Annotated in this window: 109 protein-coding genes and 1 tRNA gene (1 of these 110 running past the window's edge); 46 read left to right on the forward strand and 64 right to left on the reverse strand. The window is 67.0% G+C overall.

The features are described 5' to 3' along the window. Positions 1 to 473: 473 nt before the first annotated feature. Positions 474 to 1685 (reverse strand): tyrosine--tRNA ligase, encoded by a 1212-nt coding sequence (tyrS, locus tag AC5P98_RS14725; protein WP_049405782.1) that lies wholly within the window; start codon positions 1683 to 1685, stop codon positions 474 to 476. A 167-nt stretch (positions 1686 to 1852) separates the two neighbouring features. On the opposite strand from tyrS, the gene AC5P98_RS14730 reads away from it, so the two are divergent. Then, positions 1853 to 3325, forward strand: coding sequence for a M23 family metallopeptidase (locus AC5P98_RS14730; RefSeq protein WP_032961400.1), 1473 nt, complete (start codon positions 1853 to 1855; stop codon positions 3323 to 3325). 66 nt (positions 3326 to 3391) lie between these two features. Continuing rightward, positions 3392 to 4519 (forward strand): anhydro-N-acetylmuramic acid kinase, encoded by a 1128-nt coding sequence (locus AC5P98_RS14735; protein WP_080281908.1) that lies wholly within the window; start codon positions 3392 to 3394, stop codon positions 4517 to 4519. A gap of 106 nt (positions 4520 to 4625) precedes the next feature. On the opposite strand, the gene AC5P98_RS14740 is transcribed toward AC5P98_RS14735, so the two are convergent. The 3 genes from AC5P98_RS14740 to AC5P98_RS14750 form a co-directional block, all read right to left on the reverse strand. Then, positions 4626 to 4856, reverse strand: a complete 231-nt coding sequence (locus tag AC5P98_RS14740) for a hypothetical protein (protein WP_014645678.1) — start codon at positions 4854 to 4856, stop codon at positions 4626 to 4628. Positions 4857 to 4934: 78 nt separating this feature from the next. Then, the gene (locus AC5P98_RS14745; protein ID WP_014645677.1) at positions 4935 to 6239 is read right to left on the reverse strand and encodes an AmpG family muropeptide MFS transporter; all 1305 of its coding nucleotides are present in this window, start codon (positions 6237 to 6239) and stop codon (positions 4935 to 4937) included. After that, complete coding sequence (locus AC5P98_RS14750; protein WP_049405785.1) at positions 6236 to 7036, reverse strand: exodeoxyribonuclease III; 801 nt, start codon at positions 7034 to 7036, stop codon at positions 6236 to 6238. The genes AC5P98_RS14745 and AC5P98_RS14750 overlap by 4 nt, the downstream gene beginning before the upstream one ends. A 162-nt stretch (positions 7037 to 7198) precedes the next feature. Between AC5P98_RS14750 and pyrE the strand changes: the two genes are divergently transcribed. From pyrE to AC5P98_RS14790, 8 genes are all read left to right on the forward strand, one after another. After that, positions 7199 to 7858, forward strand: coding sequence for an orotate phosphoribosyltransferase (gene pyrE / locus AC5P98_RS14755; protein WP_032961411.1), 660 nt, complete (start codon positions 7199 to 7201; stop codon positions 7856 to 7858). 18 nt (positions 7859 to 7876) lie between these two features. Further along, positions 7877 to 8539, forward strand: coding sequence for a hypothetical protein (locus AC5P98_RS14760; protein ID WP_049405787.1), 663 nt, complete (start codon positions 7877 to 7879; stop codon positions 8537 to 8539). Between the two features lie 220 nt (positions 8540 to 8759). Further along, complete coding sequence (locus AC5P98_RS14765) at positions 8760 to 8852, forward strand: potassium-transporting ATPase subunit F (RefSeq protein WP_005407770.1); 93 nt, start codon at positions 8760 to 8762, stop codon at positions 8850 to 8852. An 11-nt stretch (positions 8853 to 8863) separates the two neighbouring features. After that, entirely contained in the window at positions 8864 to 10573 is a 1710-nt protein-coding gene (kdpA, locus tag AC5P98_RS14770; protein WP_049405788.1) for a potassium-transporting ATPase subunit KdpA, read from the forward strand. A 10-nt stretch (positions 10574 to 10583) separates the two neighbouring features. After that, positions 10584 to 12641 carry a potassium-transporting ATPase subunit KdpB gene (kdpB, locus tag AC5P98_RS14775; RefSeq protein ID WP_049405790.1) on the forward strand — a complete coding sequence of 686 codons (2058 nt, stop codon included), beginning with the start codon at positions 10584 to 10586 and terminating at the stop codon, positions 12639 to 12641. Next, positions 12638 to 13288: a potassium-transporting ATPase subunit KdpC gene (gene kdpC / locus AC5P98_RS14780; RefSeq protein ID WP_049405792.1), complete on the forward strand. Its 651-nt coding sequence runs from the start codon at positions 12638 to 12640 to the stop codon at positions 13286 to 13288. The genes kdpB and kdpC overlap by 4 nt, the downstream gene beginning before the upstream one ends. Before the next feature lie 51 nt (positions 13289 to 13339). After that, a complete protein-coding gene (locus AC5P98_RS14785; RefSeq protein ID WP_014645670.1) occupies positions 13340 to 16000 on the forward strand; it encodes an ATP-binding protein in 2661 nt (886 codons plus the stop codon). Continuing rightward, complete coding sequence (locus tag AC5P98_RS14790) at positions 15981 to 16694, forward strand: response regulator transcription factor (protein WP_032961423.1); 714 nt, start codon at positions 15981 to 15983, stop codon at positions 16692 to 16694. The genes AC5P98_RS14785 and AC5P98_RS14790 overlap by 20 nt, the downstream gene beginning before the upstream one ends. A 395-nt stretch (positions 16695 to 17089) precedes the next feature. Here the strand turns inward: AC5P98_RS14790 and AC5P98_RS14795 are convergent, their stop codons facing one another. From AC5P98_RS14795 to coaBC, 3 genes are read right to left on the reverse strand one after another with little or no spacing between them, the layout of a single operon-like run. Further along, positions 17090 to 19429, reverse strand: a complete 2340-nt coding sequence (locus AC5P98_RS14795; protein ID WP_049408684.1) for a phosphomannomutase/phosphoglucomutase — start codon at positions 19427 to 19429, stop codon at positions 17090 to 17092. A gap of 12 nt (positions 19430 to 19441) precedes the next feature. Further along, positions 19442 to 19915, reverse strand: coding sequence for a dUTP diphosphatase (gene dut, locus AC5P98_RS14800; protein ID WP_014035700.1), 474 nt, complete (start codon positions 19913 to 19915; stop codon positions 19442 to 19444). Next, positions 19912 to 21201, reverse strand: coding sequence for a bifunctional phosphopantothenoylcysteine decarboxylase/phosphopantothenate--cysteine ligase CoaBC (gene coaBC, locus AC5P98_RS14805; protein WP_014645667.1), 1290 nt, complete (start codon positions 21199 to 21201; stop codon positions 19912 to 19914). Before coaBC ends, dut begins: the two co-directional genes overlap by 4 nt. Positions 21202 to 21400: 199 nt before the next feature. Between coaBC and AC5P98_RS14810 the strand changes: the two genes are divergently transcribed. The 4 genes from AC5P98_RS14810 (at position 21401) to AC5P98_RS14825 (ending at position 25521) form a co-directional block, all read left to right on the forward strand. Next, positions 21401 to 22027: a response regulator gene (locus tag AC5P98_RS14810; RefSeq protein ID WP_049408686.1), complete on the forward strand. Its 627-nt coding sequence runs from the start codon at positions 21401 to 21403 to the stop codon at positions 22025 to 22027. A gap of 70 nt (positions 22028 to 22097) precedes the next feature. After that, on the forward strand, positions 22098 to 22802 hold the full coding sequence (radC, locus tag AC5P98_RS14815; protein WP_014035697.1) for a RadC family protein: 705 nt from the start codon (positions 22098 to 22100) through the stop codon (positions 22800 to 22802). Positions 22803 to 22914: 112 nt separating this feature from the next. Beyond that, on the forward strand, positions 22915 to 24603 hold the full coding sequence (gene argS, locus AC5P98_RS14820) for an arginine--tRNA ligase (RefSeq protein ID WP_032961431.1): 1689 nt from the start codon (positions 22915 to 22917) through the stop codon (positions 24601 to 24603). A gap of 21 nt (positions 24604 to 24624) precedes the next feature. After that, on the forward strand, positions 24625 to 25521 hold the full coding sequence (locus tag AC5P98_RS14825; RefSeq protein WP_049408687.1) for an SPOR domain-containing protein: 897 nt from the start codon (positions 24625 to 24627) through the stop codon (positions 25519 to 25521). A gap of 90 nt (positions 25522 to 25611) precedes the next feature. Here AC5P98_RS14825 and AC5P98_RS14830 read toward each other — a convergent pair whose 3' ends face one another. Then, the gene (locus tag AC5P98_RS14830; RefSeq protein WP_014035694.1) at positions 25612 to 26364 is read right to left on the reverse strand and encodes an SDR family NAD(P)-dependent oxidoreductase; all 753 of its coding nucleotides are present in this window, start codon (positions 26362 to 26364) and stop codon (positions 25612 to 25614) included. A gap of 160 nt (positions 26365 to 26524) precedes the next feature. Here AC5P98_RS14830 and AC5P98_RS14835 point away from each other — a divergent pair, with 160 nt between their 5' ends. Next, positions 26525 to 26992, forward strand: coding sequence for a YehS family protein (locus AC5P98_RS14835; protein WP_495230082.1), 468 nt, complete (start codon positions 26525 to 26527; stop codon positions 26990 to 26992). Here AC5P98_RS14835 and AC5P98_RS14840 read toward each other — a convergent pair. Beyond that, positions 26961 to 27848, reverse strand: a complete 888-nt coding sequence (locus tag AC5P98_RS14840; protein WP_014645661.1) for a LysR family transcriptional regulator — start codon at positions 27846 to 27848, stop codon at positions 26961 to 26963. The genes AC5P98_RS14835 and AC5P98_RS14840 overlap by 32 nt on opposite strands. Before the next feature lie 143 nt (positions 27849 to 27991). Between AC5P98_RS14840 and AC5P98_RS14845 the strand changes: the two genes are divergently transcribed. Beyond that, positions 27992 to 29140, forward strand: a complete 1149-nt coding sequence (locus AC5P98_RS14845; RefSeq protein WP_343238362.1) for an MFS transporter — start codon at positions 27992 to 27994, stop codon at positions 29138 to 29140. On the opposite strand, the gene AC5P98_RS14850 is transcribed toward AC5P98_RS14845, so the two are convergent. Next, a complete protein-coding gene (locus AC5P98_RS14850; RefSeq protein WP_049408698.1) occupies positions 29137 to 29835 on the reverse strand; it encodes a TorF family putative porin in 699 nt (232 codons plus the stop codon). The two genes, AC5P98_RS14845 and AC5P98_RS14850, sit on opposite strands and share 4 nt — an antisense overlap. 178 nt (positions 29836 to 30013) lie before the next feature. Here AC5P98_RS14850 and AC5P98_RS14855 point away from each other — a divergent pair, with 178 nt between their 5' ends. Next, entirely contained in the window at positions 30014 to 30403 is a 390-nt protein-coding gene (locus AC5P98_RS14855; RefSeq protein WP_010486915.1) for a DUF6165 family protein, read from the forward strand. Between the two features lie 6 nt (positions 30404 to 30409). Here the strand turns inward: AC5P98_RS14855 and AC5P98_RS14860 are convergent, their stop codons facing one another. Both AC5P98_RS14860 and AC5P98_RS14865 read right to left on the reverse strand, forming a co-directional pair. Then, the gene (locus tag AC5P98_RS14860) at positions 30410 to 31093 is read right to left on the reverse strand and encodes a response regulator transcription factor (protein WP_032961444.1); all 684 of its coding nucleotides are present in this window, start codon (positions 31091 to 31093) and stop codon (positions 30410 to 30412) included. 198 nt (positions 31094 to 31291) lie between these two features. Then, positions 31292 to 31864: an OmpO family porin gene (locus AC5P98_RS14865; protein WP_014645657.1), complete on the reverse strand. Its 573-nt coding sequence runs from the start codon at positions 31862 to 31864 to the stop codon at positions 31292 to 31294. A gap of 210 nt (positions 31865 to 32074) precedes the next feature. Between AC5P98_RS14865 and AC5P98_RS14870 the strand changes: the two genes are divergently transcribed. Together AC5P98_RS14870 and AC5P98_RS14875 are read left to right on the forward strand one after the other, a co-directional pair. Further along, positions 32075 to 34477: a S9 family peptidase gene (locus AC5P98_RS14870; RefSeq protein ID WP_478444120.1), complete on the forward strand. Its 2403-nt coding sequence runs from the start codon at positions 32075 to 32077 to the stop codon at positions 34475 to 34477. A 91-nt stretch (positions 34478 to 34568) separates the two neighbouring features. Next, positions 34569 to 34928, forward strand: coding sequence for a DUF1428 domain-containing protein (locus AC5P98_RS14875; protein WP_014645655.1), 360 nt, complete (start codon positions 34569 to 34571; stop codon positions 34926 to 34928). Positions 34929 to 34943: 15 nt separating this feature from the next. Here the strand turns inward: AC5P98_RS14875 and AC5P98_RS14880 are convergent, their stop codons facing one another. After that, the gene (locus tag AC5P98_RS14880) at positions 34944 to 35630 is read right to left on the reverse strand and encodes a hypothetical protein (RefSeq protein WP_049408690.1); all 687 of its coding nucleotides are present in this window, start codon (positions 35628 to 35630) and stop codon (positions 34944 to 34946) included. Positions 35631 to 35737: 107 nt separating this feature from the next. Next, positions 35738 to 36604 carry a hypothetical protein gene (locus AC5P98_RS14885; protein WP_049408691.1) on the reverse strand — a complete coding sequence of 289 codons (867 nt, stop codon included), beginning with the start codon at positions 36602 to 36604 and terminating at the stop codon, positions 35738 to 35740. A gap of 490 nt (positions 36605 to 37094) precedes the next feature. Here AC5P98_RS14885 and AC5P98_RS14890 point away from each other — a divergent pair, with 490 nt between their 5' ends. The 10 genes from AC5P98_RS14890 to AC5P98_RS14935 all read left to right on the forward strand — a co-directional run bounded on the left by AC5P98_RS14890 (position 37095) and on the right by AC5P98_RS14935 (position 45600). Next, positions 37095 to 38528: a Do family serine endopeptidase gene (locus AC5P98_RS14890; RefSeq protein ID WP_049408692.1), complete on the forward strand. Its 1434-nt coding sequence runs from the start codon at positions 37095 to 37097 to the stop codon at positions 38526 to 38528. A gap of 101 nt (positions 38529 to 38629) precedes the next feature. Continuing rightward, positions 38630 to 38995, forward strand: coding sequence for a hypothetical protein (locus tag AC5P98_RS14895; protein WP_004153835.1), 366 nt, complete (start codon positions 38630 to 38632; stop codon positions 38993 to 38995). A gap of 8 nt (positions 38996 to 39003) precedes the next feature. Continuing rightward, the gene (locus tag AC5P98_RS14900) at positions 39004 to 39474 is read left to right on the forward strand and encodes a phage holin family protein (RefSeq protein ID WP_014645651.1); all 471 of its coding nucleotides are present in this window, start codon (positions 39004 to 39006) and stop codon (positions 39472 to 39474) included. Then, positions 39471 to 39926, forward strand: a complete 456-nt coding sequence (locus tag AC5P98_RS14905) for a hypothetical protein (protein WP_014645650.1) — start codon at positions 39471 to 39473, stop codon at positions 39924 to 39926. The genes AC5P98_RS14900 and AC5P98_RS14905 overlap by 4 nt, the downstream gene beginning before the upstream one ends. Before the next feature lie 67 nt (positions 39927 to 39993). Next, positions 39994 to 41103: an AI-2E family transporter gene (locus AC5P98_RS14910; protein WP_049408693.1), complete on the forward strand. Its 1110-nt coding sequence runs from the start codon at positions 39994 to 39996 to the stop codon at positions 41101 to 41103. 91 nt (positions 41104 to 41194) lie between these two features. Next, positions 41195 to 41662 (forward strand): hypothetical protein, encoded by a 468-nt coding sequence (locus tag AC5P98_RS14915; RefSeq protein ID WP_049408694.1) that lies wholly within the window; start codon positions 41195 to 41197, stop codon positions 41660 to 41662. A gap of 74 nt (positions 41663 to 41736) precedes the next feature. Continuing rightward, positions 41737 to 42456: an HAD family hydrolase gene (locus AC5P98_RS14920; protein ID WP_049408695.1), complete on the forward strand. Its 720-nt coding sequence runs from the start codon at positions 41737 to 41739 to the stop codon at positions 42454 to 42456. A 3-nt stretch (positions 42457 to 42459) separates the two neighbouring features. After that, complete coding sequence (locus tag AC5P98_RS14925) at positions 42460 to 43827, forward strand: leucyl aminopeptidase family protein (RefSeq protein ID WP_049408696.1); 1368 nt, start codon at positions 42460 to 42462, stop codon at positions 43825 to 43827. Positions 43828 to 43963: 136 nt separating this feature from the next. Continuing rightward, a complete protein-coding gene (locus AC5P98_RS14930) occupies positions 43964 to 45067 on the forward strand; it encodes a catalase family peroxidase (RefSeq protein WP_032961465.1) in 1104 nt (367 codons plus the stop codon). Beyond that, complete coding sequence (locus AC5P98_RS14935; protein WP_049408697.1) at positions 45064 to 45600, forward strand: cytochrome b; 537 nt, start codon at positions 45064 to 45066, stop codon at positions 45598 to 45600. The genes AC5P98_RS14930 and AC5P98_RS14935 overlap by 4 nt, the downstream gene beginning before the upstream one ends. Positions 45601 to 46134: 534 nt before the next feature. Here AC5P98_RS14935 and AC5P98_RS14940 read toward each other — a convergent pair. Genes AC5P98_RS14940 through AC5P98_RS14950 form a run of 3 tightly spaced genes read right to left on the reverse strand, consistent with a single transcriptional unit; the run spans position 46135 to position 48082 of the window. Beyond that, positions 46135 to 46737 (reverse strand): response regulator transcription factor, encoded by a 603-nt coding sequence (locus tag AC5P98_RS14940; RefSeq protein ID WP_014645643.1) that lies wholly within the window; start codon positions 46735 to 46737, stop codon positions 46135 to 46137. Further along, on the reverse strand, positions 46734 to 47957 hold the full coding sequence (locus AC5P98_RS14945; RefSeq protein ID WP_495230084.1) for a sensor histidine kinase: 1224 nt from the start codon (positions 47955 to 47957) through the stop codon (positions 46734 to 46736). The genes AC5P98_RS14940 and AC5P98_RS14945 overlap by 4 nt, the downstream gene beginning before the upstream one ends. Continuing rightward, on the reverse strand, positions 47954 to 48082 hold the full coding sequence (locus AC5P98_RS14950; RefSeq protein ID WP_257473236.1) for a hypothetical protein: 129 nt from the start codon (positions 48080 to 48082) through the stop codon (positions 47954 to 47956). The genes AC5P98_RS14945 and AC5P98_RS14950 overlap by 4 nt, the downstream gene beginning before the upstream one ends. A 202-nt stretch (positions 48083 to 48284) precedes the next feature. On the opposite strand from AC5P98_RS14950, the gene AC5P98_RS14955 reads away from it, so the two are divergent. The 4 genes from AC5P98_RS14955 to AC5P98_RS14970 all read left to right on the forward strand — a co-directional run bounded on the left by AC5P98_RS14955 (position 48285) and on the right by AC5P98_RS14970 (position 52832). Beyond that, entirely contained in the window at positions 48285 to 49532 is a 1248-nt protein-coding gene (locus tag AC5P98_RS14955) for an efflux RND transporter periplasmic adaptor subunit (protein ID WP_495230085.1), read from the forward strand. 102 nt (positions 49533 to 49634) lie between these two features. Beyond that, a complete protein-coding gene (locus tag AC5P98_RS14960; RefSeq protein WP_004137569.1) occupies positions 49635 to 50324 on the forward strand; it encodes an ABC transporter ATP-binding protein in 690 nt (229 codons plus the stop codon). Positions 50325 to 50338: 14 nt separating this feature from the next. After that, on the forward strand, positions 50339 to 51496 hold the full coding sequence (locus tag AC5P98_RS14965; protein ID WP_014035671.1) for an ABC transporter permease: 1158 nt from the start codon (positions 50339 to 50341) through the stop codon (positions 51494 to 51496). Between the two features lie 13 nt (positions 51497 to 51509). Next, complete coding sequence (locus AC5P98_RS14970) at positions 51510 to 52832, forward strand: ABC transporter permease (protein WP_032956233.1); 1323 nt, start codon at positions 51510 to 51512, stop codon at positions 52830 to 52832. Positions 52833 to 52928: 96 nt separating this feature from the next. On the opposite strand, the gene AC5P98_RS14975 is transcribed toward AC5P98_RS14970, so the two are convergent. After that, positions 52929 to 53207 carry a YrhB domain-containing protein gene (locus AC5P98_RS14975; RefSeq protein ID WP_019661820.1) on the reverse strand — a complete coding sequence of 93 codons (279 nt, stop codon included), beginning with the start codon at positions 53205 to 53207 and terminating at the stop codon, positions 52929 to 52931. A gap of 358 nt (positions 53208 to 53565) precedes the next feature. Here AC5P98_RS14975 and AC5P98_RS14980 point away from each other — a divergent pair, with 358 nt between their 5' ends. Further along, positions 53566 to 56391, forward strand: a complete 2826-nt coding sequence (locus tag AC5P98_RS14980) for a TonB-dependent receptor (protein WP_032956237.1) — start codon at positions 53566 to 53568, stop codon at positions 56389 to 56391. Between the two features lie 207 nt (positions 56392 to 56598). Here the strand turns inward: AC5P98_RS14980 and rarD are convergent, their stop codons facing one another. After that, on the reverse strand, positions 56599 to 57495 hold the full coding sequence (gene rarD, locus AC5P98_RS14985) for an EamA family transporter RarD (protein ID WP_014645638.1): 897 nt from the start codon (positions 57493 to 57495) through the stop codon (positions 56599 to 56601). Next, positions 57492 to 58397, reverse strand: a complete 906-nt coding sequence (gene yedA / locus AC5P98_RS14990; RefSeq protein ID WP_049404006.1) for a drug/metabolite exporter YedA — start codon at positions 58395 to 58397, stop codon at positions 57492 to 57494. Before yedA ends, rarD begins: the two co-directional genes overlap by 4 nt. Before the next feature lie 223 nt (positions 58398 to 58620). Between yedA and AC5P98_RS14995 the strand changes: the two genes are divergently transcribed. Further along, positions 58621 to 59955: an MFS transporter gene (locus tag AC5P98_RS14995; protein ID WP_014645636.1), complete on the forward strand. Its 1335-nt coding sequence runs from the start codon at positions 58621 to 58623 to the stop codon at positions 59953 to 59955. Between the two features lie 67 nt (positions 59956 to 60022). Then, positions 60023 to 60319, forward strand: a complete 297-nt coding sequence (locus AC5P98_RS15000) for a hypothetical protein (RefSeq protein ID WP_495230115.1) — start codon at positions 60023 to 60025, stop codon at positions 60317 to 60319. A gap of 244 nt (positions 60320 to 60563) precedes the next feature. Here the strand turns inward: AC5P98_RS15000 and AC5P98_RS15005 are convergent, their stop codons facing one another. From AC5P98_RS15005 to AC5P98_RS15020, 4 genes are all read right to left on the reverse strand, one after another. Further along, entirely contained in the window at positions 60564 to 62216 is a 1653-nt protein-coding gene (locus AC5P98_RS15005) for a M28 family metallopeptidase (RefSeq protein ID WP_049404009.1), read from the reverse strand. A gap of 105 nt (positions 62217 to 62321) precedes the next feature. Next, the gene (locus AC5P98_RS15010; protein WP_049404011.1) at positions 62322 to 63254 is read right to left on the reverse strand and encodes an MBL fold metallo-hydrolase; all 933 of its coding nucleotides are present in this window, start codon (positions 63252 to 63254) and stop codon (positions 62322 to 62324) included. A gap of 150 nt (positions 63255 to 63404) precedes the next feature. Then, the gene (locus AC5P98_RS15015) at positions 63405 to 63701 is read right to left on the reverse strand and encodes a hypothetical protein (RefSeq protein ID WP_014645632.1); all 297 of its coding nucleotides are present in this window, start codon (positions 63699 to 63701) and stop codon (positions 63405 to 63407) included. Positions 63702 to 63904: 203 nt separating this feature from the next. Continuing rightward, entirely contained in the window at positions 63905 to 65200 is a 1296-nt protein-coding gene (locus AC5P98_RS15020) for a tryptophan--tRNA ligase (RefSeq protein ID WP_014645631.1), read from the reverse strand. 108 nt (positions 65201 to 65308) lie between these two features. Between AC5P98_RS15020 and AC5P98_RS15025 the strand changes: the two genes are divergently transcribed. Then, the gene (locus tag AC5P98_RS15025) at positions 65309 to 66115 is read left to right on the forward strand and encodes a hypothetical protein (RefSeq protein ID WP_049403869.1); all 807 of its coding nucleotides are present in this window, start codon (positions 65309 to 65311) and stop codon (positions 66113 to 66115) included. A 73-nt stretch (positions 66116 to 66188) separates the two neighbouring features. On the opposite strand, the gene AC5P98_RS15030 is transcribed toward AC5P98_RS15025, so the two are convergent. The 3 genes from AC5P98_RS15030 to rocF form a co-directional block, all read right to left on the reverse strand. Continuing rightward, positions 66189 to 66410: a CsbD family protein gene (locus tag AC5P98_RS15030; protein WP_004153772.1), complete on the reverse strand. Its 222-nt coding sequence runs from the start codon at positions 66408 to 66410 to the stop codon at positions 66189 to 66191. A gap of 203 nt (positions 66411 to 66613) precedes the next feature. Further along, the gene (locus AC5P98_RS15035; protein ID WP_014035659.1) at positions 66614 to 66751 is read right to left on the reverse strand and encodes an entericidin A/B family lipoprotein; all 138 of its coding nucleotides are present in this window, start codon (positions 66749 to 66751) and stop codon (positions 66614 to 66616) included. Between the two features lie 160 nt (positions 66752 to 66911). Further along, entirely contained in the window at positions 66912 to 67832 is a 921-nt protein-coding gene (rocF, locus tag AC5P98_RS15040; RefSeq protein WP_049403863.1) for an arginase, read from the reverse strand. Positions 67833 to 68106: 274 nt separating this feature from the next. On the opposite strand from rocF, the gene AC5P98_RS15045 reads away from it, so the two are divergent. Beyond that, a complete protein-coding gene (locus tag AC5P98_RS15045) occupies positions 68107 to 68556 on the forward strand; it encodes a hypothetical protein (RefSeq protein WP_495230086.1) in 450 nt (149 codons plus the stop codon). Positions 68557 to 68630: 74 nt separating this feature from the next. Here the strand turns inward: AC5P98_RS15045 and AC5P98_RS15050 are convergent, their stop codons facing one another. Then, on the reverse strand, positions 68631 to 69401 hold the full coding sequence (locus AC5P98_RS15050) for a DUF3011 domain-containing protein (protein WP_049403861.1): 771 nt from the start codon (positions 69399 to 69401) through the stop codon (positions 68631 to 68633). A 597-nt stretch (positions 69402 to 69998) separates the two neighbouring features. Here AC5P98_RS15050 and AC5P98_RS15055 point away from each other — a divergent pair. Further along, positions 69999 to 70400 (forward strand): hypothetical protein, encoded by a 402-nt coding sequence (locus AC5P98_RS15055; RefSeq protein ID WP_049403859.1) that lies wholly within the window; start codon positions 69999 to 70001, stop codon positions 70398 to 70400. A gap of 172 nt (positions 70401 to 70572) precedes the next feature. Here AC5P98_RS15055 and AC5P98_RS15060 read toward each other — a convergent pair whose 3' ends face one another. Both AC5P98_RS15060 and AC5P98_RS15065 read right to left on the reverse strand, forming a co-directional pair. Continuing rightward, a complete protein-coding gene (locus AC5P98_RS15060) occupies positions 70573 to 70875 on the reverse strand; it encodes an addiction module antidote protein (protein ID WP_049403857.1) in 303 nt (100 codons plus the stop codon). 58 nt (positions 70876 to 70933) lie between these two features. Beyond that, a complete protein-coding gene (locus AC5P98_RS15065; RefSeq protein ID WP_049403856.1) occupies positions 70934 to 71221 on the reverse strand; it encodes a type II toxin-antitoxin system RelE/ParE family toxin in 288 nt (95 codons plus the stop codon). Positions 71222 to 71452: 231 nt separating this feature from the next. Between AC5P98_RS15065 and AC5P98_RS15070 the strand changes: the two genes are divergently transcribed. Together AC5P98_RS15070 and AC5P98_RS15075 are read left to right on the forward strand one after the other, a co-directional pair. Beyond that, the gene (locus tag AC5P98_RS15070; protein WP_141098883.1) at positions 71453 to 72052 is read left to right on the forward strand and encodes a hypothetical protein; all 600 of its coding nucleotides are present in this window, start codon (positions 71453 to 71455) and stop codon (positions 72050 to 72052) included. Positions 72053 to 72155: 103 nt separating this feature from the next. Beyond that, positions 72156 to 73199, forward strand: coding sequence for an XVIPCD domain-containing protein (locus tag AC5P98_RS15075; RefSeq protein WP_234413122.1), 1044 nt, complete (start codon positions 72156 to 72158; stop codon positions 73197 to 73199). Between the two features lie 84 nt (positions 73200 to 73283). On the opposite strand, the gene AC5P98_RS15080 is transcribed toward AC5P98_RS15075, so the two are convergent. The 4 genes from AC5P98_RS15080 to birA form a co-directional block, all read right to left on the reverse strand. Beyond that, positions 73284 to 73359 (reverse strand) — tRNA-Thr (locus tag AC5P98_RS15080). Between the two features lie 40 nt (positions 73360 to 73399). Further along, positions 73400 to 74254 carry an SPOR domain-containing protein gene (locus AC5P98_RS15085; protein ID WP_049405472.1) on the reverse strand — a complete coding sequence of 285 codons (855 nt, stop codon included), beginning with the start codon at positions 74252 to 74254 and terminating at the stop codon, positions 73400 to 73402. Between the two features lie 9 nt (positions 74255 to 74263). Continuing rightward, a complete protein-coding gene (locus tag AC5P98_RS15090) occupies positions 74264 to 74995 on the reverse strand; it encodes a type III pantothenate kinase (RefSeq protein ID WP_049405470.1) in 732 nt (243 codons plus the stop codon). Continuing rightward, entirely contained in the window at positions 74992 to 75960 is a 969-nt protein-coding gene (gene birA / locus AC5P98_RS15095; RefSeq protein ID WP_046428093.1) for a bifunctional biotin--[acetyl-CoA-carboxylase] ligase/biotin operon repressor BirA, read from the reverse strand. The genes AC5P98_RS15090 and birA overlap by 4 nt, the downstream gene beginning before the upstream one ends. A 144-nt stretch (positions 75961 to 76104) precedes the next feature. Here birA and AC5P98_RS15100 point away from each other — a divergent pair, with 144 nt between their 5' ends. Beyond that, positions 76105 to 76389, forward strand: coding sequence for a hypothetical protein (locus AC5P98_RS15100; RefSeq protein ID WP_014645622.1), 285 nt, complete (start codon positions 76105 to 76107; stop codon positions 76387 to 76389). Further along, positions 76356 to 77147 (forward strand): zinc-dependent peptidase, encoded by a 792-nt coding sequence (locus AC5P98_RS15105; protein WP_162838513.1) that lies wholly within the window; start codon positions 76356 to 76358, stop codon positions 77145 to 77147. The genes AC5P98_RS15100 and AC5P98_RS15105 overlap by 34 nt, the downstream gene beginning before the upstream one ends. A gap of 85 nt (positions 77148 to 77232) precedes the next feature. Here AC5P98_RS15105 and AC5P98_RS15110 read toward each other — a convergent pair whose 3' ends face one another. From AC5P98_RS15110 to AC5P98_RS15225, 24 genes are all read right to left on the reverse strand, one after another. Then, on the reverse strand, positions 77233 to 78657 hold the full coding sequence (locus AC5P98_RS15110) for an ATP-binding protein (RefSeq protein ID WP_014645620.1): 1425 nt from the start codon (positions 78655 to 78657) through the stop codon (positions 77233 to 77235). A gap of 25 nt (positions 78658 to 78682) precedes the next feature. Further along, positions 78683 to 79366, reverse strand: coding sequence for a response regulator transcription factor (locus AC5P98_RS15115; RefSeq protein WP_004136763.1), 684 nt, complete (start codon positions 79364 to 79366; stop codon positions 78683 to 78685). 73 nt (positions 79367 to 79439) lie between these two features. Next, complete coding sequence (locus AC5P98_RS15120) at positions 79440 to 79814, reverse strand: hypothetical protein (RefSeq protein ID WP_014645619.1); 375 nt, start codon at positions 79812 to 79814, stop codon at positions 79440 to 79442. A gap of 213 nt (positions 79815 to 80027) precedes the next feature. Next, a complete protein-coding gene (gene dusA, locus AC5P98_RS15125) occupies positions 80028 to 81059 on the reverse strand; it encodes a tRNA dihydrouridine(20/20a) synthase DusA (RefSeq protein WP_049405463.1) in 1032 nt (343 codons plus the stop codon). 94 nt (positions 81060 to 81153) lie between these two features. After that, the gene (locus AC5P98_RS15130; protein WP_049405462.1) at positions 81154 to 83559 is read right to left on the reverse strand and encodes a VgrG-related protein; all 2406 of its coding nucleotides are present in this window, start codon (positions 83557 to 83559) and stop codon (positions 81154 to 81156) included. A 25-nt stretch (positions 83560 to 83584) separates the two neighbouring features. Continuing rightward, the gene (locus tag AC5P98_RS15135; RefSeq protein WP_065428057.1) at positions 83585 to 83941 is read right to left on the reverse strand and encodes a lysozyme inhibitor LprI family protein; all 357 of its coding nucleotides are present in this window, start codon (positions 83939 to 83941) and stop codon (positions 83585 to 83587) included. A gap of 465 nt (positions 83942 to 84406) precedes the next feature. After that, positions 84407 to 85084 (reverse strand): hypothetical protein, encoded by a 678-nt coding sequence (locus AC5P98_RS15140; protein ID WP_032956264.1) that lies wholly within the window; start codon positions 85082 to 85084, stop codon positions 84407 to 84409. 1 nt (position 85085) lies between these two features. After that, positions 85086 to 85364 carry a hypothetical protein gene (locus AC5P98_RS15145; protein WP_049405458.1) on the reverse strand — a complete coding sequence of 93 codons (279 nt, stop codon included), beginning with the start codon at positions 85362 to 85364 and terminating at the stop codon, positions 85086 to 85088. Then, positions 85364 to 88852, reverse strand: a complete 3489-nt coding sequence (locus tag AC5P98_RS15150; protein ID WP_049405456.1) for a TipJ family phage tail tip protein — start codon at positions 88850 to 88852, stop codon at positions 85364 to 85366. Before AC5P98_RS15150 ends, AC5P98_RS15145 begins: the two co-directional genes overlap by 1 nt. Further along, entirely contained in the window at positions 88849 to 89442 is a 594-nt protein-coding gene (locus AC5P98_RS15155; protein ID WP_049405454.1) for a tail assembly protein, read from the reverse strand. Before AC5P98_RS15155 ends, AC5P98_RS15150 begins: the two co-directional genes overlap by 4 nt. Then, positions 89435 to 90175 (reverse strand): C40 family peptidase, encoded by a 741-nt coding sequence (locus AC5P98_RS15160; RefSeq protein ID WP_014645609.1) that lies wholly within the window; start codon positions 90173 to 90175, stop codon positions 89435 to 89437. Before AC5P98_RS15160 ends, AC5P98_RS15155 begins: the two co-directional genes overlap by 8 nt. A gap of 63 nt (positions 90176 to 90238) precedes the next feature. Beyond that, a complete protein-coding gene (locus tag AC5P98_RS15165; RefSeq protein ID WP_014645608.1) occupies positions 90239 to 90934 on the reverse strand; it encodes a phage minor tail protein L in 696 nt (231 codons plus the stop codon). A gap of 151 nt (positions 90935 to 91085) precedes the next feature. Next, positions 91086 to 92222: a hypothetical protein gene (locus AC5P98_RS15170; RefSeq protein ID WP_049405452.1), complete on the reverse strand. Its 1137-nt coding sequence runs from the start codon at positions 92220 to 92222 to the stop codon at positions 91086 to 91088. A 237-nt stretch (positions 92223 to 92459) separates the two neighbouring features. Continuing rightward, a complete protein-coding gene (locus AC5P98_RS15175) occupies positions 92460 to 93476 on the reverse strand; it encodes a hypothetical protein (RefSeq protein WP_495230087.1) in 1017 nt (338 codons plus the stop codon). Positions 93477 to 93508: 32 nt separating this feature from the next. Continuing rightward, positions 93509 to 94660, reverse strand: a complete 1152-nt coding sequence (locus tag AC5P98_RS15180; RefSeq protein ID WP_049419424.1) for a hypothetical protein — start codon at positions 94658 to 94660, stop codon at positions 93509 to 93511. Between the two features lie 117 nt (positions 94661 to 94777). Further along, positions 94778 to 95950, reverse strand: coding sequence for a hypothetical protein (locus tag AC5P98_RS15185; protein ID WP_049404983.1), 1173 nt, complete (start codon positions 95948 to 95950; stop codon positions 94778 to 94780). A 2-nt stretch (positions 95951 to 95952) separates the two neighbouring features. Then, positions 95953 to 96282, reverse strand: a complete 330-nt coding sequence (locus AC5P98_RS15190) for a phage tail protein (protein ID WP_032956275.1) — start codon at positions 96280 to 96282, stop codon at positions 95953 to 95955. Beyond that, complete coding sequence (locus AC5P98_RS15195; RefSeq protein WP_053091714.1) at positions 96279 to 98918, reverse strand: phage tail tape measure protein; 2640 nt, start codon at positions 98916 to 98918, stop codon at positions 96279 to 96281. Before AC5P98_RS15195 ends, AC5P98_RS15190 begins: the two co-directional genes overlap by 4 nt. 64 nt (positions 98919 to 98982) lie before the next feature. Then, the gene (locus AC5P98_RS15200; protein WP_219634491.1) at positions 98983 to 99294 is read right to left on the reverse strand and encodes a DUF1799 domain-containing protein; all 312 of its coding nucleotides are present in this window, start codon (positions 99292 to 99294) and stop codon (positions 98983 to 98985) included. Further along, positions 99291 to 99599 (reverse strand): phage tail assembly chaperone, encoded by a 309-nt coding sequence (locus tag AC5P98_RS15205; RefSeq protein WP_032956277.1) that lies wholly within the window; start codon positions 99597 to 99599, stop codon positions 99291 to 99293. Before AC5P98_RS15205 ends, AC5P98_RS15200 begins: the two co-directional genes overlap by 4 nt. Further along, a complete protein-coding gene (locus AC5P98_RS15210) occupies positions 99599 to 100258 on the reverse strand; it encodes a phage tail protein (RefSeq protein WP_032956279.1) in 660 nt (219 codons plus the stop codon). Before AC5P98_RS15210 ends, AC5P98_RS15205 begins: the two co-directional genes overlap by 1 nt. Positions 100259 to 100333: 75 nt before the next feature. Continuing rightward, entirely contained in the window at positions 100334 to 100690 is a 357-nt protein-coding gene (gene gp17 / locus AC5P98_RS15215) for a tail completion protein gp17 (RefSeq protein WP_495230088.1), read from the reverse strand. A gap of 23 nt (positions 100691 to 100713) precedes the next feature. Then, positions 100714 to 101064 (reverse strand): head-tail adaptor protein, encoded by a 351-nt coding sequence (locus tag AC5P98_RS15220; RefSeq protein ID WP_014645596.1) that lies wholly within the window; start codon positions 101062 to 101064, stop codon positions 100714 to 100716. Further along, positions 101061 to 101573, reverse strand: a complete 513-nt coding sequence (locus AC5P98_RS15225) for a head-tail connector protein (protein WP_049404985.1) — start codon at positions 101571 to 101573, stop codon at positions 101061 to 101063. Before AC5P98_RS15225 ends, AC5P98_RS15220 begins: the two co-directional genes overlap by 4 nt. A gap of 378 nt (positions 101574 to 101951) precedes the next feature. On the opposite strand from AC5P98_RS15225, the gene AC5P98_RS15230 reads away from it, so the two are divergent. Continuing rightward, positions 101952 to 102908, forward strand: a complete 957-nt coding sequence (locus tag AC5P98_RS15230) for a cation diffusion facilitator family transporter (RefSeq protein ID WP_032956286.1) — start codon at positions 101952 to 101954, stop codon at positions 102906 to 102908. A 111-nt stretch (positions 102909 to 103019) separates the two neighbouring features. Then, entirely contained in the window at positions 103020 to 103445 is a 426-nt protein-coding gene (locus AC5P98_RS15235; protein WP_004153735.1) for an organic hydroperoxide resistance protein, read from the forward strand. A 302-nt stretch (positions 103446 to 103747) separates the two neighbouring features. Here AC5P98_RS15235 and mmsB read toward each other — a convergent pair whose 3' ends face one another. The 5 genes from mmsB to AC5P98_RS15260 are packed head-to-tail and all read right to left on the reverse strand — an operon-like array spanning position 103748 to position 109287. Next, the gene (gene mmsB / locus AC5P98_RS15240) at positions 103748 to 104638 is read right to left on the reverse strand and encodes a 3-hydroxyisobutyrate dehydrogenase (protein WP_049404986.1); all 891 of its coding nucleotides are present in this window, start codon (positions 104636 to 104638) and stop codon (positions 103748 to 103750) included. Then, positions 104635 to 105810 carry an enoyl-CoA hydratase/isomerase family protein gene (locus tag AC5P98_RS15245; RefSeq protein ID WP_049404987.1) on the reverse strand — a complete coding sequence of 392 codons (1176 nt, stop codon included), beginning with the start codon at positions 105808 to 105810 and terminating at the stop codon, positions 104635 to 104637. Before AC5P98_RS15245 ends, mmsB begins: the two co-directional genes overlap by 4 nt. Then, the gene (locus tag AC5P98_RS15250) at positions 105807 to 106604 is read right to left on the reverse strand and encodes an enoyl-CoA hydratase (protein WP_049404988.1); all 798 of its coding nucleotides are present in this window, start codon (positions 106602 to 106604) and stop codon (positions 105807 to 105809) included. Before AC5P98_RS15250 ends, AC5P98_RS15245 begins: the two co-directional genes overlap by 4 nt. Further along, the gene (locus AC5P98_RS15255) at positions 106601 to 107767 is read right to left on the reverse strand and encodes an acyl-CoA dehydrogenase family protein (protein ID WP_099475903.1); all 1167 of its coding nucleotides are present in this window, start codon (positions 107765 to 107767) and stop codon (positions 106601 to 106603) included. The genes AC5P98_RS15250 and AC5P98_RS15255 overlap by 4 nt, the downstream gene beginning before the upstream one ends. Before the next feature lie 14 nt (positions 107768 to 107781). Beyond that, the gene (locus AC5P98_RS15260; RefSeq protein ID WP_014645591.1) at positions 107782 to 109287 is read right to left on the reverse strand and encodes a CoA-acylating methylmalonate-semialdehyde dehydrogenase; all 1506 of its coding nucleotides are present in this window, start codon (positions 109285 to 109287) and stop codon (positions 107782 to 107784) included. Between the two features lie 115 nt (positions 109288 to 109402). Here AC5P98_RS15260 and AC5P98_RS15265 point away from each other — a divergent pair, with 115 nt between their 5' ends. Further along, on the forward strand, positions 109403 to 110770 hold the full coding sequence (locus tag AC5P98_RS15265; protein WP_053494643.1) for a helix-turn-helix domain-containing protein: 1368 nt from the start codon (positions 109403 to 109405) through the stop codon (positions 110768 to 110770). 134 nt (positions 110771 to 110904) lie between these two features. Here the strand turns inward: AC5P98_RS15265 and AC5P98_RS15270 are convergent, their stop codons facing one another. Further along, positions 110905 to 112415 carry the 3' portion of a patatin-like phospholipase family protein gene (locus AC5P98_RS15270; protein ID WP_049404990.1) on the reverse strand. Its footprint extends 382 nt past the window's final position, so only the last 1511 of its 1893 coding nucleotides appear in the window; the start codon falls outside the window, past its right edge; it ends in the stop codon at positions 110905 to 110907.

The following is a 112415-nucleotide window of genomic DNA, read 5'->3' on the forward strand; positions in this document are numbered from 1 at the left end:
CTGGCAACGTATCGCTTGCTTTAAAACAATTAATAGTTGCTTGATCAAACGTCTGCAAGATGGACAATCATCCTTCCTGCAGGCGCCTTCACAAGATACCTGCGCATACTTTCAAAGATCCGGGGAAGTGGCCTCAGCGCCATTCCCGTGTGCTGCGAAGTTTCCTTCGTAGCGAGCCGCCCATTATGCCAGACTTTTTCAGTCCGTCAACACCTTCGTTCGATCATCTCGTTCGGCGGTGGTGGGCACCCTGTTGTCGCTGAAGCCCCTTGGTGGCGACCCCTGCGACGGGGGAGGAGAAGTATGTCCCCATTCGCATCATTTGTGAAGGGGGTGTGGCGATTTTTTTCACCGGATGTTGCATCCGTTCATCCGGCGCGCTGAGGTAGGTTCCCGCGAAGAGCAGCCAAGCGTGGGCTTGACTCTACAAGAGCATTAAGGAAGGGCCGGCCAGCGCCGGCCCTTTCTTTGTCTCAGGCAGCAACCAGGCGCACGCGGGCGAAGGTACGCTTGCCGACCTGCAACAGGCCTTCGAAGCCCGGCTGCAGCACCTGCTGGCCATCTTCGACCACTTCACCGTCGACCTTGACCGCGCGCTCCTTGAGCTTGCGGTTGGCTTCAGAGTTGCTCGGGGTCAGGCCGGCCGCCGTCAACAGCGCAGCGATACGCAGGCCTTCGGCCGGAATCGCCACGTCCTGCAGCGGCAGCTGGGTAATGTCACCCTGCCCGGTCACCGCTGCTTCCCAGCCTGCAATGGCCTGCTCGGCCGCGGCGGCGTCGTGGAAACGGGTCGCCAGTTCACGCGCCAGGCGCAGCTTGACCACACGCGGGTTCAAGCCGCCATTGGCCACCTGCTCGCGCAGCTGCACGGCTTCGGCCTGGCTGATGTCGAAGGACAGCAGTTCGATCCAGCGCCACATCAGGGTGTCGTCCACCTTCATGGTCTTGGTGACGATGTCGATGGCCGGCTCGCTGATACCAATGTAGTTGCCCAGCGACTTGGACATCTTGTTGACGCCGTCCAGGCCTTCCAGCAGCGGCATGGTCAGCACCACCTGCGGCTTCTGGCCGTGGTGTTCCTGCAGGCCACGGCCCATCAGCAGGTTGAACTTCTGGTCGGTACCGCCCAGTTCGACGTCGGCCTCCAGGGCCACCGAATCGTAGCCCTGCACCAGCGGGTACAGGAACTCGTGGATGGCGATGGACTGCTGGGCGGCATAGCGCTTGGCGAAGTCGTCGCGCTCGAGCATGCGCGCCACGGTGTGCTGGCCGGCCAGGCGGATCATGTCGGCCGCGCCCATCTTGCCGAACCACTCCGAGTTGAAGCGGACTTCGGTACGGCTGCGGTCGAGCACCTTGAACACCTGTTCCTCGTAGGTACGGGCGTTGGCCAGCACGTCATCGCGGCTGAGCGGCTTGCGGGTCAGGCTCTTGCCGGACGGGTCGCCGATCATGCCGGTGAAGTCGCCGATCAGGAAAATGACCTGGTGGCCGAGGTCCTGGAACTGGCGCATCTTGTTCAGCAGCACCGTATGGCCCAGGTGCAGGTCGGGCGCGGTGGGGTCGAAGCCGGCCTTGATCCGCAGCGGGCGGCCTTCCTGCAGGCGCGCACGCAGATCCTCGAGCTTGAGGATCTCGTCGGCACCACGGCCGATCAGGGCAAGGGCTTCTTCAATCGAGGACACGTGACTACTCCCGGCAACGCCGATTCTTGTGTGGGGTGTTAAAGCGAAGTTAACCCGATTGGCTTCACAAAAGCCAATGGGCACAAGGGTTTGACGCGGTTTTCTCAGGTGTCTATGGTAACCGGCGATCAGGCCCGCACTCCCAGGCCGCCAGGAAAAAACCGCCGATGCACAATTCCGAACAAGGGCGCGCACGCAAGCAGCGCTTCCAGGAACGCCTCCACGTCCTGCACGACAACACCCTGCATCGGAAGCTCAGGCAACATCTTCCCGCCGCCTTCAATGAGCGCTGGACCCGCCGCCATTGGATGCACGCCAGCCTGTTTGCGACCATCGGCGCCTTGGTGGCGACGATCGTCCCCGGTTTCTCGCACACCATCGATGCGCCTTACGCCGACAGCCACACCAGCCTGGCGCTGCCGTTGCCGCCGCTGACCATGGCCCGCCAGCAGCAGGTGCCGGGTGACAGCTGGCAGGTGCTGCGCGTGCAGCGTGGCCAGACCCTGAGCGACCTGTTCGACAAGGCTGGCATTCCGGCCACCACCCTGCACCGGGTGCTGGACCACCCCGGCGCGCGTGAGGCGTTGACCAAACTGCGCCCGGGTGCCGAGATCGCCTTCGACATGCCGCTGTCCGGCGACCTGCGCAGCATCCGTTTCGACCGCGATGCCGACAACCGCGTGGAACTGAGCCTGGCCGGCGATGACATCAAGGAGAAAGTGACCAAGCGCGAGTCCTCCACGCGCACCGTGGTCACCAGCGGCGAGATCACCAGTTCGCTGTATGCCGCGGCCCGACGGGCCGGGCTGTCGCCGTCGGCGATCGCGACGATGACCGACGACATCTTCAAGTACGACATCGACTTCTCCAAGGACCTGCAGCCGGGCGACCGCTTCAGCGTGGTGATGGATGAAACCTGGCGCGAAGGCGAGAAGGTGGACACCAGCAAGATCCTGGCGGCGACCTTCACCACCGGTGGCAAGACCTATTCCGGCTTCCGCTTCGACCGCAACGGCAAGTCCGAGTACTACGACATCAACGGCCGTTCGCTGAAGAAGAGCTTCATCCGCATGCCGATCCCGTTCGCGCGGCTGAGTTCGACCTTCGGCGCACGCAAGCACCCGGTGCTGGGCAAGATGCGCATGCACAAGGGCGTGGACTACGCCGCGCGCACCGGCACTCCGATCATGGCCGCGGGCGATGCCCGCGTGCAGTTCGCCGGCGTGCAGCGCGGCTACGGCAACGTGGTGATCCTCGACCATGGCCGCGGCCACACCACCCTGTACGGCCACATGTCGCGCTTTGCGAACATCAGGACCGGCCAGCGCGTGGCCCAGGGCACGGTGATCGGCTACGTCGGTTCGACCGGCCTGGCGACCGGGCCGCACCTGCACTACGAATTCCGCGTCAACGGCGAGCACCGCAACCCGCTGACCGTGACCATGCCGCCGCCGGAACCGCTGAAGGGCGCCGAGCTGGTCGCCTTCCGCGCGCAGACCGCGCCGGCGATGGCGCGCATCCAGGGCATGGAGAAGCTGATCTACGCCGACGCCAGCCCGGCACCGACCAGCCGCGACGAGGCTGCGCCCGAGGTGGCCAGCGCCAAGGACAAGCAGGCGACCGGCCGCAAGCGCGGCTGAGCGTCTTGCGTTGACGAAGAAGGACGCGGCAGCCCAAGCTTGCCGCGTCCTTTTTTTATGCCTGCCATGAACACGACTGCCGACGCTGACGCCCCCCTGTACCTTGGCCTGATGTCGGGCACCAGCGCCGATGGCATCGATGCCGCGCTGGTGCAGTTCCCCGCCGGCGGTGGCTGCCGCTTCGTGCACGGCCTGACCGCCCGCTGGGAGCCGGTGCTGCGCGCGCGGCTGGTGGCGCTGGGCGAAGGTGGCCCGCTGGAGTCGCTGGAGGAACTGGGCGAACTGGACGCGCGGATCGCGATCAACTTCGCCGGGGCCGCCAATCAACTGCTGGCCGAGGCCGGCGTGGACCGCAGCCAGGTGCGCGCGATCGGCTCGCACGGCCAGACCGTGCGCCACCGCCCGCTGGCCGACCCGGCGTTCACCGTGCAGCTGGGCGACGGCAACCGCATTGCCGAACTGACCGGGATCACCACGGTATCCGACTTCCGCCGCCGCGACGTGGCGGCCGGGGGCCACGGTGCGCCGCTGATGCCGGCCTTCCACCTGGGCATGCTGGGCACCGCCGACGAAGACCGCGCGGTGCTCAACCTGGGCGGCATCGCCAACCTGACCCTGATCCCGCGCGAAGGCGCGGTGCGTGGCTTCGATACCGGCCCGGCCAATGCGCTGATGGACGCCTGGTGCCAGCGCCATACCGGCCGCACCTTCGATGCCGATGGCGCTTACGCTGCCAGTGGCACGTTGGACGAGGGCCTGCTGGCCGGCTGGCGCTCGGACCCGTGGTTCGCGCTGCCGCCGCCGAAGAGCACCGGGCGCGAACAGTTTCACCTGTCCTGGGCCGAAGCCCACATGGGGGAAGGCGAGTACGCCGCTGCCGATGTGCAGGCCACCCTGCTGGAGCTGACCGTGGCGACCGTGGCCGATGCGTTGCTGGCGCAGCAGCCGCAGACCCGGCGCCTGCTGGTCTGTGGCGGCGGTGTGCGCAACCGGCAGCTGATGAAGCGGCTGGCGGCGCGGCTGCCGGAGGTGCAGGTGGAGTCCAGCGCGGTGCATGGGCTGGACCCGGAGTACGTGGAGGCGATGGGCTTCGCCTGGCTGGCGCAGCGGACGATGGACGGGCTGGCGGGCAACCTGCCGAGCGTGACCGGGGCAACGGGCCCGCGGATCCTGGGGGCGATCCACCTGGCGTGAGGTGGGCCGTCCGCGCAGGTGAGGCGCCGTTGTAGAGCCGAGCCCTGCTCGGCTTCGCGCAGGCCGGGCCAGGAGCAGCCGAGCATGGCTCGGCTCTACAAAGGCGCTAATCGAAGCCCTGCCCTGCCGGCAGGGCCTGCAGGGCGGCAATCGCGGCGGAGAGGGCGTCCACTTCGGGATCGCCGAAGCCGGAGCGGACCTCCAGTTCACTGCTGAACAGCCCCTGCTCCAGCAAGGCGGCGCAGGTCTGTTCGTGGGTCCAGCCGCGGGCGACCGCGACCCGTCGGATGCGTTCCAGCAGCAGCGGGTCCAGGTCCCGCAGCACAACGTCGGCCATGCTCACTTCCCCGTTCGCAAGGCACCGCCCCCTCGGCGCGTCGGGGGCGATGATCCCGCAGTCCGGGCGGGCAGGCAATCAGGCGACCGGCGGCGGCCCGCGATCGGCGATCCGCGGCCACAGCCACGCCAGCAGCAGCAGGGTTGGCACCACGGTGATCGAGCTGAGGATGAAGAACGTGCTGTAGGACGTGGCTTCGACGATGTAGCCGGAGACGCCACCGACGAACTTGCCCGGCAGGTTGGCCAGCGAGACCAGCAATGCGTACTGGGTGGCGGTGAAGTTGCGGTCGGTCAGCGACGACATGAAGGCCACCAGCACGGTGCCGGCAAAGCCCTGGAACAGGTTGTCGGCACTGAGCGCGGCGTAGAACGCCCACAGCTTGCCCGGATTGTGCGCCATCAGCAGGAAGGCCAGGTTGGACAGCGCCACGCCCAGCGCGGCCACCAGCAGCATGCGGCGGAAGCCGAATGCGGCCACCGCGATGCCGCCCAGGAACGCGCCGCCGATGCCCATCCACACGCCGAACAGCTTGGAGACGGTGGCGATGTCGGCCTTGTCGAACCCCGAGTCGAGATAGAACGGCCCGGCCATCACTCCGATCACCTGGTCGGGGAACTTGAACAGGCCGACGAAGGCCAGCAGCACCAGCGCCAGTGCCACGCCATTGCGGCTGAAGAAGCTGGAGATGGGCTGGACGAACGCTTCGGCAATATCGATGCGGCGCTGCACGGCGGTGGCCGGGCGCTGCGGTTCGGCGCACAGCAGGGTGGTGACGATCGGCAGCAGCATCAGCGCGGCCATCGCCAGGTAGGCGACGATCCAGCCTTCGAACTGGGCCAGGTACAGCGCGCCGGCACCGGCCAGGATCAGGCCGATCCGGTAGCCCAGCGTATAGGTGGCGGCCAGCGCCGCCTGGGCGGTCTGCGGCGCGATCTCGATGCGGTAGGCATCGACGGCCGAATCCTGGGTGGCGCCGGCGAACGACGCCACCAGCACCCACATCACCAACGGCCACACGCCCTGTTCGGGCCGCACGAAGGCCAGCGCGACCAGCCCGACCAGCACCAGCACCTGCGACACCAGCAGCCAGGAGCGGCGGCGGCCGAGCCGCCCCAGCAGCGGGAAGGCGTAGCGGTCCAGCAGCGGTGCCCACAGGAACTTGAGCAGGTAGAAGAAGCTGGCCAGGCTGATCAGGCCGATGCTGCCCAGGTCCAGCCCGACGTCGCGCAGGCGCGTGGACAGGGTCTGCGAGGCGATCAGCAGGAACGGCAGGCCACTGCCGAAGCCGAGCATGGCCATGGTCAGCGCCGACGGGGTACCGAAGGCGCGCTTGATGCCGGCCCAGCCCTTGTAGCTGACCGGCGTGGCGGCCTCGGTCACAGGTCATAGTCCACGGTGAACGGGGCGTGGTCGGAGAAGCGCTCGTCGCGGTAGATCGAGCAGCTGCGCAGTCGGTCACGCAGGCCCGGGGTGATGAACTGGTAGTCGATGCGCCAACCGACATTGTTGGCACGGGCGGCGCCGCGGTTGCTCCACCAGGTGTAGTCCTCTCCGGTGGGGTTGAGCAGGCGGTAGGCATCGGCCCACCCACGGCCGGCGGCGACATCGGTGGCCTGGCCGTGGTCGGCGCACAGCGCGTTGAGCCAGTCGCGCTCCTCCGGCAGGCAGCCGGAGTTCTTCTGGTTGGACTTCCAGTTCTTGATGTCCAGCGCCGAACGCACGATGTTCCAGTCACCGCACAGCACGTAGTCGCGGCCGCTGCGCGCCCACGCTTCGAGGATCGGCCGCAGCCATTCCATCACTTCGAACTTGAAGCCCTGGCGCAGGTCGCCCGAGCTGCCCGACGGGATATAGAAGGAGACCACGCTGAGATTGCCGTAGCGCGCCTCGATGTAGCGGCCTTCGTCGTCGAACGGCGCCCAGCCCAGCGAGGTGATGACCTGGTCCGGCTCGCGCTTGCTGTAGATCGCCACGCCGCTGTAGCCCTTCTTGGTGATGGCATCGCGATAGAAGCAGTGGTGGCCGTCCGGACGGAACATCGGGTCGGTCAGCTGGTCTTCCTGGGCCTTGGTTTCCTGTATGCACAGGACGTCGGCGTCCTGGGCACGGAACCAGTCGAGGAAGCCCTTGGTCGCGGCGGAACGGATGCCATTGGCGTTGAAACTGATGATGCGCATGCGGGGGACCTGCGGCGGGAAACCGGGCAAGCATACCGGTTGCCCGCAGGGCTGCGCAGTCCGCCAGGCGGGGCCTGGACGGCTTTCACATGGCGCTGGACGAGCGCGAAACGCCCAGCTGGATTAGGATTTGTGCTCCAAATGAAGATGAATCGAGTTTTGATGAGCGACCACCGCCACCGTTTCCTGCAGCTGGCCCTGACTGCCGACGCCCTGCGCTTCGGCCAGTTCACCCTCAAGTCCGGCCGGCTGAGCCCCTATTTCTTCAACGCCGGTCGTTTCGACTCCGGTTCGCTGCTGTCGCAGCTCGGCGCCTGCTACGCCGATGCCATCGATGCCACCGGGATCAAGTACGACGTGGTGTTCGGCCCGGCCTACAAGGGCATTCCGCTGGCCACCGCGATGGCCTGCGAGCTGGCCCAGCGTGGCCGCGACCTGCCGCTGTCGTTCAACCGCAAGGAAGCCAAGGACCATGGTGAAGGCGGCCAGCTGATCGGCGCCGACCTGAATGGCAAGCGCGTGCTGATCGTCGATGACGTGATCACCGCCGGTACCGCGATCCGCGAAGCGCTGGGCATCATCCGCGCTGCCGGCGGCACCCCGGCCGGCATCGTGGTGGCACTGGACCGCCAGGAGATCGCCTCGGAAGCCGACCGTCGCTCGGCGGCACAGTCGGTGGCCGAAGAAGCCGGCATTCCGGTGATCGCCGTGGCATCGCTGGCCGATCTGCTTGATTTCGCCTCCGGCAACCCGGAACTTGTCGGTTACCGGCAGCCGCTGGAAGCCTACCGGGCCCAGTACGGCGTCCGTTCGATCCGCTGACCGACCAGGGGAAAGGTCATGTCCCGAGTTCCTGCTGTTCTCTTTGCCGGCCTGCTGCTGGCCGTGCCGTTCACCGTGCCGGCGCAGTCGCGCGACGGCGGCAAGGTGGAAAAGAAGCTGTACTGCTGGAACGAGGGCAAGGAGCGGATCTGCAGTGATTCGCTGCCGGCCGATGCGGTCAATCACGCCCGCGAGGAGTTCAACGCGAAGAGCGGCCTGCGCAATGCGCAGGTCCAGCGCGCGTTGACCGACGAGGAGCGCGCCGCAGCCAGCACCGTGGCACAGCAGCAGCAGCTGGACCTGATGGCCGAGCAGACCCGCCAGCGCACCGAGCAGGCAATGCTGTCCACCTATGGCAGCGAGGACGATCTGCGCCGGGTGTTCGCCGAACGCCAGGAAGTGCTGGACAACAACCTGAAGACCGCCGAGTACAACGTCACCAGCCTGCGCGAATCGCTGGTGGCGCTGCTGGCGGCCGCCGGTGACCGCGAACTGGCCGGTGGCAAGGTGGCCGACAAGCAGGCCGAGGCGATCCGTCAGCGGCACGTGCAACTGCAGTCGCAGCAACGCCTGCAGGCCGGATTCCTGCAGCAGCAGCAGGCGCTGAAGGCCGAGATCGACAGCACGCTGCAGCGCTATCGCGAGCTGAAGGGCGTGGCGCAGGCGAGCCAGGCGCCGTGATTCGCCTGTAGCGTCGGGCCACGCTCGACTCCGCGTGACCTTGGGAAAGGACAGCCGAGCATGGGCTCGGCTCTACAGCAGGCGGCGCCTGGTTACGGGTTGGCCCACGGAATTTATGCACTCTTTACGCGTCGGCCCGGTCCGGCGCGTAGTGCGTTTATGGGCGGCAGGACGACGATGACGGCCTGAGGTGGAGGGGTTCCACCAGGTCGCTATTGAAATGTCCCCCTGGCTGTCTTTGTTGTGTGGCGTGCTGGTGCTGGTCGCCGCCGCCTATCTTCTCTATGTCGTGCTGCGGCCCGAATCGTTCTAACGGAGCCGGCCATGACTGAGATGCTTGTCATTCTTGCCGCCAGCCTGCTGCTGGCGTGGCCGCTGGGCCTGTACCTGGCCCGCGTGATGCGCGGCACGCCGATGAAGGTCGACGTGCTGTTCAACTGGATCGAAAAGCCGTTGTACAAGGTGTTCGGCGTCGATCCCTCGCGCGCGATGTCCTGGCGCGGCTACGTGCTGGCCTTCGTGCTGAGCAACGTGGTGGTCGCTGTGTTGACCCAGGCGGTGTTCATGACCCAGGCCTGGTTGCCACTGAACCCGGACCAGATCCCGAACATGCGCTGGGACACCGCGCTGCACACGATGATCTCGTTCCTGACCAACACCAACCAGCAGCACTATTCGGGCCAGGCGCAGCTGTCCTACCTCTCGCAGATGACCGGCATCACCGGCCTGCAGGTGGTGACGCCGATGATGGGCCTGGCGCTGGCGGTGGCGACGCTGCGCGCGTTGTTCTCGCGTGCGCCGCAGGCTGCGGCGGCCACCGGTGCCGGCGATGACCGCCAGGTGGCGGTAGGCAACTACTACGTGGACGTGGTGCGCCTGTGCGTGCGTTTCCTGTTGCCGCTGTGCCTGGTGTGGACCCTGCTGCTGACCAGCCAGGGTGTGCCGTCGACGATGGCCGGTGGCCCGCAGGCCACGCCGATCGATGCCAGCGCCGGCATGACCGGACAGAAGCTGCCGCTGGGCCCGGTGGCGGCGATGGTCGCGGCCAAGCAGCTTGGCGCCAACGGTGGCGGCTGGTACGGCCCGAACAGCAGCTTCCCGCTGGAGAACCCGACCCCGCTGTCGAACGCGCTGGAAATCGTCGGCATCCTGCTGGTGCCGATGGCGGTGATCTTCATGATCGGCGCGTTCACCGGCCGGCGTCGCTTCGGCGCCCTGGTGTTCAGCTGCATGCTGGGCATGTCGCTGCTTTCCACCGGCGCGATGATGTGGAGCGAAGGGCATAGCGCCAGCGCCGCCACCCCGCTGCTGATGGAAGGCAAGGAGGTGCGCTTCGGCGCCGACGGCACGGCGCTGTGGGCGGCGGTGACTACCCAGGTCTCCAATGGCTCGGTGAACGGCATGCACGATTCGCTGGCGCCGCTGAGCGGTGGCATCGCGATGGTCAACATGCTGGTCAGCGCGATCTGGGGCGGCATCGGCTGTGGCCTGCAGCAGTTCATCGTCTATCTGCTGCTGGGTGTGTTCCTGGCCGGGTTGATGACCGGGCGCACGCCGGAACTGTTCGGCCGCAAGCTGGAGACGCCCCAGGTGCGCCTGCTGGCCCTGCTGGTGCTGCTGCAGCCGATCACCTTGCTGGTGTTCACTGCGATCACCCTGGCCGTGCCCGGCCTGGCCGGCACCTCCAACCCCGGCTTCCATGGCATCAGCCAGGTGTTCTACGAGTATGTCTCGGCCTACGCCAACAACGGTTCGGGCTTCGAAGGACTGGGTGACGCCACGGTGTGGTGGAACCTGAGCTGCTCGCTGGTACTGCTGCTGGGCCGCTTCCCGCTGCTGATCATTCCGCTGGTGGTGGCCGCACAGCTGGCCGCCAAGCGCCAGGCGCCGGAGTCTGCCGGCAGCCTGCAGATCGAAACCCCGACCTTCGCCCTGACCCTGGTCTCGGTGATCGTCATCCTGACCGTGCTGCAGTTCATGCCGGCGCTGGTACTCGGCCCGATCGCCGATCACCTGAGCCTGGGACTGCGCTGAGGACACCCTGATGAGTACCCAAGCAAGTTCAACCCGTAGTACCCATGCACCGCGCCCTGCCCTGCTTGATGGCGCCGGCCTGCGCCGTGCGCTGGTCGAAGCGGTGCGCAAGCTGGCGCCGATGCATCTGGTGCGCAGCCCGGTGATGGCGGTGGTGATGGCCGGCACGATCGTCGCCGCGATCGTCACCCTGACCGGCAATGCACCGCTGGGCTTCGGCCTGGCAGTGACCGCCATCCTGCTGGTGACCGTGCTGTTCGGCAATTTCGCCGAGGCAGTGGCCGAAGCGCGTGGCCGTGGCCAGGCCGCCTCGCTGCGCCGTGCCCGCCAGGACCTGGTGGCGCGCCGGCTGGCGGCGCCGCAGCCGGGCGCAGCCGAAGCCCAGGTGCCTGCCGCCGAGCTGTGCCCGGGCGACCATGTGATCGTCAGTGCCGGTGAGCTGGTGCCGGCCGATGGCGAGATCGTGCAGGGCCTGGCCACCATCAACGAAGCGGCAGTGACCGGCGAATCGGCACCGGTGCTGCGCGAGGCCGGTACCGACCGTTCCGGTGTGATCGGTGGCACCAAGGTGCTGTCCGACCAGATCATCGTGCGGGTGACCGCCGAGCCGGGCCACAGCTTCCTGGACCGCATGATCGCGCTGGTGGAAGGTGCCAATCGCCAGAAGACCCCCAACGAGATCGCGCTGACCCTGCTGCTGGCGGCGATGACGCTGACCTTCCTGGTTGTGGTGGCCACGTTGCCGGCGATCGGCGCGGCCGTGGGCGTGCAGGTCGATCCACTGCTGCTGATCGCACTGCTGGTGTGCCTGATCCCGACCACCATCGGCGGCCTGCTGCCGGCCATCGGCATCGCCGGCATGAACCGTGCGCTGGCTGCCAACGTGCTGGCCAAGTCGGGCAAGGCGGTGGAAGTGGCCGGCGACGTCGACGTGCTGCTGCTGGACAAGACCGGCACCATCACCTACGGCGACCGCCAGGCCAGCCACTTCCATCCGCTGGCCGGCATCGACGCCAGCCAGCTGCGCGAGGCCGCACTGCTGTCCTCGCTGGCCGACCCGACCCCGGAAGGCAAGTCGATCGTGCGCCTGGCGCGCGAACAGGGCTGCGCCACCGCCGAGCCGGACCGTGCCGACTACCTGGCGTTCAGTGCCCAGACCCGGATGTCCGGCGTCGATCTGGAACACGGGCGGCAGATCCGCAAGGGCGCTGCCGATGCGATCCGCGCCCACGTGCAGGCACTGGGCGGCAACGTGCCGGCTGAACTGGCCGGCCGCGTCGAGCAGGTCGCGCGCAATGGCGCCACCCCGCTGGTGGTGGCCGAGGGCCGCCACGTGCTGGGCGTGATCGAGCTGTCGGACGTGGTCAAGCACGGCATGCGCGAGAAGTTCGCACAGCTGCGGGCGATGGGCATCCGCACGGTGATGATCACCGGTGACAATCCGCTGACCGCTGCCGCCATCGCCGCCGAAGCCGGTGTCGATGACTACATCGCCGAGGCGCGTCCGGAAGACAAGCTGGCACGCATCCGCCAGGAACAGGCCGGTGGCCGCCTGGTGGCGATGGTGGGCGATGGCACCAACGATGCTCCCGCGCTGGCCCAGGCCGACATCGGCCTGGCGATGAACTCCGGCACGCAGGCGGCGAAGGAGGCCGGCAACATGGTCGACCTCGATTCAGACCCGGCCAAGCTGCTGGCGGTCGTGGAAGTGGGCAAGCAGCAGCTGATCACCCGCGGTGCGCTGACCACCTTCTCGCTGGCCAACGACGTGTCCAAGTACTTCGCGATCCTGCCGGCGCTGTTTGCCGCTGCGGTTCCGGCCATGGCCGCACTGAACGTGATGCAGCTGTCGAGCCCACGCAACGCGGTGCTGGCGGCGCTGATCTTCAACGCGCTGGTGATTCCCGCGCTGATCCCGCTCGCCCTGCGTGGCGTGCGCTTCCGCCCGGCCACGGCCACCGCGCTGCTGCGCCGGAACATGCTGGTGTACGGCCTCGGCGGCGTGCTGTTGCCGTTCGCGGCGATCAAGCTGATCGACCTCTTCCTTGTCCTGGTATTCGGCGCATGAACCGTTCTGCTTCCACCTCCACCACCCTGCCCCGCGAACCGAAGGCCGAAGCCCGCGTGGCCAGCCTGCAGGACGGCGCCGGCTGGCGCCCGGCGATCGGCCTGGGCCTGGCCACCCTGCTGCTGGCCGGCGCGGTCTACGCCGGCATCGCCACCGGTTTCGCCGGCCTGGCCTACCCCACCCAGGCCGAGGGCAGCCTGCTGCGCGACGGCAACGGCCAGGTGCGCGGCTCGGCCTGGCTGTCGCAGCCGTTCACCGGTGATGGCTACTTCCAGGCACGGCCGTCGGCGGCCAACTACGACCCGATGGCCGCGGCCGGTTCCAACCTGGCGCGCAGCAACCCGGGGCTGGCCGAGCGAGTTACCGCCAGCACGGCGGCGGTGGCCGCGCGCGAGGGTGTCGCCCCGGCGCAGGTGCCGGCCGACCTGGTCACCCAGTCCGGCGGCGGGCTGGATCCGCAGCTGTCGCCGGCGGCGGCGCAGCTGCAGGTGGCACGCGTGGCACGTGCCCGCGGCCTGCCGGTGGAGCGCGTGCAGGCCTTGGTGCAGGCACATACTGAAGGGCGCCAGTGGGGCGTGCTCGGCCAGCCGCGGGTGAACGTGGTGACGCTGAACTTCGCGCTGGACCATGCGGCCAAGGCGCCGTGATGCCGGCCTGCATCGGCTGCGCGCACAATGGCGGCCATGACAGCGGCCCCCATGACTGATGCGCGTACCCGCCAGGCCGATGCCCTGGTGGAAGGCCTGCAACGCGAAGCCGGTGGCAAGCTGACCGTGTTCCTCGGCGCTGCGCCGGGTGTGGGCAAGACCTACACCATGCTGACCCGTGCCCAGGAGCAGCTGCGCCGCGGCGTGGACCTGGTGGTCGGGCTGGTGGAAACCCATGGCCGCGCCGAAACCCAGGCCCTGCTGGAAGGCCTGCCGCAGCTGCCGTTGAAGGACGTGGCCTATCACGGCCACGCCCTGCAGGAGATGGACCTGGATGCCGTGCTGGCACGGCATCCGGCGCTGGTGCTGGTGGACGAACTGGCCCATCGCAATGCGCCCGGCAGCCGCCATGAGCGGCGCTGGCAGGATGTGATGGAGCTGCTTGACGCCGGCATCGACGTCTGGACCACGGTCAACATCCAGCATCTGGAAAGCCTCAACGACGTGGTGATGCGCATCACCGGCGTGCGGGTCAGCGAGACCGTGCCCGATGGCGTGCTCGATCGCCTGCACGACATCGTGCTGGTCGATCTGCCGCCGCGCGAACTGATCGCGCGCCTGCAGCAAGGCAAGGTCTATGTGCCCGAACAGGCCGCGCAGGCGCTGCAGGCGTTCTTCTCGCCGGCCAACCTGACCGCCCTGCGTGAGCTGGCGATGCAGGAAGCCGCCGACCGCGTCGACAGCAGCCTGCGTGAAACCCGCGCCGCACGGGGCGAAGGCAACCTGCCGCTACGGCGCGGCGTGCTGGTGGCCATCGATGGCGGCGGCCAGAGCGAGTACCTGGTGCGGGTGGCGCGGCGCATCGCCGAGCGCCGCGACGCACCGTGGACGGTGGTGACCGTGCAGGGCCGGCGCCAGGACGAGGCCACGCGGCGCGAGATCGATGCGGCCTTCGCCCTGGCACGGCGGCTGGGCGGCGACGCCGAACTGCTGCACGGATCGAGCATCGCCGATGCCCTGCTCGACCATGCAGCGCACAACGGCGTATCGACCCTGGTGCTGGGGCGCACCCGTGAGCGCCCGCTGGCGCGGATGTTCAACCGAACCCTGACCCAGCAGCTGATCCAGCGCGGCGCGCACTACGAGATCACCATCATCAGCACGCCGCAGGCCCGGGCGCGCTCGCGCCGCGAAGGTCTGCTGCCACCGATGCGCGGCATCAGCTACGAGCCGGTACAGGCACTGATCGCCACCGCGCTGGCCTGTGCGGTGGCTTGGCTGGCCGAACGCTGGGTCGGCATGGCCGACCTGTCGATGGTGTTCATCGTGGCAGTGGTGCTGGTGGCGGCGCGCACGCGTGCCAGCGTGGCGGTGATGGCGGCGATCCTGTGCTTCCTGGCCTACAACTTCCTGTTCATCGCGCCCCGCTTCACCTTCGCCATCGGTGCGCGCCAGGGCGTGATCACCGTGTTCCTGTTCCTGGCCGCCGCCTTGGTGGCCGGACGGCTGGCCTCGCGCCTGCGCATGCAGGTCATTGCGCTGCGTGCGGCCAACCGCCATGCACGTGCACGCCAGCAGCTGGGCCGTCAGCTGGCCAGCGCCGCTGGCAACGGCGAGGTGGCACAGGCAGGTCGGCATGCCTTGGAGCAGGCGATGGATGTGCCGGCGTGGCTGCGGATCGGCGCGGACACTGCCGCCGGTGGCCGCAGCCAACCCGGCGATACCGACCTGGCTGCCGCCGACTGGGCGCTGCGCCACGGCCAGCCCAGCGGCCGCTTCACCGACACCCTGGCCGGTGCGCAGTGGTGGTTCCTGCCATTGCTGGATGGCGAAGATCGCGCGATCGGCGTGGCCGGCCTGTACCTGCCCGGCGCACAGGCGCGCCTGCTGCCCGAACAGCGGCAGCTTGCCGAAGCGATGGTCGATGACATCGCACAGGCCGCACTGCGTACCCGGCTGGTGGCCGAACTCGAACAAGCACATGTCAGCAATGAGACCGAGCGGTTGCGCTCGGCCCTGCTCTCTTCGGTGTCGCACGACCTGCGCTCGCCACTGGCGGCGATGATCGGTTCGGCCGACAGCCTGGCCAGTTACGGCGCGGCGATGGACACGGCCGATCGCCGCGCCCTGCTGGATACCATCCTGGTCGAAGGCGAGCGGCTGGACCGCTACATCCAGAACCTGCTGGACATGACCCGCCTGGGCCACGAAGGACTGAAGATCAACCGTGACTGGATCGGCGTGGACGAGCTGATCGGCTCGGCCGCACGGCGCCTGCAGCGCTACCAGCCCAAGGTGCGGCTGGAGCTGGACATTCCGTCCACGCTGGCGCCGATCTGGGTACACCCGGCGCTGGTCGAACAGGCCGTGTTCAACGTGATGGAGAACGCGGCCAAGTTCTCGCCGCCCGACGCCGCCGTGCAGGTGCAGGCGCGCGAACTGGACGGCCAGCTGCGCATCGACGTGATCGATGCCGGCCCCGGCATTCCCGACGACGAGCGCGCGCGCATCTTCGACATGTTCTACAGCGTCGAGCGCGGCGACCGCGGCCGCCACGGCACCGGCCTGGGCCTGACCATCTGCCAGGGCATGATCGGCGCACATGGCGGCAGCGTGCAGGCGCTGCCCGGACGCGACGGTCGCGGTACCCTGATCCGCATCACCCTGCCCCTGCTCAAGCCAGCCTCCCACGATGAGCCCGACCCCGATTGATGCCAGCGTGCCGGCCGCGCGCGTGCTGGTGATCGATGATGAAACCCAGATCCGCCGGTTCCTGGACATCAGCCTGCGCGCGCAGGGCTACCAGGTGCGACAGGCCGCCACCGGCCAGGAAGGCCTGCAGCTGGCCGCCAGCGAGGACATGGACCTGGTGATCCTGGATATCGGCCTGCCGGACATGGAAGGCCACGAGGTACTTGAACAGCTGCGGCAGTGGAGCCAGGTGCCGGTGATCATGCTGACCGTGCGCGCCGGCGAAGCCGAGAAGGTGCGCGCACTGGATACCGGCGCCAACGACTACGTGACCAAGCCGTTCGGCACGCAGGAACTGATGGCACGGGTGCGGGCGCTGCTGCGCACGCGCAGCGTACCCAGTGATGGCACGCCACCGGTGTTCGACGACGGCCACCTGCGCGTGGACCTGGTGCGCCGCGAAGTCGCCCTGCAGGGTGAACCGGTGGCGTTGACCCGCAAGGAATACGCGTTGCTGTCGCTGCTGCTGCGCAATGCCGGGCGGGTAGTGACACAGCCGCAGATCCTGCAGGAGATCTGGGGGCCGACCCACCAGCACGATACCCATTACCTGCGCATCCTGGTCGGCAAGCTGCGGCACAAGCTGGGCGATTCGGCGCTGGATTCACGCTACCTGTTCACCGAACCGGGCGTGGGCTTGCGATTCAAGGGGTGAGGGTGTGCCGACCAACGGTCGGCACCCACCAAAGCAAATTCGGAAGAGCATCCACGCATGGCGTGGATCTCTGCTGTGTCGACCAAGGTCGACACCTACCAAGAGCAGTTCATGCGGTTCGGACAGATCGCGGAAATCTGTCGAAGGCGGGGTGGGTCCGGTTGCGGGGGCGTGAGCCGCATGGATGCGGCGACCGAGCTTACATGGGTGAGGGCGCTTTGCTTGCGAAGCACTGCTTCGCAAGCGCCCGAACGCCCAGCCGCCAGCGGCTGGGCCGGGCCCCGGAGGGGGACTTGCAGCGTCCTCCGTAACCGGACCCACCCCGCATCCTACGGATAGCCGGCCTTTGACGTTGACGTTGATTCGGCGGGTGCCGGGCGCCGCCCGGCCCCACCTCAGAACCCCAGCGGCGTGTCGCCCAGCACCGGCTGCAGCTGGCTGCGGAACAAGGCCTTGATGCGCTCCAGTGCGGCCTCGTCGTTGCCTTCGAAGCGCAGCACCAGCACCGGCGTGGTGTTGGAGGCACGCACCAGGCCCCAGCCATCGGCGAAGTCCACGCGCAGGCCATCGATGGTCGACAGGCGGCCCCCCACATACGGGTTGTCCGGCGACTGCGCCGCCGCCACCAGCATCGCCACCAGCGCATGCGGCGTCCCGTCGGCCACCGCTACCTTCAGCTCCGGCGTGGCGACCATCTCCGGCAGTTCGCCCAGTACTTCGTCCGGGGTTTCCTCGCGCTGGGCCAGGATCTCCAGCAGGCGCGCAGCGGCGTACAGGCCGTCGTCGAAACCGAACCAGCGTTCCTTGAAGAAGAAGTGGCCGCTCATCTCACCAGCCAGCTCGGCATCGGTCTCGCGCATCTTCGCCTTCATCAGCGAATGCCCGGTCTTCCACATCAGCGGGCTGCCACCGTTGCGCAGCACATGGTCGGACAGCTTGCCGGTGCACTTGACGTCGTAGATCACCATCGCGCCCGGATTGCGCATCAGCACGTCGGCAGCGAACAGCATCAGCAGGCGGTCGGCATAGATGATCCTGCCTTCGCCGGTGACCACGCCCAACCGGTCGCCGTCGCCATCGAAGGCTACGCCGAGGTCGGCGCCGAAGCGCTTGACCGTCTGCACCAGGTCTTCCAGGTTGGCCGGCTCGCTCGGGTCGGGATGATGGTTGGGGAAGGTGCCATCGACATCGCAGTACAGCGGAATGACGTCGGCGCCGATTGCTTCCAGCAGCTGCGGGGCCAGTGCGCCGGCCACGCCATTGCCGGCATCGGCCACGACCTTCAGCGGACGGTCCAGCTGCACGTCATCGGCGATGCGCTGGATGTAGTCGGCACTGACATCGCGCTGCTGGTAGTCACCCGGCTCGGCGGACTGCACCAGGCGGCCCTCGACGATGCGCTGGTAGAGGTCGGTGATCGCATCGCCGGACAGCGTCTCGCCGCCGATCACCACCTTGAAGCCGTTGTACTCGGGCGGGTTGTGGCTGCCGGTGACCGCCACGCAGGTGCCGGTACGCAGATGGAAGGCGGCGTAGTACACGAGCGGGGTCGGCGCCAGGCCGATGTCGATCACCGCGCAGCCGGCACGGCGCAGGCCCTCGGCCAGCCCGGCCGTCAGCTCGGGTCCGGACAGGCGGCCATCGCGCCCGATCACCACCTCGCGCAGGCCCTGCTCCAGTGCCACGGTGCCGATGGCCTGGCCGATCAGCGCCGCGGTCTTCGGTGTCAGTTCGCTGCCCACCATGCCGCGGATGTCATAGGCGCGGAAGATGCCGGCGGCCAGCTCTTCGGCAGGCACCGGCGGTGGCGTGGCATCGCCACTGCCGGTCGCGGCGGCCACCGGTGGCGGCGCCTGCTGCAGGCTCTCGCTCAGGGTCGGGCCATGGTCGGCCTCGGACGCGGCGGCGCGGCGCGGCAACGGCAGCGACTTCGGCAGCCGGTCGCGCCCCACCACCAGCAACACGGCAATGAACGCCAGCAGCAACGCCACAATGGCGCTGGCCAGCGCGCCCAGGCCGAGCGGACCGGCCTCGACATTTGGCACCGACGCGACCAGCCGCAACGGCGTGCCTGCAACCGGGCGCGCCAGCGCTTCCGCGCTTTCGGCCAGGCTCGGGTCGCCCTGGGTGACCAGATCGAATGCTCCCTGGCGCAGGCCGAGGAAGCCGGCGGACGGCGCGCTGACCTGGTCGAGCGGCGACGTCAGCCGCAGCAGCGGTTGGCGGACATAGATGACGGCCGGCCCCAGGCTGCCCAGCTGCACCGGCGCGGCCAGGCCCAGGCGGTTGCCGCCGCCGTCGCGGACCACGCGCAGGCTTGGCCTGGCCTCGGCCAGCGCCGCTTCCAGCAGCGCCAGGCGGGAATACCCGAAGGTGGTCGGATCGGCATAGGCGTTGGCCAGATCGGCCGCCAGCACCTCGACCTGCTCGACTCCGGTCCAGCTCTCGCGAACGGCCAGCGCCGCCGCAGCGGCGTCGCCGGCCTGCAGCGCCTGCTGCACGCGATCGTTCTTCAACTGCTGCTGCAGCTGCTGCAACTGGCCCGCAGCAGCCTGCTGCAGGCCCTGCACGGCCTGGTCACGCGCCTCTTCCAACGCCTGCCCGTTGGCCTCCTGCCGCCATTGCTGCACCGCGCTCCATCCGAACCAGCCGGCCAACAGGATCAACAGCACCCCCAGTAGAGGTGCACTGCGACCCAACGACCGTCCCCGCTGTCCTTCCCCGATGCCGCTCATCGATGTCCCCTGTCAACGCACCCCGGTATGGCCGAATCCACCCGCGCCCCGCACGCTGTCGGTGAAAGTATCCACTACCTGCAGGCTGACGCGGGCGATCGGAACCACCACCAGCTGCGCGATGCGATCGCCCGGCTCGATGGTGAAGGCCTCGCGGCCACGGTTCCAGACGCTGATCAGCAGCGGCCCCTGGTAGTCGGCATCGATCAGGCCGGTGCCGTTGCCCAGCACGATGCCATGCCGATGGCCCAGCCCGGAACGCGGCAGGATCACCGCGCACAGGTTCGGGTCGGCAATATGGATGGCCAGGCCGCTGGGCACCAGCGCGGTGTCGCCCGGCTGCAGGGTCAGCGCGGTATCCAGCGCCGCGCGCAGGTCCATGCCGGCACTGGCCTCGGTGGCATAGGCCGGCAGCGGCCAGCTGTCGCCGAAGCGCGGATCGAGCAGCTTGACCTGCAGCGGGTGGGAAGTGGATGCCTGGGTCATGCCTGGAGTCTCCGCGCGATCAGCGCCAGCAGTTGTTCGGCCAGCTCGCGCTTGGAAGTGGCCGGGAATACCTGTTCGCCGTCCTGCCAGAAGGCCGTGGCGGCATTGTTGTCGCTCTCGAAACCGCCGCCACTGATGCCGACCTGGTTGGCGATCACCAGGTCCAGGCGCTTGTCGACCAGTTTGCCGCGCGCGTATTTCTCCACGTCGTGGGTCTCGGCGGCGAAGCCGACCACCAGCTTCAGCGACTGCGTCTGTGCAGCGACTTCGGCGAGGATGTCCGGCGTGCGCACCAGTTCGATCACCAGCGACTGGCTGTCGGCGGTCTTCTTCAGCTTCTGCGCGGCGACCTGGCGCGGCGTGTAGTCGGACACCGCGGCGGCACCGATATAGATGTCGGCGGGCAGCGACTTCAGTACGGCATCGCGCATCTGCGCGGCCGAGCGCACGTCGATACGCTGCACGCCCGGCGGCGTCGGCAGCTGTACCGGACCGCTGACCAGCACCACCTGCGCGCCCAGCGCGGCAGCAGCGGCGGCCAGGGCAAAGCCCATCTTGCCGCTGCTGCGGTTGCCGACGTAACGCACCGGATCGATGTCTTCGTAGGTCGGGCCGGCACTGATCAGCAGGCGCAGCCCCTGCAGGGCACGGGTTTCCGGCGCGGCAACCGTCGCAGCGGCGCCGCCATTGGCGGCCAGCGCGGCCACGATGTCGCCGGGTTCGGCCAGCCGGCCGGGACCGGATTCACCTTCGGCCAGCGGGCCATCGACCGGGCCGATCACCTGCGCACCACGCTGGCGCAGCAGGGCGATGTTGGCCTGGGTGGCCGGATGCAGCCACATGCGATGGTTCATCGCCGGGCAGATCGTCAGCGGTGCGGTGCTGGCCAGGCACAGGGTGCTGACCAGGTCATCGGCATGGCCCTGGGCCAGCCGGGCCAGCAGATCGGCGGTTCCCGGCGCGACCACGATGCGGTCCGCCCAGCGGGCCAGCTCGATGTGGCCCATGGCCTGTTCGGCGGCGCTGTCCCACAGCGTGGTGCGGGTCGGCTGCCCGGACAGGGCCTGGAAACTGAGGGGGGTGACGAACTGCTGGGCGCCGGCGGTCATCGCCACCTGCACCTGGGCGCCCGCATCACGCAGGCGTCGCACCAGTTCCAGGGCCTTGTAGGCCGCGATCCCGCCTCCGACGCACAACAGCAGTTTCTGGCCTTCCAGCGCGCGGCCGGGCGCGGGGGAAGCGTTGGGGGAGTCAGCCACCTGGAATTCCTGTGCAAACGAGGGCATTAGCTTACCCGATGGTCGGTAATGTCCCGGTGCACAGCGCACATAGCGGGCAGCTATCAGCAGATGGGACTTGCACCACAGCGCTTCCGGGGTTCAAGACACTGCGATTCGGAACTTTCCTATACCTGTAGGCCGGCCACGTTTGCAGAATCGTCAGTGGCCGCCGCAGGTGTGCCGCTTCGCTTTTCGAGGATTCCGCGTGCACCCGCGCATCATCATCGCCGACGACCATCCCGTCGTCCTGCACGGCATCCGCATCGTGCTGCAGACCCACCTGATGGAGGTCGTCGGCAGCGCGCGTGACGGCGCCGAGCTGCTGCAGCTGGTCGAGCACCACGGCTGCGACGCGGTGCTGACCGACCTCTCCATGCCGGGCACCGGCCCGGATGGCCCGGAACTGATCGCTGAACTGCGCGCACGCCACCCGCACATGCCCGTGGTGGTGCTTACCGGCGCCCGCCACCCCGGCCTGCTCGATGGCCTGCTGCGTGAGGGTGTCAGCGGCCTGGTCGACAAGTGCGCCGATTTCGGCGAGTTGCCGCAGGCCTTGAACGCGGCCATGGCAGGGCAGGTGTTCGTCTCGCAGCAGCTGCGCCACCACCTGCAGGCGCGCGACCTGATGTTCGCGCGCGAACCGGCGGCGCTGTCCGCCCGCGAACAGGAAGTGCTGGACCTGTTGGCCGCCGGGCTGAAAGTGAACGCCATCGCCGTCCACTGCGGCCGCAGCCCCAAGACGATCAGCCGGCAGAAGGCTGAGGCCAAGCGCAAGCTGGGGCTGCAGAACAACCAGGAGCTGTTCGCCTACCTGCAGTCGCGACGCGACTGAGGCAACGGCCGACCCGGGCATGCGTCCTGCCCTGATGGGCCGCATCGCCCCCACTGGCGATGATGCAGGCATGCCCATCCACGACTGGCCCGAACAGGAACGTCCCCGCGAGAAGCTGATCGCACGCGGCCCCGCCACGCTGTCCGACGCAGAACTGCTGGCACTGTTCCTCGGCTCCGGCTTCGGTGGACGCGATGCGGTGCAGACCGCGCGCGACCTGCTGCAGGCGCACGGTCCCCTGCGTGTGCTGCTGGACCGCCCGGCCCGCGAGCTGGCCCGGTTGCCGGGGCTGGGCCCTGCTCGAAGCTGTGCACTGGCCGCCGGGCTGGAACTGGCCCACCGCTATCTGGCGGCCGAACTTCAGCAGGGCGAGGCCGTCGGCAACAACCCGGCTGCGGTCGGCCGCTATCTGCAGCACCGCCTGCGCGGCCAGGCCCGCGAGATCTTCATGGCGCTGTTCCTGGACAACCGCCACCGCCTGATCGCCTGCGAAGAACTGTTCCAGGGCACCATCAATGCCGCCCCGGTCTATCCCCGCGAGGTGGTGCGTCGAGCCCTGCTGCACAATGCGGCAGCGGTGATCCTCAGCCACAATCACCCTTCCGGCGACCCCGAGCCCTCCGGCGCCGACACCCGCATCACCGATGAACTGCAGCAGGCGCTGGCACTGGTGGACGTGCGCCTGCTCGACCACTTCGTCGTCGGCGAGGGCCGCCCCGTTTCATTTGCTGAACGGGGCCTGCTGTCCCCGCCCCAGCCGCGCCTGTTCGGCTGAACGGCCCTGGTCAGGGCCGGGCGGGCGCCCCGCAGGCATGTCCTGGTCAGCGTGGGCGCGGGCATCTGCGCTAAAATGGGCGATTCCGCCGCTCATTCTCACAGCAGGCCTCGTGAAAAATCTCCTCCGCGCCCTGATCAGCCAAGGCATCGAAGCCTTGCGCGCCAATGGCACCCTGCCCGCCGACTCCCTGCCGCCGGACTTCGTGGTCGAGCGCCCGAAGACCCGTGACCACGGCGACTTCGCCACCAACGCCGCGATGCTGCTGGCCAAGGCCGCGCGCAGCAATCCGCGCGCACTGGCACAGGCACTGGTCGAGGCGCTGCCGCGCAGCGAGGACGTCAGCAAGGTCGAGATCGCCGGCCCCGGCTTCATCAACTTCCATCTGGCCCCGGCCGCGTACCAGCGCGAAACCGCCTCGGTCATCAAGGAAGCCCACGACTACGGCCGCAACCTGTCCGGCAATGGCCGCACGGTGGGCGTGGAGTACGTATCGGCCAACCCGACCGGCCCGCTGCATGTCGGCCATGGCCGCGCAGCGGCGATCGGCGACTGCGTGGCCCGCGTGCTCGATGCCAACGGCTGGAACGCCAAGCGCGAGTTCTACTACAACGACGCTGGCGTGCAGATCGAGAACCTGGCGCTGTCCACCCAGGCGCGGATCAAGGGCATCGCACCCGATCAGGACGGCTGGCCGGAAGGCGGCTACCGCGGTGAGTACATCGCCGATGTCGCCCGCGCCTACATGGCCGGTGCCAGCGTCGACCTGGAAGGCAGCACCGTGGTCGGCGCCAAGGACCCGGACGACATGCAGGCAATCCGTCGCTTCGCCGTGGCCTACCTGCGCAACGAGCAGAACCTGGACCTGGCCGCGTTCGGTGTCGACTTCGACATCTACTTCCTGGAAAGCTCGCTGTACGCCGACGGCAAGGTTGCCGAAGCGGTGGCCAAGCTGCAGGCGTCCGGCCACACCTATGAGGAAGGCGGCGCGCTGTGGCTGCGCAGCACCGACTTCGGTGACGACAAGGACCGCGTGATGCGCAAGTCCGACGGCACCTTCACCTACTTCGTGCCGGACGTGGCCTACCACCTGTCCAAGTGGCAGCGCGGCTACGAGCGCGCGATCACCGAACTGGGCGCCGACCATCACGGCTCGCTGGCGCGCGTGCGCGCCGGCCTGCAGGCGATGGAAGTGGGCATCCCGCAGGGCTGGCCGGAATACGTGCTGCACCAGATGGTCACGGTCATGCGCGGCGGCGAGGAAGTGAAGCTGTCCAAGCGTGCCGGCAGCTACTTCACCCTGCGCGACCTGATCGAAGAAGCCGGCCGCGATGCGACCCGCTGGTTCCTGATCGCGCGCAAGCCCGATTCGCAGCTGACCTTCGACATCGACCTGGCGCGCCAGCAGAGCAACGACAATCCGGTGTTCTACGTGCAGTACGCGCACGCCCGTGTCTGCAGCCTGCTGCGCCAGGCGCAGGAAAAGGGCCTGGTGTACGAGCAGGGCAATGGCCTGGCCAACCTTGGCCACCTGGCCGACGATGCCTCGCTGCTGTTGATGAACGAGATCTCGCGCTATCCGGAAGTGGTGGAAGCGGCCGGCGTGGCGCTGGAGCCGCACCTGGTGGCGCAGTACCTGCGTGAATTGGCGCATGCCTTCCACACGTGGTATCACGGGACGCCGGTGCTGGTGGAAGACGCCGCCGATCGCAACGCCAAGCTGACCCTGGCCTGCGCGGCGCGCCAGGTGCTGGCCAACGGCCTTGAACTCCTGGGCGTGAGCGCCCCGGAAAAAATGTAAGCATCAGGAGACGCAGTACACATGGCAGCACGACGCGGCAAAACCCAGGCACGACGCAACAGCAGCAGCCAGGGCACACCCGGATGGGTGTGGCTGGTGGCCGGTGTGGCGATCGCCGCCGTGGTGTTCCTGGCGGCGCCGAACCTGTTCAAGGGCGAAGGCGACGGCTTCCTGCGCGCCGGTCCGCAGCCGAACCCGAACGCGCAGCCGGCCCCGGTTGCTGATGCAGACAGCGATGTCGGCAGCCAGCCAGCCGCGCAGCCGGCCACGCCGAAGCCGGCCGAACCGGAGAAGCCCGCGGCGACGCAGTACGACTTCTACACCCTGCTGCCGGGCAAGGAAGTGGAAATGTCCGACGCCGAACTGGCCGCCAGCGCGCGTGCCGAGGACCAGCGCCGGGCCAAGGCCGAAGCGTCGCGCGCGCAGGCCGCGCTGGAGGGCAAGCCGGTGCCGCCGGCGAGCACGGCCACGCCGGCACCGACCGCAACGGCCAGCGTCGTCAGCACCGCACCGGTGACCGCGAGCAACCGTCCGCTGCCGGCACCGCTGAGCGAGCGCCCGGCCGCGGCAACGCCGCCGGCCAGCACCGCACCGGCGTCGACCAGCACGGCCGCCGCCCCCGCGCCGCGCGCGGAAGCCGCGCCCACCGCGCCGGCGACCACTGCCGCACCGGCGCCCGCCGACAACGCGCGCTACATCCTGCAGGCAGGTGCCTTCGGTGCGTCCGGCGACGCCGAAGCCACCAAGGCCAAGCTGGCCATGATGGGCCTGGCGGCACGCGTGGAGTCGGCGCAGATCAACGGCAAGACCGTGTATCGCGTGCGCATGGGGCCGTACGGCAGCGCCGGCGAACTGTCTGAAGCGAAGCAGAAGCTGGATGGCACCGGCCTGCAGGCGATGGCCATCAAGGCGCAGTGACGTTCTGCGGGACTGCATGAAGAAAGCCGGGCATTGCCCGGCTTTTTTTGTTTCTGCCGAGTCGAGCATGGCTCGACTCTACACACGGCGTCAGCCCTCGCGGGCGACCTGGAACCCGGCGAAGGACTGGCTGACCGGCATCAGCTCCAGGCGATTGATGTTCAGGTGCGGTGGCAGCGTGGCCACCCAGAAGATCTGTTCGGCGATGTCTTCGGCGGTCATCGGATTGGCACCGCTGTACAGCTTGTCCGATGCATTCTGGTCGCCATGGGTGCGGACCACGGTGAACTCGGTCTCGGCCATGCCCGGCTCGATCGTGGTCACGCGCACGCCGGTGCCGTGCAGGTCCGAACGCAGGCCCAGCGAGAACTGGCTGACGAAGGCCTTGGTGCCACCGTAGGCGTTGCCACCCGGGTACGGGTAGACGCCGGCCACCGACGAGATGTTGATGATCGCGCCCTTGCGCTCCACCAGCTGCGGCAGCAGGCGGTGGGTCAGGGTCACCAGCGCGGTGATGTTGGTGTCGATCATCGTGGTCCAGTCCGACAGCCTGGCGCTCTGTGCCGGTGCGGTGCCCTGCGCCAGACCGGCGTTGTTGACCAGCAGGTCGATCTCGCCGAAGGCCGGCGGCAGCGCCAGCAGGGCCGCCTCCATCGCCACCGGATCGCGGATGTCGAAGGCGGCGGCGTGCACCACGTCCTTGCCATAGCGCTCGACCAGCGGTTGCAGGCGTTCGCCGCGGCGGCCGGTGGCGATCACTTTCCAGCCGGCCTGGGCGAAGCGGTGGACGGCGGCGGCGCCGAAGCCGGATGTGGCGCCGGTAATCAGGACAGTGCGGGTCATCAGGCAACTCCAGGGGGAAAACCAGATCCCCATTCTGGCACCGTCCGGCAGCAGCCGTGTTGCCGGATCGGCCGGATCCGGGGTCAGATCCCTTTGCGGAGCAAAGGGGTCTGACCCCGGCGGCGACCCCACGTGTCGGGGTGACCGGTACAATTGCGCCATGATCAACAATGATGTCCTGCGCAGCGTGCGCTACTCCCTGGACCTGGGTGACCAGCACGTGGTCACCCTGTGCCAGATGGCCGACCCGGCCTTCGCCGTGGATACCGAGCAGGTGAAGGCTTGGCTGCGCCGCGAGGACGAAGCCGGTTTCGAGGCGATGAACGACAGCGCACTGGCGCACTTCCTCGATGGCCTGATCGTGCACCTGCGCGGTCGCGACGAGAGCCAGCCGCAGCGTGCGGTGGAAACCCGCATCGACAACAACCTGGTGCTGAAGAAGCTGCGCGTGGCCTTCCAGCTGCGCGACGTGGACCTGATGGATATCTTCGCCAGCGCCGGCTTCAACGTGTCCAAGTCGGAAGTCGGTGCGTTGTTCCGCCAGCCCGGGCACACCAACTACCGGCGCTGCCTGGACCAGATGCTGCGCAACTTCCTCAAGGGCCTGAGCCTGCGCCTGCGCGGCTGAGCACGGCCTCGACGAAGGCGCGCGCGGCTGGCGTCGGCAGCCGCTGCCAGACCAGGTGTACGCGCCGGGTCGGGGTCGGCTGCAGTGGAATCTGAACCACGCCCTGGAAACCTTCGGCGATCAACGCCGGCACGATGCCGACCGCCAATCCGTGGCGGACGAAGCGCTCGACCAGTTCCATCAGGTTGACCTCGAAACGCACCGTGTGCGGCAGGCCAGCGGCGGCGAAGGCATCGTCGGTCTGCCGGCGCGCACCGGTACCGCGCGGGAAGTCGACCAGCGCTTCATCCTGCAGTGCGGTCAATGGCAACCGCGTGCGCCCGGCGAGCCGGTGCGACGGCGCCAGTACCGCTACCAGATCCTCCTCCTGCAGCACCTGGTGGCAGACGCCATCCAGCGCTGCCGACGGCGCCAGGCCGACCAGTGCCACATCCAGCGCGCGCGACTGCACCTGTGCGATCAGGTCTTCGCTCTTGTCCACGCGCAGCTGGAACTCCACCTGTGGGTGCACCCGCTGGAAGGCCGCCAGCATCGCCACGACGTCGATGTCGGTCAGCGAAGAAATCTGCCCGATGGCCAGCAGGCCACGCACTTCGCCACTGACGGCGGCCACGTCGGCGCGCAGGTGGCGCAGGCTGGCCAGCACCTGGCGTGCGTGCACCAGCAACGCCTCGCCGGCGGCGGTAGCCCGCACCTGGCGTGGCAGGCGCTCGAACAGCGTGGCACCCAGTTCCTGTTCCAGGTGGGCGATCTGGTGGCTGAGCGCGGACTGCACCACGTGGCAGCGCTCGGCGGCACGGGTGAAATTGCCCTCCTCGGCCAGGGCGACGGCAAACTCGAGCTGCTTGAGGTTCATCCAGCTATCTTGTTTTCAGATGACAAGGATGATGATGATTCATTTCCATCATGACCGCAGCAGGCGGACACTGTGCACCCCGCTTCCTGGAACACCGCGTGAGCCCGTCCCTTCCCCCTCTGCACCGCTGGCAGGTGCTGCTGATGTCGGTCGCCACCGGCGTGGCCGTGGCCAGCAACTACTATGCGCAACCGCTGCTGCACACCATCGCAGATGCCTTCGGCGTGCCGTTCGGCCAGGTCGGCATGGTGGTTACCGCAGCACAGCTGAGCTATGCCGCCGGACTGATCCTGCTGGTGCCACTGGGTGACCTGTTCGAGCGCCGCCGCTTGATCGTGGTGATGAGCCTGCTGTCGGCCGGTGGCCTGGTGATCAGTGCCTGCGCGCCGTCGCTGGCCTGGCTGCTGGTCGGGACCGCGATCACCGGACTGTTTTCGGTGGTGGCACAGGTGCTGGTGCCGTTCGCGGCCACGCTGGCCGCGCCGGAACATCGTGGCCGCGTGGTCGGCACGCTGATGAGTGGCCTGCTGCTGGGCATCCTGCTGGCGCGTACCGTGGCCGGCTTGCTTTCCAGCCTGGGTGACTGGCGCCTGGTGTATGCCATCGCTGCCGGCACCCTGGTGCTGACCGCACTGGCATTGCAGCGCGGCCTGCCGCGATTCCACCACAGCGCCGGCCTGGGCTATTTCGCCTTGCTGCGCTCGATCGGCGTGCTGTTCGTGCAGGAGCCGGTGCTGCGCCAGCGCACCCTGCTGGGTGCCTGCAGCTTTGCCATGTTCGCGATTTTCTGGACCCCGCTCGCGTTCCTGCTGGCACGGCCACCTTACGCCTACAGCGATGCCACCATCGGCCTGTTCGGGCTGGTCGGTGCAGCCGGCACGCTGGCGGCCGGCCTGGCCGGGCGCATGTCCGACCGCGGCCAGACCGGACGCGCCACTGCCATCGCGCTGGTGCTGTTGCTGCTGTCGTGGCTGCCACTGGGGCTGTCGGCCCACTCGCTGCTGGCGCTGCTGATCGGCGTGGTGGTGCTGGACCTGGCCGCACAGCTGCTGCACGTCAGCAACCAGAACCTGATCTATGCGCTGCAGCCCGCGGCGCGCAACCGCCTCAATGCCGGCTACATGACCGGCTACTTCATCGGCGGCTCGCTGGGTTCGCTGCTGTCGGCGCAGGTCTACCAGCGCTACGGTTGGACCGGCGTCTGCGTGGCCGGTGCCGCCGTGGCCGTGCTGGCCCTGCTGCTGTGGCTGCCCGGCGCGCTGCGCGCGCGCCAGGCGGCATCGTCGAACTAGAAGCTGCCCTGCAGCGCCAGCTCCCAGCGTCCACCGGCATTGCCCGGGAACAGTCGCTTGGCCGCGCTGTCGGTGTCATGCACGGTGGCGCGCAGCTCCCATGCCGGAGTCAGCGTGGCAATGGCACTGAGCTGGCCATGCAGGTAATCCGGGCCCTGCGCGGTGGCCAGCCAGTACTGGCCCACCGCTGCTTCCAGGCGGACGCGTTCGTGCAGCGGCACACGCACGCCCAGCTGGGCATAGGTTCCGCGATGGCCACCGGCCAACGCATCGTTGGAATGCGCGACCTGCAGCCAGGCGCGCTGCTTCCAGGTCACGGTGGTGTTGAGTTCGGTCCAGTCCAGCGCACGACCGGTACCCGGATACACATAGCGGGTCAGGTTCGCATCCAGCGTCCAGTCCGGTGCCAGCGCGCCGGACCAGCCCGCCACCAGGTCGAACTCGCTGCGCGCGCCATTGTCCGGCTTGAACGAGACGTTGGACCCCCACACGCTGGCGTACCAGCCCGATGGGATCGAGATCTTCGCGCCGGCCTGCACCGCCGGGTCACCATCGCTCTGCGAGCTGCCGCGCCACACGTAGTCACTGGTCAAGGCCGCACTGCCACTGACCTGCACCTGTGCCTGCGCGCTGCCCATGCCAAGCAGCCCTGCCAGGGCGGCCACCACCGCCGCCATCATCCCCTTGCTGTTCACTGCACTGTGTTCCTCGTCGAAGGCGGTCACGCCGCCGGGACGGCAGTGTCCAGCGCGTGGCCGTAACGGATCGAGGGTGCGGCCCGGCCCGCGGCGCAAATTCGGCGTAAATCCCGTGGATCGGGGCCATGCGCCAGCGGCGCGGTATCATGGCGCCCTGTTTCCAGGAACCAACCGCGTGGACGCCATCCTGACCCCGGTATCGATCGGCGAGCTGATCGACAAGATCACCATTCTCCAGATCAAGGCCGAGCGCATCGACGATGCCGCCAAGCTGGCCAACGTGCGCACCGAGCTGGACGGCCTGCTGCCCCTGTTGCAGCAGCAGCTGCAGGCACAGCCGGCCCTGGCCGCGCTGCAGCAGCAGTTGAAGGCGATCAACGAGCGTATGTGGGACATCCAGGACCAGCTGCGCGACAAGGAAGCGGCCCAGGTGTTCGATGATGCATTCATCCAGCTGGCACGCGGCGTCTATGGCACCAATGGCGAGCGCGTGCAGGTGAAGAACGAGATCAACCGCGTGGCCGGTTCGGCACTGGTGGAAGAGAAGCAGTACCAGGGCGAGTAACGCCGCTCATCCGCATTCCAGCAGGTGGCGGAAGCGGAACAGGTCACCGTCCCCGCGGATGCCGAGCTTGCGGTAGGCCGAGGTTTTCTGCGAGCTGATCGTGCTGGCTGAACGCCCCGATCGCAGGGCCATTTCGCTGGTGCTGACCCCTTTCAGCACCAGCCCGAGCACTTCCCGTTCGCGCTGGCTCAACGGCACCAGTGCCGGGGCCGGCATTCTGCGTGCACGCGTGCCCGGCAGGTTCAGTTCCGCGCGCAGCTCCGGTGGCACGAAGCGCCCTCCCCGGGCGACCACATCAATGGCACGCAGCAGCACGTCCGGTGGCGTCGACTTGGACAGGAAGCCGCGCGCACCGGCACGCATCGCGGTGGCCACCGTGCTGGCATTGCAGTGTGCCGAGAGCACCAGCACCGGCAGTGCCGGCCAGCGCTGCGACAGCACGTGCAACAGGGCCAACCCATCGCCCAGGTCGCCCATGGGCAACGCATCGATCAGCAGCAGGTCGACACACGTCGGGCTGCGCTCCAGCAGGTGCAGCAGGTGCGCCTCGCTGGACAGGCTCACCCGTACCTGCACACCCGCGTGCTGGCGCAGCAGCACTTCCACGCCCAACCGCAGTACCGGGTGCGGGTCCAGCAGCGCCAGGCGTCGTGGCCGATCAGGCAGCAGAGGCGGAAGGGTCAGCGGCATTGCGGCATGTCCAGGCAACATGGGACATCCAACGTAGGTCGGTGCCCGCAGCGGCGGAATCCAATTCCTTGCAATGGCTGGCCCGCGCATTCCGCCAGTCAGACAGCATTCCGGTTTGCCACGGCGCAAACGCAACAGGCCCGGCAAATGCCGGGCCTGTTGGGGCGTCTCCAGCGCGCAATCGCGCCGAGGCAGCAATTACCAGCTGAAGCGCGGGCCGACGGTGTATTCCTTGTCGCCGTGGCGGTTCATCTTCAGCTCGCCGTTCAGGCCCCAATTCTGGTTCAGCTTGACCTGACCACCCAGGCGGCCGTACCACTGGCCATCCGGATTGACGCCGTGCTTCTTGGCGTAGTCTTCGTAACCGACCATGCCGTAGACCTCGGCGTGGGCGCCGAAGGCAGTGCGGATACCGGCTTCAGCGCTGTAGCCGTTGAAGTCCAGACCGTGCTTGCGGTCGAACTTCTGGTAGGCAACGCGGGCAACGAAGTCGGTGCTCGGAGCGATTTCAACGTTGTAGCCGGCACCGACCTTCCACTGGTCAACCTTCAGGTTGGTGTGGTCGATTTCCTGGCGGCTGTATTCGCCGAAGGCGTGGAAGTTCGGCAGGAAGCCGTAGGAACCCTTCACGCCCCAGCCGTCGGCCTTGATGCCTTCAACGTCGGTCTTGGCGTAGTCGGCTTCGGCGTAGTTGTAGGACAGGTTCTCAGCAGCCGAAGCGGTGAACGGCAGGGCAGCGGCCAGGGCCAGAGCAATCAGCGAATTCTTCATGGGGGTACACCTTTACTTTCTTATGGTGTGCAGCAGCGCCAGGGCGCCATCGCATCGGGAATGTAAATTCTCCGTTATTCGCCACAACGCTCCCTGAAAACAGCGGTCTTCGCATTGCTGAATTTTTTGGCTTGATTCAGGCTGCGTCTGGCATACGCGCGCGGCGCGCGTGCATTCGAATTCCGCTGACCCTTGCAACAGGAGGTTGCCTTGCACGTACCTGCCCCGCTGCGGTTCCGGTTCTGCGCCGCCGTCCTCGCCTTCATCGGCGTGCTTTCCACAGCATCGGCTCGGCCGTTGCAGCCCTCCGATTACCAGCGCGCCGAGCGCGTGCACGACAGCCACCTGCGCGGTGCGCTGCGCAATGCCTCGCTCCTGCCGAACTGGCTGGCCGATGGCCGCTTCTGGTACGAACGCGAAGACGGCCAGGGCCGGCGCGAGGGCGTGCTGGTCGATCCGGCGCAGGCCTCCCGGCAGATCCTGTTCGATCGCGCTGCGCTGGACAGCGCTGCGGGGGCCCTGGGGGTGAACGGGCAACGGTTGCGGTTGGTCAATGTGCAGGTGCTGGCCGATGGCCTGCGCCTGCGCTTCAGCGGTGAAGCCGGCATCGACTGCCAGTGGCCACGTTGGCAGTGCCTGCGGACGCAGGGCGCCATGCCTGCTGCCGATGCACTGCCCGCACCCGACGGCGAGGCCTGGCTGCAGGTGCGCGACCACAATCTATGGCTGCAGCAACGCCGACAGGCACCGCGGGCGCTGACCACCGGCGGTGTCGCCGGCCATGGCTATGGTGTATTGCCCGATTTCACCCTGCGCGGTATTCCACGCAGCCAGGGCCGGATGCCGGCGCGGCCGTTCGCCGTCGGCTGGTCGCCCGATGGACGCTATGTTGCCGGCGTCCGCTACGACGAACGTGCGCTGCGGGACTACCCCTATCTGGAAAGCACCCCGGCCGGCGGCGCGCGGCCCCGCGTGCACACGGTGAAACTGGGATTGCTGGGCGATGCACAGCAGGTGCGTGACAGCCTGTACATCGTCGATGTGCGCAGCGGCCGGCAGCAGGACATCACCCTGCCCGAGGGCTGGAACACCCTCAGCGAGGCCGGCGTGCTGGGCTGGGACGGCCACCGGCTGTATGCCGCGATCGCGCACTTCGGCGCGCCGCGACGGCTGCGCCTGGTGGAGATCGATGCCGGCAGCGGTGCGCTGCGCACCGTGCTGGAAGAAGCCGGCGACGCGCGCCTGCAGCTCAGCCTGTATTCCTACAACCGTGCCTCGGTTGCGATCCTGCCCGGCCAGGACACCGCCGTGTGGTTCTCGCAGCGTGATGGCTGGGGCCATCTGTACCGGGTGCGCCTGTCCGACGGCAAGGTGATGCGCCAGCTCACCCGCGGCCGGTGGGCGGTGCGTGACCTGCTCGGGGTGGACAGCGCAGGCGCTTGGGCATACTTCAGTGCTGGCGGTGTCGAGGGCGGCGATCCTTACGTACGTGGCCTGTACCGGGTAGCACTGCACGGTGGGCCGGTGCAGCGCCTGGCCGCCGATGGCAGCGACCACCTGGCCGATGCGGGCACCGGCATGCTGTTCGGCGGACGCGCGCCGCAGGCGCTGTCGCCCGGCGGCAGCTATCTGGTGGATACCGTGTCCAGCCTCGCGCAGCCGCCGCGCACGGTGCTGCGCGCCAGCGACGATGGCAGCGAAGTGATGGTGCTGGAGGCTGCGGATGCGCAGGCGATCATCGCTGCTGGCTGGCGGCCGCCGCGGCGCGAACGGCTGCTGGCCGCCGACGGGCGCACGCCGATCTTCGCCACCGTCTACCTGCCCCGCGACTATCGCGATGACGGCAGCTTCCCGGTGATCGACGCGATGTACGGCGGTGCCTTCATCAGCAATGCGCCGGTGACCTATGCCGAAGCGGTTTCGGCGCAGAACCCGGTATCGCGCGCCAGCCTGGCCGAGCTCGGCTTCGTGGTGGTCAGCATCGATGCCCGCGGCACCGGCGGCCGCGACAAGGCATTCCATGACAGCAGCTTCCTGCACGGCGCCGATGTGCAGCTCGATGACCATGTGGCCGCGCTGCGCCAGCTGGGCGAACGCTACCGGGGCATCGACCTGCAGCGGGTCGGCATCTACGGGCATTCGTTCGGTGGTTACAGCGCGGCGCGTGCACTGCTGCGCCACCCGGCGTTCTACAAGGTGGCTGTGGCCTCGGCCGGCAGCCACAATTTCCAGGGCATGTACGGCGGCGCCCTGCACGGCATGGACCGGCTGTTCGGTGGCGTGGTGCCAGCTACAGCCATGGCCGATGGCGTGCCGGCCCCCTTTGCCGGGCTCGACAATGCGGCACTGGCCGGCAACCTGCGCGGGCATCTGCTGCTGGTCTATGGCGAACTGGACGAGAACGCGCCACCGGCGCTGACCCTGCAGCTGGCCGCGGCCCTGAACAAGGCCCAGCGTAGTTACGACCTGCTGTACCTGGCCCGGCAGGACCACGAACTGTTCCGCAACGACGCCACCTACACGCACCGCATGTGGGACTACTTCGTGCGCTACCTGGCCGGCCAGCAGCCACCGGATACGGTGCTGGCCCCGCTCCCGGGTGGCCCGGGCTGAACAGGCGCACGCGGGATGTCGATTCCCTACGCGCTGGTTCGTCGTGTACCTGAAGGCCGTGCATGTGGCACGGTCCATCCGGAGGCAGGCAATGAGCTACATCGACGGTTTCGTCCTGGCGGTGCCCACCGCCAACAAGGAGAAGTTCCTCGCCCATGCACGCACAGGGGATCCCGTTTTCATCGAGTACGGCGCGCTGCGCGTGGTCGAGTGCTGGGGCGATGACGTGCCGCACGGCAAGACCACCGACTTCTTCGGCGCGGTGAAAGCCACGCCGGATGAGACGGTGGTGTTTTCCTGGATCGAATGGCCGGACAAGCCGACCCGCGACGCCGGAATGAAGAAGATGATGGAGGACCCGCGGTTTGATCCAACGAAGAATCCGATGCCCTTCGACGGCGCGCGGATGATCTACGGCGGCTTCGTGCCGCTCTACGAGCTGACGCGCTGAACCCGGCGGACGTGCTCAGCGCGCGTCCGTTTCATCGCTGGCAGCAGCATGGCCGGCGCCCAGTGCGGCGCCGGCACCGAGGCCCATGCCGCCCATGCCGGCGCCCATTCCACCACCACCGCCACCGCCTGCACGGCCGCCCTTGGCATCGCCTTCGTTACGGCCCTTGCCGCCACCACTGGCAACGGGCCGGGTCGGCCCCTGCGGTGGAATCTGCAGATCGGCCGGAATCGGGGCCAGATCCAGCGCTTCGCGCACGAAGTCGCGCAGCGAGACCACCAGTTCGTGGGTATGCACCGGCCGCCCCTGTGCCAGTTCGTTGGCGGCACGCGTGGCCAGCCGCACCTGTTCGTCGGTGCCCAGCAGCAGGATGTCCGACAGCGCGGCCTCGACCGCATCGCGGATGCGCCGCGCACGGTCCGAGCGCGGCTCGGCGATGCCGTCGGCATCTTCGCGCTGGCGCAGGTCGCGACGATGGCTGGGATCCACGCCCAGCTCGCCGGTGAACGAACCGCCCAGGGTCTTGTAGGCGGCCATCAGCGTGCGCAGCCGTTCGTTGATCTGCCGGTTCTCGCGCTCGCGGCGCTGCTGCAGGGTCTGCATCACCAGCAGGCGGATGCCGACGCCGAGCAGGGTGATCAGGATCAGGCCGGCCAACGTGGACAGCACGCCCTGCCAGGAACTGAAGTCGATACCGCGCATGGTCGGGGCTCCGGCGGGAAGAACCTGCATCTTGCCCCAGGTAGCGCCCCAGAAACGCGAAAGGCCCTACCACCCGGTGGGTGGCAGGGCCTTCGGTCACGGCGCGATTACTTGCGCTTGGCGACCTTGCGCACGGCCTTCTTGCCCGGAGCCTTCTTGGCGGCGACCTTCTTCAGCGGCGCAGCCTTCCTGGCGACCGTCTTGCGGGTGGCGGCAACCTTCTTGCCCACCGCCTTCTTGGCGACGGCGGTCTTCTTGCCGACAGCCTTCTTGGCGACGGCGGCCTTCTTGCCAACAGCCTTCTTGGCGACGGCAGCCTTCTTGCCGACAACCTTCTTGGCGGCCGCGGTCTTCTTGGTGGCGACCTTCTTGGTGGCGGCAACCTTCTTGCCGACAACCTTCTTCGCAGCCACGGCCTTCTTGGCGGCGACGGTCTTCTTGGCCACAGCCTTCTTGGCGGTGGCGACCTTCTTGCCGACCACCTTCTTGGCGGCCGCGGTCTTCTTGGCAACGGTCTTCTTCGCGACGGCGGCCTTCTTGGTGGCGGCCTTCTTCACGGTGGCGACCTTCTTGCCGGCAGCCTTGGTGGCCTTCTTGGCGGCAGCGGCCTTCTTGGTCACAGCCTTGCCTGCAGCGGCCTTCTTCTTGGCCACTTCCTTCTTCAGGGCAGCGGCTTCGGCCTTGGCGTTCTTCTTGGCCGCTTCCAGCTTCTTCTTGGCATTGGCAACGGTCTTGCCGACCGACTTGGCGGCCTTGTCGGCCTTCTTGGCAACGGTCTTCTCGACCTTGGCCACGGCCTTCTTGGCCTTGGCAACGCGGGTACCGGCCGCCTTGGTGGCGCGCTTGACGGTCTTCTTGACCGACTTCACGGCGTCTTCGGCGGCGTGGGCGATGGTCTCGCCAACGTTGGTGGCGGCTTCTTTGACGTTCTCGACGGCGTCGGTCACGACCGACACACCATTACCGTTGCTCATGTTGCCCTCCTGGGGGCCTTAAGTATCAAAACGGGGCGATGCTATACCGACATTGACGATCGTGGAACGGGGCACGCGCCCGCAATCGCATCTGATGCGACGGCCATGGTGTAGCCCACCACTGCCGCAGAAGCGGCGGGCTCACAGGAAACCCCTTTTTTTAAGGACTACGCCACAGCAAGCGCGTGGTCGAAGATGGCCGATGCGTGCCGTTGCACGGACGCGGCATCCGATGCGTGCTGTGGCGCATTGCGGCACCCGGTTGCGCGGAACTGCGCAGGTATCGGTCTGTGTCGGCGCCCCCGGCGATCGTCTTCGGTGATGCAGGCGTCGCCTGCGCGGTGTCGCCACAGCCATGCTGTCAGCCTCCTCACTCGCCTTTCGCGGCCTGCGGTTTTCATGGCGCATTTATCCAGATCGCGACACACTCATTCAGCTTGTTTTACCGTAGGGCCGAACCGCCCCCACCCACGCCAGCGAACCGACAACCATGCGACCGCTTCCCACCCTGCTTACGCTCGCAATCGCCGCCGCCTTCGGTGGCTTCGTTGCCACCGGCATCAATGCCCACCTGGACAACCGTGCCGATGCAGCACTGCTGCCAGCGGTGCTGCCGACCACCGCCGCGTTGCCGGCCGCGGTGGCCGGACAGGCGGTGCCTTCGCTGGCGCCGATGCTGGAAAAGGCGATGCCGGCCGTGGTCAGCGTCAACACCAAGCAGGTGGTGCGCGTGCGCAACCCGTTCTTCAACGACCCGTTCTTCCGCCGCCTGTTCCCGGATATCCCGCAGGAGCGCATCAACGAATCGCTGGGCTCGGGCGTGATCATCGACGCCAAGGAAGGCCTGGTGCTGACCAACCACCATGTCATCGACAACGCCGATGACGTGCAGGTGACACTGGCCGACGGGCGCACGGTGAAGGCCGAGTTCCTCGGTTCGGACCGCGATACCGACATCGCGCTGATCCGCATCCCGGCGCAGAACCTGACCGACATCAAGCTCGGCAACAGCGACCAGCTGCGGGTCGGTGACTTCGTGGTGGCCATCGGCAACCCGTTCGGCTTCAGCCAGACGGTCACCTCCGGCATCGTCTCGGCGGTGGGCCGCAGCGGCATCCGTGGCCTGGGCTACCAGAACTTCATCCAGACCGATGCGTCGATCAACCCCGGCAATTCCGGTGGCGCCCTGGTCGACCTGCAGGGCCAGCTGGTCGGCATCAATACCGCCAGCTTCAACCCGCAGGGCAGCATGGCCGGCAACATCGGCCTGGGCCTGGCGATTCCGTCCAACCTGGCGCGCAGCGTGGTCGACCAGCTGGTCAAGCACGGCGTGGTGGTACGCGGCACGCTGGGCGTGGAGAGCCAGAACCTGACCGCGCAGATCGCGCAGGGGCTGGGCCTGGGCGAAACGCGCGGTGCGCTGATCACCCGCGTGCTGGCCGGTTCGGCGGCCGCCGCGGCCGGGTTGAAGCCGGGCGACGTGGTGGTCTCGGCCAACGGCCAACGCGTGGACAGCGCCGAAGCCCTGCACAACGTGGAAGGCCTGGCTGCGGTCGGCAGCCCGATGACGCTGGACGTACGCCGCGAAGGCAAGCCCGTGCAGATCAAGGCCACGCTGAAGGAACAGGCGCGTGCGGTCACCGGCGAGAGCCTGGACCCGCGGTTGACCGGTGCCACCTTCGTCGACCTGCCCGAGTCGCTGCGACAGTCGGGTGTCGGCGGCGTGCTGGTCAGCGAGGTCAAGCGTGGCAGCCGCGCGGCCAGCAACGGCCTGCAGCAGGGCGACATCATCACCGACGCCACCGTGGGTGAATTCGCCGACCTGGCCAGCTGGCGCGCCAACTTCCAGCAGCGCCCGCCGACCCTGGTGGTGCGCGTGCTGCGCAACAATGGCCAGCAGCAGGGCCAGCTCGTGATGCGCTGATCGCCCTGCCGTAACACCCCCTATACCCCGGCAATGCTATTGCTGTCAGTCCAGGTCGGCACCGCCGACACCCGTTCCCCCATCGCAACAGGAGTGATTCGATGAGCCCCACCAATACCGAGAACCTGAAGGAACACCTGGGTGAAGCCGGTTCCCACCTGAAGCAGGCCGCCACGGCCGCCGGCGGTGCGATCAAGGGCGCAACCGGTGCCGCGACCGACGAGCTGCGCATCGGCAAGGCCAACGTCAAGGCCGAACTGTCCGACAGCGCACTGTCTGGCCTGGCCGCCGCCGAATTCGGTGGTGCCGCTGCCAAGGAACAGGTTGACGCGTTGATGGACAAGGGCAAGGACCTGATCGACAGCGCCGCCGAGTTGATCCGTGAGCGTCCGCTGGCGTCGTTCGGCGTCGCCTTCGCTGCCGGCTGGATCATCGCCAAGCTGGCCCGCGGCAGCAGCGACAAGTAAGCCGCGGCGTGAGCGAAGACAACGCGCAAGCCCCTGATCCGGCGGCCACCCCGCCGCTGGATGAGAGCATCCGCCAGGTCGGCGCGGCCGGTCGTGCCGCCGCCGATTCGGCCAAGCACACCGTGCGCTCGCTGCGCCGGCTGGCCTCGGCCGACTTCGCCCTGGCCCGCAGTGCCTTCGGCCGTGCGCTGGCCTGGGCCGGCGTGGCGATCGTATTTGGTGCCTCGGCCTGGCTGCTGATGGCGGCCACCCTCATCGCCCTGCTGCAGAGCTGGGGCCTTAGCTGGCTGCAGGCGCTGCTGATCACCTCGCTGCTGAGCCTGGCCGTCACCGGCTACGCGATCTGGCGGGTGTCCTACTTCTTCCACCACACCGGCATGCATGCCACCCGGCGCCAGCTGTCACGCCTGGGCCTGTTCGACGAGCCCAGCGAAGACGACCCCGATGCCGGCGTGCAGCTGCCCGAGGGCAAGCCATGAAGTTCGGCGCGCTGCAGCGGCGGGTGAAACGCTGCGAACAGGTGGTGACCGTGCGCCTGGGCGAGACCCAGGACCACTGGTCCACGCTCAGCGACGTCTGGCGAAAGGGCTGGTCGCCGTTGCGCATCGTGGTGGTCGGCCTGGCCGGTGGCTTCATCGCCGGCAAGCTGGAAGTGCCCGGCAAGGTCAACGGTGCGCGCTGGCTGCAGATGGTCGGTTCGGTCTCGAACCTGTTCGCCAGTGCCCAGGCGGCGTTCGCCACGGCGATGGCGGCACAGGCTGCAGCGACCGCCGATGACGCGGCCGAAGAAGCCGACGATGCCAGCGAACAGGCACAGGCGGCGGCCTCCGCCGCCAACGCACGGCCGGCACCTGCCCCCCGCCCGGAACCCGAACCGGAACCGCGCGAACCGCGCCCGGCCGAAGCCGCCACCGAGCTGTCCGAACGTTGATCCACGCACTCCGCCGCGCCGATCGCGGCCGGCGGATAATGCGCTCCCCTTCCCGGTTGGTGCGTCGATGAGCGAGTCCCTCCTGTCCCCGTCACCAGCCGATCCGCAGGGTGCGGAGGCGCCGCTGCCGCCCCCGTCGCGTCCACGCGGGCCGATGTCGCTGGTGGTCCTGGCCACCCTGGCGGTGGGCTACACGCTGTGGGCCGCGCAGGACATCATCCTGCCGGTGCTGCTGGCGATGTTCTTCGCACTGGTCGGCAACCCGATCCTGCGCCTGCTGCAGAAGCTGTGGATTCCGCGCGCGCTGGGCGCACTGCTGATCCTCGGCGCCGGGCTGGGCTTGACCGGTTCGCTGGCGGTGCAGTTGATCGGTCCGGCGATGGAATGGGCGCAGGAAGCACCGCAGCAGCTGCGCAAGGTGGCCCGGCAGGTGCAGGACCTGACCAAGCCGGTGCAGCAGGCCAACCAGGCGGCGGAAAACTTCGCCCGCGTGGCCGGCGGTGACAGCAACCACAAGGTGCAAGTGATCCGCACCCAGCTGGACGATCCATACCGCATGCTGACCCGTGCACCGCGCCTGGCCGCGTCGGTGCTGGCGGTGGTGCTGCTGACCCTGTTCTTCATGATCTACGGGCAGAGCCTGCAGCGCGCAGCGATCGCCCTGTTCCCGAACCGCCAGCAGCAGCGGTTCACCACCGACATCCTGCGTTCGATCGAACGGGAGGTCTCGCGTTACGTGCTGACCATCAGCGTCATCAACAGCCTGGTCGGGCTGGTGTTCGCCGGCGTGCTGATGCTGCTCGGCATCGGCCTGCAGGAAGCACTGCTGTGGGGCACGGTGGCTGCACTACTGAACTTCGCCCCGTATGTGGGTCCGCTGATCGGCGTGGCGCTGATGCTGTTGATGGGCTTCGTCGAGTTCCGCGACCCGCTGCAGGCCCTGCTGCCGGCCGCCGCCTACCTGGGCCTGCACACCCTGGAAGGGCAGATGGTGACCCCGATCGTGCTGGGCCGTCGGATGAAGCTGTCGCCGCTGGTGCTGATCCTGGCGCTGATGGTGTTCGGCTGGGCCTGGGGCATGATCGGGCTGCTGCTGGCAGTGCCGCTGCTGGTGTGCATCAAGCTGGTGCTGGCACGCCTGGATGGCATGCAGGGCTGGGCACGCCTGCTGGAGTGACGGCATCAACAACGGATTGACGCAGGTGGCGGAACCAGAAACAGGGACGAAGTGGCAGACTATGGCGCCCTACCCGGATGGATCCGCTCGTATGAACTCTCTCGCCACGCGTTGCCTTGCCTTGGCCTGCATTGCCGCTCCCGCGTTCGCCGCGACACCGCCGACTGCCGATCAGGCGCGCACCCAGCTTGCTGAGGCGGTTACCTGCAAGCGGCACCTCACGCCCATGCAGTTCGACGCCATGGCCCGGATGCTGGCACCGGCCCCGGCAAGGGCGCAGGACGGCGAATCCAGCAGCGAGTTCCGGCTGACCACGCCCTTGATGGTGCTGGGCCAGCCCGTGAACCGGCTGCAGTCCTATGACGGCGACAGCGGCGAGGATGGCATCGACAGTTTCACCGCGTACTTCAGCTCGGCCAGTGTGGAACAGGTCGCGGCACTGGCGAAGATGTCCGACCCGGTAGCAGGCACCTACACGAAGGAAGTTGGGCGGCACAACCTGGACGTGCAGCAGTTCGACGGCCAGACCACCATCGCCTGCTCGTACAACCTGCGCTGACCCGGCCCAGCCACAGTGCCCACCCGCCCGCCGCGTCGCATGAAAGCCCGCGCGGGCAGGGGTAGAATGGCGAGGTGAATTTCCCCGTCCAAGCCATCACCCTCGACCTTGACGACACGCTGTGGCCGTTCGCTCCGATCGGCGCCCGCATCGAACAGGTCCTGCACGCCTGGATGTGCGAACACAGCCCCGCTACCGCCGCGATGTATCCGGTGGAGGCGATGCGCGAACTGCGCGAGCGGCTGTACCACGCCCATCCGCACCTCCACCACGACCTGAGTGCGCTGCGCCGGCTGACCCTGCACGAAGCACTGCACACCAGCGGTGCCAGCCTCGATCTGCTGGAGCCTGCGTATGAAGTGTTCTACGCCGCGCGCAACCAGGTGGAGTGCTATCCCGATGCGATCGACGCGCTGGCGCGCATTGCCGCACGGGTACCGGTGGCGGCGCTGAGCAACGGCAACGCCGACCTGGAGCGGATCGGCCTGGCCCATCATTTCGCCTTCCAGCTGGGTTCGCGCGAACACGGCGCGGCCAAGCCCGAAGCCAGCATCTTCCATGCCGCGTGCACCCGCCTGGGTGTGGCACCGGCACAGGTGCTGCACGTCGGCGACCATGCCGAGATGGACGTGGCCGGGGCGATTGCCGCCGGCCTGCGCGGCTGCTGGATCAACCGCGACGCAGCCACCTGGACCCATCCGCAGCTGCAGCCGGACCTGCAGTTCGGCACCCTTACCGGCCTGGCCGACTGGTTGGATGCCAACCTCGACGCCGCCGCACCCCGGAGTACCTGACGCATGAGCGAGATCACTGGTTTCACCGCCGACACCGCTGCGGCGCTGCCGTTGTACGTGCTGGACCGCGAGCAGTTCGCCGCCTGGAAGGACAGCCAGCCGGCTGCCACGCAGGCGTGGCTGGCATCGCAGGGCTTCAACGCCGGCGCCCACAGCGTGGCACTGCTGCCGGGCGCCGATGGCCTGGCCGGTGCCGTGATGGGCGTGGGTGATCGTGCCGATGCCTACAGCTATGCGCATGCGCCGCACGCGCTGCCGGAAGGCAGCGTCTGGCAGCTAGCCAATGAACTGCCGGCCGCCGAACTGGCGCTGCTGCAGCTGGGCTGGGGCCTGGGCAGCTACCGCTTTGACCGCTATCGCAAGCGCAACCGCGCACCGGCGCAGCTGGTGGCCTCGCCGACCGGCGAAGTGGCCGACCTGATCGCCGCCAGCCTGCGCGTGCGCGACTGGGTCAACACCCCGACCGAAGACATGGGCCCGCAGCAGCTGGAAGACGCCGCGCGCACGCTGGCCGATGCACATGGCGCGCAGGTCGAGGCGATTACCGGCGACGAACTGCTGAAGCAGAATTTCCCGGCCATCCACGCCGTGGGCCGCGCTTCGCATCGTGCGCCGCGTCTGGTCGTGCTGCGCTGGGGCAGGGAAACCGACCCGGCGCTGGTGCTGGTGGGCAAGGGCGTGTGCTTCGATACCGGCGGGCTGGACATCAAGCCGGCCGACGGCATGCGCAACATGAAGAAGGACATGGGCGGCGCCGCGCACGCACTGGCCCTGGCCGGCCTGGTGATGGCACGTGGGCTGCCGGTGCGGCTGACCCTGCTGGTGCCGGCGGTGGAAAACGCGATCGGTCCGGATGCCTTCCGCCCGGGCGAAGTGATCGCCACCCGCAAGGGCCTGAGCGTGGAGATCGACAACACCGATGCCGAAGGCCGCGTGATCCTGTGCGATGCGCTGACCTTCGCCGGTGAGCAGAAGCCGGACCTGGTGCTGGACTTCGCCACCCTCACCGGTGCCGCGCGCATCGCACTGGGCCCGGACCTGCCGGCACTGTTCAGCAACGACGACACGGTGGCCCAGCAGTGGCTGCAGGCCGGTGACGCGACCCGCGACCCGGTCTGGCGCATGCCGCTGTGGCGCCCCTACCTGCGCTACCTGAGCAGCGGCATCGCCGACCTGGCCAACGCCGGTTCGCGCATGGCCGGCTCGGTGACCGCCGCGCTGTACCTGGAACGCTTCCTGGAAGACGGCCAGCGCTGGGCGCACCTGGATGTGTATGCCTGGAACGACGGCGAGCGCCCGGGCCGTCCGGCCGGTGGCGAAGCGCTGGCGCTGCGCTCGGCGTGGGCGATGCTGAAGCAGCGCTACAGCTGATCGGGTGGGTGCCGACCGTTGGTCGGCACCCCGTCCCCGGAAAATCTGACGAAAAATTGAATTTCGGCCCCGGCCGGGTTCTGCGAGGATGTGTGGGTCGACCACCCACACGCTCCGTGAAGGCAGGACTCCGACCATGTCGCTCTTCCGCTACACCCGCGCTGGCCAGACGCCGGGCGCGCCACGCAAGCATTCACCCCTGCTCTGGATCGCACTGATCGCACTCATTCTGGGTGCGGTCGCGCTGGCCTTCGCCTGGCTGGCCGGCTGGATTGGAAACCGCCTGACCGCGCAGCGCTTCACCGACACCATCGAGGCCACCGGCCCGGCCCACCCGGGCTTCCGCCGCGCGCACAGCAAGGGCATCTGCGTGAGCGGCTGGTTCGAACCCAGCGCGCAGGCCCCCACCCTGTCCAGCGCACGGGTGTTCTCGCAGCGCCGCGTGCCGGTGATGGGCCGGTTGTCGATCGGCGGCGGCGACCCCTACGGTGCCGACAACACTGCACGCGTGCGCAGCCTCGCGGTGCAGATGGTCAGCGATGATGGCCAGGAATGGCGCATGGCGATGAACAGCTTCCCGTTCTTCGCCGTGCCCAGCGCCGAGGCGTTCTACGAGCAGACCCGCGCCTCCATTCCCGACCCGGCCACCGGCAAGCCCGATCCGCAGAAGATGGCCGCGGTGCTGGCCAAATACCCCAGTGCGCAGGCTTTCCAGCAGTGGGCCAAGACCGCGCCGTGGACCAGCAGCTGGGCCGACACCACCTTCAACAGCGTCAACAGCTTCTGGTTCACCAATGCGCAGGGCCAGAAGCGCGCGGTGCGCTGGCGCTGGCAGCCGCAGGCGCCGGTGGTGGAGATGGATGCGGAAACCCGCAAGCAGGCCAGCGTCGATTTCCTCAGCCAGGAACTGCAGCAGCGCCTGGCCAGCGGCCCGGTGCGCTGGAACCTGGTCGTGACCACCGCCGAGCCTGGCGATGCCATCGATGATCCGTCGGTACCGTGGCCCGAATCGCGTGACCAGGTAGTGGCCGGCGTACTCAGCCTGGACCGCATGCAGTCGCAGGAACAGGGCGCCTGTGGGCAGATCAATTTCGATCCGCTGATCCTGCCCAGCGGCGTGCGTGGCAGTGACGATCCGATCCTGGCGGCCCGCTCGGCCGTGTATTCGCAGTCCTTCAACCGCCGCGAACGCGAGCGCGCCACCGGCAACGTCGAGCAACGGAAGGAGGCCGCACGATGAGCACCGGCAACGGCCACTTCAACCTGCTCGCGCGGGTGCTGCACTGGTCCATGGCGCTGATGATCGTCGCCATGCTGTTCATTGGCGTGACCATGGTCGCCTCGCTGCACCTGCGGCCGATGCTGATCGACCTGCACCGCCCATTGGGCATCACTATCGGCGTACTGGTGTTGCTGCGCCTGTACAACCGGCTGCGTCATCGCCCACCGCCGCTGCCGGCGGATCTTCCTGTGTGGCAGGTGATGGCGGCCAAGGCCTCGCACTGGATGCTGTACGCGCTGATGCTGGCGATGCCGCTGATCGGCTGGGCGATGCTGTCGGCCGGCGGTTACCCGATCGTGCTGTGGGGCGGCCTGCACCTGCCGCCGATCGTGCCCCATACCCCGGCACTGTATGCCGCGTTGCGCAATGCGCACAGCCTGCTGGCCTATGTGTTGTTTGCCACGGTGCTGATGCATGTGGGTGCGGCGCTGTTCCACCTGTGGGTGCGGCGTGACGGGGTGTTCCAGGCGATGGCGCGCGGGAAGGAGTGATGATCGGGTTCGCCGGGAGTTCCCGGCGGGTTGTTTCCGCGACCGCGGGTGGGGTGTCACTTTCTTTGCGCGCAAAGAAAGTAACCAAAGAAACGCTCCGCCGGCCGCGAGCCGCCGCTACGCGACGGTTCCCTGTGCTCCTCGGTCCGTCGAGGGACGGCGCGGGAACTCGCTGCGCTCAGACACCCGCGCCTCTTCGCCCTCGCCGGTCCTGCGGTGCTCGGCTCGCTCAAGGCGGACTGGAAGGTCAAGATCAACAGCAAGAGCATCCACGCATGGCGTGGATCTACCGGGTGCAGATTTTGCCTTTGACGTTGGGTCCGCCTTGAGCGAGCCGAGCATCGCAGGGGAATCAGGGGGCGCAGAGGCGCCGGTGTCTGAGCGAAGCGAGTTCGGCGCCGTCCCCTGATTCGCCGAGAAGCGCAGGGAACCGTCGCGTAGCGACGGCTCGCGCTCTGGCGGCGTGTTTCTTTGGTTACTTTCTTTGCACGAGCAAAGAAAGTGACACGTCTCCGCAGGCGCGGAAATGATCCGCTACAACCACCCCTTCTGCCGCGCCAGCCGGTACGCCTCGATCCGGTTGGCCACGCCCAGCTTGCCGATGCACTCGGACAGGTAATTGCGCACCGTACCGTGCGACAACCCCAGCTGCTCGGCGATCTCGCTGGCGGTGCGGCCCTCGCCCGCCAGCCGCAGTACGCGGCGCTCGCGGTCGGTCAGCGGATCGGCCTGCGACCACGCATCCAGTGCCAGCTGCGGGTCGATCGCGCGGATGCCCTGTTTCACCTTGCGCAGGGCATCGGCCAGGTTCTCGGCCGGTGCATCCTTCAGCAGATAGCCCAGCACGCCGGCTTCCAGCGCGCGGCGCAGGAAACCGGCCCGGGCGAAGGTGGTCACGATCACCACCTTGATCGGCAGCTCGTGGCGCGCGATGCGCTGGGCAAGCTCGAGCCCGGACAGGCCGGGCATCTCGATGTCGGTGACCAGAATGTCCGGTTGCAGCTGCTGCAGCATCCGCCACGCGGTTTCGCCATCGGCGGCGCTGCCCAGCACCTCGATATCCGGCTCCAGGCCCAGCAACGCCGACAGTGCACCGCGCACCATCGCCTGATCCTCGGCCAGCAGGATGCGGATCATGCGACACCGTCCTGTGCCAGCGACGGCGGCGCTCCCGGCGGCAACGGTGTGGTCGCGGCAGCCAGTGGCACGCGCACGGTCAGTCGCGTGCCCTCGCCCTTTGCGGACTGTACCTGCAGGCTGCCCCCCAGGGCGGCCACGCGTTCGCGCATGCCGCTCAGCCCGTTGCCCTCGGCCTGCACGCCGCCACGGCCATCGTCGCGGATCTGCATCGCCAGCATGCGTCCCTCCAGCATGAACTCCACCCGTGCCTGTGTCGCCTGTGCATGGCGCACGATATTGGTTGCGGCCTCGCGCAGCACCAGCGCCAGCCCGCGTTCGACATCCACCGGCATCGCCGGTGGTGGTGCGTATTGAAGGTGGACCTGCTGGCATTCCAGCAGCAGCCGCGCCGATGCCAGCTCACCGGCCAGGTCGCTGGCGCGGATGCCGGTAACCGCGCTGCGCACCTGTGCCAGCGCTTCGCGGGCGATGGCCTCGGCCTCGCCGATCTCCAGCCGCGCGCGCGCGTCGCCGCGATCATGCAGCTTGCGCGCCAGCTCCAGCTTCAATGTGATCAGCGACAGGGTGTGGCCGAGCAGGTCATGCAGGTCGCGGCCGATGCGTTCGCGCTCGGCAGTGGCCGCCAGCCGCCGCACCTCGTCCTGCGACAGCTGCAGTGCCGCATCCTTCTGCTGGTTGAGCGCTTCCACGTTCACGACCAGCCCCACGATGTAGGACACGGCCGGGATCCAGACCAGGCTCTGCCACGGGTATTGGAACAGCAGCGCGAGGCTGCAGAACAGAAGGTTCAGGCCAGTGAGCTGCAGCAGATACTGCCACCAGCCACCGCGTCCGCTCACCCGCAGCAGCACGCAGCCGAACACGAAGTAGGTCAGCCCGGACGGATACCAGGGCAGCAGCACCAGCGACATCGCGATCAGGCCCAGCGCATAGCGCGGAGCGTGATGGCGCGGCGCCACCATCACCTTGGCGTACAGCAGCAGGAACACCGGATAGCTGGCCAGCGTCAGCAGCAGCCAGCGCAGGGTGAAGCCGTGGCCAAGCAAGGGCGTCAGGAAGATCCACACCGACCACAGCAGGTGGACTGCCTCGCTCCAGGGCGATTTTCCCCGGCGCAGCGTATCGGCCACCGCCGAGTCCGGCGCGGGGCGCAGCAGCGAGGCAAGCCATGTCGACGGCACGGGCGGTTCCAGGCGGGGACGATCGCCGCCGATCATGCCAGTTCAGCCGCCTGCGCGCAGGCGCCACCACCGGCCGGGCGGCACCGGCGCAACCGAGCGCGGATCACGGTACGCTTGGCGGCGCGGCTGTGGCGGGCCAGCGACGGGGTGATCGGATCCATGGGCGGTACCGGTAGCGGGGACATTGCCATCCTGTGCCGCCGTGGTCACGTTTCGCAGTTGCCGCCGTCAGTGTCATCGGGTGACAGCTGTCACTGCCGTCATCGCTGTGCCTGCCTGCATGCTGTGCCGCACGCTCCACCGCCGGAACCGCCGCCGTCCGTCCTTCCGGCCACACCCGCCCAAACGCCTGTGATGGAACGAATGAACGCTTCTGCCGAGCTGTTGAAGGAACTCCGTATCGACCGCAAATCGCCGCCGCCCGCCTCCGGCGGCGGTGGCGGTGGCCGCCGCTGGCTGTGGATCGCGATCATCGTGGTCGTGTTGTTGCTGGCCGCTGTCGGCTTCGCCCTGTTCGGGCGTACGCCGGCAGTGGACGTGGAAACCGCCCCCGCCGTGGCCATCCAGCAGGGCAGCGCCAGCAGTTCGGTGCTCGATGCCAGTGGCTACGTGGTCGCCCGGCGCATGGCCACGGTATCGGCCAAGATCACCGGCAAGGTGCGCGAGGTGATGATCGAGGAAGGCATGCGCGTGGAACAGGGCCAGATCATGGCCACCCTGGACCCGATCGATGCCGACGCGCAGCGCAGCCTGTATGCCTCGCAGCTGCAGGCCGCACGCAGCCAGGTGGCCGGCCTGGAAGCGCAGCAGAAGCAGGCGGCCGCTGAAGCCAGCCGCCTGCAGGCACTGGTCGGCCAGCAGCTGGTGTCGCGCTCGCAGTACGACCAGGCGGTGGCCCAGCGTGACAGCCTGCGTGCACAGCTGGACACCGCACAGCGCAACGTCAGGGTGGCCAACGACCAGCTGGCCATCGCCGATCTGGGCGTGGACAACAACATCGTGCGCGCGCCGTTCTCCGGCGTGGTCACTGCCAAGGCCGCGCAGCCCGGCGAAATCGTCTCGCCGCTGTCGGCGGGCGGTGGGTTCACCCGTACCGGCATCGGCACCATCGTCGACATGGACTCGCTGGAGATCGAAGTCGAGGTCGGCGAGGCCTTCATCGGCCGCGTGCAGCCGAAGATGCCGGTCGAAGCCACGCTCAACGCCTATCCGGAGTGGAAGATTCCGGGCGAGGTGATCGCCATCATCCCCACCGCCGACCGCGGCAAGGCCACGGTGAAGGTGCGCGTGGCGCTGAAGGTGAAGGACCCGCGCATCGTGCCGGAGATGGGCGTGCGCGTCAGCTTCCTGGAGCAGGCGCAGCCGCAGGCGGCCGCCAAACCGCAGGGCGTGCGCGTGCCGGCGGGCGCCGTGGTCCAGCGCGAGGGCGCCTCGGTTGCCTTCGTGCTGGGTGACGAAAGCCGCGTGCAGCAGCGCACGGTCGAGGCCGGCCAGGCGATGGGCAAGGACCGCCAGATCCTCAAGGGCGTGAGCGCAGGTGAATCGGTGGTGCTGAACCCGCCGGACAGCCTGCGCGATGGCGCCAAGGTGCAACAGAAACAAGCGCAGTAGCGGCCTGGCGCCCACGGGCGCCGCCGGCAGCACCGCTCGACGCACGCCTGCGGCCCCTGCCGTGGCGCTTCCCCGTTTCCCGCCTTCCGTGGAGAACCACCCATGTCGACCCTGGTTTCACTGCGCAACATCACCAAGACCTACCAGCGTGGCCCCGAGAAAGTGCAGGTGCTGCACGGCATCGACCTGGACATCGCCAGCGGCGACTTCGTCGCGCTGATGGGCCCGTCCGGCTCGGGCAAGACCACCCTGCTCAACCTGATCGGCGGCCTGGACAACCCCAGCGGCGGCGAGATCAGCATCGAGGGCGAGCGCATCGACCAGATGAGCGGCGGCCAGCTGTCGACCTGGCGCAGCCACCACGTCGGCTTCGTGTTCCAGTTCTACAACCTGATGCCGATGCTGACCGCGCAGAAGAACGTGGAACTGCCGCTACTGCTGACCCACCTCAATGCGGCGCAGCGCCGCCGCAACGCCGAGATCGCGCTGACCCTGGTCGGCCTGGCCGACCGCCGCAGCCACCGCCCGAATGAACTATCCGGCGGCCAGCAGCAGCGCGTGGCAATCGCGCGGGCGATCGTCTCCGACCCGACCTTCCTGATCTGCGACGAACCGACCGGCGACCTCGACCGCCAGTCCGCCGAGGAGATCCTCGGCCTGCTGCAGCAGCTCAACCGGGAGCATGGCAAGACCATCATCATGGTCACCCATGACCCGAAGGCCGCCGAGTACGCCACGCACACGGTGCACCTGGACAAGGGCGAGCTGGCCGACGCGCCGCTGGCCCACTGACGGAGGCCACGGCGATGAAATACTTCTCGTTGGTGTGGGCGCAGCTGTTCCGCAGCCGTACCCGCACGTTGCTGACCCTGCTCTCCGTGGTGGCCGCGTTCCTGCTGTTCGGCATGCTCGATTCGGTGCGCGTGGCATTCACCTCCGGCGGCAGCGTGGAAGGCGCCAACCGCCTGGTGGTCGCATCGCGGCTGTCGATCACCCAGTCGCTGCCGATCCGCCTGGAAGCCCAGGTGCGGCAGGTGGCCGGCGTGCGCGACGTGGCCTATGGCATGTGGTTCGGCGGCATCTACCAGGACCCGAAGAACTTCTTCCCGAACTTCTCGGTGTCCCCCAACTACTTCGATGTCTACCGCGAGCTGCAGATCGACCCGGCACAGCTGGAAGACTGGAAGCAGACCCGTACCGGCGCCATCGTCGGCGAAACCCTGGCCAAGCAGTTCGGCTGGAAGATCGGCGACACCATCCCGCTGCAGGCCACGATCTTCCCGCGTGGCGGCAGCAACGACTGGCCGCTGGTGCTCAAGGGCATCTACCGTTCCAAGGACCGTGCGCTGGCCGCCAACGAAGAACGCCAGTTGATGATGAACTGGAAGTACTTCGATGAATCCAACGACTACATCAAGAACCAGGTGAGCTGGTACACGGTAACGCTGGACAACCCGGACCACTCTTCGCGGGTGGCGCAGGCGATCGACGCGATCTCGGCCAACTCCGACCACGAGACCAAGACCCAGACCGAATCGGCGTTCCAGCAGGCCTTCGTCAAGCAGTTCGCGGATATCGGCATGATCGTCACCTCGATCATGGGCGCGGTGTTCTTCACCCTGCTGCTGTTGACAGGCAACACCATGGCGCAGGCCGTGCGCGAGCGCGTGCCGGAGCTGGCCACGCTGAAGACGCTGGGCTTCAAGGACAGCACCGTGCTGACCCTGGTGATGGTGGAATCGGTGCTGCTGATCGGCCTGGGCGGCCTGATCGGCATGGGCCTGGCCGCCCTGATCCTGCCGGCCATCGGCCCGAAGAGCATGGGCATGCTGCCGCCGCACGTGCCGACGCCAACCTGGCTGATGGGGCTGGGCCTGATCGTGGTGATCGGCATCATCGTCGGCCTGTTGCCGGCGCTGCGTGCCAAGCGCCTGAAGATCGTCGACGCACTGGCCGGTCGCTGAGGAGAACACAGACATGTTCAAGAGCAAACTCAAGAAGTGGCTGGGCAACGGCGTGACGGTGCTGCTGCTGGCGGTCGGCCTGGTGCTGTGGATCAGCCTGCCGTGGACCGGCGTGCTGGCCGTGACCGTGCTGGTGGCCCTGTGGCTGCTGCTGACCCGCGGGGGGCGACTGGCGCTGGCCGCCACCCGTATCGGCGTGGCCAGCCTGCCGCAGCGCTGGGGCGCGTCCTCGGTGATCGTGGTCGGCATCGCCGGCGTGGTCGGCGTGCTGGTGGCAATGCTGGCGATGGGCGAAGGCTTCCAGGCCACGCTCAACAACACCGGCGATGACACCACTGCCATCGTGCTGCGCGGTGGCTCGCAGGCCGAGACCAACTCGGTGATCACCCGCGAGCAGGTACCGATGCTGTCCACCCTGCCCGGCATCAGCCGCGATGCGCAGGGCCGGCCGCTGCTGTCGCCGGAGCTGTCGCAGGTGGTCAACCTGGTGTCGAAGTCCGATGGCACCGACGTCAACGCGCAGTTCCGCGGCGTGGGCCCGCAGGCATGGGCGGTGCATGACAAGGTCAGGATCGTCGAGGGGCGCAAGTTCGCCACTGGCCTGCGCGAGATCGTGGTCGGCCAGGGCGCCAAGGGCCAGTTCCGCGACATGGAGGTGGGCAGGACACTGACCCTGGGCAACCAGACCTGGACCGTGGTGGGTGTGTTCGCCACCGGCGATGCGCATGATTCGGAACTGTGGACCGACGCCGATACGCTGGCCACCACCTACCAGCGCAGCGCCTGGCAGTCGATCAGCGTGCGCACCGAGGGCAAGGCAGGCTTCGATCAGTTCAAGGCCGCCGTCGCCGCCGACCCGCGCCTGAAACTGGACGTGGAAACCACCCGCGTGTACTACAGCAAGCAGGGCGGCGGGCTGACCAAGTTGATCGACATCCTTGGCAAGGTGATCGGCACGATCATGGCGGTCGGTGCGGTGTTTGGCGCGCTCAACACCATGTATGCGGCCGTCGCCACGCGCGCCCGCGAAATCGCCACCATGCGTGCGATCGGCTTCCGCGGCCTGCCGGTGGTGACGGCGGTGATGCTGGAGACGATGCTGCTGGCGCTGCTCGGTGGCCTGCTCGGCTGTGCGGTGGCGTGGCTGCTGTTCAATGGCTACAGCGTGTCCACCATCGGCAGCAACTTCAGCGCAGTGGTGTTCAAGTTCCATGTGTCGCCGGAACTGCTGTGGACCGGCCTGAAATGGGCACTGGGCATCGGCCTGGTCGGCGGCCTGTTCCCGGCCCTGCGCGCGGCACGTTTGCCGATCACCACGGCGCTGCGCGAAACCTGAGCATCGCGCAGCGGTGGACTGCGCATCACGCAAGGGGACGGAGCGAAGGCTCCGTCCCTTTCACGTTGCCGAACTCAGAAATCCGCCGCCGCAGCATCAGACGGCGGGGCCGCGCGCGGCCAGATGCTGGCGAAGGACCTCCTCGGGCGGATACGCCGTGCCCAGCGCGTGCTGCTCGCCTGTGTGCCGGTCGACGAAGATCGGCCCATTGCCGGCCAATGCATCCGAGATTTCGCCGGATTGCAGGTAGCGCAGCGACTGGAAGCAGAACAGCCAGCCTTCGACCACTTCGTGCTCATGCGTGATGGCAACCGGCTCATCGTCGCTGGCAAGTGCAGCCTCCACGCGACGGCGTGCTTCTTCAAGCTGGATCATTCCTTCCTCTCCTGCCTTCGATGACAAGGCGAAGAGCATTTCATGCGGGCAGGTGCATCACAACGGCTGCGCGCCTGCATACAAGCGCGTACTGCGACGCGTTGTCGCAACCACTCAAGCGTGCCAGCTTCGTGCCGCTATCGATGCCTCTGCCCATCGCAAACGCAGCGCGCGTGACGCTGCGCACAGCGCACCTGTGGATTGTTGGTTGCGATTCATTTTCGCGCACGTCCAGCGGCGCCGAGACAAACAGTTACGAATGGAAACATTCTAGAATCGCGCCCCCCACGTTGGTTTGCAGCACCCCACGCGCCCATAGAACGGGCGCTTGTTTTTACTGAAACACGAGATTTCACGGATGTCCCTGAAAACCAATCCGCTGCGCAACGCGATCGTCATCGCGCTGGCCGCCAGCTGCACCACCCCCGCCTTCGCACAGAGCGCCGGCGATACCCCGACCAACCTCGACCGCATCGAAATCACCGGCTCGCGCATCCGCCAGGCCAGTGTCGAAACCGCACAGCCGGTAGTCGCGCTCAACCGCGCCGAGATCGAGAAGAAGGGCTACGTCAACGTCGCTGACATCCTGCAGGACATTCCTGCCGCCGGTGCGCCGAGCATGAGCCGCGCCTCGTCGCTGACCTCCTCGCGCGACTTCGGCGGCATGTACGTCAGCCTGCGCAACCTGGGCCCGGAACGCAGCCTGGTGCTGATCGACGGCCGCCGCATGGGCGTCAGCGCCGGCGGTTACTCCGACCTGGCCTCGATCCCGTCGTCCATCGTCGAGCGCGTGGAAGTGCTGACCGACGGCGCCTCCGCGCTGTACGGCTCCGATGCCATCGCCGGCGTGGTCAACATCATCACCCGCAAGAATTTCGATGGTGGCGAAGCCAGCGTCTATGTCGGCCAGTACGGCCAGGGTGACGGCCAGAAGCGCGCCTACAGCGCGACCTTCGGCAAGACCTTCGAGCGCGGCTGGTTCAGCGTGGGTGCCGAGCGCACCAAGGAAGATGAGGTGCTGGGCAAGGACCGCGAGTTCAGCCGTTACACCAACGGCCCGCGCCACCCCAACGATGGCCTCAATGGCAACACCCCGTGGGGCTACGTCACCGTCGGTGGCAAGAACCTGACGGTGGGCCCGGGCGGCGACCCGGGCAAGGCCGGCAATTTCCATGCGCCGGACCCGGCTGATGGTGCAAACACCAAGTCGAACATGAGCCTGCTGACAGGCCTGGAACGCACCTCGGTGTTCGCCAACGGTGGCTTCTCGATCACCGACAACCTGCGCATCGTCGCCGACGCGTTGTACAGCAAGCGCGAGTCGACCAAGCACCTGGCCGGTTACCCGTACTCGGTCAGCGCCGCGCAGGCCCGCAATGGCAGCCGTGCCGCCCTGTCCAAGGACAGCGCGTTCAACCTGTGGGGCCAGGATGCGCTGTTCGCGCACCGTACCGAGGAACTGCCGCGCGGCACCGAGAACAACCTGGAAACCAAGCGCGCCAGCATTGGTCTGGAAGGCAGCTTCGAAACCGGTTCGCGGTACTGGGACTGGAACGTCAACTACATGTACAACCGCAACGAAGGCGAGCGCATCGGTACCGGCAGCATGTACCAGCCGCACGTCAACCTGGCCGTCGGCCCGTCCTTCATGGACGGCAACGTGGCCCGCTGCGGTGCGCCGGGCGCGGTGATCGCCGGCTGCGTGCCGTGGAACCCGGCCGCCCCGATGGGTTACACCGGCCCCGGCTCGCTGAGCAACCAGGACGTGCAGGACTACCTGTTCACCCGCTTCGTCGACAAGATGCAGAGCACCACCAAGGTCGCCAGCGGCAACATCTCCGGCTCGCTGCTCACCCTGCCGGCCGGCGACATCCTGGCCGCGATGGGCTTCGAGCACCGCAGCGAAGAAGCCAGCTACACTCCGGACACGATGGTGCAGAAGGGCGAGATCGCCGGCACCAGCGGCCAGCCGACCCGCGGCAACTACTCGCTCAACGAGGTCTACCTGGAGCTGCAGGTGCCGCTGCTGGCCGACCTGCCGTTCGCCCGCGAACTGTCGCTGGACATGGCCGGCCGCTACTCGGACTACAACAACTTCGGTTCGACCACCAACAGCAAGTTCGGCCTGAAGTGGAAGCCGATCGACAGCCTGCTGGTGCGCGCCACCTACGGCACCGGCTTCCGTGCGCCGACCGTGGATGACCTGTACGGCGGCACCGTCAGCAGCCGCGACTCGTTCACCGATCCGTGCGATACCTCCTTCGGTACCGCCGCCACCAGCCCGACCGTCGCTGCCCGCTGCCAGGCGCTGAAGGTGCCGGCCAACTTCCGCCAGCTCAACAGCGATGGCAGCGTGGCCACCAAGCCCGGCCAGCAGGCCACCACCGATTTCAGCTCGGGTTCCAACCCGGGCCTGAAGCCGGAAACCGCCAAGACCTGGACCGTCGGCCTGGTCTACAGCCCGGACTTCGTGCAGGGCCTGGACGTCAGCCTGGACTGGTGGAAGATCCGCATCGACAACGCCATCGTCGGTGAGTCGGCCACCAACATCCTGGAACAGTGCTACGTGCAGGGTTCGGATGCCGCCTGCGGCCGCTTCACCCGTGGCAGCAACGGCCAGGTCAACTCGCTGGACCGCTCGCTGGTCAACGCGGGCTACCGCGAAACCGCCGGCTATGACATCAACGTGCGCTACCGCCTGCCGGAAACCGCGTTCGGCAAGTTCGCCGTCAACTGGAACACCACCTACACCGACTACCTGGAGCAGCGCAACGACAGCGCCGCCACCACCCCGGTGGAACAGCGTACCGGTTGGGCCGGCGACTTCCGCGTGCGCTCCACCTTCAACCTGGATTGGCAGTACGGCGACCTCGGCATCGGCTGGACCGCGCGCTACTACTCCAGCATGAAGGAGAAGTGCTCGTACATGGATGAGTGCAACCTGCCGGGCTTCAACTCGTCGTACACCAGCGCGTCGCCGACCAACAAGGTGGGCTCCAACACCTTCCACGACCTGCAGGTGCGTTACAGCCTGCCGTGGGATGGCACCGTGTCGCTGGGCGTGAACAACGTGTTCAACCACCAGGGTCCGATCATGTACAGCCAGCCGAACAGCAGCTTCACCTACTACGGTGGCTTCGACATCGGCCGCTTCATGTACATGAAGTACCAGCAGCGCTTCTAAGCCTGCAACCGCGTTCCCGCCACGGCCATCCCTCTCTCCTGGCCGTGGACGGAAGCAGAACGGCGCCCCTCGGGGCGCCGTTCTTTTTTGGGTGGAAGCGGGTCGGATCCCTTCGCCCTGCGAAGGGCTCTGACCCCAGGCGACGGATAGAACAGGGTCAGAGCCCTCCGCGTTGCGGAGGGATCCGACCCCGCAGCCCCGCCGGCGCTAGCGCTTGGCGCGCATCGTGCGGATGTTGTCGCCGACGAACAGGATCAGGCCGGCCCAGATCGCGGCAAAGCCGATCGCCTTGGCGGTATCGAACGCTTCGTGGAAGAAGAACACGCCCAGCAGCAGCTGCAGGCTCGGTGCGATGTACTGCAGGATGCCGACCAGCGACAGCGGAATGCGCTTCACGCCGTAGGCAAAGCCGATCAGCGGTACGGCGGTGACTGCGCCACCGAAGATCAGCAGCAGGTCGTTGCGCCAGCCCCAGCCATGGAAGAACGCACCGCCATGGCCGTTTTCCGCCCAGATCGCGAAGGCCAGCGCCGGCAGGAACAGGTACATGCTTTCCACGCCCAGGCCGGCCACCGGGTCGACCGAGACCAGCTTGCGCAACAGCCCATACAGGCCGAACGAACAAGCCAGGCCGAGCGCGATCCACGGCGGTGTGCCGGCGTCGATGGTCAGCCAGGCCACGCCCACCGCCGCCATCGCCACCGCCACCCATTGCAGGCGGCGCAGGCGTTCCTTCAGCACCAGCACGCCCAGCAGCACGTTCACCAGCGGGTTGATGAAGTAGCCCAGGCTGGTCTCGATGACATGGCCGGCGTTGACCGCCCAGATGTACAGGCCCCAGTTGAAGGCGATGGTCAGGCTCGACACCAGCAGGATCGGCAGCGCGCGCGGCTGCGCGGCGATCTTCTGCCACCAGCCCAGGCGCGAGCTGATCAGCAGCCAGCCCAGCACCAGCACGGTGCTCCAGATGATGCGGTGGGCGATGATCTGGAACGAAGGCACCTCGTTGAGCAGGTGCCAGTACACCGGCACCAGGCCCCAGATCACGAAGGTGGACGCGGTGACCAGCAGGCCCCGGCGTTGTTCTTTCTCGTCCATGCTCATCTCTTTCGCGTCCTTGCCATCGTCAGTACCACCACACCCAGGAGAATCACCGCCATCGCCAGCAGGTCGCGCCAGCCGAAGCGCTCACCGTTGAGCAGCGCGCCGAGCAGCACCGCGATCACCGGATTGACGTACGCATAGCTGCCGGCCAGCGCCGGGCGCACGTTCTGCAGCAGCCACACGTAGGCAGTGAACGCGACGATGGAGCCGAACACGCACAGGTAGGCCATCGCCAGCAGGCCACCGGTATCGGGCAGCGTGCTCGGGCGCTCGCCGACCGCCAGGCCGATCAGCACCAGCAGCACGCCACCGCAGATCATCTGCCCGGCCGCGGTCATGAACGGGCCCGGCAGGTCCAGCCCGCGTGCCCACACCGAACCGAACGCCCAGCCGATCGGCGCGATCAGCAGCAGCACCAGCCCGGTCGGCGAGGCGGTCAGGCTGCTGCCGGCATTGAGCCAGACCACACCGAGGAAGCCGATGGCGATGCCCAGCCACTCACCGCGGCTGGCATGCTGCCCGCGCAGCGCCGAGAACAGCGCCATCCACAGCGGCACCGAGGCCACCGCGGTGGCGGCCAGGCCCGAGGACACCTCGCGCTCGGCCAGCACCACCATGCCGTTGCCCAGCACCAGCATGGTCACGCCCATGATGACCAGGTTGCGCCATTGCCGCAGGGTCGGGTTCGGCAGCTTCCAGAACAGGCGCAGCGCCAGGAACATCAGGCCGCCGGCAATGATGAAGCGGCTGCCGGAGACCATCGTCAGCGGCAGTGCGCCGCCGTGCAGGGCCTTGGCGATGCCCAGGTAGGTCGAGCCCCAGACCACGTAGACCAGCAGCAGTGCCAGCGCGACAAGGCCACCCCGGGGGGCAGCCGCAGACGAAGAGGGGGGAGCCGACATGACACACCAGGGAGCCGGGGGAAGGCGGATTCTAGGACGTTTTGAGTATGGTCCGGGACCCCATGCGGTGGCACGCTGTCATCCATCCATGCACCCTGCTCTGGTCTGCTACCCCGTGTTGACGGTCGATGCAGTACCAAGAGGGCTGCCCGGCCGCGCCGCCCCAAGGCCGGGCGCCGTTTTCCCTGCGCACGGACGCGCCGCATCGAGGATTCCCACCCAGATGAGCACCACGCCCCAACCTGCTGTCCCCGCGAACGACCGCGCCGCCCTGCGGCGGTCGATCTCCAACACCCTCAAAGGCTCCGCCGGCAACCTGGTGGAGTGGTACGACGTCTACGTGTACTCGGTGTTCGCCGTGTACTTCGAATCGCAGTTCTTCTCGCCCGACGACAAGAACTCCACGATGTACGTGTGGGCGATCTTCGCCGCGACCTTCCTGATGCGCCCGATCGGCGCCTGGTTCTTCGGCCGCTTCGCCGACCGCCATGGCCGCCGCCTGGCGCTGACCGTCTCGGTCACGTTGATGGCGCTGTGCTCGTTCCTGATCGCCATCACCCCCACCGCAGCCAGCATCGGCATCTGGGCCGCGGTCATCCTGCTGTTCGCACGGCTGCTGCAGGGCTTCGCCACCGGTGGCGAGTACGGCGCCAGCGCCACCTACATGTCCGAAGCCGCCATTCCCGGCCGCCGCGGCTTCCTGTCGTCCTTCCACTACGTCACCCTGGTTGGCGGCCACGTGCTGGCCCAGCTGACCCTGCTGCTGATGCTGACCTTCTGGGGCAAGCCGGAAATCTCCGAGTGGGGCTGGCGCATCGCCTTCGGCATCGGCGGCATCGCCGCGGTGGTGGTGTTCTGGCTGCGCCGTGGCATGGACGAGTCGCTGTCGGAGTCGTCCATCGAGGCCGCGCGCGAGGGCAAGGCGCAGAAGTCCGGCTCGATGTACGAGCTGTTCGTGCACCAGTGGCGACCGCTGCTGCTGTGCTTCCTGATCACCGCCGGCGGCACCGTGGCCTTCTACACCTACTCGGTGAACGGCCCGAAGATGATCCAGAGCGCCTTCGCCGGCAACGATCCGATGACCGGCACCCTGATCAACCTGGGCGTGCTGGCCTTCCTGATGGTGCTGCAGCCGGTCGGTGGCTGGCTGTCGGACATCATCGGCCGCAAAACCCTGCTGGTGTTCTTCGGCGTCGGCGGCGTGCTGTACAGCTGGTACCTGATCACCCAGCTGCCGCACCAGCATGACGCCACCCTGGCCTTCCTGACCCTGGCGCTGGCGTTCGTCATCCTCACCGGCTACACCTCCATCAATGCGGTGGTAAAGGCCGAACTGTTCCCCACCCATGTGCGTGCACTGGGCGTGGGCCTGGGCTATGCGCTGGCCAACTCGCTGTTCGGCGGCACCGCCCCGCTGCTGTACCAGGGCGCGCTGAAGACCGGCCACGTCGATTGGTTCGCCCTCTACGTGACTGCCACGATCGCGGTATCGTTGGTGGTCTATGTGTTCTTCCTCACCAACAAGGGCCCGAACTGGCTCGACGGCACCCGCAAGTAAGCGCGTTGCCCTGATCGCGGCCACCGGTGCAATGCCGGTGGCCGCTGCGTCTCCCGCTCCTCCACTGATGTGGATCACGGTGACGCTGGCCGCAGCCACGGCACTGGCCTGGCTGCTGCGCCGCCCCAGCGCACAGGCCGCATGGCCACGCATCGGTTTCGGGATCGCCCTGCTGCTGTTCTGCGCCGCACTGGCGCTGCAGCTGGCAGTGGACCTGGGCAGCGGCCACAGCTCGCTGCAACTGCGCCTGCATCGCGGCGTCAACGGCGGATCGCTGGTCGGCCTGCGCACGATGGTGGCGTGCTATCTGGCAGCGCTCGCCGCCAGCGGCTGGGGCGCGTGGAAGCTGCTGCGCCGGCGCTGACGAACACCCGGTCGTGCCGCCCGCTGGCCGACACCTCCACATTCTTTCGGTCGTGCCGGCCGCTGGCCGGCAACTCAACATTCCTTTGGTAGTGCCGGCCGCTGGCCGGCAACGCCACCTTCTTTCGGTAGTGCCGGCCGCTGGCCGGCAACGCCACCTTCTTTCGGTAGTGCCGGCCGCTGGCCGGCAACCTCATGAACCTCCGGAAATAGCAGGCAGTTGCCGGCCAGCGGCCGGCACTACCTCAGCGGCGGGCCGCTTCGCTCTTGTCGCGCGCGCCGCGGAACTCCGATTCCTTTTCCCACGTCGGCCAGCGGCGGCTGTTGGCCAGCTCCGCGCCCAGATCGTAGACCAGCAGGGTATCGGCAGCGTGGCCGCTCGGGTCCCAGCTCGGCGTCCAGGCATCGCAGGCCTGGTGGTAGCAATCGGCGAAGTACTTCTCGCGCAGCGCGCGGCCGGCTTCAACCCCACCGTCCAGCTTGTCCAGGCCCGGGCCGATGGTGATTGCCGGCACGCCCAGGCGGGCGAAGGCGAAGTGGTCAGCGCGGTAGAAGAAGCCCGCTTCCAGGTTCGGGTCCGGGCTGTAGCTGCGGCCGCGGGCCTTGGCCACGCGTTCCAGGTCGCCTTCCAGCGAGACCCGGCCGTTGCCCCACGACGCGATGTCGCGGGTCGGGCCATCCGGGCTGAACATTTCGATGTTCAGCACCGCGGCGGTCTTGTCCAGCGGCGCCAGCGGGTGCGCGGCGTAGTAGCTGGCGCCCAGCAGGCCCTTCTCTTCGGCGGTCAGCGCCACGAAGTACAGCGTGCGCTGCGGCTGCGGGCCGGCGGCGAACACCCGGCCCAGTTCCAGCACCGTGGCCACGCCGGTGGCGTTGTCGATCGCACCGCGGCGGATGCGGTCCCCCTTGGCGTCGGGCTGGCCGATGCCGAACGCATCCCAGTGCGCAGAGAAGATCACCGCCTCGTCGCCATGCTCGCCACCGGGCAGCTTGGCCACCACGTTGCGGGTCACCACCTGCTCGCGCTTCAGCGCGAAGTCCACGCTCAGCTTGGCGTTGTCCAGTGCCACAGGACGGAAGTCGGCGCGCATCGCCTTGCGCTTCTCGGCATCGAAGTCGAGGCCGGCGTCGGCGAAGATCGCCTCGGCCAGCTCGCGCTGCATCCAGCCACGCAGCGGCGTGTGCTGCGCCATCGCCTCGTCCTGGCCGCGCTCGATGTCGAACAGCGGCGATGTGCCCGAGCTCTTCACCGTGGCCCAGCCGTAGGCGGCCGGCGCGGTCTCGTGCACGATCAGCACGCCTTCGGCACCACGGCGTGCGGCTTCCTCGAACTTGTAGGTCCAGCGGCCGTAGTAGGTCACCGCCTTGCCGTCGAATGCGCCCGGTGCATCGGCTTCGAAATCGGCATCGTTGATCAGTACCACGGCGATCTTGCCGTGCAGGTCCACGTCCTTGTAGTCGTTCCACTGGCGTTCCGGCGCATCGATGCCATAGCCGACGAACACCAGCGGCGCATTCCTGATCTGCACGCGCTTGCGCGGCTGCAGGCTCTGCAGGGTCACGTCCACGCCATTGGCCAGCGCACGCTTGCCCTGCTTCAGCGACAGGCTGGCCTTGGCCGGGCCGTCCAGCTGCGCGCGCACCAACGGGACCGGCTGCACCCAGCTGCCATCCACGCCGCCGGGCTGCAGGCCGTAGCTGCGGAACTGCTCGATCAGGTACTGCACCGTGCGCTCTTCACCCTCGGTGGCCGGCGCGCGGCCCTCGAATTCATCCGACGCCAGAACGCGCACATGGCGCGACAGCGCCTGCGGATCGATGCCGCCACCCGGCAGGTCGTTGGCCGCATGGGCAAGGCCACCGACGAACAGGCAGGACGACAGCAGCAACACGCGCATCGGATTCACGGCAGTACCACGGCTAGCTTGGAAGTCACCAGAGTGTAACGTGGTCGTGACATCACGGCGCGGCTTGGGCCCGCGTCATCCACGCAGGGCGTGGATCTACCTGCTGATGCGATCCAGCCAGCAGGCCAGGCCCTGTGCGTTGAGCTCGATATCCATCGCCAGCACGGTGGTCACTGCCGCATCGTCCAGCGCACAGCCATGCAGCTGTGCACGTTCCAGATACAGCGCCTGCAACGCGGCCAACAGGCAACGATGGCGGTCCGGTCGACCGTCGCACTGGCGGCCGATGGCGGCCATCGCATCGATCTGCTCGAACAGGTCGCCGGCCAGTTTCTCCGCCTGTTCCACACGACCGTAGTGGGTCAGGTACATCGCCTGCGGGCCGTAGCCCAGCATGCGCTGGATCGAGGCCTTCATCGCCTCCGGGTCGAACTGCACCGGCGAGGAGGTCGGGAAGATGAAAGCGCCCTGCACGCTGTCCAGCTCGCGGTAGGAGATACCGAAGGTATCGCCGGTGAACCAGCTGCGGCTGCGCGCATCCCATACGCAATAGTGATGCAGCGCGTGACCCGGCGTGTGCAGCAGCACCAGCTCGCGGCCGGCCAGATCGATGCGGTGGCCGTCTTCGGCCACCACCACGCGCGACTCCGGAATCGCCTCGATGCGGCCATAGCTGCGCGCGATCTCGTCGGCGCCATACACCGCCGTGGCACCGGCGATCAGCCGGGTCGGGTCGATCATGTGCGGCGCACCGCGCGGGTGCAGCACCGCCTTTGCGTTGGGCAGCTGCTGCATCAGCAGGCCGGCGCCGCCGGCGTGGTCCAGGTGCACGTGCGTGAGCAGCAACCAGTCCACCGCTTCCACGCCCAGGCCGGCATCCGCCAGCGCCTGCAGCATCGCCGGCACGGACAGGCCGGTGCCGCAGTCGACGAACGCGGCGCGGCCGTTTTCAACGATCAGGTAAGCCGCGTCGAAGTCCGGGCGCTGGAAGCCGGTATCGATGGTGTGGATGCTGGGGTCGGCGGTCATCGGCACGCACCTGGCAGGATCGGGAACAGACGCCCATGGTAGGCGCGCAGGCGGCCCGGGTTCGATGCGGCTTTGGTCGGGTAGTGCCGGCCGCTGGCCGGCAAACCTCGGCGCAGCCCGTTGAATGCAGTTGCCGGCCAGCGGCCGGCACTACCGGTCCAGCCAGCGCGGTCGCAGCAGCAACGCCAGCACCAGCACCGCCAGGAACGCGCCGTAGGCGTACAGCACCGCCAGCACCTGCGGCCAGATCGGGCCGGCGCCGGGTTGCACCACGCCGATGCGGTAGCCCCACAGCATCGACACAATGCTCAGCGCGAACGCCAGTACCAGGGTGGTGCCATCGAACAGGCGCCGCCGCGCGCTACGCGGCTGGCGCGGGAACAGCCAGTACAGGCTGCCCAGCAGCAGGAACCAGGGCAGGAACAGCAGCAGCGACAACCAGGCCATCGCAGACTCCATGTCATCGCGCCGGCGGCGCGTGGACATCATGCCATGGGTGCTGTGCCACGGTCGTGCCGGCGGGGGCGTCCCTGTAGAGCCGAGCCCATGCTCGGCTGCGTTGCTACCCAGCCGAGCACGGGCTCGGCTCTACAGGGGCGGAGCAAAGTCGAGCATGGCTCGACTCTACAAAGGGCAGGCAGGCCCGGCGATCAGGCCGCTTCGCGCAACACGGCCAGCGCGGCCAGCACGGCGTCCACCTCGGCGTCCAGCTTGAACAGCTCGCTCTGCAGCTGGTCGCCCTGCTCGGCCTGCTTGATCACGGCAATCAGCTGGCCGGCATCACGCGGCGAATCGAAGCCTTCGCTCTGGATCAGCAGCGTGCCGTCGCCGGCGGTCAGCTTGAAGTAGAACCGGCCGTCCTTCTCGCGGTACTGCTTGAACTGCGGCGGCGCCACGCGGGCCACGCCGGCATCTTCGCTGGCGATGTTGCCCGCCGTGGACAGGTCGCGCAGGCCCACGGCGTGGCGCAGTTCTTCCAGCAGCGGTGCCGCCAATTGCTCGCGCAGCTGCTGCCCACGGCGCTTGAGCAGCGCTTCGATCTTCTCCGGCTCGGCCATCAGCGCGTTGTAGCGCTCGCGCAGCGGCGACAGTTCACTGTCGATGCGCTCGAACAGCTGCTGCTTGGCGTCGCCCCAGCTGATGCCGGCAGCGAACGCCTTGGCGAACTCTGCGGTCTGTTCCGGCGTGGCGAACGCCTGGTACATCTGGAACAGCGCCGAGCCTTCGGTGTCCTTCGGCTCACCCGGTGCGCGCGAGTCGGTCAGGATCGAGAACACCAGCTTCTTCAGCTCCTCGCGCGGCACGAACAGCGGAATGGTGTTGTGGTAGCTCTTGCTCATCTTGCGGCCATCCAGGCCGGCCAGCGTCGCCACCTGCTCATCGATCACCACGTCCGGCAGCGGGAAGTACTCCTTGCCGTACACGTGGTTGAAGCGCTGGGCGAAATCGCGCGCCATCTCGATGTGTTGGATCTGGTCACGGCCCACCGGCACCTGGTTGGCCTTGAAGATCAGGATATCGGCGGCCATCAGCACTGGGTACATGAACAGGCCGGCGCTGACGCCTGCGTCCTCGTCCACGCCTTCCTCGCGGTTCTTGTCCACTGCCGCCTTGTAGGCGTGCGCCCGGTTGAGGATGCCCTTGCTGGCGATGGCGGTCAGGAACCACATCAGCTCGGTGGTCTCGCGGATGTCGCTCTGGCGGTAGAACCACACATGTTCCGGGTCCAGGCCGCAGGCCAGCCAGCTGGCCGCGATCTCCAGGGTCGCGCGCTGGGTGCGCTGCGGGTCCTGCGACTTGATCAGGCTGTGCAGGTCGGCCAGGAAGAAGAAGCTCTCGATCCCCGGCGCGCGGCTGGCGGCGATGGCCGGACGGATGGCGCCAACGTAGTTGCCCAGGTGGGGCGTGCCGGAGGGGGTGATGCCGGTAAGGACTCGGGTCGTCATGACTGCGTGGGGTAACCTTCGATGAACGGGGCCAGTTTACCTTGCACGCCACCAACCCCGTCAGGGCCTGCGGCGCGTTCATTCACCCAACCCCGCTGGAGACGCCCGATGAAACGCCTGCTGCCCCTGCTGCTGATCCTGCCCCTGGCCGGCTTCCGCCCGGCGCCACCTCCGCCACCGGCCTACGAAGGCGGCCCGGTGCGCATGACCCTGGTCGACCGCGACCGTGGCACCGAACTGCGCAGCTACCCCGCCGAGGGCCAGCGCTGGGTGGCCGGCGAGCGCGGCCACCGCTACGCCGTGCGCCTGTACAACGACAGCCCGCGCCGGGTGCTGGTGGTGCTGTCGGTGGACGGCGTCAACGCCATCTCCGGCGAGGATGCCGATCCCTCGCAGACCGGCTACGTGCTCAGCCCCGGCCAGCGCGCCGACATCACCGGCTGGCGCAAGAGCCAGGACGAAGTGGCGCAGTTCGTGTTCAGCAGCCCCAGCGGCAGCTATGCCAGCCGCACCGGCCGCCCGGACAACATCGGCGTTGTGGGCGTGGCGGTGTTCGAAGAGGCACGTCGCTGGCGCCCCGAGCCGATCCTGCGCCGTGGCCTGCCGCTGCCGGCCCCGGCGGCCGAAGCGGCGGCCGATGCCAGTGCCAGTGCCAGTGCCAGCCGCATCGAAGGCTACGCCAGCAAGTCGCAGGCCCCAGCGCTGGGTACCGGCCACGGTGCGCGCGAGCAGTCCTCGGTGCGCGATACCGACTTCGAGCGCGCCAGCCGCAGCCCCGCACAGGTATTGCAGCTGCGCTACGACAGCGCCCGCAACCTGCGTGCGCGCGGCATCCTGGTGGATTCGCCCTCGCGCCTGCCGCGCGAACCGCAGGCGTTCCCCAACCGCTACGTGCCGGACCCGCCGACGCGCTGATCGTCCCGCGCAGACAACACGACGCCCGCAACCTCACGGTGCGGGCGTCGTGTTGTGGGGGAAACCGAAGCGCTTACTTGTAGTCCGGGTAGTCCTTGCTCACCGCGTCCTGGAACTCGCGCACTTCCTTCTCCGCACGGTCCTTGGCCCAGCCATAACGTTCCTGCAGGCGACCGGCCAGATACTCGGCATTACCTTCGGCCACATCGAAGTCGTCGTTGGTCAGATCGCCCCACTTGGCCTGGGCCTTGCCCTTCAGCTGCGACCACTTGCCGGAAATGATGTCTTTGTTCATTGCTGGGAGTCCTTGGTTGCAACGGCGTTCTTACCGTGGCTCCAGCTTCGCGCAGCGGCTGTTGAGTACCGGTCAACCGGCAATGAAATACATGCTCACCTGCTTGAATGGTTCACTCCGCTTCGACAGCCATGCGGCAAACAGCGCGCACAAAAAAGGCCGGGAAGATTCCCGGCCTTTTCGCTTTCCAATCCGCGCCGGGCTCACTTGCCCTTGGCGGCGTCCTCAACTTTTTCACCGGCCTTCTGCACGTCCTTGCCGGCACCGGCAACGGTATTGCAACCGGCCAGCAGGGCCACCGAGAACATCGACAACAGCATCAGGGCAACTACGCGCTTCATGGGCTTCTCCTTGGGTTCGCCGCTACACCGCTTCATTCGCGGATGGGGTTCTGTCGCTCGGCGGGAGGGCACACTGCCACCGCCGCCGCGTGAAGTGCAATCTGGCGGCAGCGGCGTGGAGCGGGTGTGAACGGATCGGCGATCCGTTCAGGCCAGGCCCTCAGTCGCGCATCAGGGTGGACTTGCCGAACAGGCTTTCGACCAGGTCCACGGCCAGTTCGGCGGTGGCATTCTGCTTGTCCAGCAAGGGGTTGAGCTCGACGATGTCCAGCGATCCCATGCGCCCGGTGTCGGCGATCATCTCCATCACCAGCTGCGCCTCGCGGTAGTTCACCCCACCCGGCACCGTGGTGCCCACGCCCGGCGCGATGCTCGGGTCGAGGAAGTCCACGTCGAAGCTGACATGCAGGTGGGTGTTCTCATCGATGCCGGCCAGCGCCGCCTCCACCGCGCGCTTCATGCCGTTCTCATCGATGTAGCGCATGTCGTACACATCCACCTTGTGGGTCTTGATCAGGCGCTTCTCCTCCGGGTCCACCGAGCGGATGCCGATCTGGTGCATCTGCGCCGGGGTGATCGCCGGTGCGCTGCCGCCCAGGTGGGTCAGCGCCTCCGGGCCGAGGCCGCACAGGCAGGCCACCGGCATGCCGTGGATGTTGCCCGACGGGGTGACATCGCTGGTGTTGAAATCCGAGTGCGCATCCAGCCACAGCACGCGCAGGGTCTTGCCCTGCTCGCGGCACCAGCGCGAGACGGCGGTGATCGAACCGATCCCCAGGCAGTGGTCGCCGCCGAGCATGATGGGCATGCGGCCGGCCTGCAGCTCGGCGTAGCTGGCTTCCATCAATGCGTGGTTCCAGGCCACCACCTCATCGAGGTGGCGATAGCCTTGCACCGGCGCGGTCCACGGGTTGCGCGGGCCATCCAGGTTGCCCACGTCACGAACGTCCACACCGCGCGCCTCCAGCGCCTCCGGCAGGCCCGCCACGCGCAGCGCCTCCGGCCCCAGCCGTGCACCGCGATGGCCCGCACCGACATCGGTGGGAACGCCAATCAGAGATACGGAGATGGGATGGGCCATGGGTGCCTCCTGCGGTGGGAAAAAAGAAGCACAGTCTAGCCAGAGCTGTGTGACACCACTCGCGGCGGTGCAGCAGGGCAATACCCGGATCGCCGCGAGCACAAAGGCGCCCCCGTCAGGGATTCCAGCGCTGAGCGGTCAGGAACCCGCCCTTCCTTGATCCACTTCACACCCGAGTCGGCATCGCCTCTTACCCACGGCGGTCCTTGTGTCCACCCTGCGTCGGCACCCGGACGGTGCGGCTTCATTTCCCCAACCCTGGAGAACGACGCAAATGAAACATGCACTCAATGGATTTGCGGTACTGGCAATTGCCCTGGGCGGACTGTTTCCGGCAGCTGCCAATGCCTCCTCGCAACGCATCACGCATACGGTGACCACCGACGCGTATCCCATGCAGACGGCGAGCGCACGCCAGGTGCTCGACTGGGTGGCGCAGCGGGTAAAGCCGTCGTTCGCCCCACAGAGCTACGGCAACGTACAGGTGGAACGGCGTGCGTTCTCCGTAGGGCGCGCGTCTGCACGCTCGGATGAATCGATTCCCGGCAAGCTGCCGGAGCAGGGCATTCCCGGTGAGATCTACCGGGTGGAGAACCTGCTTCCCGACGGCTCCCTGCAGACGTGGGAATTCACCTGGGTGGAACCCTCGTCCGGCCATGGCGGCGGCTGGGATGTCACCGGGTACACCTACAAGAAGGGAAATGACCCGGTAAACCAGCAGTAACGGGACGGGGGCAACGCGTGCCGCATTGCCCCCTTCAGACACGCGGCCGACGGCGGGTTTGCCGCCGCGGCACCTCAACCGCCGCGGCGACGAACCGGCGTCAGGCTCTGCACCTGGCCGTTGTTGCGCATCATGCACAGGAAGCGGCCATCGGGATAATCGATGATCAGTTCCTGGTAATCGCTGCCCACCGGCATCTGGGTCACCAGCGTGCCCTGCGCGCCCTTGCGCATGTTGCAGGAACCCAGCGCGGTATCGCCCGCCGGCGCGCTGTACGCCACCTTGGACACATTGTGGAACACCGCCCGGCACCCGCCGTTCACCCATACCGAGTGCCGCGACAGGCCCCAGTTCTGCCCTTGTTCGCAGCGGGTGTGGCTCAGCTGGCGCACCATCTCCACGTTGCCGCGCGTATCCATGTCGCACGACACCTGCTGCTGGCCGGTGGATTCGCAGGTCACCTCGCGTGGCAGCGCCGCATCGTTGTCTTCATCGTGGCGACGGCGGTCGCGATGCTCTGCCGGCGCGGGCGTTCCGCTGGCACTGACCTGGCAGATGCCATTGGCGCCGCCACGGCCGGTATAGCTGATCTGCGGCGTGCCATCGTCGCTGCGGCTGATCGACAACGTGATGCCACTGCTGGCATCGCGCGCTTCGACGTAGCGGTCGTTGAAGCGTTTCAGCGCCGCCTCGCGGCCCTGCACGTAAACGGGGCCGGCTTCGTCGGCGTGCACATCGATACCGCCCGGGCAGCTGGCGTTGAAGAACGGCACCGCGGCCATGGCCGGGGCCACGAAAGCGGTGGACACCAGTGCGACGGTGAGCGACAGGGCATGGCGACGCATGTGCGGATCCCGAAGGGGCCCAGGGTGGGCGTGTAGCGGCAGTATGCGGTGGGGCGCTGCGGCCTGTCCGTGAGGACTATCAAGAACCCGGCGGCGCGCGCGGGGATTCAGGTCTGATACGGTGTTCCTGGAGCCCTGCCGGGGCGGTTAAGCCAGCTTTACGTCGTGGGCCGCGATGGGCCGTGCGACAGCAATGGCGCAGCCGGATGTATCGTGGTTCGCGGCACTGCGCGAACTGTCGCTTCTGGCATTGCACTGCTCGAAACAGGCCAAACGCGATAATTCATTTTTCCTTTCAGATCACCCGATGCCATCGAAACAAACGACTGGCAGGCGGTGATTTCGCATGCGCATGATGAATTGCCACCTTCAGCGGGGTGGCCGGGATTTCCAACCCGAAGACTGAAAGCTGTATACGCTTGCCAGCCGGCGTCGACTTCTCAAAAGCGGCGCCGGCTGGCAATCCGTTCGCCGATCGACGGCGGGCGGTGCGTGGGGGCCTCGTGCCCACCGGCTCATTCAGTCCCGGGATTGGAAACCACGTATCGCCCGCCACCCTTCTCCGGTGGCACCTCTGTTCCTGACGAGGATGCCCGCATGTCCAGAACCCACCACCCCTACCTGACCGCCACCCTGGGCGAGGCCGCCCTGCGCCTGCCGCCCGAACTGGCGCAGCCGTTGGAAGCCGCTTTCGCCGCCGCCAACGAGGCAGCCGCGCCGATCAATCTTCCCAGCTGCCTGCAGCGCATCCGCGCCGGTGATGCCGCCGATGGACAGCCGTGGACGGGGCCCGCCAGCACACCCGGCCAGGCCGTGGCCGCCGCACGCCGGGATCGCGCTGCGGTGGGTCTGGTGTCGTTGTTGGAGCTGTATCACGCCGCCGAACGCGTGCGCGTGGACGGGGAAGAGAAGGACGATATCGGCGATGGCACGCGCGAAGGACTGATGCTGGCCTGCCGGGGGCTGGCGGAGTATGTGGCGTTGCAGGTGCGTAGCTGAGGCTGCGGCGGTCGCAGTGTCTGTGCGGCGTTGATCGATGGATTTGCCCACGTCATGCATTGAGCTGGCTCAGCGGGTTGGGGCGAGAAAACTGGCGAAAGGCGGTTCCTTCATTTTCGTTCCACCGCCTTCGACCGACGCGGTGCCGACGCATCATGATCGGCGCATGCGCTTATGCCGCGCTGGCGTGCAATCGCACACCCAGGGCCCGGGTCACCTTCAGGATGGTCGCGAAATCAGGGCTGCGCTCACCGGACAGTGCGCGGTAAAGACTCTCGCGCGACAGGCCCGCCGCGCGCGCAACCTTGCTCATACCCTGAGCGCGCGCGATGTCGCCGAGCGCCTTGGCGATGAACGCGGAATCGCCGTCGCTTTCGTCGATGCAGGCGTCGAGATAGGCGGCCATTTCTTCGGGTGTCCGAAGATGTTCGGCCACATTAAATGCTTTGAGTTCGACTTTTTTCTTAGTGGCCATGATGGAACAGCTCCAGTACTTCGGTATTGATTCGTTTCGACTACAGCCGGTTCGAAGCTCACAGGGCAAATGCAATCTCCCTGGCCTTTTCGATATCGCGTTGCTGTGAGCTTTTGTCACCTCCGACCAAAAGAATCAGCAACTGCCTGCCGCGCTGGGTGTAGTACAGGCGGTAGCCCGGCCCTGCATCGATACGCAGTTCGGAAATACCGTCCCCCAGATAGCGGTGATCACCCGGCTGGCCTTCGGCGAGCCGACCGATGCGAGCCAGGATGCGAGCGCGTGCAGTTACGTCCTTGAGAGCGTCAATCCATGTCGCGAACTGACGGGTACGCTGGATCTTCATGGAGGACTGTAGCCTACCGGCTACAGTCTTTCAACTATCGGATTGCCCGCATGGAGGTGTGCTCGGCCTTCCGTCTGATGTTTCCTCCCTCGCAGCTGACGCCCCGTTTTTCAAACTGGAAAGTGGAACCGGGTGCGTTTTCAGTAGCTCATTTTTCACGGGAACCCGATCCGTACTCACAAAACGCTGTGCTAGATTCAAGAGCGTGACATTGGCGCGAGAGATGCTTTCATGGATGCGTGGGTCGAGAAATGCGATTCTTCATCAAAACGCGGACGTCGGCGCCGCCTCTGGATCGCAGCGCGTCGTCGCCTCGCGATCGTTATTCCGGCGCTTGTGCTGACAGCATGTTCGAGCGCCGCGACGTCGCCCCCATCAGATCATGTGAATCAAAGACAGGCCATCAAATCAGGGAGTGAAGCTGGTATGGAGCGATTCAAGAACAGCATCGAGCGATTGTCCAATGTGCGTTTTGGCGATATCGATGCATTGAACGAACAGCTTCACACGCATCTTGGAAAACCGGCTCGGCAGGGCCTGAGAGACGAGCGAACCGCAGAACGTGGAATGTTGGGCGGCCTTGAAGTTCGGAACATCACACTGAGAAGTGCTGTCGATAATCCTGCGCAGGCGAAGCTGACCTTCGATGTCGCGCCACCGAGCGTCGCGCTCAAAGAAGTCATCTGGGAGGGAACGGCGCAGTATCCACCTCGGCCTGATGCCCCTGACTCCCTCCCTTACTGGACCGCGCCGGTCAACGGTGCTGAGGTTGTACTCACTCTGGCCCCTGACAATGCGACATTGACCCACGTATTGATCAGTCAGCGTTGACCCCCTGGGCAGGAGCTCGAACATGGAACGTACTGAAGACTCTGAACTGCCGCAGCCGCAGGAGGGGCCTCGCCCAGGACCCGTACGTCGGCCGGAGTCCCCGTTGGCTGACCCTTCGTTGGCGCCGCTTCTGGCGAAATCCCCAACACTTCGGGCGGGTCTCGCACAGGCCGAGCGCGACGATGTGGATGTTGTCTGGGGACAAGCCGGTAGGGGCACCTATCTTGTTCCCGGTGAGAAGATCGTTATTGACGAGAACGCCGTTGGGCAAGGCCCCAGAATCGCGCGCTCTCTTTCCCATGAAGTGGGGCACCATCTCTTCACTGAACGTCCCGATCCGACGTCCAAGCAATCCTATGTAAACACCCTGCTACGCGGAGAAGCAGCTGCGACGCTCAGTAATGTCCAGGTCCAGCGTGAACTCATTGCAGCTGGTGGGCCGGACATTGGTGTGTCCGGCACGGGTAATCGTCCACAACAGTATGGAGCTATTGCCGTTGAACTCCAGGCCGGGCGGATCAATCGAAACCAAGCGCTTGGACAGATCGCTGAAGTGTTCAAAACAGAGGCTCCTTCTGTTGGTCCTCATGCGACATACGAGCTTTACTATGGCGCGCACTATGATCAGCACATAGGACCCACGCAGCGTCGACGTAGGCCCGAGCCAGAACTTGACGCCGAGCGCACTTCGGCTGCGGAAAGAGTCGCCGTGGTCGCCGACGACTCACTTTCGCTGCAACGAGCTACCTTCTCAGTAGCTGAACTCTGCGATGCTGACCGTTCTCTCTATAAGCAGATAAGAGCGGGTGTGGAACGCCTGGATGCCGAGAGCGGGAAGCAGTGGGATGAGTCGAGTCAACGCATGTCCGCGAGTTTGCTGGTGCTCGCGAAGGAGCAAGGGCTTTCAAGAGTTGACCACGTTGTAGTGAACAACCCGACAGAGTCCCTTGCACGTGGCGAGAGAGTATTCATCGTCGAGGGAGCGATGGACGATCCTGCCCAACGCCGTGGAACCATGAATACGATGGACGCGCTCCGCGCGCCTGAAGCAGAGTCACTTCATCGCGCTGATTCATTGGCAGCAAATCTTGAACAGCAGTCAGCGCAGCAGGTCCATGCGCAGGACGGACCATCATTCTCAAGGTAGTACTGCCGAGGCACCGGGTGTACCGCCTTTCGAACCACTGGGCGAGTACCTGGAGCAGCGCAAAGAGGCACTGACTCATGGGGATGGTGCCGCTTATCCGAATCGAACGGATGACCTACTGTTTACAAGACAGTTGCTCTACCAACTGAGCTAAAGCGGCATGAGTGGTGCACCGGCGGCATCGCCGTGGTCCGGGGATTCTAGCGCAACCGCGTGCATTCCAGCGACCGGCTCTGTGCCGCCCCGCTGCGCTGCTGGGCCTGGGCCGGCTGCGTGCCCGCCGCCAGCTGTCCTTCCAGCCACCATTGGCCGGCGTCGCCGCTGGCCACCAGGCGCGGCTGGAAGCCGGCGGCCTGCACCGCTGCCATGCGGCGCTCGGCGCCTTCGCGGTTGCGGTACTGGCCCAGCGCCACCGCGTTGGCCTCCTCGCCCTGGCTGATGATGTAGTAGTCGCTCAGGCCGGCGGCGACGATACGTTTCACGGTGGCCTGCGCTTCATCACGGTTGGCGGCGGCCGGCAGCATCACCCGGTAACGGGCGCTGCCGCTGGCAGCGGGCTGTTCGCGCAGGCGCGCCTGGCTGAGCAGCGCGCCGGCCTTGCCTTGCGCACCGGTCGCGGCGGCGCGGTCGGCGAACGGGCCCAGCGCGACGCAGCGCGGCGGCTCGGTGGCCGCGGGCGGGGTTACGGGCTTTTCCGGTGCCGGAACGGGTGCAGGCGGTGCTGCCGGCTTGGCAGCGGCAGCAACCGGCGTAGCGTCAGCCGTCTGCGGCTTGGAAACTTCCGGCTTGGCCGACACGGCCGGCGCGGGTGCAGGCGTCGCAGCCACTGCGGTCTTCGCGGCCGGTTCGCGCTCCATCAGCGGTGCGGTCGGGGCGGCGGCGGTGGCCTCGGCTGCGGCATTGGCATCCGCGCCACCGGGCACCCAGCGCAGCTCGGCCACACCAGCGGGTTGCGGCGGCGGCGCAGGCTTCTGCGGTGCATCGCGCAGCAGCCACCAGCAGGCGACGCCAAGATTGAGAACGGCCAGTACGACGATCAGGGCACGGGTCAGCATGCGCGGATACTAGCCTGCGGGCTGGTGCACCGCCCAGCGGGCGAGGCCATCCAGCACCAGCGAGGGGTGGTAGTCGGCACCCGGCAGCAACGGCATCAGTGCCGGTGCGCCGCCACCGTGCACCAGCAGCGAGGGCGCTACGCCCAGCAGCGCGTGCGCCTGCTGCGCACTGCGTTCAATCAGCGCCACCGCAGCGCCATCGCAACCGGAGGCCAGCGCATCGGCGGTGTCGTTGGCGAACTCGCTGTAGTCGCCGCCGGCAGCCGGCAGCTGCACGGCGCGGGCGTGCAGCGCTTCGCGCATGGTCGTGGGCGACGCGGAAATGCGGCCACCGTGGTGCTGGCCGTCGGCGTCGAGCAGGTCAATCGTCAGCGCGGTGCCCACGCCGACCACCAGCACCGGGCGCTGTGCCTTTGCGGCAGCCAGCAGGGCCAGGAAGCGGTCGACGCCGAACTTTTCCGGCTTGGCGTAGGCAATGCGCACACCGGCGCATTCGGCGCTGGTGCGCACCACGTGCACGTTTTCAAAGCGGCGTTGCAGCTGGTCCAGCATGGCGCTGGTCAGCGAGGGTGCGGCCACGCTGGCCACGAACGCGGTGGTACCGCTGGGCAGGCTGTGCGGCGGCTGCCCGGCCATCCCTTCGGCGCCATGCGCCCAAGCCTGCACGTCACCGGCACGGTCACCCTGCAACGGCGCGAACTTGAAGCGCGAGTTGCCGAGGTCGAACAACCAATCGCTCATGCTGCCCTCACGCTGACTTCGCCGGCGTGCAGCAGGCGCTCCTGGCCATCGATGCGCACGCGCAATGCGCCGTCATCGGCCAGGCCAAGCGCGGTACCGTGCTGCCACTGCCCGTCCAGTTCCACGCGTACTTCGCGGCCGGCCAGCATGTCGAAGGCGGCGTAGCGCGGCAGGAACGGAGCGAGGCCTTCGCGATCGAATTCCTCCAGCGCCGGCAGCAGACGGGCCAGCACGGCGGCAACGACCACGTTGCGGTCCACCGGCTTCCCGGCCAGGGTGTCCAGGTCCACCCACGGCTGGCTGATCTGCTCGGCGAACGACGGCGGCATGTGCGTGTTGATGCCGATGCCGATCACCGCGCGCGCCGGGCCGGCGTATTCGCCACCGCCCTCTGCGAGCAGGCCGACCAGCTTGCGCTTGCCATCGACGATCAGGTCGTTCGGCCACTTCAGCTGTGCCTGGGCATAGCCCAGGTCGTGCAGCGCTTCAGCCACGGCGATGCCGGCCACCAGGCTCAGCCCGGCCAGGCGGCCGAGGCCACCGGAGTACAGGCGCAGCACCGACAGGTAGATATGCGCGGCCAGCGGCGAGGCCCAGGTGCGGCCACGACGGCCACGGCCACCGGTCTGGCGTTCGGCCAGCAGCACGCTGACCCCGCGCTGGGGCGCGCTGCACCGCAGCAATTCAGCATTGGTGGAGTCCACCGTCCAGGCCACCTGCAGGTCGTGCAGCAGCGGCAGGACCCCGGCCGGCAGGCCACCACGGATCGCCGCCGGGTCCAGCAGGTCAACCGGGCGGGTCAGGCCATAGCCCTCGCCGGCACGGCCCTCGACATCCACACCGGCGGCCCTAAGCCCTTGAATACGCTTCCAAATAGCCGCACGGGTCTGGCCCAGCTCACGGGCCAGGGCGTCGCCGGACAGGCGACCGGCAGCGAGTTTGGCCAGCAATTGGCGATCGTCCACGGCAGCTTCCACGAAGTCAGGCAGGAATTATGCGGGAAAGCCGCCAGCGACGCCCGCCACGCTGGGTTCCGCGGGGGCTTCCAACGGGGCGCCGGGTTCGGGCTAGAATCGGGAACTCACCCTCCCTTAACGTGGATGTCGTCAATGCGCCGTTATGCCCATTGCCTGATCCTGCTGATGATGCCCTTCGCGGCGTCTGCGACGGCAGCGCTGGACGACAGCCGCGGCGCCTGCGTGTCCTCCAACGGTGATGCCGCCTCGCAGCGCGCGCCGACCGCGACTGCCTCGGCTGCGACCACCAAGCCGGCACCGGTACGCCCTGCGGCCAGCAGTGCCACCAGCACCGGGGGCGGCGGCAGCGACGATGACGTGCTGCAGCGCATCCGTGCGCCGAAGTGGCACAGCTACCTGCCGGGAATGTTCCGCTGATCAAGTCGTTGCTGCAGTGGCTGCGGCCTACGCCGCGGCCGATCGACGATGCACTGTGGGAACACGCCTGCCGCCGCGCGGCCTGGCTGCACGGACTGGACGACGAACGCCGCGCGCGCCTGCGCGCACTGGCTACGCGCTTCCTGCACGAGAAGACCATCACCCCGATCGGTGAGCTGCAGCTGCAGGCCGGTGACGGCGTGCTGCTGGCCGCGCTGTGCTGCCTGCCGCTGCTGGCGTTCGGTGAGGTGGGCCTGGAGGGCTGGTCGCAGCTGATCGTCTACCCCGATGCCTTCCGCGTGCACCGCAGCCACATGGATGCGGCTGGCGTGCTGCACGAGTGGGATGACGAGCTGATCGGCGAGTCGTGGGACAGCGGTCCGTTGATCCTGTCCTGGGCCGATGTGCAGGCCGACCTGGCGGCGCCGCACGAGGGCTACTGCGTGGCGGTGCACGAGATGGTGCACAAGCTGGATGCGCTCGATGGTGCGATGGACGGTACGCCGCCGCTGCCGCGCGAATGGCAGCGCGAGTGGGCGGGCACGTTCCAGCGCGCCTACGACGCGTTCTGTGCGCAGGTGGACGCAGGCGAAGAGACGCTGATCGATCCGTATGCGGCCGAGGCGCCGGAAGAGTTCTTCGCGGTGGCCAGCGAGTACCACTTCTCGGCACCGGATCTGCTGCAGCAGGCGTTGCCGGAGGTGGCGGCGCAGCTGCGACGGTTCTACGGCGAGCCGCCCAGGATCGCAATGCGGTAGTGCCGGCCGCTGGCCGGCAACCCCATGATCTTCGATGGCATTGCTTGGTTGCCGGCCAGCGGCCAGCACTACCGATCAACGAGGCTTACGGCCCTGGCGGCAGGCGCACTTCGAAGCGGGCGCCGCCCAGTTCGGCCGAACGGCCCACGGTCAGTTCGCCGCGGTAATCCTTGATCAGGTCCTGCACGATCGACAGGCCGATGCCGTGGCCCTGCACGCGCTCGTCGCCACGCACGCCACGCTGCAGCACCTTGCCGATGTCGTCCGGGGCAATGCCCGGGCCGTCGTCATCCACCGCCAGCAGCAGGCCGGCGCGGCGCGCGTTCGGGGCCGGCAGCGGCTGCGCGGTCAGCAGCACGCGGCGGTTGGCCCACTTGAAGGCGTTCTCCAGCAGGTTGCCGAGCAGTTCCTGCAGGTCGCCCGGTTCGCCGTGGAAGCGCGCTGCCGGATCGATGTCGAACTCGCACAGCACGCCCTTGGAGGCGTAGACCTTCTCCAGGCCACGTACGATTTCCTCGGCGTTGGACTCGATCGGCAGCGGCGCGGAGAACAGCTTGTGGCCCGACGAGGCCGCGCGTGCCAGCTGGTACGAAACCAGGTTGTTCATGCGCTGCAGCTGCACGTCCAGTTCCTCACGCAGCGCGCCGTCGCCGGCACCACTGTCCATCTGCGTGCGCAACACCGCAATCGGCGTTTTCAGGCTGTGCGCCAGGTCGGCCAGGGTGTTGCGCTGGCGCTCGAGGTTCTCGCGCTCGCTTTCGATGAAGGCGTTGATGCTGTCGGTCAGCGGTTCCAGCTCGCGCGGGTGGCGCTCGCTCATGCGCTCGGTCTCGCCGCGCTGCACCTTGGTCAACTCGGTGATCACCCGGCGCAACGGGCGCAGGCTCCACTGCAGGATGACGGTCTGCAGCAGCAGCAGGATCAGGCCGATGCCGCCCAGGTAGAACCAGACGCGGCCACGGAACACGCGCAGCTGGGCACCCAGCGCGCGCGAGTCTTCCATCACATAGATGGTGTACGGGAATTCGGTGGCAGGATCGGCGTCGGCGCCCCAGACCAGGCCGAGGCCGTAGCGGTACACCGAGCCTTGGCTGCCATCGATCTGGATCATCGGCAGCGGGCCTTCGAACACCTCCTGGCGCGGTGCCAGCAGGCCGCCGCCGACGGTGGGCAGCATCGGGCCTTCAGCGGACATCGAATTGCCCTTGCCGTGCGGCATCACTACCTGCAGGTACAGGCCACTGCCGGGCACGTCGAAGCGGGAATCCGGCGGCTGCTCGCGGATGTACAGCGAGCGGTCGCGGGTGAAGTCGATGCCGGCCGCGTAGGAGGTGGCGTAGTTCTTCAGGCGCTCACGCAGGTTCGCCTTCGCCGTGTCGGCGAAGGCGGCGTCGAGCGCGTAACCGGCCAGGGCCAGGAACGCCACCAGGCCCACGGACGCGGCGAGCATCTGGCGCGCCTGCAGTGAGCGCGGCCGCCAGCGTCGGAAGAACCACAGACGGCCGGACATCGTGTTATCGCCAGGGTGAGCCGGCTCAGCCCTCGTTGCGCGGGATCGCGAAACGGTAGCCGCGACCGCGTACGGTCTCGATCGGCTTCAGTTCGCCATCCGGGTCCAGCTTCTTGCGCAGGCGGCCGATGAACACTTCCAGCACGTTCGAGTCGCGGTCGAAGTCCTGCTGGTAGATGTGCTCGGTGAGGTCGGCCTTGGAGACCAGTTCACCGGCATGCATCATCAGGTACTCCAGCACCTTGTACTCGTAGCTGGTCAGGTCGACATTGCTGCCGGCCACGCTGACGGTCTGGGCGGCGAGGTCCAATGCGACCGGGCCGCATTCCAGGGTCGGCTTGCTCCAGCCGGCGGCGCGGCGCAGCAACGCGTTGACGCGGGCCAGCAGCTCTTCGACGTGGAACGGCTTGACCAGGTAATCGTCGGCACCCTGCTTCAGGCCCTCGACCTTGTCCTGCCAGCTCGAACGCGCGGTCAGGATCAGCACCGGGAACTTCTTGCCTTCATCACGCAGGGCCTTGATCAGCTCCATGCCCGACATCTTGGGCAGGCCGAGGTCGATGATGCCGACATCGAACGGAACTTCGCGCCCCATGTAGAGGCCTTCCTCGCCGTCCTGCGCAGCATCGACGGCAAAGCCTTCGCGCTTGAGCCGGGCTGCCAGGGTCTCACGCAGCGGGGCTTCGTCTTCGACCAGAAGGATACGCATGAACTCTCCCTAGTGTCCTGGGTGTGGCCCGGAGGCCTGTGGGGTACGGGTTGATAGCGACAACTATCCCTGTTCAGGGGTTATCGCCGCGTAGTGATGACATATCCGACCGCGGCGTGCGCGGCTGTGAACGCGACGGGGCGGGGTCGTCCATATAGCGGACCCGGCCCCGGTCGTCCATGTACTTCACCCGGTTGATATCACGACCATCGAACGGCACGCGCTCGGCACCGAGGATGTGACCACCCGTGGTGCGCTGCACGCGGCGCACGGCATCGGACAGCGAACGCTCGTCGCCACGGTTGCCGCGCTCGCCCCGCTCCATCATCTCCGCACGCCCCTGCTCACCCCGCGGCGGCTGCTGTGCCAGCGCCGACGACAGCGGCACGGCCGATAGGACCACGCAGGTGGCCAGGGCAATGCGGCGATGGAAGGGAGCGGAAGACATCGATGCGATCCTAGCCGAGCACGGCGATTCGTTCAAAAGTCGTAAATCCGGATGCCGGGTTCGGGGCCCGGCGCTTTACAAATCCTTTGCAAATTCTTGGTTTGGGGCAGTGAATCCGGTCTGAACTTTTCCGGCCGCGACCCCGCGATGTTCAGCTAGGTGAACATTCGGAACGAATCGCCGCGCCTTGTCAAGTCAGGAATGTGACAACGGTCACGCTGCGGCGCGATCAGCGTCGCGTTCGGTCGCGGCAAGCGCCTGCTCGACCAGGTTCCAATCGGCGCCCGGGCGGTGTGCGCCCTCGCTCAGCACCTGGCGGAATGCGCGGCCACCGGGCTGGCCATGGAACAGGCCGAGCAGGTGGCGGGTGATGTGCTTCAGCGCCAGGCCTTCGCCCAGGCGCGCTTCCACGTAGGGGCGCAGCGCGCGCAGCAGGTCGCCGCGGGCCTGCAGCGGGGCGCCAGTCTGCAGCGCCTCCAGCTGATGCAGCAGGTAGGGATCGTGGTAGGCCGCGCGGCCCAGCATCACGCCATCGACGTGCGCGGCCTGCGCCTGCACCGCCTCGACGCTGGCCAGGCCGCCGTTGAGCACCACCGGCAGCGCCGGGCGCTCCTGCTTCAGGCGGTAGGCCCAGTCGTACTTCAGCGGCGGAACCTCGCGGTTCTCCTTCGGCGACAGGCCCTTCAGCCACGCGTTGCGCGCGTGCACCACCACCATCGCGGCACCTGCGGCGACCTGGCGGTCGACGAAGGCGGCGAACACGTCGTAGTCGTTGTCCTCGTCCACGCCCAGGCGGCACTTCACCGTCACCGGGATCTCGACGGCATCGACCATCGCCGCCACGCACTCGGCCACGAGCATCGGCTCGCGCATCAGGCAGGCGCCGAAGCGCCCGGCCTGCACGCGGTCGGACGGGCAGCCGCAGTTGAGGTTGACCTCGTCGTAGCCCCAGTCGGCAGCGATGCGCGCAGCCTGCGCCAGCAGCGCGGGATCGCTGCCCCCCAGCTGCAGCGCCAGCGGCTGTTCGCTGCGGTCGAAGCCGAGCAGGCGCGCGCGATCGCCGTGGATGACCGCGTTGGCGTGCACCATTTCCGTGTACAGGCGCACACCCGGTGCCAGCACGCGATGGAACACGCGGCAATGGCGATCGGTCCAGTCCATCATGGGGGCAACGGACAGGCGCAGGGAATCGGCGTAACGGGCGGTGGCGGACGGCATCGGGGTGTTGATCGTGGAGACTGGCATTGCCAGTGAGATCAATAGTTTACACCGGACGGCTGAATGGCGGCGGGTGGCTCCGGGGCTGGCCGCTCGACCGGCCCCGGGGACACCGCGTGGCTTACAACCCGCGGTTGCGAACCTGTTCCTGCTGCTGTTCCTGCGCACGCTGGTTGAACTGACTGTCCAGCGCTTCGCTCTGCCGGCTGCTGGCCTCGACCGAGTGCGACACCGCCTGCTGGCGGTCGACGAAGGTCCGCTGCGCTGCCGGGTCACCCAGCTCGCCCTGCACCGCGAACAGGCCGGTGCCGTCCGGGCGGGCCACGACATGGTCGATCTGGCGCATGCCGGACACCTTGCTTTCGTAGGCCAGCTGGCCAGCCGCTCGTTCGGCTTCCTGCGGGTTGGCGAACAGCGGCTTCAGGCCGGCCTGGGCGCGCTGCTGTTCGAGCGCCTGCAGCCTGTCCAAAGCCTGGCCGAAGCGCGCGTTGTCGGCATGCCCGGCGTCGCGCATGCTGGCCGGCGCTGCAGGTTCGGCCTGGGCCGGTGCCGCCGGCGCGATACCGGCCTTCACCGCGTTGGGGGCATCGACCTGCGCCAGGGTCCTGCGGCCGGCCTTGCCATCGTCGTCCAGGCCATTGTTGGCCTGGAACTGCTTGACCGCTGCAAAGGTGTCCTTGCCATACACGCCATCGGCGTGCAGCGGCTTGCCGTCGGCCCCGGCGTAGCCCAGCGCCGCCAGCTTGCCCTGCAGGGCCTTGACCTCATCGCCGCGCTCGCCCTGCTTCAGCACGCCATCGGCCATCGGCGCCTGCTGTGCACTGCGTGCGGCCTGCGCGGCCTCGGGGCCCTGCGCGTGGACCTTGCCGCCCAGGGTGATGCGGTCGTTGAGCATGTCACCCAGGAACCTGCGGTACTGATCGGGCTCGAGCTCGATATGCGCGTGCACGGCACCCGGGGTACCGGCATCGGACTGGCGGATCAACGGCGCACCGTACTCGACGAAATCACCGGTCTTGTAAGGGGTGGTTCCACGCGCACCGTGCAGCACCTGCCCGACCAGTTCGCGCTGCGGATGCCCGGCCGGATGGCTCCAGATGCTGATCGAATTCCACTTGTCATTGTTGACCTGGACATACCCGGCGACCGGATTGGGAATCATCACCTCCCGGTCGCCGCGCGCATTGCTCAGGATCAGATCCTTGTGCACCAGCGGGATGCCGTTGCGATCACCGCGGGTCCGTACCGTTTCCAGTTCGCCCTCGACCATGGCCGACGGGCGGTCAGCCTTGGCGGCATTGCCGGTGCGCACGGCCTCGGCATTGGTGTTGGGGTGATGGATCTTCAGTTCGCGATAGGCATCCTCGCCACTGGTGCCATGGCGCAGTGTGCGGTTGCTGCTGCCGTTGCCAAAGGGTTCGACCACGACGATGCGCTGGCCACCGGGCGCGGCGGCGGCATCGGGTTCCCGCGCAGTCGCGGGCGCGGGTGCCGCAGCAGGAGTGACCGGTGCAGGCGTGGCCGGTGCCACAGGCTGCGCCGGCGTGTGCTCGCGTACCGCCGTATCCAGGGCCTGCAGGGTCTGCCGGCCGGCCTTGCCATCGACGGTCAGCCCATGCGCCTGCTGGAACTCGCGCACTGCATGCTCGGTATTGGCACCGTAGTGGCTATCGGCTGTCAGCGGTTGCCCGTTGCGACCGGTATGGCCGGCCTGGATCAGCTTGGCCTGCAGGGCCTGGACCTCGGTACCGCGCTCGCCGGGTGCCAGCACGCCGTCGGCCATCGCCGAAGCGGCCGCACGCTGGCCGCGCTGGCCGGGCTCAGGTTCACCGAACACCTGCTGGTAATCCTTGCCCCGGTAAGCCTCGGGGTTGTGGTTGACCTGGTCGTAGCGCGCCAGCCCGACCAGTGCGGTCTTCTCGGTGAGCGCACGATCACGCAGCGAATCCCACAGGGTGGGCGAGCTCTGGAAGTGCACCTGCACATTGGCGTGCTTGTAGTCCTGCACCGCGCGGACAATCTGCTCGTCGCTCAGCTCAGTCAGCTTGAAGTCTTCGCCATAGGCCTGCTGCAGGCCCTTCTGGAACACCGACCGGGTCATGCCGCGGTACTGCACCGAGGTACTCCACAGCGCATCCTGCACGGCCGCACCACGGCCGGAGAGATCGATGCCCACATCCTTCAGGCGGCCCATCTGCACGTCGTAGTACTTGTGCTGGATGAAGTCGTGCTGGTCCCTGGCAAACCCTGCCGGATCGGCGGCCGCCACTTCCTTCCAGCGTTCGGTGAAGGCCGGGGTTCCTGCCTGCAGGCCGTTGAAGCGGTTGCCATAGCGCGAGGCGGCGACGTACTCATCCACGCCGCCAACGTTGGTGGCGTACTGGTAGCTGCCATACGACACGCCGCCATGGTCGCCCCTGCCGGTGGAAACGTGGCCGGGGCCGCGACCTCCGGTTTCGAAATGCGCCGACGTCTGGCCGCGATGCCAGTTGTCCATTGCCTGCTTTGCCTGGGTCACAACATCCATTTTCCTGCACTCCTTTGCGGGGGAATTACTTCGAGGTCAGTGCCTGCAGCACGTCGGCACGGTTGGCGGTGCGATTGATCCGGCAGGACTGCGCGTCCAGCATCTGCCCCTGCCCGTCTTCGGCAGGGTTCCAGCTGCAGTAGCGATTGGTATCGGACATGTAGGCGGCCTGCTCGTCCATCAGCCTGTCCTTGTCCTTGCCATCGGGACCGTCGACGATCTTCATGAAGGCCTGCTCGAGTCGCTGCTCCTGCCAGGCAAGCTCCTCATCGCCACACGCCTGCAGTGCGGGGGTCTCGCCGCCGCTGGAGTTCACGCACGTGGCGTACTGCGGCCGCAGCGTGGCTTTGTTGTAGGAATCATCCGGGCGCTGCGGCGGCATGTCCTGATCATCGGCATCGGCCGCTGTCGTGGCAGGTGCTGCGCGTGCAGGCTCTGCAGTGGCGGGCGGCGATGCGGTGGCGGGCGCGGCGGGCGCGGGGGCAGCTGCCGTATCCGCCTCCGGGCTCTTGGCCTGGCATGCTGCCAGGCTGAGGCCCAGGGCCAGCGCAAGCGCGATGGCCCCGGCCCTGCCGAACGTTTCGCGGGGGGCCGCTGGAAGGTGGTTTGTTCCCTGCATTGCTTGCATCTCCTTGGCATCCAGGCACGTGGCCCGTCAACGCGGGGCCGTCCATCGGCCCCATCACGCGGGCAATGCTACGACAGCGACGGTTTCAGGTGCCTGACCGGCTTCAGAATGCGTGCGCGTCGTCTCAGACGCGAACGCGGAAGCGTCAGTGCCCGCCGCCGCCCCCGCCCACCTGTTCGATCAACTCGAGCAGGCCGATCTCGGCCAGCATGGCCGACACTAGTAGCCGGTTACATCAAGCACCGCGAGGGCTGCATTGTTCCCGGTATAGGTGAACCGGGTGGGTAGAGGTAGTCCGTAGTAGGGGCCGTAGGTACGCCGCGCCGTCTGCGTCATCCCGAACGTGATGGTTCCACCGTTGACCGCCCCTCCGGAAACACTTACGTCCTCGTGTTGCAGGTATTCCTGCGGATCGCCCCATCGCTGGAACGTGTTCGCCGAATCGTACGCGTGAACCAGGGGCATCACTGCCCAGGCACGTCCAGGATCAAACTGGGCGCTCCCCTGCCAGCCAGGCCGTGTCGACGCAGAACGAAGGCCAGCCACCCGCGCGGCTTTCCGGCCTGCGTCGAACATCAGGCGGCCGGCACCGTCACGGATGATCAGTCCAAAATTGCTTGGTGGCTCCTGCGGTGGCGCGTACACATACCACTGCACCACTGCGCCGGGCGGACCAAACAGATACAGCCCAGCCGAATAGCCGTCGATCTGATTGTAGTACTGGCTTCCAACCACCGAGGTCGAACGCACGGCAACCATGCCGGCATGGTTGCCGATGTACCTGCTTCCTTCGCCATCCAGCGTGGTAGTGCCTTGAGCCAGCATGGCGAGTGTCGGGAAGGCATCGTCGATCAGTACGGTGCCCCAGTCATTGATGATCTTGATTCCTGCAGTCATATCAGCGGGCCCATATTTCGACGATGCCGGGATAGCGGTCCTTGGCGGGAACATTGACGTGACGCCAGCTGACAATGCCGGAGGCCACGTCGATGGAGAAGTCCGGGGCATACCTGCCGCGAGCAACCGCCGTCAGATCGGTATCTTCCGGTTGCCGGGAGAAGGCTGCGCTGCCGTCGACCGTGCTGTACTGGATGCTTGCAAGCACGCGGAACAACCTGCCTTGCGGGTCATAGCCCAGACTGCCATCCGCATTGAAAACCTGGATTCCGACTGGCATTACCACACCCCCATCTGCACGCGCAGCGTTCCTGCTGCATCAAATACCTGGATCACGTTGTTGACGATGGTCAGATAGCCACCATTGTCAGGGCCGGTCATCGTCATCGCGCCGCTCTTGTCCAACCGCCAGCGTGGCTGCCCTCTCGCACCCACCGCGTTGGACTGGATGAAATCACCGATCATCGCGTTCTGGATCCTGCCGTTCCCGATCAATGCCTGACTGATGAAGGTCTGGCCGTTCTCGACCACGAAGGGCGTGGTGATCTGTCCATTTCTCTCGTTGATCAGCGCGAAGCGATCGGCCTGCATCAGGATCTGGCTCTGGTAGCTGCCATCTGGCTGCTGCTCCACGCCCAGACCCATGCCGGCCATGTAGATCTGCCCGGCGCTGGTGATCTGCGCCTTGACCGTATAGGTCGCGCTGACCTTGCCATCCAGGTTGACCACGGCCTGCGAGACCTGCTGGACCGCGGCGCTGACGCCCTCGATCTTGCCTGGAACACCTTCGATGGACGCTTCGACCGTGTCCACGCGCTTGGCCAGTGCCGCGTCCTTCTCGGCCATCACGCTGTAGACGGTGATGGCGCCGGCGCTGACATCGTTCTCGCCGACGTTGTAGTCCTCCTCGCCGGCACTGTGGTCGCTGACCTGGGCGAACAGGCCATCGACCTTCTGCCCCTGCGCAGCCACCTTGCCATCGACGTCGGTCACGTCCATTTCCAGCTGGTCGACACGGCCGACGATGGCGCCCGCCTCGGCGATCGCGTCGCCGATGCTCTTCCAGTGGCTGCCCGGCGGCGTCTCGTTGCCTGCAGCGGCGCCCTGCCAGCTCCAGATCCGGCCGTCGTGGATGACGGTCTGGCCCGGGGTGTAGATTGCCGAGGCATCCCAGACCAGCGGCAGCACTTCGGTGACGCGCTCGATCTTGCCCTTCAGCTGTTGACCCAGCGCGCTTTCGTTGATGCGGCCGGCGAAGTAGGCGTCGTAGTCATCCGGGTTGCTGCTGGACTCACCCATCACCCCGGCTTGCGCCGGATACCACGGGCCGATGTTGCCACTTCGATCCACCAGCCGTCCCCAGAACCAGAAGCGCGCGCCAGCGGCCAGGCCGTTCATCTGGTGCTGGGCCTGCGGGTAGGCGAAGTCGCCCAGCTTGATCGCGCTCTCGCGATTGGGGCCAGTGCTGTACCAGAGTTCGGTCCGTTCGGTATCGGTTGCACCTGCGGGGAAGCCCCAGGACAGTGTGATGCCGAAGGGGCGGGCAGTGCTGGTCAACGATGCCAGCGAGGGGGGCGGCGTCGTCTTGCCTTCAATGGTGGTGAGCATGCTGAGCGTCGGCTGCGATACGGCGCCCAGCGCATTGACCGCGCGTACGCGGGCCAGATACTCGCCTGCGTAGACGCCCCGCACTTCCAGGCTTTGCGTCCCGACGCGACCGGCGCGGACCCAGTTGAGATCGCCACGGCGCCATTCCACGTCATAACCGATCGCCTTGTCCGCGGCATCCCACTCGATCGTGAGCACGGAGGTAGCGATGCCCTGGTCGACCACCACATGCGAGGCCATCCGCACGCTGGCCGGTGCCGGCTGCACGCTGGGCGGGATGATGCTGATCGGAGGCTGCTCCAGGCGCGTGCCATCGTCGATGGCGGCGTACTTGCCCGGCACGTGCTTGAGCGCGGTGATCTGATAGGTCAGGCCCTCGCCTTCGCTGATCGACAGCACGCGATAGTGCTGCAGGGCCAGCTCCGGCGATTCCAATGCCCAGACCGACTGCGCCACCGGCACCGCCGACCACGGCGCGCTGACGGTCACCGTCTCGCCGTCCACCGACTGCACCGTGCGTGCTTCGGTCTGCCCGCTGGGCAGGGTGGCACGCAGGGTGTCACCGGCCGCGATCTGTTCCGGCATGCGGTCCAGCACCAGGCTGCGCGCACCTGCACTGCGGATGCGACCCGCATTGCGGCGGCCGGCGCGGTTCGGGTCGGCCACCTGGATCACATCACCGGGCATGCAGCCCAGCGCATCCAGGCCCACCGAGAAGCTGATCGTCTCGGTTTCCAGCATCTCGGTATGCAGGATGTGGTTGCCCACGCGCTGCGCCTGCGAACGCGAGTGGCAGCCCACCGCCGTCACTTCGGTCTGGTTGATGCCGTAGCGGGCCACGCCAGGCAGGTGCTGCACCACTTCGACCTTCTGCCGGCCGAAGTCGTCCGGATCGATCCACGACACCAGGGCCACCGTGTGCCGCGCCGTGCGGCTGCTGCCGGCATAGTGGAAGCGCCCTTCGATGACGTTGGCCTGGCTGTAGGTCAGCACCGGGTCCTTGGGCATGTCGGCCGAGGCCATCACCTGCCCCGCCGCATAGAAACTGATGCCGCGGAACATGGTGGCGATGTCCTGCAGCACGCGGTAGGCCTCGGCGCGGGTCTGCAGATACAGGCTGCAGGTGAAGCGCGGCTCCTTGCCGCCCTGGCCATCGCTGACCAGTTCATCGCAGTAGCGCGCGATCTGGTACAGCCGCCACTTGTCCACCCAGTCCAGCGGAACACGATGGCCCAGGCCGAAGCGATCGTTGGTGACGATGTCGAAGAACACCCAGGCCGGATTGTTGGTCCAGCCACTCTTGAAGGTACCGTCCCACACACCGCTGTAGAGACGGCTGAGCGGATCGTAGTTGGAGGGGATGCGTACGATGCGGCCCCACAGCTGGTAGGACCGGGTGGGAATGTTCTGGAACTGGCTGGCATCAACCTGCACCGCCGCCAGCGCACAGTTCGGATAGCGCAGCTTGGCATCGATGATCTCGGTCATCGACAGCACGTTGATGGTATCGGCGATGGTGCTGCTGTTGGCGTTGGCGGTCAGCCGGCGGATGCGCACCTGCCACTGGCTGCCGGCAGGCAGATCGATGCGGCGGCTGCGCTCGTACTGGCTGGTGGTCTTGCCGCTGAAGGCATCGGTCAGCACCGTGCTGAACGGGCCGCCGTCGGTGGACAGATCCACCGCGTACATGATCCGGTAGCCTTCAGTATCACCGTTCTCGGTGTTGGTCTTCTGCAACGCCGGCACCGCAAAGCGGATACGGACGGCTGACAGATCGGCACCCGATACCGTGCGCACCACCGGCGCATCGCTGCGCAGCTCGACGTTGACCCCGACTTCGTTCTCGATGGAGGGGAAGCCGCTGATGTGGTCCTGGTCCTGGGTGCCGGAACGCGTCTGCACGTCCACGCCGGAGAAGTTCAGCGTGCCGTCCGGATTCTCGATCGGCACCTGGTCCAGGTAGATCGACTGCTTGCCGGCGACCAGGCCACGGATCTCGCCCTCGCTGGCGAGGTCGATGATGCGGGCCACCGCCATCGAGTGCAGGCTGTCGGCGGTTTCGACCGGGGTTCGGGCGTTGCTCGCGCCCTTCTTGGCGCCCGCCAGCACTGGCGTGGCTGCACCACGCGTGCGCGGCGTGGGATGAGTGGTCTGATTCAAAACTGGTCCTCCGCCAGGATGCCGCCGCTGATCACGGCCGAGCCGATGAACATGCCCTTGGTGTCATGGCCGCCATAGGCGACCGGCACGGGGTTGCCTTGCGCCTGCGTGTTGACGGTGCCGTTCATGCTGTAGCTGGGTGCGTTTTCGGGTGTGTCTTTGGCGCCCAGGCCTTTTGGCTGGGGGGAGAGCATCTGGGTGATCCCGCCAACCACCATGCTGACGCCGGTTGATACCAGTGCAGCTCCGCCAGCCCAAGATGTGTAGCTCCCCACAACGATCAGCACGATGCCGATGATGGTTTGCAGTACACCGCCCCGCTTGCTGCCCACCAGCACCGGCGCGATGCGGATGTCATCCTGTCCCGGCGGGTCGTGCAGCTGATCCCGCGACAGGTTCTGCCGCCCGTTGAACACGGCAAACTCCATGCCCTTGGCCTTTGCGCCCATCAGGTACTGCTGGAAGCCAGGCAGCATCGTGCACAGCGCATGCACCGCCTCGGCCGGGCTGTTCACCGCCAGCCGGAACCTGCGCCCGAAGCGCGCACCCAGCTTGCCGTACAGGCGGATCGTACGAAGACGGTCAGTCATGGCGCACCTCGCGATGGCGGACGATGCAACGGGTGCGCTCGGCCCACATGCCGCCGTACGGTACGGTCTCGGACAGGCGGCCATGCAGGTGATGCAGCATCTGCCCGTCGCCGAGGTAGATGCCCGCGTGGTTGGTGACCGGCGAGCGGATCTGCATCAGGATCATGTCGCCCCGCTGCGGCTCGCCCTCGATCAGGTCGAAGCCCTCGGCGTGCAGCCGTTCAAGGCTGTACAGGTCCTGGCCGTGGCTCCACCAGTCGTCCTGGCGTTCGTACTCGGACAGCGGGATGCCCAGTTCGCGTGCGTGGAAATCGCGGACCAGGCTGTAGCAGTCCAGCACACCGTGGGCGAACTGGCGACCGACCAACGGTGCCATGTAGCCAGTGGGATGCAGGGTCTGCAGATCACCGCACAGCGGTGCCTCGCCTGTTACCTGGCCGACGCTGACGATGTGCCAGGTCAGCCCGCTGCGCTCGCACATGACCCGATCGGCGTCGGACGGCGTTGCCGCGGCATCGGGATGGCTGTGCACCAGGGCCAGCACCTCGCCCTTGTCCTCGGCCACGGCATAGTCCTCAGCGGGCAGGCGGAAATGCTCGCTGGGCGTGGCGGCCACGTTGCGGCAGGGAAGATAGCGTTCGTGGCCTTCAATGGCCACGATCAGCCCGCAGCATTCGCGCGGGTACTCGGCCACGGCGTGCGCCTGGATGGCCTGCAGGGTTGTCGGTTGCATGTTTCACCCATGAAAAAGGCCCGCGCGGGCGGGCCTGGAAAGTGGAATTCGGGAGGGGATCGATCAGGAGCGCAACAGGCCCGCGGCGGGGAAGCCGCCATAGGGCAGCGGCTTGTCCTGGCCGAAGCGCAGCTTGCAGCTGCGTACCCGACCGCCGCACTGGTCACGCGCCGGATCATCGGTGGCGACGTCGTCGCTGTCGGCCACCGCTGGACCGTTGTAGCCGCAGTACGCGCCGCGATAGCCGCCACGCACCAGCCAGCCACACATGCCGGCGATGATCTGCCTGCCCGGCAGCTGCTGCCCATTGAGATCGATCGCGGTGGTCAGCTCGAATTCGACCATCTGCTTGTCCTCACCGATCTTGCGCTCGATGAACCAGACTTCATCAGGGAAGTGCTCGCCAGGATCCGCGCTGGGATTGCCTTCCTCGAAGTTGGCGGCATCCAGGTACTTGGCCAGTGTCTGCCGGCGGATGATGCGTGCACCGACCAGGTCATCGAACAACAGGCACATGGCGGTGATGCGGCCATCGATGTTGCTCACGCGCAGGCGCGGGTTCGGCGGCTGGTCGCTGGTGCGCTCGAAGCCGCTGGCCTCGATCGGCCAGGGGCCATATTCCTGGCCCTGCCACCAGATGAGGCCACTCTGCAGGTGCGCATGGAAGAAGAGCTTGTCGGCGCCGAAACTGCTGGCGTCGAGTTCATAGACGGTGATGCGGCCACCCGGCTCAAGCTGCTGGGCATCGGCGGTGATCATGGGGTGTTCTCCTGTGCGGCATTGGGAAGAGGGGGTGGTACGGGGTACCGTTCCTGGCCGCACGGTACGATGACGTGGTGGCCTGGGCGCAGCGAGGCAGTGGTGGTGAAGCAGGCGTGCTTTGGCGCCTGCGGAGGAGGGTTGTCATGGCTCAGAGCTCCGCATCGGCCTGGACCAGCACCTGCGAGGTGGTCGACCACACCACCACCGCACCCCAGAGCTGCATGTTGTTCGGCATCGAGGCGATGACTGCCGCGTCAACGGTGGACTGCCAGCTGGGCGCTCCGCCGTCGAAGTTGACCAGGTTTCCGGCATTGCCGAAGCCCACCAGGTTCAGCGCGGTGGACGGCGAGGAGATTCTGGGTGCTGAGCGCTTGCGCACCTTGAACGGGATGCACGCTCGCGTGTCGCCGTTGGCGGTGTAGGTGATGCCGATGATCCGGTTTACATCCACCGTCTCGTAGTAGCGCTGGCACAACAGCAGCTCCAGTGCTTCGGACCGGCGGTCGAAGTCGGTGGCGGTATCGCCTTCTTCGATCTGCACTTCGGCCAGTTGCACGCTGCCGCTCTTCTGCCCGGCAGCGAACGCGCGGCCGCCGAAATCGGCACCTGCGTCCAGCCAGAAGCTCAGTTGCAGGTAGCTGTCCGGGCCCAGCGCCTTGCCGGCAAGACCGGGAACTTCCACGGTGACCTGGTACCATCGCCACAGCGTATCGAGCACGACCGAGGCGCCGATGCTGTCGCGCGCGGTAGACCCACTCGTTCCGTAGGACTGCTGCAGCTCCACGCCGATGCGGAAGTCGTCCACCGAGGCGCGCGCCTTGAAACTGATCGTGACGGTGCGCCCGGCCAGTGTCCGGACATCCTCGATGCGCTGTTGGACTAGCGCCATGTTGCCGGCACCGGCAACGCTCTGCACCTCCAGCCGAAGCAGGTGGCGCGACCCAGCCAGCAGGCGCCCTCCCTGGCCGCCGCCTGGAGGCACATCCTCGCGTGAGGCAGCCACCTTGGTGCCGATGGCATTGACCGCCCAGCGGTCAGCGATGTAGCGAGAGCCCGTGGATGCAGGGAACGCTGCACCGCGCTGCCAGAACCGGAAGTCGCCGTTGATGAGCGGGTTCCTTCCGGCCATGCGGCCTTCCAGATGCATGAGCGCCGATTGCGCGTCGTCCAGACCAGCGTAGATCTCGGCGAAGTTGTCGTTGATCTTGGTGAACGCCGGCCGCTGGGTTTCACCTCGTTTGCCATTGGGCTGGACGGTGTCCAGGTCGATTATCTTTCTGGTCATGGGGTTTCCCTTGCTGGAGCGGAAATGCACGCAGCCGTGTTGTTCTTTCGGCGACGCATGCAGTGCAAGTCGAGAGTGGCGCGGCGTATCCGAAGACGCTCAGTAGATCTCTGCGTCCGCCGTCCAGTGGAACCAACCACCCCAGCGTCCCGGCGCGTTGCCCCAAGCAACCTCGAAGACATTCGTCGCGATCGTGGGAACCGATGCGGGAGTTCGGCTGCTGTCATCCTGATTGACTTATCCAGGTTCGACTACATTGTTGTTGGGCCTGATGACAATCACCGGTGTCACTCGCTTGCGCGTCTTGAATGGCACCGACAGGTAGCTGGTTGCGCCGCTCGCCGCCGAGTTGCCCCAGCTGTAGCGACCGCTGTTGGTTGGCGTTCCTGGAACGACATCAACGTCGTAGGACTTTTCGTAATAGCGCTGGCACAGTTGCAGTTCGTCGGCCAGCGGGCGCAGGTCGAATGCCGTTGCCCTGTTGCCGCGCTCCAGTTGCATCATCGCAAGGCCGAACTCCCCGCTCTGACCGGAGATAACGCCGCCATAGGCATCCGCGCACAGATCCACCACCAGCCACAGGAAATCGCTGTCGGCATTGCTGCCCAGCGTCTTCCCCTTCACCGATGGCAGTCGCGCACTGAGCTGGAAATAGGTCCAGGACGCGGCGGTGACCGCTACGGTTCCCAGTTCCACGCTGACCGCGGCGGACGGCGAACCACCTGTACCAAAGTGCTGGATGAGACGAACACCGATGCGTTTTCCTGGCGGGCCATAGGCGAAGCCGGAAACCGTCACTTCGCCATCGGACAGTGTTGCCGCGCTCTCGACCTTCTGTGCGACGTAGGCGCTGCTACCTGCACTGGTCTTGGAGACAACACTGTTGAGGAAACGGCGCGATTCCGGCGCGGCACCGCCGGCAGGCAGATTGGCCCCACGATTTGCGGTATGCGTGCAGCCCAGCGCTGCCGCGGTCCAACGATCGGCCACATAGATCTCGCCGCCCTGGGTGGTGCCGGTAGTAGCCCGCTGCCAGAAATCGAAGTTGCCGTTGATCAGGCGGTTCCTGCCTGGAACTGCAGTCTGAAGAGCGCGCTCCAGTGAATCCACACGCCGTCCGATCGCGGTCACGCCATCCAGCGCGCCATACACTTCTGCGAAGTTGTCGTTGATCTTGGTAAACGCCGGGCGCTGTGTTTCACCCCGCTTACCGTTCGCCTGAACGGTATCGAGGTCGATGATTTTTCTCGTCATTGTGTGTCGTCCTGTTCCCTGCGGGCGCCCCATCAAAGCTCGGCGTCGGCCCACCAATGCCACCAGCCGCCCCAGCGGCCTGGATTGTTGGTCCAGCTGACTTCGTACCCGGAAGGCGAGGCGTAGTTGACCAGGCAGGGCACGCGGGAGATGTTGTCTTCCGCGATGTGTCCATCCTGCTGGATGTTGTCGGCCGAGATGATCATCACGTAGGGATGAGCGCGCTTTGCCGTCTGGAATCGCACGCTCTGGTAATGCGCCATTCCCGGTGAGTTGATCGAGAATGCCTCGCGCCCTTCGTTGTGCGCCGTGTTGGGCACGATGTCGAGGTTGTAGCTCTTCTCGTAGTAGCGCTGGCACAACGCCAGTTCCACACCTGGCGGCCGCCAGTCGAAGCGTGTCGCTGCGCGGCCCGATTCGACCTGGAACTGGGTGAAGCCGAACGAGCCGTTCTGTGCCACCAGCTCGCCCTTCTGGCCAGTACCGCACAGGTCGAACACTATGTAGAGATGGTCGTTGCCGTTGCTGCCGAGCACCTTTCCCCGGGTACTCGGCAACGTCACCGTGATGCTGTGACGTTTGGCGGTGGTGCCCAGTGTGAGCACACCGGCTTGCAGCACCACTTGCGGCGAGGGTGAGCCTCCGGTTCCGAAATCCTGGATGACACGCACGCCCACACTGCGACCGGGAGCATCGGAGTTCGCCCATACCGAGATCGTGATGTCTCCACTTGCACTGCCGACACCCTCGATCTTCTGCCCCATCCAGGCGCCACTTCTGGCGATGGCCTCGGATACGGTGCAGACCAGAATCGACCGTGTATCTTCCGGAAATCCGGCCTGCCCGTCGTACGCCACGCGCTGCACGTCGTGGTTGCAGACCAGCGCCGAGTTCGTGAAACGGTCGGCGAAGAACACCTCCGCGCCCAGCGTCCCCGACCCAGTGCCGACACGACCAGATGTACGGCGCTGCCAGAACTGCAGGGCACCATTGATGAGCAGATTCCTGCCTGGAACGCGCTCGGTGATGGCATTCGCCACGGTTTCCGGGATCTTCGCGACCTCGGTCAACGCGTCGTAGACCTCGGCGAAATTCTCGTTGATCTTGGTAAACGCCGGGCGCTGTGTTTCACCCCGCTTTCCGTTCGGTTGAACGGAATCGAGGTCGATGATCTTTCTTGCCATTGTTGGCTCCTTGAACGAGGTGAATCGGCGGCGTCCGATCGGGGTCTGAGTACTTTCATTCCGTCAATGGGCGGATCTCACGGCTTTCCGCCCGATCCCGCAGACGCATGAATGCACTCAGAGTTCGGCATCGGCGGTGTAGTGGCCTGCCAGTAGAACAGAGCCGCTTACCAGGAAGCCCGCACCGCCTACGTCAGCCATGAACGCCTGGCTCGTTGCCATGACTACGTTAGTCAGCGTTCCCGCGCGCCATGTTCCACCCGCGGCGTCGTAGTACCTCCAGAAGCTCGGCGATCCGATGTCACCACCTTCTCCGCCTGCATGGAACAGCAGCTTTGGCGTGCTGCGCATCGTGCCTTTGAACTCTGCAACAACGCGGCAGGTACCACTGTTGAAGGCCACGGCGTTCCGATGGACGGCGGAGCTGCTCCTGCTGTTGGGAACCTCTGTAACAGGAAAGGACTTCTGGTAGTAGCGCTGGCACAGCGCAAGCTCGTGGGCCGGTGATCTCCACTCGAAGCGGGTCGCCCGTGCGCCGGCTTCCCACTGCATTTCACCGAAGTACAACTGGCCTGCCTGCGCGCCGAGCCCTCCTGTGCGCGCGTTGAAGTCGCTGCCTGCTGAGAGCCATACCGCACAGATGACCGAATCATCGCCACCGCCAAGCGTCTTACCGTAGATGGAAGGAAGACTGACGGTCTTGCTGATCCGGTTCAGGCCCTGTACGAGCGTGAAAACTTCCGGCTGGATCGCCGTGACAGTGGGGCTTCCGCCCGTTCCGAAGCGCTGCAGGAACTCGACTGCGATCTTTCTGCCTGCGGTGCCTGCGTTGTAGACCAGGAAGGATAGCGTGCTCTCCGATGCGGCAAAGGTCCGCACACTTTCCACACGCTGCTCGAACAGGAAATGGTGTCCGGCGGCGTTGTGATTCCCGTTGCAATTGGCGGCCAACGTAAACAGGCTTCTCGGGAAGTTCGAATCGCCCGGGGCAACGGGTGATTTGAATATGACTGCTCCGTCCATCCCTCCCTGCTGTGCAAAGAATCTGTCTGCACAGTAGGCAGCGGCGGCGGTGAAGTTGTCCCCACGCTGCCAGAGCTCGAAATTCCCATTGATCAAACGGTTCTTTCCCGAGACTGAGTCTGCGATGGCACCAGGCATTCCCTCCAGCGCCAACGCAACATCCTGAAAGTTCTGGTTGATCTTGGTGAAGGCGGGCCGCTGGGTCTCCCCCCGCTTTCCGTTGGGCTGGATGGTATCCAGGTCGATTCGTTGAAGATCAATGCTCATGCCTACGCCTGGAAGGTCTGTTCGAAGGTGGCGGTGATGGTCGATACCTGGCCGCCGAGATGGCTGTCGGTGTAGGAATCACACATGTACAGCCCCTGCCCCAGTGGCCCTTTCCACAGGAAGCTGCGGCCGGCATGACCATCCAGGAAGGTCACGATCTCGTTGATCGTTTTGCGGTTGCCGACGAACTGCAGCTGGTAACTGCGTGAAGTGGCGTTCAGGCCATCGGCAGCGGCCTGCGCATAGCCATCTCCGAACTTCGCGCGCTTCACTGCGGCGGTGGTTGTTCCAGTACTCTGGCTGGTTGCCGGCCAGGTGAAGGTGTCGGTCATTGCATGGCACTCCTGCTGAGCACACCACCTGCCTTCAGGTCACGACTCTGCAGCTCGCGGTACTTGCGTTCCACGAACTGGCCGATTTCGTTGCCGAACTGCTGCAGCATGCTTTCGTTGGTGGTGACTTCCTTGCCACCGTTGTTGTCGATGCGGATGCTGACTCCCACTCCGCCACCACCCCCGCCACCGTGCGCGGCCACACCCAGGCGGCCGTCCGGCCCGCGCCGCAGCGGCATGATCGCTTCCGGTCCCGCTTCGCCGAACACGCCGGCGCCCTTGGCGAAGGCGAACAGCTGCGGGGTGTTGTAGATGCCACCGGAATAGGCAGAGAGACTGGGTGAGGCATAGACGCCTCCCAGGGCATGAGGCGTCATGTTGCCGCTGGTCAGCCAGCTGGTGTTGTTGCCGAAACCGGCGGCGAATCCCGTCGAGGGAGCTGCGCTGGCACCCCCGCCCATGCTTCCGGCGAAGGCACCTACCACACTGTTGATGATGCCCATCAGGGCCTGCTGCGCTGCGATTCGTGCCAGGTCCGCGATGATCGAATCAGCCAGGTCGCTGAAGTTGAGCTTGCCGGTAAGAACGAACTTGGTCAGAGCATCTTCAGCGCCTTTGAATGCCTTGCTGAACAGCTCCTGGGTCATGCCGGCCGTATTGGAGGCGGACTCGTTGTAGTCCTCAAAGGCACTGCGCGCGCCATTGCGCCAATCGCCCATCTTCTCCATCCGACGGCCCTGATGGTCCTGCTCATCCTTCAAGCGTCGATCCCGGCTTGAACGCAGCGCGTTCGACTGGTCGCGGAAGCTCTGACTGCCTTCGGGCGCGCCGCTATCGCGCAGCGCCTTCATCCCTTGATCGTACTCACGCTGGATGGCATTGACGCGGGCGAGCCGTGCAGTGGCTTCCTTGCCGTGACCGAAGCCCAGGAGTTCCTGCTCGTTCGCGCTGCGACGCGCTTCTTCTGCGTCTCCCAGCGATCTGTTGAGCTTCTCCAGTTGGGCGGCAGCCGCAATCTCTTCCTTCTTCTGCGCAAGCGCCTGATCGCTGACTTCCAGGCTGGCACGTGCCGTTTTCAGACGTATGACGGCAGCCGTGTCACCTTTCTCCTCCGCATCCTTCAGCGCAATGGTAGCTTCGTCAAGAAGGCGCGTGCTTGCGGTCTTCTTGTCTATCCCCAACCGCTGGATATCGTTCTGGTCGATCTGCTTCTGGATGCGCTCGAACAAGGTGGGTTCGGCCGGCACAGATGGGAGACGTGGAACTGCGGCAAGGGACGGCCCGCGCGCGGGTGGGTCTGCCGATGGAGGGCTGGCAGGCAACGTCGCTTCGATCAGGATCGGCTTTATGTTCTGCTGTACTGCGCGCAGCGCTCCCTTGGCCTCTTCCAGCTCTTTCTTGGCACGAGCATATTCGGCAAGGCTGTAGCTTGAGCCCGTGGTCCCGCCCAGGGTGGTGTTGTGCCAGCGACGCAGGTTGGTTTCGGCATCTGCGATGTTCTTGCGCAGATCGTCGCCGCTGTCTGCCCGGAACGGCTCCTTCACCATGTCCCACAGCTCGGAGAAGACGGTCTTCGCCTTGCGCCACGCGCCTTCCATCAATGTGGCGCTTTGGATGACCTTGGGGGCCACCTCTCCGATCTTGCCTGCATACGCCTGCATCAGCAGGGCCGAGGCGTCGGCCTGGTTTCCCTGCGCGATAAGCGATTGGATCTGCTTTCGCTGTGCGTCGGTGAGCACATCGGTCTGCTGCTCCAGCTCCCTGAGCGCTGCAACCGGGTCCTGCCTGATCTTGACGAACGATGCGATGACCTCTTCCGCGCTGCTGACACCTGCGTCCTGCCACTGCAGCGCGGCCTGCGCGACCATCCGTAGTTCGTCCCCGGCGAACTGACCTGTCATGGCGATCTGGTTCAGTGCTTCGGAGGCTTCACTCATGGTGATGCCATCAATTCTGCTCATGGCCTGCGCATAGCCGGTCAGCTGCGGCACGTTGGCGCTGAGCCGATCGCCGACGATCAGCAGCGATCGCTCGAAGGACGCCGCCTCGTCACTGGCGGAGTTCCAGGCGACGGCTACGCCCCCCACGGTGGCAGCCAGTGCTGCCGCCGCCGCTGCCATGGGATTGGCCAGCGCGGGGAAACGGCCAACCAGCCCGGTAAGAACCTCGGCGGCATCGTCGTAGGCACCCTTCAACTCCGTCGCTTTGCCGATCTGGTCGGCAAATGTCGAGCCGCCCCAATCGGCTCCAGCGTTTCCGCCGAATGTTGCGGCCGCGCTGCCCGACGCGCTTGCCGCCGCTTCGGCGTCATTGCGGTAGGCACGCAGTTCATCGCGCGCTGCGCGGATGGCGCGTTCGTTGCTGGCCATCTGACGGGTCATTTCGTTGATCAGTACTGCGCTGGCCTTGAGTACGGCATTGAGCATCTCCTGCTCCAGCCGCATGCTGTCCACCTGCGCGCTTTGCTGTAGCAGCATCTGCAGGCGTGCGCGTTCAGCCCTGTCCAGTTGCTGATACTGCTGCTGTGCGGAGGCGGTCATGTCGGCCAGGCTGCGCTTGGCAGCCTGCGTGGCGGCGCCGAGGTTGCTGTTGACCTCGATATCCACCCGCGCAACACCGAGCGGTGTCTCGCTCATAGGGGTTTCCTCAGGAAAAGGTGACCCCGCCGGCTGGCGGGGTCGGAGTGAGCCAACAGGTGGCTCATTGGCTGTGCATCTCGTCGAGGGCAGCCCGCTCTATCACGCGGATGCCTGCCATTACTTCTGCGTGCTTTTCGGCAGTAAGCCCTTCACGCTCGAGCTCCCGGTAGACCACGTTGTAGTCCAGACCCGTCGGGCCACCGGCGCCGGTGCGCCACTGGGTGGAGACCCGCGAGAAGATGTCGATGGGAAGTGCACATTCTGGCCATAGTTCGATCTGTGGCGGCTGGAAGTGCTTTGCCTTCAGGCCGAGCTGGTTCAGTTCGGCCTCGGTGGGGGCACGCCAGTACAGTGCCCCCACCGCCTCGATCAATTTCCCTTGCGTGCGACCTGCAGAGCCTGCACGTAGCCACCTACGATGGCGCCGTCCAAGCCGATCTGCTGCTGAAGTGCCAGTTCGACACCTGCCGTATCCAGCGCTACATCTGCATCCCACTCAGTGACGATGTCCAGGATTGCCTGGGCAGGCGTCACCTCGCCGGCCGCCAGGCGCTGCAGCAGGTCCGCGTACGCGGCCTGCTGCAGGTGACGGTAGGTCAGGTTGAGCTTCTGCTCGCGGCCATGGCCGGCAATGGTCAGGGTGCTCTTGAAGGTCTCAGGTGCCTTGACCTGGAACATCAGACGCCCTCCACCAGGATCGAGTCGGCCAGCGCGGTGAAGGTCGCGGTGGTGCCCATCGGGGTGTTGGCGGCCATGGTCGGGTCGCCGTTGTAGCTCAGGTAGCCGTACCAGTACAGCACGTCGCCGCCGACCAGCTTGGCCCGCAGGATCACCGGCTCGCCCTTGGCGTCAGCGTTCTTCAGTGCCGAATACCACGGCTTCTTCGGATCGTAGAACAGCGGCAGGGTGATGGTCTTGGCGTTCTTGAAGGTCGGCATCTGGACCTGGCGACCGGTCGGGTCTTCGAGCAGCGTGCCGCTCCAGTATTGCTGCTCGCCACCGGCGGTGGTCGGGTCGCCCTGCTGGTCCAGGTCGACGAAGGCGCCCGCCTTGCGCAGTACACCGGCACCGCTGGTGCCGGGGAACAGCACGGTATCGGTGGTGTCGATGCCCAGCAGCTCAACGCTGCCGGTGGCTTCAGCACCGGCGCGGGTGGCGCGGTTGTTCAGGGCCGGCCAGCCCGGCAGTTCAATGACCACCACATCGCCGGTGTCGACGCTGTTGGCGGCAACGCTGGCCAGCGCCGGCGCAGCCTTGGAGATCGCGCTGGTGGCGATCGCGGTGGAGACGACCGGTGCGAAGCCGAACTGGGTGCCCTTGGGAAGCTTGAGTGCCATGGTGTATTTCCTCTATGGATTGAAATGAAAAACCCGGCAAGCGCCGGGTCTGGGGTGTTGCATGGAACGGTGAAACTACGGGTTGGCGTACCACAGCCCGAATTCGAGTCGTGCGCCGTACTTCCTGATTGCCGGCTCATGGACGGCAATGGCGGCGCCGAACGATTCGGACTTCGGTAGACCTCCGCATACCTGATCCTCGATGTTGCGGATCAGGGTGTTGGCCTGGGCGCGGCTGTCTGCCCAGACGGTCAGCTGCACGCGAGCGTGCTTCTGTTCGGGAATGGAACCTTCGTTGAACCACACGGACTGTCCACCCATCTGCTGGTAGACGGCACACGGATAGATGACCGGTTCCGGCGGAAGGTCGGGATGCAGCCGGCCCTGCAGCAGCGGGGCCAGCAGCGCGTGCAGCTGTGCTTCGTAACTCATCGCGGTGTCCTGGTTGGCGTCGCTCAGGCGATGCCTGAAGACTGTTCGGTGAACAGCACCGTGGTCTGGCGCCGGCTGAAGTCGGGCGCAACGCCGGTGATGTTGAAAACACGACCGTCATGCACGATGCGCATGCCGGCCTGGATGCCTGCCTGTCGTGCGGCTGCCAATCGGACATGGAAGCGCTGGCGCCGGATCGTTGCCGGCAGGCGGCTTTCCAGCGTCAGCCGCTGCACGCTGTCTGCGCGGTCGGCGATGATGGCGGCCCACAGTTCTGCCACCGGCTGCCAGGCGTCCAGCGGCTGCCCCCACGCATCGAGCTGGCCGTCCTGGCGCTCGATGCGGATGCGGCGATTGAAGTGGCCGGCGTTCATGGCGTTGCTGCCGATCGGTACGGATCAAGCAGCGCGGCCACGCCGAACGGCAGCTCCATTGCGATGGCAGTGGCGCCTGCCGGTGCATCGAACGTCTGCGCAGAGACGACCACGGCTTCGCGATGAGCGTACAGGTGGCCCAACAACAGGCGCACCGCTGCACGGATGCTGTCGTTGGCCGGCATGCCCTGCAGCAGGCGCGCACTCCGCGCGGTCGCCACGGCCAGGCGGCGATCGGCCACATCACGCATGGCCTTGGCCTTGGCCGCGTTGGTCTCGGCATTGGCGGCGGCAACCGCGGCTTCATGCCCGGTCACCGCCGCCGCCATGTCCTGCGGCAGCTGGTCCAGCGCCTGGTCCAGCGCGGCCTGGTCGACGTACAGCTCGCGGCCCAGATAGGCCGCGGCTGCGTCGCTGGCTGCGGCCAGCAGGTCACCCAGGATGGCGTCGTCAAAATCGCCGTCGATACGGCAGTGCGCGCGGCACTGCTCAAGGGTCAGCAGGGGCATCGAATCCTCCTTCGTTGATGGATGTGGAGTGCCCCGATCCTGCGCGCACGGCGACGCCCCACGCGATCACCAGGACGGCGCGGGAAAGGCAGGATCGGGGCGGAAAACAGAACGGCTGCGACGGGGACGTCAGGGCCGGTGGCGGTGACCTCGCAGCGCGCGACGGCGCAAACGAAAGAAGCCCCCGGGGTCACCGGAGGCTTCTATGTCATCGTGGTACAAACGATACGCTTCGGGTGTGCACCCGTCAATCCGCAAACGGTTACCAGTCTGGTGACTTTTCCAGGCGCTGTGCGGGCGTGGTCATGGCGACGTGCCGCAGGCTGGATAGAATGGCAACGCGCTGCTTCCGCAGCCCATTTCCCGCTGGATTCCCGCATGCCTGCCACCCCCGAACGCTTCTTCGATGCGCGTACCGAACAAGGCGTGCTGCGCCTATCCATCGCAGGCTCATTGCTGCTGGCTGCCGCTGCGGTGGTATTTGGTCTTCTGGCCAATTCCTCGCTGATCATCTTCGATGGCATCTACGGCCTGATCGATGTGGTGATGACCTGGCTGTCACTGCTGGTCGCGCGTCTGATCGCACTGTCCACCAGCACCGACGCGCTGCAGTCGCGGCTCAACCAGCGCTTCACCATGGGCTTCTGGCACCTGGAGCCCATCGTGCTGGGGGTGAGCGGCACGCTGATGATCGGCGCGGCACTGTATGCGCTGGTCAATGCAGTGGATGCGCTGATGTCCGGCGGCCGCCACATCGCACTCGGCCCAGCCATCGCCTTCGCCGGGTTGTCGATCATCGGCGAAGGTGCGCTGGCCTGGTTCGTGCTGCGCGCCAACCGCCGCATCGGTTCGGAGTTCATCGCGCTGGACGCGAAGAACTGGGTGATCGCCGCCAGCATGTCGGCCTGCTACCTGCTGGCCTTCCTTGGCGGCGTACTGGTGCGCGGCACCTCGCTGGCCTGGGTCGGGCCGTACATCGACCCGGCCATCCTTGCCTTCGTCTGCGTGCTGGTGATGATCGCCCCGCTCGGGACGGTGCGCCGGGCGCTGGCCGGCATCCTGCTGGTCACCCCGCCGGAACTGCAGGCGCACGTGGACGCGGTGGCACGCGCGATCGTGGCCAAGCATGGCTTCGTCGAGCATCGCAGCTACGTCGCCCAGGTGGGGCGTGGCGAGCAGATCGAGTTGTTCTTCGTGGTACGCGAGGACGACCCGCCGCGGCCCCTGCTGGAATGGGACCAGCTGCGCGACGAGATCGGCGATGCGCTGGGCGAGGCCTCGCCGGACCGCTGGCTGACCATCATGTTCACCACCGACCGCGAGTGGACGATCTAGGCCAGCAGGACGATCAATCAAGTTTTTCGTACGGACTGCAACCCAACGTACGCGGAAACCGGGCAAAGTAGGCTCCAACGCAACTCCCACCCACTGACCAGGAGCATCCCGATGTCCATCGAAAAGGTTCTGTATACCGCCCAGGCCACCTCCACCGGCGGCCGTGAAGGCCGTTCCGTCTCGTCCGACAACGTGCTGGACATCCAGCTGTCGACCCCGCGCGAGCTGGGTGGTGCCGGCGGCCCGGGCACCAACCCGGAACAGCTGTTCGCCGCTGGCTACTCGGCCTGCTTCCTGGGCGCGCTGAAGTTCGTGGCCGGCCAGGCCAAGGTCGCGCTGCCGGCCGACACCACCGTCACCGGCAAGGTCGGCATCGGCCAGATCCCGACCGGCTTCGGCATCGAGGCCGAGCTGACCATCAACGTGCCGGGCGTGCCGCGCGAGCAGGTGGAAGAACTGGTGCAGAAGGCGCACATCGTGTGCCCGTACTCCAACGCCACCCGCGGCAACATCGACGTGACGCTGATCGTTGCCTGATGCGGTGCCGGGGTCGGATCCCTTTGCCACCGGCAAAGGGCTCTGACCCCATCCCAGGCCCGCACGGCTATATGGGGTCAGAGCCCTTTCGCGTTGCGAAAGGGATCCGACCCCCAAAAAAATGGGCGGATGCCGGTCGAAACCGGGCATCCGCCCATCCCACCTCGGGTGGGCCCCAGCACGTGGCCGGGGACGCATTCGCTGCGGCGCGCATCCATCCTTCTGGAGAAGAGCCCCCTTGTTGTTCAAGGGGGCGCGCCAACGGCGCGGGGATAAGGTGGAATGCGCGGACCAGCGACCAGTTACTGGTCGCTGGTGATGAGCTGCACGACGCTGGAGAAATCCAGCTTGCCGCGGCCGGCCTGGTGGTTCATCGAGTAGAGATTGCGGGCCACTTCGCCCAGCGGAATCGAAGCGCCGACACTCATCGCCGCTTCCACCGCCAGGCCCATGTCCTTCAGCATCAGATCGCTGCCGAAGCCACCGCTGTAGCCACGCGAGGCCGGCGCATTCTCCAGCACGCCCGGCCACGGGTTGCACACTTCGGTGGCCCAGCTGCGGCCGGTGCTGACCGCCATCATCTGCGACAGCACCTTGGGGTCCAGCCCGTGCGCCACGCCCAGTGCGATGGCTTCACCGGTCACCGCCATGATCACGCCCAGCGCCATGTTGTTGCACAGCTTGGCGACCTGGCCAGCGCCGCTGGCGCCGACGTGGAAGATGTTCTTGCCCATCGCCTGCAGCACCGGGCGTGCGCGTTCCAGCGCGTCTTCCTCGCCGCCGACGATGAAGGTCAGGGTGCCGGCCTGGGCGCCGGCGGTACCGCCGGAGACCGGTGCGTCGATCATCTGCAGGCCACGCGCGGCGGCCGCTTCCGAGACCTTGCGGGCGCTGGCCGGTGCGATCGTGCTGCAGTCGATGACCAGTGCACCGGCCGGGATCGCGGCAAGAATGCCGTCGTCGCCCAGGTACACGCCTTCGACATGACGGCTGGCCGGCAGCATCGAGATCACCACTTCGGCATCGGCCAGGGTGTCGCGCGCCGACGATGCAGCGCTGGCGCCGGCGTCGACAGCGGCCTGCACCGCGGCCGGAACCAGATCGAACACGCGCACGCTGTGGCCGTTCTTGACCAGATTGGTGGCCATCGGGCCACCCATGTTGCCCAACCCGATGAATGCAATGCGGCTCATGCAAGGCTCCTTTCAACAAGGGGAGTGCCCAGGTCGGCCAGCGGATGCGCGGCGTCGGCCCAGGGGGAAGCGAAGAAGGTGTCTGCCCACGCGCCAGTGGCCTGGGCCAGGGTGGCCGGGTTCCACTGCGGATTGCGGTCCTTGTCGACCAGCAGCGCGCGGATGCCTTCGGCGAAATCACCATGGGCGGCGCAATGCAGGGCGACGATGTACTCCAGGCGGTAGATCGCGGCCAGGTCCTGGCCGGCACTGCGGCGCTGCAGTTCGTACGCCAACCGTGCCGAACCCGGTGCACCGGCAGCAAGGGTCTTCTGAGCCGCCTGCAACCAGGCGTCGTCGGTCTGCAGGCCGGCAATGCGCGCCACGATGGCTTCAAGGTCATCGCCTTCGCACAACGCATCGACCTGCGCCGCGTGGGCCAGCAGTGGACCGGTGGCGGCATCGCTGGCATGCGACTGCAGCAGATGGGTCAGGCGTTCGTGGTTGTGTGCGGTGTCATTGGACCAGGCCACCTGCAGCAGCGCATCGAACACCGCGCTGCGGCGTTCTTCGGCCACGTGCACGTCGGCCAGGCCGGCGTAGATGGCATCGCCCGGGTTGAGCAGTGCACCGGTCAGGGCCAGGAACAGGCCACCCTTGCCCGGCACGCGCGACAGCAGCCAACTGCCACCTACATCGGGGAACAGGCCGACGGTGATTTCCGGGAAGGCCAGCTTGGAGCGTTCGCTGACCACGCGGTGGCTGGCGCCGGACATCAGGCCGATGCCGCCGCCCATCACGATGCCGTGGCCCCAGCACAGGATCGGCTTGGTGTAGGTGTGGATGAGGTAATCGACGCGGTATTCGACGTCGAAGAACTCGGCGGCATAGGCGTTCTGGCGGATGTCGCTGTGGCCGGCCTCACGGAAGGCGACCATGGCCTTGTACAGGCTGTGCAGGTCGCCACCAGCACAGAACGCCTTTTCGCCGGCGCCCTGCAGCACCACCATGGCGATGCCATCGTCATCGGCCCAGGCATTCAGCTGCTTCAGCAGCAGGTGCGCCATCGGCAGCGAGAAACCGTTGAGCGTACGCGGCGCATTGAGCGTGGCGATGCCGATGCGCGTGCCGTTGCCGGCCACGCGCTCTTCGAACAGCACCGGTGCGTCGTCGGCAGCGGTATCCGTGCTCATGCGTTCTTCCACTGCGCGGGGCGCTTTTCCAGGAAGGCGGTCACGCCCTCGACCTGGTCGGCGGTGTCGAACAGGTCGACGAAGGCTTCGCGCTCGGCCACCAGCGCCGAGGCGTGGGTGCCGGTGCGGGTGGCCTGCACCAGGGTCTTGCAGGCGGCGATGCTGGTCGGGCTCTGCTTGCCGGCCTTCTTCGCCCATTCCAGCGCCAGTGCCTTGGATTCGCCCTTGCCGACCTTTTCTTCGGCCAGGCCAATGCGCAGCGCGGTCTCGGCATTGATGCGCTCACCCAGCAGGATCATGCGCTTGGCCCAGCCCTCGCCGACCAGGCGTGGCAGGTTCTGGGTACCGCCGGCACACGGCAGCAGGCCGACGGTGGCCTCCGGCAGCGCGACCTGGGCATGGTCTTCAATGATGCGCAGGTCGCAGGCCAGCGCGCACTCCAGGCCACCGCCCATGGCGTAGCCGTTGATCGCGGCGATCGACACGCCACGGAAACCGGACAGCGCTTCGAAGGCTTCACCGAAGCGGCGCGCGGCCTCACGTGCGGCGGCCTTGTCGCCGGAGGCGAACTGGTTGAGGTCGGCACCGGCGGAGAAGAATTTCTCGCCGTCACCGGTGATCACCAGCGCGTAGACGTCGCGGTCTGCGTTGAGCGCGCCGACCAGGTCGCGCAGCGCCGACAGGCTGTGCACGGTCCAGGTATGCGCCGGCGGGTTGTTCAGGGTGACCACGGCGGTGTGGCCATCGACCTCCACCTTCAGGCCCACGTGCTCCTGGGTACGCCAATCCTTCATCGCAGTTCCTCTTCGGTGTTGAGCAGGTGACGGGCAACGATCACCCGCATGATCTCGTTGGTGCCTTCCAGGATCTGGTGCACGCGGCAGTCACGCAGCAGGCGCTCGATCGGGTATTCGCGGATGTAGCCGTAGCCCCCGTGGATCTGCAGCGCTTCATTGCAGACGTTGAAACCGGCATCGGTGGCGAAGCGCTTGGCCATCGCGCACCACACGTTGGCATCGCTGGCACCGGCATCGAGCTTGCGTGCCGCGGTGTGCACCATCTGCCGTGCAGCCACCAGCTGGGTGACCATGTCGGCCAGCTTGAACTGCAGCGCCTGGAACTCGGCCAGCGCCTTGCCGAACTGGCGGCGCTCGCCCATGTAGCGGCGCGCAGCATCCAGTGCACCCTGTGCGGCACCCAGCGAGCAGGCGGCGATGTTGATGCGGCCGCCGTCCAGCCCCTTCATGGCCAGCTTGAAGCCGCCGCCTTCCTCTCCCAGAAGGTGGCTGACCGGCACGCGGACGTTTTCGAAGGTGATGCCACGGGTGGGCTGGCTGTTCCAGCCCATCTTCTCTTCCTTGCGGCCGAAGCTGATGCCCGGCAGGTCCGCCGGCACCGCAATGGCGCTGACACCGCCGGCACCGGCACCGCCGGTACGCGCCATCACCACCAGCAGGTCGGTGGCACCGGCGCCGGAAATGAAGGCCTTCGAGCCGTTCAGCACGTAGAAGTCGCCATCGCGCACGGCGGTGGTCTTCAGCGAGGCCGCATCGGAACCGGCGCCCGGTTCGGTCAGGCAGTACGAGGCCAGCTTGTTGCCCGATGACAGGTCGGTGCCCCAGGCATCGCGCAGTGCCGGCTGGCCCCACGTGGACACCATCCACGAGGCCATGTTGTGGATGCTGATGTACGCCGCCGTCGACGGGTCGACGCTGGCGAGCTCCTCGATGACGACGGCGGCGTCCAGTCGGCTCAGGCCGCTGCCGCCCACTTCCGGGTCCATGTACAGACCGCAGAAGCCCAACTCACCGGCCTTGGCGATCGCCTCGCGCGGAAAGATGCCCTCCGCATCCCATCGCGCGGCGTGCGGCGCCAGTTCGGCCAGTGCGAAGTCGCGCGCCGCCTCGCGGTACGCCTGCTGTGCTTCGTCCAGTTCCGTCGTCATCGAGTGGCTCATGGCTGCTCCTGCCGTTACTTCAGGCTGATCGTGGTGTTGACGCCGTGGCTCAGCGTCTCGTCATCGAACCAGCGCGCGGTGACCGTCTTGGTCTGGGTGTAGAACAGCACCACCTGCTTGCCGTACGGGCCCAGGTCGCCCAGCTTGGAGGCGCGCGAACCGGTGAACGAGAACAGCGGCACCGGCACCGGGATCGGCACGTTGATGCCGACCTGGCCGACGTCGATGTCTTCCTGGAACTTGCGCGCGGCAGCACCGGACTGGGTGAACAGTGCGGTGCCGTTGCCGTTCGGGTTGCTGTTGACCATCGCGATGGCCTCTTCCAGCGTTTCCGCTTCGAGGATGACCAGCACCGGCCCGAAGATTTCTTCCTGGTAGATGCGCATGTCGGTGGTGACACCGGCAAAGATGGTCGGGCCAACGAAGTTGCCCTTCTCGAAGCCATCGACCTGCGGCTTGCGGCCATCGAGCACCAGCTTGGCGCCCTGCTCCACGCCCGAGGCGATCAGGCCTTCCACGCGCTCGCGGGCGCTGCAGGAGATGACCGGGCCGACGTCGGTACCGGACACGGTGCCGGCGCTGACCTTCAGGGTCTGGGCCTTGGCCACCAGGTCCTGCACCCAGTTGCGCGCCTCACCGACCAGCACCAGCGTGGAGGCGGCCATGCAGCGCTGGCCCGCGGCACCAAAGGCGGCACCGACCATTGCGTTGAGGGTCTGTTCCTTGTTGGCGTCCGGCAGCACCACGGCGTGGTTCTTGGCGCCCATCATGCACTGCACGCGCTTGCCGGCCAGCGAGGCGCGGTTGTAGACGTGTGTGCCGACGCGGGTGGACCCGACGAACGACACGGCCTTGATGTCCGGGTGGTCGCAGATCGCGTTGACCACTTCCTCGCCGCCGTGGACGACGTTCAGCACGCCCTTCGGAATGCCGGCTTCCAGGGCAAGCTCGACCAGGCGCATGGTGACCATCGGGTCCTGCTCGGACGGCTTGAGGATGAAGGTGTTGCCCGTTGCAATCGCCATCGGGAACATCCACAGCGGGATCATCGCAGGGAAATTGAACGGGGTGATGCCAGCGCACACGCCCAGCGGCTGCATGATCGTGTAGGTGTCCACGCCATTGGCCACGTTGTTGGCCAGCTCGCCCAGCTGCAGGTTGCCGATGGCGGCGGCGTGCTCGACCACTTCCAGGCCGCGGAACACATCACCTTCGGCGTCCGGCAGGGTCTTGCCCTGTTCGGCGGTGAGGATGTGGGCCAGCTCACTCATGTTTTCGCGGATCAGCTGCTGGTACTTCAGGAAGATGCGCGCGCGGGTGCCGATCGGGGTCTTGCGCCAGGTCTTGAAGGCTTCCTTGGCGGCGGCGACGGCGGCGTCCACTTCGCCGGTGGTGGCGAACGGCACCTGGGCCAGCACGTCCTGGGTGGCCGGATTGATCACGTCCTGCCAGTGCGAAGTGGCCGATTCAACGAACTGGCCATCGATCAGCATGCGGATACGGGGCGCTGCAACAGTCATGACGACAATCCCACAGGGTGCGAAAGATGCTTGGCATTATTCACAGCACCCGACTCGATTTCCGGGCTGAATCCGCTTAATCTGGCCAACGCGCCCCACGATTCCTGTTAATTCTGTGAATTATTCAGCTCCCCAGCGGCAACTCGGCCTGCGCCTGCTGCGGCTGCGCGAGCAGCGCGGCTACAGCCAGGCCGATCTGGCGCGTGCGCTGGGGCTGTCGGCCAGCTACCTGAACCAGATCGAGCGCAACAAGCGCCCCCTGACACCGGCGGTGCAGAAGAAGCTGGGAGAGGTGCTGGGCGACGTTTCCTCGCTGTTCGATGACGATGAGCCCGCCGCCCTGCAGGAGGCGCTGGGCGAAACCCTGCGCGACCTGGGCCTGGCCGAGGTCAGCGCGACCGAACTGCGCGCCCTGGCCGGCAACCTGCCGCAGGTCAGCCGCGCGCTGTTGGACCTGCACCGTCGTCACCTGGCGCTGCGCGAGCACGCGGCCGCACTGGAGTTCCAGCTGGGCGAGCCCGGCGCCGGCAGCACCCTGCCCGCCGGTGACCAGGTGCGCGAGTTCTTCAACCGCATGCACAACCACATTCCCGAGCTGGACGAGCTGGCCGAGCAGCTGTTCGCCGAATGGGGGCTGTCGCCCGGGCATGTGGCACCGCGGCTGCGCCAGCTGCTGGCCGACCGCCATGGCGTGCTGGTGGAAGTGGCCGCACTGCAGGCCGGGCGCGAAAAGCGGCAATACGATGCCGGTGCGCGGCGGCTGTGGCTGCCCGATTACCTGGAGCCCGGACAGCAGGCGTTCCAGATGGCGGCCGAGCTGGCCCTGCATGGCTACCTGCCGCAGATCGATGCGGTGGTGGCGCGCGCCGGGTTCACCGATGAGGCACGCATCGCGCAGGCGCGGATCGGTCTCTCCAACTATTTCGCCGGTGCGCTGGTGATGCCGTACATGCGCTTCCTGCGTGCAGCCGAAACCAGCAGCTACGACATCGAACTGCTGGCACACCAGTTCGGCGTCGGCTTCGAAGCGGTCTGCCATCGGCTGAGCACGCTGGCACGGCGCAGCGCGCCCGGCCTGCCGTTCTTCTTCATCCGCGTGGATCGGGCGGGCAACGTGTCCAAGCGCCATTCGGCCACCGATTTCCATTTCTCGCAGGTAGGCGGTTCGTGCCCGCTGTGGATCGTCTACGAGGCGTTCAACCAGCCCGGTCGCATCCTCACCCAGACCGCGCGCATGCCCGATGGGCGCCGCCATTTCTGGCTGGCGCGGCAGGTCAGCAGTGGTCCGGTCGGCCATGGCCAACCGCGCAAGACCTTCGCGGTGGCGCTGGGCTGCGACCTGCAGCATGCCGAACGCCTGGTGTATTCACTGGGGCTGGATGTGCAGAGCCCGGGCAATTCGGTATCGATCGGCCCGGGGTGCCGGGTGTGCCCGCGCGAGGACTGCATGCAGCGCGCGTTCGCGCAGTTGCCGGGGCGATAGGGCGGGTTTGGCAGGGCCGCGCCCTGCACCCGTGGTAGCGCCGGCCGCTGGCCGGCAACAGCAGCAACCATTGCGGGGTCAGATCCGTTTTCCTGCGGAAACGGATCTGACCCCGATTCGAACGCGGGATCGGCTCAGTAGATCGGGGTCACCTTCATCTGCGGCAGCGGACGCGGTGCACCGTCGGTGAGGTCGGGGCCGAGGTCCTCCCAGGTGCGGCCCTGCTCGACCATCAAGCCCCACAACCGCTGCGAGGCCAGCCGTTTGTCTTCCGAGCCCAGCTTGTACGACGGTGGCGTCGGCTGACCGCTGGCGACCATCGCGTACGCCGCGCGGTAGGCCAGCACCTGCTGCGCCGGATCATCGGTGCGCGCCACTTCCAGCGTGTAGCGCTGGTAGGCCGAGGCCAGGTTGCGCCAGCGGATCCAGTAGTGGTTCTCGAACGAGAACGAACAGAAGCGCGCACCGGCCAGGCTGCCCTTGTCGGCGATGCGGGAGAGTACCTCCTGCGGCATGTCCAGGTTCATGCCGCCTTCGTCGCCCTGCAGGCTGACGTGCACGATGCGGTCGCGATAACCCGGTGCGCGCGCCTGCAGCAGGTCGCGCCAGTTCTGCATGGTCGCCACCACCGCGAACAGGAAACGACCCAGCTCGGCTGCGGCCAGTGGCGTGGCGATGGACTGGTAATGCCGTTGCCAGCCGTGGCGGTTTTCGGTGGGCAGGAACACCGCATGTTCCAGCGCCTGGCGGCCGCCGCTGCCCTGGCTCACCGCTTCGGCGTGCTGTGGATAGACCAGGTTGATGGCGAAGGTCGGCCAACGCGGCAGGGCGGCGTCGAACAGATGGATCGGGAAGTTGCTGCTGATGCCGCCATCGGAGAACCAGCAGATGCGGAAGGCGGTGATCACCGGGCCGCAGGTCTGCCCGGCACTGGTCAGCCCTTCCATGCTGTCGGCAACGTTGTGCTCCTGGTCGGCCGCAGGGGCGGCCGGTTCGCAGCGTCGTTCGCGGCGTGAGGGTTCATGCAGCGGCACCGCGCTGATCAGCAGCGGGAAGCTCAGGCTCATGCGCGTGGCCACCAGCACCGGCAGCTTCGGGCCCTGCGGCAGGTGGTAGTACTGCCGCCCGTCCACCTCCAGCGGCGGGCCGGCCTGCGTCACCAGCCACTGCACCACGCCGGCAGGAAACAGCTGTTCGAACTCCTCGCGCAGGAACCAGAACTGCGCACCGCCGAGTGGCAGCGTGCGCGGCTCGTTGTGCGAGATGCAGGTGGTGATCATCTGCAGGCTGATCGCATGCGGGCTGTCAGGCTCACCGGCGTAGCGCGGCGCATCGTGCAGGTCGGCGAAGGTCAACGGTGCATCCAGCGGCTTGCCGGACAGCTGCTGCAGGCATTCATGCAACCACTCGGTCAGCGCCGGCGTGCGTGGATCGCGGCTGAGGCCGCTGCACAGGCCCAGCAGGTTGCGACGCGCCACCCGCGCGACCCGCAGCGCGGCACCGGCCACACCCGCACCGTAGGCGCACAACAGTGATGGCAGCAGCGTGGCGGCCACGCCGCTCCAGCCACCGCCCCACCAGCCCAGGCCGAGCAGCAGTGCCAGCGACACCAGCACTTCCAGCGGCGCGATCTCGAATACCGCAA

This window comes from Stenotrophomonas sp. YJH_SMC_135 (assembly GCF_059372355.1).

Excerpts from the sequence above, each read along its gene's own strand:
- AC5P98_RS15110 (WP_014645620.1), bottom strand. The coding sequence starts at position 78,657 with ATGTCCGGCCGTCTGTGGTTCTTCCGACGCTGGCGGCCGCGCTCACTG.
- AC5P98_RS15190 (WP_032956275.1), bottom strand. The coding sequence starts at position 96,282 with ATGACCGACACCTTCACCTGGCCGGCAACCAGCCAGAGTACTGGAACA.
- AC5P98_RS14960 (WP_004137569.1), top strand. The coding sequence starts at position 49,635 with ATGTCGACCCTGGTTTCACTGCGCAACATCACCAAGACCTACCAGCGT.
- AC5P98_RS15180 (WP_049419424.1), bottom strand. The coding sequence starts at position 94,660 with ATGGCAAGAAAGATCATCGACCTCGATTCCGTTCAACCGAACGGAAAG.
- mmsB (WP_049404986.1), bottom strand. The coding sequence starts at position 104,638 with ATGAGCCGCATTGCATTCATCGGGTTGGGCAACATGGGTGGCCCGATG.
- yedA (WP_049404006.1), bottom strand. The coding sequence starts at position 58,397 with ATGTCGGCTCCCCCCTCTTCGTCTGCGGCTGCCCCCCGGGGTGGCCTT.
- AC5P98_RS14765 (WP_005407770.1), top strand. The coding sequence starts at position 8,760 with ATGTCCCCCTGGCTGTCTTTGTTGTGTGGCGTGCTGGTGCTGGTCGCC.
- AC5P98_RS14875 (WP_014645655.1), top strand. The coding sequence starts at position 34,569 with ATGAGCTACATCGACGGTTTCGTCCTGGCGGTGCCCACCGCCAACAAG.
- dusA (WP_049405463.1), bottom strand. The coding sequence starts at position 81,059 with ATGCCAGTCTCCACGATCAACACCCCGATGCCGTCCGCCACCGCCCGT.
- AC5P98_RS14880 (WP_049408690.1), bottom strand. The coding sequence starts at position 35,630 with ATGCGCGGTATCGACTTCAGTTCCTGGCAGGGCGTGCTGTCCACGTTG.
- AC5P98_RS14825 (WP_049408687.1), top strand. The coding sequence starts at position 24,625 with ATGGCAGCACGACGCGGCAAAACCCAGGCACGACGCAACAGCAGCAGC.
- AC5P98_RS14740 (WP_014645678.1), bottom strand. The coding sequence starts at position 4,856 with ATGGCCGACGTTGTGCTGCGGGACCTGGACCCGCTGCTGCTGGAACGC.
- AC5P98_RS15185 (WP_049404983.1), bottom strand. The coding sequence starts at position 95,950 with ATGAGCATTGATCTTCAACGAATCGACCTGGATACCATCCAGCCCAAC.
- AC5P98_RS15070 (WP_141098883.1), top strand. The coding sequence starts at position 71,453 with ATGGATGCGTGGGTCGAGAAATGCGATTCTTCATCAAAACGCGGACGT.
- AC5P98_RS15005 (WP_049404009.1), bottom strand. The coding sequence starts at position 62,216 with ATGCGCGTGTTGCTGCTGTCGTCCTGCCTGTTCGTCGGTGGCCTTGCC.
- AC5P98_RS15045 (WP_495230086.1), top strand. The coding sequence starts at position 68,107 with ATGAAACATGCACTCAATGGATTTGCGGTACTGGCAATTGCCCTGGGC.
- AC5P98_RS15210 (WP_032956279.1), bottom strand. The coding sequence starts at position 100,258 with ATGGCACTCAAGCTTCCCAAGGGCACCCAGTTCGGCTTCGCACCGGTC.
- AC5P98_RS14935 (WP_049408697.1), top strand. The coding sequence starts at position 45,064 with ATGAGCACCGGCAACGGCCACTTCAACCTGCTCGCGCGGGTGCTGCAC.
- kdpC (WP_049405792.1), top strand. The coding sequence starts at position 12,638 with ATGAACCGTTCTGCTTCCACCTCCACCACCCTGCCCCGCGAACCGAAG.
- AC5P98_RS15030 (WP_004153772.1), bottom strand. The coding sequence starts at position 66,410 with ATGAACAAAGACATCATTTCCGGCAAGTGGTCGCAGCTGAAGGGCAAG.
- AC5P98_RS14795 (WP_049408684.1), bottom strand. The coding sequence starts at position 19,429 with ATGAGCGGCATCGGGGAAGGACAGCGGGGACGGTCGTTGGGTCGCAGT.
- AC5P98_RS15205 (WP_032956277.1), bottom strand. The coding sequence starts at position 99,599 with ATGTTCCAGGTCAAGGCACCTGAGACCTTCAAGAGCACCCTGACCATT.
- AC5P98_RS15025 (WP_049403869.1), top strand. The coding sequence starts at position 65,309 with ATGAAACGCCTGCTGCCCCTGCTGCTGATCCTGCCCCTGGCCGGCTTC.
- AC5P98_RS14730 (WP_032961400.1), top strand. The coding sequence starts at position 1,853 with ATGCACAATTCCGAACAAGGGCGCGCACGCAAGCAGCGCTTCCAGGAA.
- AC5P98_RS15060 (WP_049403857.1), bottom strand. The coding sequence starts at position 70,875 with ATGGCCACTAAGAAAAAAGTCGAACTCAAAGCATTTAATGTGGCCGAA.
- kdpA (WP_049405788.1), top strand. The coding sequence starts at position 8,864 with ATGACTGAGATGCTTGTCATTCTTGCCGCCAGCCTGCTGCTGGCGTGG.
- AC5P98_RS15020 (WP_014645631.1), bottom strand. The coding sequence starts at position 65,200 with ATGACGACCCGAGTCCTTACCGGCATCACCCCCTCCGGCACGCCCCAC.
- AC5P98_RS14925 (WP_049408696.1), top strand. The coding sequence starts at position 42,460 with ATGAGCGAGATCACTGGTTTCACCGCCGACACCGCTGCGGCGCTGCCG.
- AC5P98_RS15130 (WP_049405462.1), bottom strand. The coding sequence starts at position 83,559 with ATGGATGTTGTGACCCAGGCAAAGCAGGCAATGGACAACTGGCATCGC.
- AC5P98_RS15260 (WP_014645591.1), bottom strand. The coding sequence starts at position 109,287 with ATGACTGTTGCAGCGCCCCGTATCCGCATGCTGATCGATGGCCAGTTC.
- AC5P98_RS14910 (WP_049408693.1), top strand. The coding sequence starts at position 39,994 with ATGAGCGAGTCCCTCCTGTCCCCGTCACCAGCCGATCCGCAGGGTGCG.
- dut (WP_014035700.1), bottom strand. The coding sequence starts at position 19,915 with ATGACCCAGGCATCCACTTCCCACCCGCTGCAGGTCAAGCTGCTCGAT.
- AC5P98_RS15100 (WP_014645622.1), top strand. The coding sequence starts at position 76,105 with ATGCGCCGTTATGCCCATTGCCTGATCCTGCTGATGATGCCCTTCGCG.
- AC5P98_RS14860 (WP_032961444.1), bottom strand. The coding sequence starts at position 31,093 with ATGCCGCTGACCCTTCCGCCTCTGCTGCCTGATCGGCCACGACGCCTG.
- AC5P98_RS14840 (WP_014645661.1), bottom strand. The coding sequence starts at position 27,848 with ATGAACCTCAAGCAGCTCGAGTTTGCCGTCGCCCTGGCCGAGGAGGGC.
- AC5P98_RS15235 (WP_004153735.1), top strand. The coding sequence starts at position 103,020 with ATGTCCATCGAAAAGGTTCTGTATACCGCCCAGGCCACCTCCACCGGC.
- AC5P98_RS15065 (WP_049403856.1), bottom strand. The coding sequence starts at position 71,221 with ATGAAGATCCAGCGTACCCGTCAGTTCGCGACATGGATTGACGCTCTC.
- AC5P98_RS15155 (WP_049405454.1), bottom strand. The coding sequence starts at position 89,442 with ATGACTGACCGTCTTCGTACGATCCGCCTGTACGGCAAGCTGGGTGCG.
- AC5P98_RS14735 (WP_080281908.1), top strand. The coding sequence starts at position 3,392 with ATGAACACGACTGCCGACGCTGACGCCCCCCTGTACCTTGGCCTGATG.
- AC5P98_RS14950 (WP_257473236.1), bottom strand. The coding sequence starts at position 48,082 with ATGGATCCGATCACCCCGTCGCTGGCCCGCCACAGCCGCGCCGCCAAG.
- AC5P98_RS15225 (WP_049404985.1), bottom strand. The coding sequence starts at position 101,573 with ATGCCCCTGCTGACCCTTGAGCAGTGCCGCGCGCACTGCCGTATCGAC.
- AC5P98_RS15115 (WP_004136763.1), bottom strand. The coding sequence starts at position 79,366 with ATGCGTATCCTTCTGGTCGAAGACGAAGCCCCGCTGCGTGAGACCCTG.
- AC5P98_RS14895 (WP_004153835.1), top strand. The coding sequence starts at position 38,630 with ATGAGCCCCACCAATACCGAGAACCTGAAGGAACACCTGGGTGAAGCC.
- AC5P98_RS15015 (WP_014645632.1), bottom strand. The coding sequence starts at position 63,701 with ATGGCCTGGTTGTCGCTGCTGCTGTTCCTGCCCTGGTTCCTGCTGCTG.
- kdpB (WP_049405790.1), top strand. The coding sequence starts at position 10,584 with ATGAGTACCCAAGCAAGTTCAACCCGTAGTACCCATGCACCGCGCCCT.
- AC5P98_RS15250 (WP_049404988.1), bottom strand. The coding sequence starts at position 106,604 with ATGAAGGATTGGCGTACCCAGGAGCACGTGGGCCTGAAGGTGGAGGTC.
- rarD (WP_014645638.1), bottom strand. The coding sequence starts at position 57,495 with ATGAGCATGGACGAGAAAGAACAACGCCGGGGCCTGCTGGTCACCGCG.
- AC5P98_RS14915 (WP_049408694.1), top strand. The coding sequence starts at position 41,195 with ATGAACTCTCTCGCCACGCGTTGCCTTGCCTTGGCCTGCATTGCCGCT.
- rocF (WP_049403863.1), bottom strand. The coding sequence starts at position 67,832 with ATGGCCCATCCCATCTCCGTATCTCTGATTGGCGTTCCCACCGATGTC.
- AC5P98_RS15035 (WP_014035659.1), bottom strand. The coding sequence starts at position 66,751 with ATGAAGCGCGTAGTTGCCCTGATGCTGTTGTCGATGTTCTCGGTGGCC.
- AC5P98_RS15000 (WP_495230115.1), top strand. The coding sequence starts at position 60,023 with ATGTGGATCACGGTGACGCTGGCCGCAGCCACGGCACTGGCCTGGCTG.
- AC5P98_RS14945 (WP_495230084.1), bottom strand. The coding sequence starts at position 47,957 with ATGATCGGCGGCGATCGTCCCCGCCTGGAACCGCCCGTGCCGTCGACA.
- AC5P98_RS15090 (WP_049405470.1), bottom strand. The coding sequence starts at position 74,995 with ATGAGCGATTGGTTGTTCGACCTCGGCAACTCGCGCTTCAAGTTCGCG.
- AC5P98_RS14885 (WP_049408691.1), bottom strand. The coding sequence starts at position 36,604 with ATGAGCAACGGTAATGGTGTGTCGGTCGTGACCGACGCCGTCGAGAAC.
- AC5P98_RS15255 (WP_099475903.1), bottom strand. The coding sequence starts at position 107,767 with ATGAGCCACTCGATGACGACGGAACTGGACGAAGCACAGCAGGCGTAC.
- AC5P98_RS15135 (WP_065428057.1), bottom strand. The coding sequence starts at position 83,941 with ATGCCGCCGCAGCGCCCGGATGATTCCTACAACAAAGCCACGCTGCGG.
- AC5P98_RS14790 (WP_032961423.1), top strand. The coding sequence starts at position 15,981 with ATGAGCCCGACCCCGATTGATGCCAGCGTGCCGGCCGCGCGCGTGCTG.
- AC5P98_RS14785 (WP_014645670.1), top strand. The coding sequence starts at position 13,340 with ATGACTGATGCGCGTACCCGCCAGGCCGATGCCCTGGTGGAAGGCCTG.
- AC5P98_RS14955 (WP_495230085.1), top strand. The coding sequence starts at position 48,285 with ATGAACGCTTCTGCCGAGCTGTTGAAGGAACTCCGTATCGACCGCAAA.
- AC5P98_RS15055 (WP_049403859.1), top strand. The coding sequence starts at position 69,999 with ATGTCCAGAACCCACCACCCCTACCTGACCGCCACCCTGGGCGAGGCC.
- coaBC (WP_014645667.1), bottom strand. The coding sequence starts at position 21,201 with ATGCCCTCGTTTGCACAGGAATTCCAGGTGGCTGACTCCCCCAACGCT.
- radC (WP_014035697.1), top strand. The coding sequence starts at position 22,098 with ATGCCCATCCACGACTGGCCCGAACAGGAACGTCCCCGCGAGAAGCTG.
- AC5P98_RS15145 (WP_049405458.1), bottom strand. The coding sequence starts at position 85,364 with ATGCCAGTCGGAATCCAGGTTTTCAATGCGGATGGCAGTCTGGGCTAT.
- AC5P98_RS15175 (WP_495230087.1), bottom strand. The coding sequence starts at position 93,476 with ATGACGAGAAAAATCATCGACCTCGATACCGTTCAGGCGAACGGTAAG.
- AC5P98_RS14835 (WP_495230082.1), top strand. The coding sequence starts at position 26,525 with ATGATCAACAATGATGTCCTGCGCAGCGTGCGCTACTCCCTGGACCTG.
- AC5P98_RS15120 (WP_014645619.1), bottom strand. The coding sequence starts at position 79,814 with ATGTCTTCCGCTCCCTTCCATCGCCGCATTGCCCTGGCCACCTGCGTG.
- AC5P98_RS15170 (WP_049405452.1), bottom strand. The coding sequence starts at position 92,222 with ATGACCAGAAAGATAATCGACCTGGACACCGTCCAGCCCAATGGCAAA.
- AC5P98_RS14750 (WP_049405785.1), bottom strand. The coding sequence starts at position 7,036 with ATGCGCATCATCAGTTTCAACGCCAATGGCATCCGTTCCGCCGCGACC.
- AC5P98_RS14845 (WP_343238362.1), top strand. The coding sequence starts at position 27,992 with ATGTCGGTCGCCACCGGCGTGGCCGTGGCCAGCAACTACTATGCGCAA.
- AC5P98_RS15010 (WP_049404011.1), bottom strand. The coding sequence starts at position 63,254 with ATGACCGCCGACCCCAGCATCCACACCATCGATACCGGCTTCCAGCGC.
- pyrE (WP_032961411.1), top strand. The coding sequence starts at position 7,199 with ATGAGCGACCACCGCCACCGTTTCCTGCAGCTGGCCCTGACTGCCGAC.
- AC5P98_RS15230 (WP_032956286.1), top strand. The coding sequence starts at position 101,952 with ATGCCTGCCACCCCCGAACGCTTCTTCGATGCGCGTACCGAACAAGGC.
- AC5P98_RS15160 (WP_014645609.1), bottom strand. The coding sequence starts at position 90,175 with ATGCAACCGACAACCCTGCAGGCCATCCAGGCGCACGCCGTGGCCGAG.
- AC5P98_RS15220 (WP_014645596.1), bottom strand. The coding sequence starts at position 101,064 with ATGAACGCCGGCCACTTCAATCGCCGCATCCGCATCGAGCGCCAGGAC.
- AC5P98_RS14995 (WP_014645636.1), top strand. The coding sequence starts at position 58,621 with ATGAGCACCACGCCCCAACCTGCTGTCCCCGCGAACGACCGCGCCGCC.
- AC5P98_RS15050 (WP_049403861.1), bottom strand. The coding sequence starts at position 69,401 with ATGCGTCGCCATGCCCTGTCGCTCACCGTCGCACTGGTGTCCACCGCT.
- AC5P98_RS14830 (WP_014035694.1), bottom strand. The coding sequence starts at position 26,364 with ATGACCCGCACTGTCCTGATTACCGGCGCCACATCCGGCTTCGGCGCC.
- AC5P98_RS14965 (WP_014035671.1), top strand. The coding sequence starts at position 50,339 with ATGAAATACTTCTCGTTGGTGTGGGCGCAGCTGTTCCGCAGCCGTACC.
- AC5P98_RS14865 (WP_014645657.1), bottom strand. The coding sequence starts at position 31,864 with ATGAAGAATTCGCTGATTGCTCTGGCCCTGGCCGCTGCCCTGCCGTTC.
- AC5P98_RS15085 (WP_049405472.1), bottom strand. The coding sequence starts at position 74,254 with ATGCTGACCCGTGCCCTGATCGTCGTACTGGCCGTTCTCAATCTTGGC.
- AC5P98_RS15165 (WP_014645608.1), bottom strand. The coding sequence starts at position 90,934 with ATGATCACCGCCGATGCCCAGCAGCTTGAGCCGGGTGGCCGCATCACC.
- AC5P98_RS14940 (WP_014645643.1), bottom strand. The coding sequence starts at position 46,737 with ATGATCCGCATCCTGCTGGCCGAGGATCAGGCGATGGTGCGCGGTGCA.
- AC5P98_RS14890 (WP_049408692.1), top strand. The coding sequence starts at position 37,095 with ATGCGACCGCTTCCCACCCTGCTTACGCTCGCAATCGCCGCCGCCTTC.
- AC5P98_RS15195 (WP_053091714.1), bottom strand. The coding sequence starts at position 98,918 with ATGAGCGAGACACCGCTCGGTGTTGCGCGGGTGGATATCGAGGTCAAC.
- AC5P98_RS14980 (WP_032956237.1), top strand. The coding sequence starts at position 53,566 with ATGTCCCTGAAAACCAATCCGCTGCGCAACGCGATCGTCATCGCGCTG.
- AC5P98_RS15140 (WP_032956264.1), bottom strand. The coding sequence starts at position 85,084 with ATGACTGCAGGAATCAAGATCATCAATGACTGGGGCACCGTACTGATC.
- gp17 (WP_495230088.1), bottom strand. The coding sequence starts at position 100,690 with ATGAGTTACGAAGCACAGCTGCACGCGCTGCTGGCCCCGCTGCTGCAG.
- AC5P98_RS15245 (WP_049404987.1), bottom strand. The coding sequence starts at position 105,810 with ATGAGCACGGATACCGCTGCCGACGACGCACCGGTGCTGTTCGAAGAG.
- AC5P98_RS14930 (WP_032961465.1), top strand. The coding sequence starts at position 43,964 with ATGTCGCTCTTCCGCTACACCCGCGCTGGCCAGACGCCGGGCGCGCCA.
- AC5P98_RS14905 (WP_014645650.1), top strand. The coding sequence starts at position 39,471 with ATGAAGTTCGGCGCGCTGCAGCGGCGGGTGAAACGCTGCGAACAGGTG.
- AC5P98_RS14970 (WP_032956233.1), top strand. The coding sequence starts at position 51,510 with ATGTTCAAGAGCAAACTCAAGAAGTGGCTGGGCAACGGCGTGACGGTG.
- AC5P98_RS14975 (WP_019661820.1), bottom strand. The coding sequence starts at position 53,207 with ATGATCCAGCTTGAAGAAGCACGCCGTCGCGTGGAGGCTGCACTTGCC.
- AC5P98_RS14760 (WP_049405787.1), top strand. The coding sequence starts at position 7,877 with ATGTCCCGAGTTCCTGCTGTTCTCTTTGCCGGCCTGCTGCTGGCCGTG.